This window comes from Blautia sp. AF26-2, assembly GCF_003460955.1.
GTDB lineage: Bacteria > Bacillota > Clostridia > Lachnospirales > Lachnospiraceae > Fusicatenibacter > Fusicatenibacter saccharivorans.
This window is the reverse complement of the sequence record NZ_QTWD01000014.1, coordinates 428-104580: the sequence shown is the minus strand read 5'-3', so window position 1 is coordinate 104580 and position 104153 is coordinate 428. Positions and strand designations below refer to the sequence as shown.

Genomic DNA, 104153 nt, shown 5'->3' with positions numbered 1-104153 from the left:
ATGGAAATCGTAAATGAGTATTCCGATGAAGGTAAGTCTGGAAAGAGCGTAGAGGGCAGACCGGAATTTCAGAGAATGTTAGATAATATTGAGAATGGAACAGATGAGGTACAGTTTGTACTGGTGTTCAAGCTTTCCAGATTCGGTCGTAATGCGGCAGATGTATTAAACTCTTTGCAGAGGATGCAGGATTTTGGAGTGAATCTGATCTGTGTTGAAGATGGGATTGACAGCTCAAAAGATAGTGGAAAGCTGATGATTTCTGTTCTGTCTGCGGTGGCAGAGATTGAACGGGAGAATATCCTTGTTCAGACAATGGAAGGACGTAAGCAGAAAGCAAGGGAAGGAAAATGGAACGGCGGGTTTGCTCCATATGGCTATGAATTGGTAAATGGAGAATTGCAGATCGCAGAGGACGAAGCAGAGATTATTCGTCTGATCTATGATAAATTTATTCATACAAATATGGGAATTTCTGCGATTGCTGCATGGCTGAACCAGCATGGATATAAAAAGAAAAAACGACAGAATAATACACTGGACGCATTTGCCGCTTCATTTATAAAAGGCGTTCTGGATAATCCGGTATACTGTGGAAAGCTGGCTTATGGACGAAGGAAGAATGAGAAAGTATCTGGTACAAGAAATGAATACCGTATTGTAAAGCAGGAAAATTATATGTTACACGATGGTATCCATGAAGGAATCATTTCGGAAACAGACTGGGAGCTGGCACATCAAAAACGGGAAAAAACAGGTGTGAAATATGAAAAGACACATAGTCTCGAGCATGAGCATATTTTATCCGGAATATTGAGATGCCCGTTATGTGGAAGCGGTATGTATGGGAATGTGAACCGAAAGAAAAAGAAAGACGGAACCTTATATAAGGATTATTTCTATTATGCCTGCAAACATCGTCGCCTGGTAGACGGTCATAAATGTGGATATCGTAAACAATGGAGCGAGGAGAAGATTAATAATGCAGTGGAAGAAGTTATTCGGAAGCTGGTGAAGAATCCTAAATTCGAAGAAGCAATTCTGAATAAAATCGGTTCAAGAATAGATACAGAAGAAATAGAAAAAGAGATTGAAGGATTAGAAAAGCAGCATAAGCAGCTGACAGGAGCAAAAGCAAGACTCGGACAGCAGATGGATAGTCTGGATATCATGGATAAATTTTATGAGAAGAAATATCAGGATATGGAGACAAGGTTATACCGTTTGTATGATGAGATTGAAGGCGTGGAGAACAGTATAGAAGAAGTCAAGAATCGCCTGCTGAATATTCAGCAACAGAAAATATCAGAAGAAAACGTCTATCAATTTCTTTTATATTTTGATAAACTATATGATAAGTTCACCGACCTGGAGAAGAAAGAATTTCTTAACAGCTTTGTAGAACAGGTGGACATTTATGAGCAGGAGCAGCCGGATGGCAGATTCCTGAAGCACATAAAGTTCCGCTTCCCGGTGTATTTTGGAGACAGGGAAATACAGGAACTTTGTTGGAACAACGAAAGTACCGTTGAGACGGTAGTCTTGATGTCAAAACAAAGAAATAAGGACCAGCTTCCAGGTCGAGACGGTGAAATCCGGCAACTCAACTCCCTGCGAGTGTATGGCCAATCAGAGGTCAGAGCGGATGGATTGTGTAGGAGTTGAGCGTTCTTCACTGTCTCAACTGTCGAGACAGTAGCAGAGAGCAGCAATGTAAAAGTGCCTTGCATTATTTGGATGCTGATAAGACAGAAATTTCGTGAAACAGACGAAGAGGCTTGTCTGAAAAAAGAAGGAATGAAAAAACAGGAGAGGAAAAAAGAAACATGGCAGTAAATAAAAATGGAATCGTAGTATTAGGAGCAGTTTTTGTGGATATCAAAGGTTTTCCAGAGGACATCTACGTCCCGGACGGCAGAAACGCCGGCCATGTCGAATACATCCACGGCGGTGTGAGCCGAAACGTGGTGGAGGATATCGCAAACCTGGAACTGCGCCCGACCTTCCTTGGAATCGCGGATAATACCGCACTCGGCGAGGATGTTGTGCGCAAACTGCAGCGCCACAAAGTCAATACCGAATACATGAAAGAAATCCCGAACGGTATGGGAACATGGCTTGCTGTCTTCGATCACAACGGTGACCTGGCGGGCTCCATTTCCCAGCGCCCGAACCTGATGCCGATTCTCGATATTCTGGAAGAAAACGGAGATGAAATTATCGAAAACTGCGATTCCATTGTGGCAGAGATCGATATGGACAAAGAGATCATCAAAAAGCTGGTACAGCTCTGTGAAAAATACGATAAAAAATTGTACGGCGTTGTCAGCAACATGAACATCGCAGTCAGCAGAAGAGATCTTCTGCAGAAATTTGACTGCCTGATCTGCAACCAGATCGAGGCAGGCGTTTTCTTCTCCGATGATTACAGCGAAAAAACACCGGCCGAGATGGAAAAGATTCTCGCCGAGCGTCTGAAAGCGGCAAATGTTCCGGCCATGGTCGTAACAATGGGTGGCGACGGAGCGGTTTATGCGGAAGCAGACGGAGAGAGCGGCTTCTGCCCGGCGCAGAAAGTACAGGTAAAAGATACAACAGGAGCCGGTGATGCGTTCTGCGCAGGTGTTTCCGCCGGTCTGACCTATGGAAAAACGATTGGCAAGGCAGTTGAAATCGGTACGCGTCTTGCTGCATCCGTCATCACATCGTCGGAAAATGTCTGCCCGCGCTTCCGCCCGGAAGAGTTCGGCATCGAGGCATAGAAGGGGGCAGAAATGAAGTTACTGTACGGAACCGGCAACCCGGCAAAACTCGACGCGATGCGTCACCGCCTTGCCGGTCTTGGAATTGAGCTGATCGGGCTGAAAGATCTTGGCGGTGTTAAGCAGCCAGAGATTATCGAGGATGGAAAAACGCCGCTGGAAAATGCCAGGAAAAAGGTGGAGGCGTATTTCAACGCGCTTCATATGCCGGTGTTCTCCTGTGATTCCGGTCTGTATTTTGACAACGTGGCAGAGGACGACCAGCCCGGCGTCCATGTGCGGACCGTGAACGGAAAGTATCTGTCCGATGAAGAAATGACCGTGCATTACGCCGCCCTTGCAGAAAAGTACGGCGGCCTGACGGGACGCTACAAAAACGCAGTTTCGCTGATTCTTGATGCGGACCACCGCTATGACGCGATGGACCCGTCAATGGAGAGCGCTCCTTTCCGCATGGTCAGCACACCCCATCCGATGAGCAAAAAAGGCTTTCCGCTCGACCGTCTGTCGATCGATCTGCGGACCGGAAAATATTATTACGATCTGAATGAGCAAGAAGCCGCGCTCGATCAGCTTGCCGTGGAAGACGGTTTTCTGCAGTTTTTTGAGCGGGCAATGGAGGAATACCATAAAATGGAACGATATGAACTTCGAACCATCCGCCAGGACGAAATGGAACAGGGCGTTGCCATTGAGCTGGCGTGCTTTCCGCCGAATGAGGCGTGCTCCGAAAAGAGCATGCGCGAGCGGGTGCAGTACGCGCCGGAGCTGTTTCTGGCGGCAGTAGACAAAGAAACCGGAAAAATCGCCGGAACGCTGAACGGACTTGCAACAAACGAGACAAAATTCCGTGATGCCTTTTTCGATGAAATCAGTCTGTACGACCCGAAGGGAGAAAACGTCATGCTGCTGGGTCTCAGTGTCCTGCCGGAATACCGCGGCCAGGGAATCGCCCGCGCGCTGATGGAAGAGTACAGCCGCCGGGAACAGAAAAACGGAAGAAAACAGCTCATTCTGACCTGCCTGCAGGATAAGGTGGAGATGTACAAAAAGATGAATTTCCGCGACGAGGGAATCTCCGCATCCACCTGGGGCGGCGAGGAATGGCATGATATGACGAGAAAATTAAACGATTAAGAAAATTTGCAGAGAAAATCTCTTGTGTTAAAGTTTGCTGTAAGCGTTATAATAAAGAAAATCAAGCAAAACAGGAGGAACAACCATGAGCAGAGTAAATTTTGGAGCAAAACCAAACATGTATCCACTTCCGGTTCTGATTATTGCAACATATGACAAAGATGGCAACCCGGATGCCATGAATGCTGCATGGGGTGTAGTCACAGATTTCAATGAGATCTCCATCAGCATGGGCGACCACAAGACAACAGACAACCTTGCCGCAACCGGTGCCTTCACCGTCAGCATGGCAACCGAGGATACTGTTGTTGGCTGCGATTACGTCGGCATCGAGTCCGGCAGAAAAGTTCCGGATAAATTTGCACGCGCCGGTTTCCATGCAACGAAGAGCGAATTCGTCAACGCGCCGCTGATCGACGAGCTTCCGATGGCACTGGAGTGCAAAGTGAAAAGCTTTGACAACGGCATTCTGGTCGGCGAGATCGTGAACGTCTGCGCAGACGAGAGCGTTCTGACCGACGGAAAGATCGACCCGAAAAAACTGAAACCAATCGCCTTCGACCCGGTCAACAACACCTATCTCGCCATGGGCGACAAAGTCGGCGACGCATTCGGTTCCGGAAAAGCCCTGAAATAAACACAGATGATGACATGACAGCGAATATGTAAAAATTTTATATATTCCCCTTGACAAACCGCCTCCATAGTCTTATGATATGTATAAATTATATATATATAAATATTTTACATATCAGAAACTAACGGAGGTGGTTTTTTATGTATTTTCCGGTATCAGCACTGCTGATCGAATTTATGATCCTGTCGATTGTGAATCGGGAAGATTCTTATGGATATGAAATCAGCCAGACGATCAAACTGGTTGCAGACATCAAAGAGTCGACACTGTACCCGATCCTGAAAAAACTGGAAAAGGCGGGCTACGTGACGACGTATTCCGCAGAGTACCAGGGCAGAAAACGGAAGTATTATTCGATCACAGAAGCAGGAAAAACACAGATGGCGTACCTGCAGGGCGAATGGAAGTCCTATCGTGACACCATTGACAACATCATCGAGTGGAGGAAAAAAGAATGACGAGTGGGGAATATCTGAAACAATTGGAAAAGTATCTGAGGAAGCTTCCGCAGAGCGACTATGAAGATGCGATGGAATACTTCACCGAGTATTTTGCAGATGCCGGTCCGGAAAATGAGCAGGCCGTGATCAAAGAACTCGGAACACCGAAACAGGCAGCCGCCGAGCTGATGCGGAATCTTCTGGACAAAAAAGTAGATGAACGCGAGGCAATGGAAAAGGAAGAAAAACAGAAAGAGAAGAAAAAAACGACAGGCGCCAACGTCGTCTGGATCGCGATTCTCGCCCTGTTTGCAGCCCCGATCGGAGCCCCGATTCTGATCAGCATTCTCATCGTTCTGCTCTGCGCGGCCCTCTGTGCGGCACTGCTTGATATGAGCGTCTTTCTGATTGCAGTTGTCGGCGTGGCCGCCGGAATTAAGATGCTGCTGCGCGGCATTCTGGCAGTCTCGGTTTCCTTCGGCGGATTCTGCTTTATTACCGGAATGGGCGTTTTCATGTTGGGAATCAGTATTCTGTGCGCGGTGTTCGGCGTATACTTTGCAAAATGGATGGGACGGCTGTTCGTGTGGTGTACACGTAAGGTAACGAAAAAAGGAGGAAGCAGATCATGAAAAAATGGACAAAAACAGCATTACTGACAGGATGTGCCTGCTGTATTGCCGGTGCAGTGCTGATGTTCAGCGGATGGGCAAGCGGCGGAAAAGCATACGCGGAAACGTATGATCTGAATGCGATGAGCGGTTCTGCGAAGAAGGAAGACGGCATTTCCGCACAGGAAAAGATAAAACTTGATGATTTTGATGAACTGCAGGCAGACCTTACGATCGGCGACCTGAACATCCTTCCGTCCGGTGACGATTCCTGTTATCTCGCCTGGCGGATTCCGTCGAAAAAAGGAGAGACTGCAGTGGAATATCGCGTGCGGGACGGTGTTCTGAGCATCGAAGAGACAAGCGCAGTGTCCGATACGATTTACATTAATATTGATTTTACGGAAGAAATCTTAAGTGGCGGTAAACAGTCGGAAACAGGAGTGATTCTGTATGTACCGGAAAAGAAGGTACTGAAAAAAATAGAGGTAACGATGGGATTCGGTGATGTGCAGATGAATGGCATCCAGGCGGAAAGCGGAAGACTGCAAAATGCGGATGGAGATATCACACTTTTCGGATGTGACATGCAGAATATCAAATGCAAAGCAGATTACGGTGATGTGGAACTGAAGAGCGGAACGTGGGAGAATGGGTCGATCACGCTGGAGGATGGCGATGCGAAAATCCAAAATACGAAGCTTTCCGGAGACGTGTCGGTGGAAAACTCCTACGGCGATATTGAACTTGAACTGGGTAAAAAAGATCTGGAACGGCTGGAAATTACGGCAAAGACAGATTTTGGGGAGATCGATGTACCGGATACCATGGAGAATCTGATGCAGAAAGAGGAGGACGAGCAGAGCTTTTCTTATGTACCGGATCAGGCTGCGGGCAGAATCACACTGATGACAAAGGATGGTGATATCTCGTTGGAAAACGATTAAGCGTTTGTGACTGTTCAGGGGCATATGAAATTCCAGAAAAATCGCAAGGCATGCCCGCATGAATGAGCGTTTTTGGAAAATAAGACAAAAGTGACAAAAACACAGGAGGCTGTTTGGATGGTTTCACCAGAAAAAGGGAAATGATCCAAACAGTCGCTTGTTTTTTGTACTTAAATTTTCAGCTTTTAACTTGATTTGTAGATTGAGGTGCTTTAAAATAAAAGTAATAAAGCGTTGTGGAACGGGCTCCACAGACCGGCAGCGGGGGAAAAGCCGGAACGAATCAGTAGAAAACAGCCCAGTGTCAGAAGAGGAGTTAGGAGAAACTATGGCAAGTATTAGAGATGTCGCGATCAAAGCGGGAGTGGGAATCGGAACGGTATCCCGTGCACTCAATGGGAGCGGGTATATTTCCGATGAAACAAAACAGAAGATTATGCAGGCGGTGGAGGAGCTGAACTACAAACCGAACGAACTCGCCCAGAACCTGTTCCACAACAAGTCCGGTTTTATCGGAATTGTTGTTACGAATCTTTCACACCCATTCATGGCATCTCTGGTCAAGCATGTCGAGAACAATCTGTACACAAATGGCTACAAGTGCATGCTCTGCGAGGTTGGGGACAACCCGAACCGCATCGAGGAATTTGTGGAAATGTTGCAGCGAAATGTCATGGACGGCATTATCTGCTGTGCGGATATTCCGTCTTCTGTCAGTCTGGCGGAAATTCACCGTCCGATTGTCATGATTGACCGCTACGTCACAGAGGGGATTCCGTGTATACATTCCGACCATAAGCGCGGCGGTGAGCTTGCGGCACAGGCACTTTTGAGCGCCGGATGTAAGAACGTGATCTATTTTACATCGAATGCAACAGAGCGCGGTTACTCGATGGACCGTTACCGACGGTTTGCAGAAGTCTGCAAACAGCATAAATGTAAAGTTACAGCGATTGATGCCGGAAGCAAAAATCCGAATTTTCAGACCGGCTCGATGATCTGGAAAAAATATATCAGCCACTTTGATGGAATTGATGGACTTTTTACAGCCGATGTCACAGCGGCTGTGTGCATGAAGATGCTGCAGAAAAAAGGAATCAAGATTCCGAAAAAACTGAAGGTGGTCGGCTACGACGGCCTGGATTTTACCCGCTTTTTGACACCGGAGCTGACAACGGTTCGTCAGAATGTGCCGGAAATTGCCAAGCGGAGCGTAGATACGGTCATCCGCATGATTGACGGAAAGAAGATTGAGGAAATGGAACAGATTGTGGATGTGACCTTCCGAAAAGGGGAAAGTATCTGAAAATAACGAAACAGGGAAGCACTGAAGTTTGGATTATTTTCCGGGAATGCAATAAAACAGAAGAAGAACAGATATCAGAGACACTCGATCTGAAAAGAAAGGGTGTCTCTTTTTGTGAGCTTTTTTAACCGAATCAAGCAAGTCCCCTGCTTCTATTGCGTGAAGCAATAAGCAGTGGGTTGGGACTTGCTTGTATCAGGAGGAGTGTAAGCTCCTTCTGATAAACTGCGCAAAAAGGCGTGAAAACGTTACAGAAATAGTTGCAATTGTCAAAAAAATAGTGAAAAACAGAAAAGTGGAACATATGGAACAAAAAATGCATGGAACAGCGGAACATGTGGAACAGTGGAATGCGAGGAAAAAGAAAATTAGTGTGGATTTCATGAAAAACAGGGTGCATATTGCACAAAAAAACGAAAATGAAATTGTGAAAATGTTGAAAATGACGAAAAAATATTGGAATATCGTTGACATTAGAAGAACTGCGTACTATGATACAGATATGGAACAGGTTCCACAATACAAAGTGCCGAAACAGAAACGATGCAAATGTGGAACGAAAAGCGGTTGGTAAAGCTTTTAGAGAAATAAGGAGGGAACTATGAAGAAAAAAACGTCATCGCCGAAAACGGCAGAAAGTGGAAAATTGAAAAAAGCGCTCTCGTGCTGGCAGCTGTACATCCTGCTGATTCCTGCACTGATCTGGCTGATCGTTTTTGCTTACTATCCAATGTACGGCCTGATCATCGCCTTTAAAGATTTTAAAGGCCGCATGGGAATCATGGGAAGTCCGTGGGCAGATCCGATCTTCAAGTATTTCAAGATGTTCTTCAGTACCAGTATTGCCATGACGGCAATCAAGAACACGATCGTCATCAGTCTGGAGAGCCTGATCATCGGATTCCCGATTCCGGTTATCTTCGCACTCTTACTGAACCAGGTACAGAGAAGCGGACCGAGACGAATCATCCAGACCATCTCCTACGCACCGTACTTTATGTCAAACGTAGTTGTAGTCAGCCTGATTTCCGTACTGTTTTCCGCAAACGGTCTTGTAAACCACGCGGTTATGGGAGCCGGCGGAAAAGCAATCATGTTCACCAGCCTTCCGGAGTACTTCCGCAAACTTTTCATCGGAAGTAACATCTGGCAGACGATGGGATTCAACGCCATCATCTTCATCGCAGCACTGACCGCAATCAGCCCGGAATATTACGAAGCAGCAACGATGGATGGTGCTTCCAGATTTCAGAAGATCCTTTACATTGATTTACCTCTGATTATGCCGACCATCATCCTGATGCTGATCCTTCAGGTAGGTAACATTATGAACGTGGGATATGAGAAAGCTTATCTGATGCAGAACGGTACCAACACAACCGTCAGTGAGATCATTTCGACATACGTATACAAAGTAGGTCTCCAGACCGCACAGTACAGTTTTGCGACAGCCGTTGGCTTATTTAACTCCGTTGTAAACTTCATTATTCTGGTTATCACAAACGCAGTTGCAAAGAAGACCAGCGATATCAGTATTTTCTAAGAGTCAGGGGGCTTGAAAAATGGCAAATAATAACACTGTGAAAAAGAAAAAAGTAAAAATGAGTACGGGAGACAAGGTCTTTACCGTGATCAATACCGTCATCATGATCCTTGTCTGTATTGCAATTGTATATCCTCTGTATTACGTGCTTCTGGCATCTGTTACAGACCCGGTTGTTGTAAGCTCCGGTAAAATTCTTCTCTATCCGGAAGCGTGGTACACCAACGGATATGAAACCACACTGAAATACCAGCCGCTCTGGACCGGCTATGCAAACACCATCAAATATACCGTATTAGGAACGCTGATTTCCCTGGTCTGCACCATTCCGGCCGGCTATGCACTTTCCAGATACGATATGGTAGGAAGAAAACCGATTATGTTCCTGTTCACCTTCACGATGTTCTTCAGCGGCGGTATGATTCCGATGTACTTAACCGTACAGCAGCTGCACATCTACAACACAACATGGGCTATGGTCCTTCCGGTAGCAGTGTCCGCTTACAACCTGATCGTATGCCGCTCCTTCTTTGAAAGTGGTATTCCGGTCGAGCTTCTCGAAGCAGCAAAAATCGACGGCTGCAGCGATTTTGGATTCTTCTTCAAAATTGCAATTCCGCTGTCGAAAACGATCATCGCAGTTATGTGTCTGTTCTATGCAACCGCAATGTGGAACCAGTTCTTCAACGCACTGATGTTCCTGCAGGATGACAGCAAGATGCCTCTTCAGGTCGTTCTTCGAAACTTGGTACTGATGAACCAGTCCAACCAGATGGGAAGTAGTGCTTCTGAGATGGTAACAAAACAGAAACTGGCTGAGCAGTTAAAATACTGTGTCGTAGTTGTTTCCGCATTCCCGCTTCTGTGCGTATATCCTTTCCTGCAGAAATACTTCGCAAAAGGTGTTACGATCGGTGCAGTCAAGGGCTGATGCAGAACAGAAAATTTATTGTTGCAGAATTCATGGATATAGCAGACATGGTTTATGTGTAGGAATACAAAAATACTAACGTATTTCACTGCCGGAAAAGGCAGCAAAATAAAGGAGGAACAATATGAAGAAAAAAATCGTATCCGTATTACTGGCAAGCCTTATGGTAACCAGCATGCTCGCAGGCTGTGGAAACAGCTCCGGCAGCTCAAGCAGCTCCGGTGCAGGAAGCACAGGAGGAGACACCACCTCTGCATCCGGTACAGAAGCAGGTGACACAGGTCTCACAGCAGAAGAGCAGGAAGCAGTAGATGAGGGAATCATCCAGCTCGACGGTACCCTTCCGATCATCAAAGATCCGGCAAAATTCGAAGAGAAATACGGAAAAATTTCCGCTCTGATCGTAAACTCTGCAGACAGAACTGTAGAAGTAGGCGACCTGGCTATGTGCCAGAAATGGTTCGAGGACACAGGAGTAGAGTTTGACTGGCAGCCGATCCCGCAGGAGAGCGCAACAGAGAAAATCAATCTGATGCTTTCTTCCGGACAGGATCTTCCGGATGTATTCTGGAACTTCGGCGATGGTAAATCCGGAAACACCGTAGTTCAGTACGCAGACCAGGATGTATTCCTTCCGACCGAAGGCCTGATCGAAGAGTATATGCCGAACCTGAAAGCATTCCTCGATGACAATGAGCAGTATCAGCTTGAGATCACCGCTCCGAACGGCCATAAATATGGATTCCCGTACGTAGAGGAAATGAAAGGTCTTGTATTAACACCTGGACCATTCGTGATCAACAAAACATGGCTGGATAAAGTAGGCAAAGAAGTGCCGACAACCGTAGACGAGTGGGTAGACTGCCTGAAAGCAATCCGCGACGGCGGCGATCTGAACGGAAACGGCGAAGACGATGAAATCCCGATGGCAACCTGGTTCGGCGCAACCGATACCTTTGGTTCCTACAACCTGTTCTATCGTTTCACAGGTGCATTCGGATGCGCTGACTCCTACTGCGGAGGAAACTCCTATGCGGATCACTTAAGAATGGTTGACGGAAAAGTTACGTTCACTGCAACAGACGAAGCATTCAAGAAAACAGCAGAATTTTTCAACATGCTGTATGAAGAAGGACTGATCTGGAACGGTTCCTTCGAGGCAGATGAAAGTATGTCATTCAAATCTTCTCTGATCAAAGAGAATGTTGCAAAGATCGGTTCCTTCGGTGTTTGGGGCGATCAGGAAATTACAAACCAGGAAGTACATGATCAGTACGTAGCAGTTCCGAGACTGCAGGGCGAAGACGGTATGACCGGTTTCGAGTGCAACTACTCTGAGCTGCAGGATTCTTCCGATACAGCAATCACAACGACCTGCAAATTCCCGCACGTTGTTGCAAGATTTGTAGATTACATGGTAGGCGATCCGGAAATCTCTGTTACATCTAACTGGGGCGCAATCGGATACAACTATGAGAAAGACGAAGACGGCGTTCTTCGTACACCGCTCGATGAAAACGGAAACTACAAACCTCTGAATCCGGAATATAAGAACTTTGGTGAGGCTCGTGTAAACTCCACAACCTGCCGTGGTTCTATGATCGTTCAGAACGAGTACTATGACACCGTTTGCGGCTACACCTTCGATGCTGTAAAACTTCTCGAGATGCAGAAAGAAAACGGTAAAGATGACATCATGGAAGAGTATGACACCATTCCGCGTGTTCTGATGACCCAGGAAGAGATTCAGCGTCTGGCACAGATTCAGCCGACCGTCTCCGATATCGTTGACCGTTACATCACTACATGGGTAACCGGCGGCGTTGATGATGCAAGCTGGGAGTCCTATAAGACAGAGCTTGAGGGCGCTGGTTTGAGCGAACTGGTTGAGATTTACCAGGGCGCAGTAGATCGAGCAGCTTCTGCAGCAAACTAAAAATCGGGCGAAAAGCGATTACGAAAAAACAGTAACGTAAACGATTTGCAATTAATGTTCTATAACTAAAGAAATTCCAAATGTGGCCATGTTGTATCCCATATAACATGGCCATATTTAAAAAGAAGATTATTTCGTTCTTATTTCTTTTTTGTTGAAGTTCCAAATGGAAAAAGATAAAATAGGAAAAGAGAGAACAGGAAAAGAGGGATCCTATGAGTAAACAGGGAAAAAGAGATTTTAGACCGAACATTCATTTTACACCGGAGAAAAACTGGAACAACGATCCGAACGGACTGATTTATATCGATGGTATCTGGCATCTGTATTATCAGCATAACCCAAATGACGTTGTATGGGGACCGATGCACTGGGGTCATGCAGTATCGAAAGACCTGATTCACTGGGAGCATCTGCCGGTCGCCCTGTACCCGGATGAGATCGGAACGATGTACTCCGGAAGTATGGCATACGATGAAAATAACACCAGCGGATTTGCGAAATACGGTGAGAAACCGATGGTGGCTGTCTACACGGCGCACAATATGGAAACGGGCCTGGAGCAGCAGTGTATTGCATACAGCCTGGATCAGGGAAAGCATTTTGAAAAATATTATGGCAACCCGGTGATCGAAAACCCGGGCACACCGGATTTCCGTGATCCACGCGTCTTCTGGAATGACAAAAAGGACTGCTGGAGCCTTGTTCTGGCATCCGGCGACCACGCAGAGTTTTACGCATCCCAGGATTTGAAAAACTGGAAGAAAACAGGCGAGTTCGGTGTCGGTGTCAATAAAGTGCCGACTGTATGGGAATGCACCGATCTGATCCGTGCTAAAACAGGAAATGAATTTGACGGATTCAAATGGATTCTGATAGTCAGCATGATACATCCGGGAACCGAAGGCCGTGCCAATATACAGTATTTCGTCGGTGATTTTGACGGAGATACCTTCCAGTGCACCGAGATCACAGACGAGCCGCTGTGGATTGATTTCGGATTCGACAATTATGCCGGTGTAACGTATGGAAACTACGACCGTCCGGTTTACCTTGGATGGGGCGTTAATCCGCTCTACGCGAACTTTGTTCCGACCGGTGAGTATTCCGGTCTGATGACACTGCCAAGAGAACTTTCACTTTGTGAGACCGAGGAGGGCTACCGCCTGAAAACAAAACCGTTCGGGATCGATGAGTACCGTGCGGGTGCCTTCCCGATCGGAAATCAGAAGCCGCTGCTGACCGAGAGCTTTGGACTTCTCGTGCAGGGCAATTTCGGAAGAATTGCGCTGAAAAACAGCAGAGGTGAGGAAGTAGTCATCGAGGTAACGGTGGACAGCATCACGGTGGACCGCTCTAAGAGCGGCGACCTTAGTTACTTTGATGATGTAGATCCGAAGCTCTTCAAAAAAGAGGATCTGCTGGTATCTACAACAAAACGTTACATGCGCGGAAATGTCAACATGGAGATTATTTTTGACGTTTCCTATCTGGAGATTTATGCAGATGGTGGTCTGGAGACCGCTTCCGTATGCGTTTACCCGGATGCTCCGTATCAGGTGGTTTCCACAGACGGAGATCTGGAAGTGAAAATGTACACTATTAAAAAATAGGGGATGGAACATTTATAAACGGTAACGATGCAGCATGGCAGAATCGAGATGGGACTCTGAAGCGTTACTATAAATAAAAACGACGGATGTCTGCAAAGCCGATGGAAGTGGTTTTGCAGACCGTTGTTTATCTTGGGAGGTTTTACAAAAATGATGAAAAAAAGAGATTACAGACCGAAAATTCACTTTTCACCGGAAGAAGGCTGGATGAACGACCCGAATGGCATGGTTTATGTAGATGGCGTGTACCACTTCTTTTATCAGAAGTACCCGTATGATACCAGCTGGGGACCGATGCACTGGGGGCATGCAACATCCCGCGACCTGATTCACTGGGAGCATCAGCCAATCGCACTTTATCCGGATGAACTTGGATTTATCTTTTCGGGAAGTGCTGTGTATGATACGCAGAATTCTTCTGAGTATGGTACCAATGAAAATCCGCCAATCATTGCTATTTATACCAGCCATCACAAGGACGGTTTGGAACAGCAGAGTATTGCATACAGCAATGATAAGGGCCGGCATTTTGAAAAGTCATATCTGAATCCGGTCATCAAAAACCCGGGAATTTCCGATTTCCGTGACCCGAAAGCGTTCTGGAATCCGGTCAGAAGATGCTGGAGTCTTGTTCTTGCAGCGCAGGACCGTGTCTTCTTCTACGCATCCCAGGATATGAAAAACTGGGAGAAAACTGGAGAATTCGGACCGGAAGGAAACCATGTGAAGGGTGTATGGGAATGCCCGGATCTGTTCCCGATTGAGTATAAAGGAAAAAATGTATGGGTTCTCGTTGTCAGCATGACGAAAGCTTCCGAAGATGACCACTGCAAAATGCAGTATTTCCTGGGTGATTTCGATGGAGAAAAATTCCTCTGCACCTATCCATCCGATGAGCCAAGATGGCTGGATGAAGGCTTCGACAACTATGCAGCCGTTACATTCCAGAATGCGAAAGATGTTCTGCTGATGGGATGGGGTATGAACTGGCAGTATGCAGCGCAGACTCCGACAGAAGGGTACTGTGGACAGGCAACTCTGGCAAGAAAACTGTCCCTGACAGAAGTAGATGGTGCTCTGACCCTTGCGGCTGCTCCGGCCGGACTGGAAAAATTCCGCCACAGCAGCTATCCGATCGAGAATCACACAACGATCCGCACAGAGACCTTTGGACTGAAGGTTTCCGGAAAAGGAGATGCGAAAATCTGTCTGAAAAACTCAGTGGGACAGAAATTGAAGATTTATGTAACTGACACCAAAATCACGGTTGACCGTACCATGGCGGGCTACAAAGAATTCAGTGAGCACTTCATGACGGAAAAATATTCCATCAGCACCGCAGCGAGAAAGAAAGACGGAGCATGGAATCTGGAGCTTGTTTTTGATGTTTCCATTCTGGAACTGTTTGCTGAGGACGGCGTAGATGCTATTTCTACAGTGGTTTATCCGGAGACACCGTACGACCGTATAAGCTGGAAGGGTGATCTTTCTGTTGAACTTTACGAAATTGATGCATAAGGGCTGCGAGAAAGGGGAAAAGCAAAATGGGATACTTTAAAGATGTGACACCGGAATCAGCTGGAATCAGCTCCAAAGGAATTTTGAATTTTCTCGACCGAATCGAAGAGAACCAGATTGAGCTGCACAGCTTTATGGTGATCCGCCATGGACAGTGTGCAGCGAAGGGCTGGTGGAAGCCGTATGATGAAAAATTTCGTCATCCACTGTATTCGTTCAGCAAATCGTTGACAGCAACGGCGATTGGTTTTGCAGAGCAGGAGGGAATCTTATCGCTGGATGAGAAAATTGTCGATATCTTTCCGGACCTGCTGCCGGAAAATCCATCCGAAAATCTCAAAAAAATCACGCTGCATCACCTGTTGATTATGGGTTGTGGTCACGAGACGGAGATTATGGACAATTCCGAAAACTGGATTTCTACCTTTCTTCATCATCCAGTGCTCCATGAGCCGGGAACGTTTTATAAATACAATACAGCCGGAACTAACATGCTGGCTGCCGTTCTGAGGAAAAAAACGGGACAGAACGTCACAGAGTTTCTGAAATCCCGTCTGCTGGAGCCGCTTGGCATCACATCCCTTACCTGTGCGCTGCTCGGAGACGGAACGGAGCTCGGTGGAGGCGGTATGAAGATGGTGACGGAGGATATGGCAAAATTCACGTATTTTCTGTCCAGACAGGGCGAGTGGGAAGGAAAACAGCTGCTTCGAAAAGAATGGTTTGAACGCGCCTGCCGCAAACAGATTGAGACGGTGGGCGATTCGGAAGGCCACGTAAAAGACTGGGCGCAGGGCTACGGCTATCAGTGCTGGATGTGCCGTTATCCGGGCTCCTTCCGCGCAGATGGTGCGTACGGTCAGTTCGGCGTTGTGTTCCCGGATCTCGATCTGATTGTGATTCTGACAACAGCAACTGAGCAGACACAGGAGGAACTGAGCGCACTGCAGGAGGAACTGATCCCGTATGTGAAGAAAGAGGCAGGAGAGCTGCCACCGTCCCCACTTGCCGGTGCAGTAAAAGAGCGTACCGCAGATCTGGCTCTGCCGCCGCGCAGAGGAACGAGAAATCCGTTTATGGAAGAGAAGGTAAGCAAGCATGTTTATGTATCTGCCCCGCTGATGGGGAACCAGCAGCTGCCGGATTCCGCAGAAATTCTGATCGGCGGAAGCGGTCTGTTTTCGCTGGAGACAAGTCCGATTCAGGAGATGCGATTCTCCTTTGGCAGCGATAAGATGTACTGGAAAGTACAAGAAGGCGGGAAAGAAAAGGAATTTGTCCTCTCCATGCGCCGGGATTTTGCCTATAGTGAAGCGGATGGCCATATTTATGCTGGTTCTGCTGCATGGCGTACACTCAATACGCTCGAGATGGAGCTTCGGCGAATGGACGGTTTGAGCGGTGGCCGCATGATCGTCAGATTCCAGAAGGAAAATCTTCTGCTGGAGGCAGAGGATACGCTGATTAGTGTCGGTGGACTCGGTATTTCACCACGTCAGGCACTGACTGTATTTGGAATAAAAAAAGATTAAACAGGTCGAAAGAGAGAAAAACCGGCGGAATTTTCCGTCGGTTTTTCCATAACAGTGTGAAAATCCTGTAAAAAAAAGAAAAACGATATGCAAAGCCGAACGGAAGAATTGCCAAGTCTCTCTGAACATGGTAAACTTTTACCTATATTGGAAAAGAATCGACACAAAATATTGAGATACAGGAGGCTCTATGTCAGTTTTTTCAGATTTATTATCCGAATATATCACCATGAAGGATGTCGGGGTTTACCCGCTTTCACAGTTCTGCGGACTCGATCGTTCTTTCATGTATAAGATCATCAATGGAAAACGAAATCCGTCCGGGGAGGATGTTGTGCGGAAGATGGCACAGTTCATGCAGCTGACGCCACGGGAAAAAACAGATTTCATGGATGCATTTTACATTACCCAGATGGGTGAAGAGGTTTATTACCGGCGCAAATCGGTCGGAGAACTGATTGAAACGTTCAGCCACCGCGAGGGGAAAAAGGAATATATCTTCCATGAGGCGGAGATTGCAAAACTGGAATTGAACGGGGGGGTAGCGGAGAGATTCCCTTTCGGGGCACAGTGCATGTGCGGCATGCAATTTTGCAGCTGTTTTTCGGTGAAGCTGTAAAAGAAGACGGAAAAATTTCCGTTCTGGTCCAGCCGGACTTCGATTTTGCCATGGAACTTCTGCAGGTATTCGGGGAACAGAACCCGAATTTGACGATTCAACATCTGTTCTGCATGAACAACAACGAGAAGATGGTTTCGATGCGGAAAAATTACAACCTGAGTTGTCTGCAGAAAATTCTCCCGATCTGTGCCTGCGGCTGCGATTACCGTGCGCGGTACTACTACGACAATGTGACGGCACGGCTGAATGAGTTCCGCCTTTTCCCGTACCTCATCCTGACGGAGCACTGTGCGCTTGCTTTCAGCGCCGATTACCAGAATGCACTTTTGTTCCGGGAGGAGACGACGCTGCGGATGATGCGCGAGATGTTTGAAGGCTATTTCAAACAGTCGGAGCCGTTGTTTGAACGTCTTGACACGGTACAGTCCCAGCTTGGCTATACGGAAACACTGATTCGTCACTTTATCGCATCAGATTCCCCGCGGTATTTCTTCCAGAGAATGCCGTGTCTTTCCGGCCTTCTGACAGCAGAAATGCTGGAGCGCCATCTCGTAAAAGAAATGCCGGGGCGTGAGCAGATGATACGGGCGGTTGCACAGTACGCAAAGGTGATGCAGACACAGGTACTGGATAAAAAAACGACGATGTTTTTTTCAGAGGATGGCATCAAAAGTTTCCTGGACACGGGCCGCGTGGATGAGTATCCAAAAGAGTGCTATTCTCCGCTGGACTTTGACGAGCGTATTGCCCTGATCCGCCGCTTTCTGGCGCTGCGGGATCGCGCGAATCTTCGTATGATCCGGGAAACGAAAGAGAGAGCAGAGCATGCGCTGAATATTTCGGTCAATGCAAACGAGGGCTATCTTCTGTTCCAGACGCGGACAGAGCGGCTGATTTACCTCAGCATCCGGGAACCGAGCATTCTTATGGCATTCTACGATTACCTGGAATCCATGAAACCGGAAGAACTCTGCACGGAAGAGGAGATGCTGGGACGTGTCGAAGCCATTCTGCATGAATTTGTGGCTTGTCATTCCAGAGAAGGTTCGATATAATAGAAAAAAGGATATTTCCAAACCGGTCATCTCGGGTGAGTTCCGGTGTGTGTCTGCTGAAAAGAAGGCTGGACACACACCGGGCGGAAACCTGTGGATGACCGGTTTTGACTGTACGAAAAAGAAATGGGGGTTTTTACGAATGAGTGCAGAAAGTAAGACAAGAATGACGGAGGGCAGCATTTCGAAAAAGATGATTCTGTTTGCGATTCCGCTGTTTCTTGGCAATCTGTTCCAGCAGTTGTACAACACGGCTGACTCACTGATTGTAGGAAATTTTCTGGGAAGCAATGCGCTGGCAGCGGTCAGCTCTTCGGGCAATCTGATCTTTCTGATGGTTGGTTTTATTAACGGTATCGCAATGGGCGCCGGTGTCGTGATTGCAAGGTATTACGGAGCGAAAAACCGGGAAGATCTGCAGAAAGCGATCCATACGACCGTGGCGTTCGGCCTGGCGGCCGGTGTAGCGCTGACTGTGCTTGGCATGTATCTGGCGCCGAAAATCCTTGTGCTGATGGGAACACCGTCCGATGTCCTGCCGCAGTCCGTCGAATATTTCCGTACCTATTTTGCAGGATCTCTTGGTTTTATCATGTATAACATTTTCGTCGGCATCCTGCAGTCCGTTGGCGACAGCCGTCACCCGCTGATCTATCTGATCGTATCGTCGTGCATCAATGTTGTGCTCGACCTGCTTTTTATCGGAGGGCTTGGCATGGGGGTCGGTGCGGCGGCGCTTGCAACGGTCATTTCCCAGTTCACAAGCGCGATTCTCTGCATGATCCATCTGCTGCGGACGAAGGAAGAGTATCGTCTTCATATCCGCAAAATCCGCTTCGATGGCAGAGCGCTCGGTGAAATCATCCGCAACGGTGTGCCGTCCGGTTTCCAGAACTCGGTTATTTCGATCGCAAACGTTTTCGTGCAGACGAACATCAATGCATTCGGGAAAATGGCGATGGCAGGCTGCGGTTCATATGCAAAAATCGAGGGTTTTGCATTCCTTCCGGTTACATGCTTTACGATGGCATTGACGACGTTTGTCAGCCAGAATCTTGGTGCAAAACAGTATGACCGGGCGAAAAAAGGAGCGCGGTTTGGCATTCTCTGTTCCATTACCATCGCCGAGCTGATCGGGTTTGTGATCTATGCGGCCGCACCGACTTTGATTGCGGCGTTTAACAGCGATCCGGCCGTTGTCCATTACGGCGTGATGCAGGCGAGAACGATTGCACTGTTTTATTTTCTGCTGGCGTTTTCTCATTGCATCGCGGCTGTGCTCCGCGGTTCCGGGCACGCCGCGGTTCCCATGGTTGTCATGCTCTGCGTCTGGTGCCTGTTCCGCGTCAGCTACATTACCGTGACGGTCCGGCTGATCCCGGATATCCGCGTGATTTTCTGGGCTTACCCGCTGACCTGGAGTATCAGTTCTGTCATTTTCCTGTATCTGTTTTTGAAAGGAAAATGGGTATACGGTTTTGAAAAAGGAGGAAAACAAAGATGAACGCAGAATCGACGAGAGAAGCGCTTGATGTGGCATCGCTGGCGGGAGACATCCTGCTGGCGAGCGGCGCGGAAATCTTCCGTGTGGAGGAGACGATCGACCGCATTGCGCGGGCGTATGGCGTTGACTCCAGCGATGCGTTTGTGTTGAGCAGTGGTATTTTCCTGACAGCTGAGAGCGGAAAAAAGCAGGAATTTGCCCGCGTGCGTCACATTCCGCTGTCGGCGGCGCGGCTCGACAAGGTAACGGCAGTCAACCAGCTCTCCCGTGAAATCGAGGAGGGTCTGCACATGCCGAAGGAGGCGAAGGCCTGGCTGCTCGATATTCAGCGGATGCCGGACAAACCAAGATGGCACCAGGTGCTTGCATCCGGTGTCGGAAGCGCCTGCTTCTGTTTTCTGTTCGGCGGCGATGTGGTGGACAGCATGGTAGCGTTTCTGTCGGGCTTTGTTCTGTATTTCTATCTGCTGTACCTGCTGCGTGGCAGAATGTCAAAGATTGCGACGAATATTTCCGGCGGCGCGCTTGTCACGCTGATTGCCGTTTTTCTGTATCAGGCGGGGATCGGCCATCATCTGGACAAGGTTATCATCGGTTCGATTATTCCGCTGGTGCCCGGTGTCAATTTCACGAACGCCATCCGTGATATTGCGGATCAGGACTACATCGCTGGTTCCGTGCGGATGCTCGATGCGCTGCTTGTGACATTCTGTATTGCGCTTGGCGTCGGACTGATTATCACAGGATATCATCAACTGGCGGGAGGGCTGCAGCTATGAGTGATACCATTCGTTTAATTGCGGAATTTTTTGCAGCCTGCGTCGGAACGATTGCGTTTGCGCTGCTGTTCCAGGTGCCGCGGAAATACTACCTGTACTGCGGACTGGCAGGTGCCTGCGGCTGGATCTGCTATAAACTGATCCTCCCGCATACGACAGAGCCGGTGTCCATCTTTTTTGCAACGGTGCTCGTCATCCTTCTGTCGCGCAGCTTTGCGGTGTACAAGCGCTGCCCGGTAACGGTATTTCTGATTGCGGGTATTTTCCCGCTGGTGCCGGGAAGCGGCATCTACTGGACTGCTTTTTACGTGGTAACCAATGATCTGGAGCGCGCCGGTGCAAGAGGATTTCTGACACTGAAGGATGCAGTTGCGATTGTGCTTGGCATTCTCTTTGTTTTTGAGTTTCCGCAGAGCTGGTTCCGTAAGGTGTTGACAGACAAAAACAAATAACCTATTATTGTAGTAGAGATTATAAACAAGGAGGAAGGAAAACAAATGGCATTAAATCAGTTTTCCAGAACACAGCTTCTGCTCGGACAGGAGAGCATGGATCTTCTGGCGAATGCAACCGTTGCCGTTTTCGGTATCGGCGGCGTGGGCGGCTATACCGTGGAGGCACTGGCAAGAAGCGGTGTCGGCCATTTTGTGCTGGTAGACGATGATAAGGTCTGCCTCACCAACATCAACCGTCAGATTATTGCGACGAGAAGCAGTGTCGGAAAATATAAAGTAGACGTAATGAAAGAACGCATTCTGGATATCAATCCGAAAGCGGAGGTAGAGGTATACAAATGCTTTTATCTGCCGGAAAATGCGGACGATTTTGATTTTTCGAAGTATTCATACGTGGTGGATGCTGTTGATACCGTGACAGCGAAGATTGAGATTATCATGCGCGCCAAAGCGTGCAATGTGCCGGTCATCAGCTGCATGGGAGCTGGAAACAAGCTGGACCCGACGAAGTTCCGCGTGGCGGATATCTATAAAACGAACATGTGTCCGCTGGCAAAGGTCATGCGGCGTGAGATGAAAAAACGCGGCGTGAAGAAACTGAAAGTGGTCTATTCAGAGGAAAAATCCCTCCGTCCGCTTGAGGATATGAGCATCAGCTGCCGGACAAATTGTATTTGTCCTCCGGGAGCTGCAAGAAAATGCACGGAGCGGCGTGATATTCCGGGCAGCGTAGCGTTTGTGCCGTCCGTAGCAGGACTGATTCTGGCGGGAGAGGTCATCAAAGATCTTTCCGGTGTCAGAGAGAGACGGCAGCTGCAGTAAAAAATAAGAATAAAAGGGACGAGCCCCGGAAAAGCAGTTGTGCTTTCCGGGGCTCGCCTTGTGTTTATGGAGATTTGAAATTTGAAAAATTACATTACGGCAACAACATCATATTCGGTGCAGCCTTCGGTGAGCGGAATCAGATTTCCTTCTACTGCGGTTCCGTTTACCGTGAGGGAAGAAATACCTTTCTCCCTGTGCTCCGGATTCTGGAAGGTGATGTTATACCATGCACCGCGGAAGTATCTGCGGATCTTGAACTCTTCCATATCGGACGGAATACACGGATTTAAGGTCAGTCCGTCGTAATCCGGCTGAATGCCGAGTATGTACTGGGAAACATTGACAAAAGTCCATGCGGCAGTACCGGTCAGCCAGGAGTTCTTTGCCTCACCGAAGTGAGCAGCGTCTTTTCCGGCGATCATCTGAGAGTAGACGTACGGCTCGGTGCGGTGGATCTCGCTGATGTCCTCAATGTAAGCCGGGCAGATCTTGCGGTACAGATCAAATGCGCGGTTTCCGTGGCCGACAACGGTCTCAGCGATGGAGATCCATGGGTTGTTGTGGCAGAAGATACCAGCATTCTCTTTGTATCCCGGCGGATAGGAGGAAACCTCACCAAGATTCAGGTAATACTTGGTGTAAGCCGGCTGCAGAAGAACAACGCCGTACTTGGTTTCCAGAATGTTCTGGACAGAAGTCAGGGCTTTTTCTGCCAGTCCTTCTTTGACACCGATTTCAGCAAGAACACAGAAGCCCTGCGGCTCGATGTAGATCTTACCTTCCTCACACTCCTTGGAGCCGACTTTTTCGCCTGCTGCATCATAAGCACGCAGGAACCATTCGCCGTCCCAGCCTGCATCAAGGACTGCCTGGTAAACTTTTTCGACTTCTTTTTCTGCGTAAACAGCTTCTTCCTCATTGCCTCTGCGGCGGCAGATGGCTGCGTACTCTTTGCCGTATTTCACGAACATAGCGGCGATGAAAATGGACTCAGCAACCGGTCCCTCGGAAGGTCCTGTCGTCTGGAACGGTTCGCCCGGCTCTGCAGAGAAGCAGTTCAGGTTCAGACAGTCATTCCAGTCTGCACGGCCGATGAGCGGCAGTTTGTGCGGTCCGAGATGGGTTACGGTAAAGTCGAAGGAACGTTTCAGGTGCTCCATCAGAGGCTGAGCCTTGGTGGAATCGTTGTCGAAATCAACCTGCTCATCGAGAATGGAGAAATCTCCGGTCTCTTTGAGGTAGGCGGCGCATCCGGCGATCAGCCAGAGCGGGTCATCGTTGAAGCCGCTTCCGATATCCATGTTTCCTTTCTTCGTCAGTGGCTGGTACTGATGGTATGCGCTTCCGTCTTCAAACTGGGTAGCGGCGATATCGAGCAGACGCTCTCTTGCGCGATCCGGGATCAGATGAACGAAGCCGAGCAGATCCTGGCAGGAGTCACGGAAGCCCATGCCGCGGCCGGTGCCGGACTCAAAGTAGGATGCGGAACGGGACATGTTGAAGGTAACCATACACTGATACTGGTTCCAGATGTTGACCATGCGTCCCAGTTTTTCATCTGCACAGGAGAGCGCATATTTTGCCAGCAGGCCTTCCCAGTAGGAAGCAAGCTCTGCAAGTGCTGCGTCAACCTGCTCGTCGGTCTGATAGTGGGAGAGCATCTCTTTTGCCGGCTTTTTGTTGATCACGCCAGGAGCTTCCCATTTGTCATCCGCTGCATTCTCACAGTAGCCGAGAACGAAGATAAAGGAGCGGGACTCGCCTGGTTTTAAGGTAACGTCGATGTGGTGGGAACCGATCACACCCCATCCGCTGGCAACGGTGTTGCCTGCAGTGCCGCGCAGAACGGTCTCCGGGCGGTCATTTCCGCGGTAAGCGCCAAGGAAAGCGTCGCGGTCGGTATCGTATCCGTCGATCGGGCAGTTGACTGCATAAACAGCGTAATGTCTGCGGCGCTCGCGGTACTCAGTTTTGTGGTAAATCTCAGAACCCTGGATCTCAACTTCGCCGATGCTGAAGTTTCTCTGGAAGTTGGTCATATCGTCCACGGCGTTCCAGAAGCAGAACTCTACAAAAGAAGTCAGAGCCAGTGTTTTTTCTTCGGTGCCGTTGTTGGTCAGCATGAGACGGTTTACTTCGCAGGAATCTGCCAGCGGAACAAAAGCGGTCAGTTCAGCGGCAACTAAGTTTTTGGAAGAAACAAAGCGGCTGTAGCCAAGGCCATGATGGCACTCGTAGGAATCGAGCGGCGTCTGGGTCGGCTGCCAGCCCGGGTTCCAGACGGTATCGCCGTCCTTGATGTAGTAGTAGCGTCCGTTCTGATCGAGCGGCGTATCGTTATAACGGTAACGGGTCAGACGCAGAAGTTTTGCGTCCTTGTAGAAGCTGTATCCGCCACAGGTATTGGAAATCAGAGAAAAGAAGTTCTCAGATCCCAGATAGTTGATCCACGGAAGCGGAGTCTTCGGGCTTGTGATGACATACTCTTTTTTCGCATCATCAAAATGTCCAAATTGCATGTGTGATACCTCCTTCGTCGTACAATGTAATTTCATTATACAGCCGAAAAAAGAAAAAACTAGCAAGAATTTGCTAAAAATATAAAAAAACGCCGAAACCGTTTTCGTGACAGTTTCGGCGTTTGTGGATATTCACGAATTGTTCCGCGATTCTGCAAATATTCGGAATCCGCTGGCGCTACTTCCTCATGTTTGGCGGGTTCCAAATTCGAACCCTGGAATATCAGATCTTCTCGTGATTCTTAAATTTCTTAATAACTTTCTGAATACGATCCGCCGGATCCAGCAGTCCGCTGATGGAGGCGTCGTGATTCAGCTTGTCGATGATGAGAGCGATATATTTGCTCAGGTCGCAGCTGATGTAATATTCGCGGGAGAGAAGCTCCGGTGTCTGGTATACGACGTTGGTGGTCAGAACTTTTGTGAAGAGTCCTTCCTCATAAGCCTTGTCGAATTTATCCAGTCCGCTGGTGAACAGTCCGAAGGTCGAGCACATGTAGATGTTGCGTGCCTCACGATCCTTTAAGAGTTTGGCAACTTCCAGCATACTCTCGCCGGAGGAGATCATATCGTCGATGATGATCATATCCTTACCTTTGACATCAGCACCGAGGAACTCATGGGCAACGATCGGGTTGCGTCCGTCAATGATGGTAGAGTAGTCACGGCGTTTGTAGAACATACCCATGTCAACACCGAGGTTGTTTGCCATGTAGATAGCACGGCCCATACCGCCCTCATCCGGGCTGATGACCATCAGATGATCCTTGTCGAGCTTCATATCCGGTGCATTGCGCAGGATGTTTTTGATGAACTGGTAAGCCGGCTGGATGGTTTCAAATCCATGCAGCGGAATCGCGTTCTGGACACGCGGGTCGTGGGCGTCGAAGGTGATGATGTTTTCTACGCCCATAGCAGTCAGCTCCTGCAGACCAAGTGCGCAGTCGAGAGACTCTCTTCCAGATCTCTTGTGCTGGCGGCTCTCATACAGGAATGGCATAATGACATTGATTCTGCGGGCTTTTCCACCGATGGCTGCGATGACACGCTTCAGATCCTGGAAGTGGTCGTCCGGAGACATGTGGTTGGTGTAGCCGCACAGAGAATAGGTCAGGCTGTAGTTGCAGACATCGAGCAGAATGTAGATATCGTCACCGCGGACAGATTCGTTGATGATACCCTTTGCCTCGCCTGAACCGAAACGCGGAACCTGAGACTGGATAATGTAGCTGTCACGCTCATATCCTTCATAGGCAGCGACATATTTTTCCGCAAATTCATTGCCGCGTCCCTTTCTCCAGCTGACCAGATAATCGTCGACCTTTTTTCCAAGTGCGGCGCTGCTGTTCAGCGGGATCAGTCCCAGTCTTCCGATTGGCAGTGTGTCAAAATGTCCTTCAGTTCCCTTACTCATGCTTTGGTTCCTCCCAAAAGTTTTTTCTGGATCCGAATATCGTTTCCAAAAAGTTTAATGATGGTGTAGTTACTTGAAATTCGTGAAAAGGTACGTTCCGAGTACGTCTCCATGAAGCGGTCAAGGGGCAGGTTCGTGGAGATGATCGTCGATTTCTTCCGCAGGATGCGTTCGTTGATGCAGAGAAAGAGCTGGGAAGAGACGAAGCTGTTGGTCAGTTCCGTACCTAAATCATCGATGATCAGAAGATCGCAGTCAAAGATATTGGCGTGAGCGTCTTTTGCTTCTTCTGAACTGGAAAAGGTGTAGCGTGCAAACAGGTCAAACAGATCAAATGCAGTAAAATAAATCACACAGAACGACTGCTCGATCAGCTCGCGGGCAATACAGTGCGAAAGAAACGTTTTTCCGACACCGGTGTCGCCGTAAAAGAAGAGATTTTCAAACGACGAGCCGAAATTGCGGACGAACGCCTGGCTTTTTTCGAGCGCGGCAGCAGCGGCCTCGCGGGAAGTGAGCGGTGTTCCGGTACTGGTCAGGCTGTCCGAGTAGTAATCCAGAGAGAACTGGCTGAAATTTTCGGCTTTCAGAAGCTCCTCCACGTTGGACTGCCGGTACAGAAGATCGACGGCAGCTTTTTTGAAGCAGGCGCATTTCTGCGTGCCGTTGATGTAGCCGGTGTCGCGGCAGAGCGGGCAGTCATACGTCAGCTCGAGATAGTCTGCCGGGTAGCCGTGCATGGAAAGGAGCGCCGCGCGTTCCTGGGAACGGTCACGGATGGCAGCATTCAGGTCGAGATCCATGGAAGCGTCTCCGTTCAGCATCGCTTTTGCTTTCCGGACCGAGAGGGATGCAATCTCGGCGTCGATTTCCGCAAGGCGCGGAATCTTTTCATAAGCAATGCGGATGTGCTCCTGCTGTTCTCTCTGGTGGCGGAGCTGCCGTTCGTTGTACATACGCATAATCGCATCGTATTGCGGGTTTGTCAGTGCCATAGTTGTTTCGTCCTCCGGGCGTTATTTCAGAAGCTGTTCTTCTAACTTCTGGTAGTCGTATTCTCTCTGATGGAAATTGTTGAAGCGGTTACTTGAAGCAGCAGGAGCGGTTTTTCGTGCCGCATTCTGATCAGAAGCGGTTTTCTTCCTTTTCTGGTGCTCCGCATCGCGCTGTTCGACGTCTGCCATGGAGCGGACGCCCTGTTCCTTCCATTTGGAGAGAATGCCTTCCGCGTACTGGAAGCTCGGCTGGCCGATCTTGGAAACGGTGCGCTGACAGGCTTCGGTGATAAGATCAATCGTAAAACCGTAGGTATTCAGCCAGCGGTCCATCATCTCGGCTTCTTTTTCCACCGGTGCGCGGTTGCGGATGCCGAATGCTTTCAAAATTGTGTAGTAATGTTTGTTGAATGTCGTGGTCTCCTGTTTGGCAGAGGCAACATCGCGGATTCCGCTTTCCTGCCAGGCGAGTCCTACCTTTTTCAGGTAGTGGATGCTGGTGCTTCCCTTCGAAACACAGTATTCCACCAGGTATTCCAGAAGATCCGCGGAAAAGTGGAGATCATCATAGAAAAACATGATGCATTCGATTTCCGTCGGCGACAGAAGATGACCGAAATACGTCTGCGCAACGTAAAGAACGTGCTGCAGTTCTTCGCGGCTGCCGGGAGCGTGTTTTTTTTCTGCTGACTGTCCGGAAATACCGGAACTGGAAAGATCATCTGCCGGAGAAGAGGCAGATGGGGCAGAAACGGCCGGCTGTGGTGATGGAGCCGGGGTCTGTTCCGTCTGCGGGATTTCAACGGATACAGCAGAAACAGCCGGTGCAGCCGCAATCGGGCCGGAAATCGAGGATTCCGGTGTTGGAAGGATTCCGCTTTCTTCCTTCCGGACAAACGGCAGAAAGGCGATTCCGGTCGGAACGCTTTCCCCGGCGGTGTAGGAGAGCGAGAGGAGTCCCTGCTTCTCCCAGTATTTCAGCGCACGGACGATATCGTTTTCCGTGCAGGAAAAAAAATCTGCCATCGATGACAGAGTGGAATCCTGCTGATGATCCTTGACCAGCTTCAGCAGATAAAGGTACACTTTTACAAATTCTCCGTTGGCTGCGGGCATATATTGTTCCAGAAAAAGATCCGGCACAGCAGTCACACTGGCCAGGCAGTCATTGTTTAATGTCAGCATACTCAAAATTACACCATCCTGTTCTTATCGTGCGGCAGATTTTTACTTTTAGCGATCTGTTTTTTATTATACGTCTTGCCTTCTCATACACAATCAAGTATAACACAGTATTTTCGACAAGTGAATAGGTGTTTTGCGGAAAAAACATTCCGGGAAAAAGGCACGGTGGATGAAAAAGGACTGTGGACAATGTGGATAATGTGGAGAAATCCGTTTTGTGAAATATTATCATCTACCAAAAATGTTGAAAAATGGAGGAAAACAGGGAAGTATAGGACTTTCTGGTGATATCGTTATGTAAACAAAGTTATACACAGGAAATCCACATTGTGTGGATCGTAAAAATGTGTATAAAATTGTGGACAATGTGGATAACTCTGAAAACAGGCGAAAATACAGGAAAATAGCTGTGAATAAAAATGTGCGTAACTATTTGGCGAAAAGGCAGATTGTGTGGATTCGGAGCAAAAAAAGACCCTGTGGAAAAAAGGAAAACTCCATTTTCCACAGGGAGCAGGTAAAGCGAAAGAATGATTTTATTTTTCGGAAGCAAGAAGCTCCTCACCGATTTTTACAACGTCTCCGGCACCCATGGTGATCAGCATGTCGCCCTCGGCAAGATTTTCGTTCAGATAGTTTTCGATTTCCGCAAAGGATGGGAAATATTCGCAGGCAGTGCCGAGTTTTACAATGCGCTCCTGGATATCTTTGGAGGAGATGCCGAGCGTATCGGTTTCTCTGGCTGCGTAAATATCGGCGAGAACCACATGGTCTGCCAGGGAAAGAGCGGCGGCGAAATCATCGAGCAGCGCTTTCGTTCTGGTGTAGGTATGCGGCTGGAAGACGCACCACAGTGTTCTGTGCGCACAGTTTTCAGCGGCTTCCATCGTTGCACGGATTTCGGTTGGATGATGCGCATAATCGTCGATCACCTTTGCTCCGTGGTATGTACCCTTATACTGGAAACGGCGGTCGGTTCCGCGGAAGGTGGCAAAGCCTTCGTGGATGGCGTTTTCCGGCAGCTGCAGTTCATCGGCCAGTGCAATGGCAGCCAGGGCGTTGGAAACGTTGTGAAGTCCCGGAACCATCAGTGTGTAGCGACCGCGCAGCTCGCCACGGCAGATGCAGTCGAAGGACGGGTGATCGAACTCATCGTAGGTGATGTTGGCAGCGGTATAATCAGCGACAGCCTGATTCTCCAGCGCGTAGGTGACAATTTTGCAACCAAGGCCTTCGGTTACGTAATCGTATTTCGGCGTATCGGCGTTGATGATCAGCATGCCGTCGGCCGGGAGCAGACGGGCAAATTCGCGGAAGGAATGGCGGATATCATCAATATCCTTAAAAAAGTCAAGATGATCCGCATCCATATTGAGGATGATGCCGATTTTCGGGAAGAAACTTAAGAAACTGTTGGTGTACTCACATGCTTCGGTCAGGAAAGTTTCGGAATGGCCGACACGGATATTTCCGCCGATGGACGGAAGAATACCGCCGACAGAAATCGTTGGGTCACAGTCGGCTGCCATCAGAATGTGGGAGAGCATGGAGGTTGTCGTCGTCTTTCCGTGGGTACCGGAAACGGCGATCGGCGTATTGTAGTTGCGCATGATCTGTCCAAGCAGTTCAGCACGGGTCAGCATCGGAATGCCGGCAGCTTTGGCGGCGGCAAATTCCGGGTTGTCCGGGTGGATCGCTGCGGTGTAAACGACAAGGTCGATGCCAGAAATGATATTTTCCGCCTTCTGGCCGTAGAAAACCTGCGCGCCAAGAGAAGTCAGGTGGCGGGTCAGGTCACTTTCCTTTGCATCGGAACCGGAAATCGTAAAATTTTCTTTTAAAAGAATTTCAGCAAGGCCGCTCATGCTGATGCCGCCGATGCCGATAAAATGTATATGGATTGGTTTACTGAAATCTACTTCGTACATAGTATCTCCTTCAATGTGTCTTTTCACTGAATTGGGGAAATTTTCTCAATTAATCATAGGAAAGAACAGAGTAAAATCCAAAGCCGTTTCCCCGGAATCCGGCCGGAACTGTTCTGGCTAATAGTATACACGTATTTGCCGGAAAAGTAAAAGAAAAAAAGCACAGGAAAATGAAAATGAAATAAAAAATAATAGATAAACATTATGGAGCAGATCATGTGCAAAATGCAATGTTGCAAAATGAAAACGACGGGAAATGACAAAAACTGGTAAAAAAATAATAAACGGTTTGTCGAAAATTGTTGAAAATCATGATGCGGTTCTGACAGGTTGAAAAATGCATAGTCAAAAGTAATAAAATATAAGAAAAAAATAAAGAAAAATTATAAAAAACGTTCACAATGTGACGGAAGTGTGGTATAATTTACCTTGTAGTTATCAAAGAAGTGCGTGGATATGAAAAGCCAGGACCGACAGGGGATCATTTCTGAAGGCAGACAGGAAGTATGCCGTACATTCTTACAGTTACTGCAAATCTTTAGATACGACAAGAGGTGATTGCATGATTAAGAAAGAGATGATAGCAATGCTGCTGGCAGGCGGCCAGGGAAGCCGTCTCGGTGTGCTCACGGAGAAAGTGGCAAAACCGGCAGTAGCATTTGGCGGAAAGTATCGAATCATCGACTTCCCGCTCAGTAATTGTATCAATTCAGGAATTGATACGGTAGGCGTACTGACCCAGTATCAGCCGCTGCGGCTGAATACCCATATCGGAATCGGTATTCCGTGGGATCTCGATAAAAACGAAGGCGGCGTAACCGTTCTGCCGCCATACGAAAAAAGTACAAACAGCGAATGGTATACAGGAACTGCAAATGCAATTTACCAGAACATGGCTTATATGGAAACATACAATCCAGAATATGTTCTGATTCTTTCCGGCGACCACATTTACAAAATGGATTACGAAGTGATGCTTGACTATCACAAAGCAAATCACGCAGATGTGACCATCGCATGTATGCCGGTACCGATCGAAGAAGCAAGCCGTTTCGGTGTCATGATCACAGACGGAAACGGAAGAATTACCGAATTTGAAGAAAAACCGGAGCACCCGAGAAGCAACCTCGCTTCTATGGGCATCTATATTTTCAGCTGGAAAGCATTAAAGGAATCTCTGACAGCCCTGAAGGATCAGCCGAGCTGTGACTTCGGAAAACACATTCTGCCGTACTGCCGCGACAACGGAAAACGTCTGTTTGCGTATGAGTTCAACGGCTACTGGAAAGATGTCGGAACGCTTGGCTCATACTGGGAAGCAAATATGGAGCTGATCGATATTATTCCGGAATTCAATTTATATGAGGAGTTCTGGAAGATCTATACCAAAGGTGATATCATCCGTCCGCAGTATGTTTCAGGGGACGCTGTCGTCGACCGCTGTATTATCGGCGAGGGCGCTGAAATCTACGGAGAGGTACATAATTCTGTCATCGGTGCGGATGTGCGCATTGAAAAGGGTGTTGTTGTAAGAGATTCTATTATTATGCGCCACAGCACAATCGGCGAGGGAACCCAGGTCAATAAGGCCATTATTGCAGAAAACGTACATGTCGGCAGGCATGTTGTGATGGGCGTTGGCGAGGAAGCGCCGAACGTCTTAAAACCGAATATTTACGGATTCGGACTTGTGACCGTTGGAGAAAAGGCAGTCATTCCGGATGGCGTAACCATTGGAAAGAATGTCTGCATTTCCGGCGAAACTTCCCTTGAGGATTACCCGGATGGCACACTTCCGTCCGGCGGAGCAATTGTAGAAAAGGACGGTGAGTAATATGAGAGCATTGGGAATTATTCTTGCAGGCGGTAACAACAACAAAATGAGAGAGCTGTCCAATAAAAGAGCCGTTGCAGCTATGCCGGTCGCAGGCAGCTTCCGCAGCATCGATTTTGCGCTGTCAAGCATGGCAAACTCTCATATTCAGAAGGTGGCTGTCCTGACACAGTACAACGCCAGATCCTTAAATGAACATTTGAGCTCTTCCAAATGGTGGGATTTCGGAAGAAAACATGGCGGTCTGTTTGTGTTTTCTCCAACCGTTACATCAGATAACAGCTGGTGGTACCGTGGAACGGCAGACGCGATCAGTCAGAACCTGACATGGCTGAAAAACAGCCATGAACCGTACGTAGTCATCGCATCGGGAGATGGCGTATACAAACTGGATTTCAATAAGGTACTGGAATACCATATTGCAAAACGTGCGGATGTTACCGTGGTATGCACGGATTCCAAGGAAGCAGATACCAGCCGCTTCGGCGTCCTGAAGATGAATGAGGACTGCCGCATCGAGGAGTTCGAGGAAAAACCGATGGTTTCGAGCTCCAACGTGATCTCTACCGGTATCTATGTCATCCGCCGTCGCCAGCTGATCGAAATGATTGAGCGCAGCGCACAGGAAGACCGCTACGACTTTGTAAAGGATATTTTAATCCGTTACAAAAACCTGAAACGGATTTACGGATACAAGATCAATACCTACTGGAGCAACATTGCTACCGTAGATTCCTATTACAGAACCAACATGGATTTCCTGAAACCGGAGGTAAGAGATTACTTCTTCGGACAGTATCCGGGCATCTACTCCAAGATCGACGATCTTCCGCCGGCAAAATACAATCCTGGCTGCACAGTGAAAAATTCTCTTGTATCCAGCGGCTGTATCATCAACGGACAGGTTGAGAACTCTGTTTTGTTCAAGAAGGTATATGTTGGAAACAACTGTGTGATTAAAAATTCTATCATCTTAAATGATGTATATCTCGGAGACAACACTCACATTGAAAACTGTATTGTGGAGAGCAGGGACACCATCCGTGCAAACTCCTATCACTGTGGGGAGGACGGCATCAAAATTGTTGTCGAAAAAAACGAAAGATACGCCATCTGATTATGGGGTGAAAGGGGCATAAAAGTTTATGAACATTACAGACGTGAGAGTACGCAAGGTAACAAAAGAAGGAAAAATGAAGGCGGTTGTGTCTATCACAATCGATGACGAATTTGTTGTACATGATATCAAGGTGATTGAAGGAGAAAAAGGACTGTTTATCGCAATGCCGAGCCGTAAGGCTACGGACGGGGAGTACCGCGATATCGCACATCCGATCAACTCCGGAACCAGAGAAAAAATTCAGACCATTATCCTGAAACAGTACGAACAGGCGATGGCAGAAGCGGAAGCAGAGGAAGCTGCTGCAGAGGCCTGAGCAAAAAGGAAGAAAGAATGCCCCCGGGCGGAAAACGGAAGTGGTTACGTTTTCCGCCCGGGGGCGTTTTTGTCAGTAAAAACAAAGATGACGATATACAAAAGTATATCGCCATCTTTTTATGAGGGGGGAGATAGTGAGTGGTTTATCAACTATCCGAGCTTTATTATAAAAGGAATATGTGAGCAAAGTGTGTCCAAATTCTAAAAGAAATGGAAAAAATATAAAGAAAAGAAGAAAAATTGTGGGAAGAGGTATGGACAGAAGAGAGAAGAGAGCGTAAAGTGAGAGAAAAATGTATCTTCGGAGTCTTTTTTTGTGCCTGTATTTGCGTGAGCTGAAAAATTCCGGGAGTACATCATAAAAAGAGGAGGAAACAGGATGAAACAGAAAAGAATCAGTGATTACGGATATCGGATCGGACATCATGAAAATGGACCGCGAAACAAAATTACGGATGTGCCCGGTGTGCGGGTAGGCCATGCGACGGTGGAAAGTGGAAATCAGCATACCGGAGTGACGGTGATTGTGCCGGGAGAAGGCAATCCGTTTCTGAAAAAGTACCTGGCGTCTGCCTACGTGCATAACGGTTTCGGGAAAACGTGCGGTCTTGTGCAGGTACAGGAGCTCGGAACTCTTGAAACGCCCATTGCCCTGACCAATACACTGAATGTCGGAAAAGTGGCGGATGCCATGATTTCATGGATGATACAGCAGACCCGAAAAGAAGGGGAAGATGTTTTTTCCATCAATCCGGTTGTCGGAGAATGTAATGATTCGAGAATCAATGAGATTTGTAACCGGGTAGTGGGGGAAAAAGAGCTGTATCATGCACTGGAGCAGGCGGATACAGACTTTGCGGAAGGTGATATCGGTGCCGGAACAGGAACTATCTGCTATGGGCTGAAAGGGGGAATCGGATCAGCATCCCGCACGCTGGTGCTTGACGGAAAAACATATACCATTGGTGTTCTGGTACAGTCAAATTTCGGGGCAACCAGAGATTTGAAAATCAGTGGAAAACCGGCAGGAGAGAAGATTCTGGAGCGGATCCGGAAGGAAGAATGCGGAAGCAGCGCCGAAGACCGGGGATCAATTATGACGGTTCTGGCAACAGACCTTCCGGTATCGGAGCGGCAGCTGTACCGGATTATCCGCCGCTGTGGAGTTGGAATCGCCAGAACAGGAGCCTACACCGGCCACGGAAGCGGTGAAATCATGATCGGATTTACAACAGCAAACCGCGTAGACACAAAGAGTACATGTGAGGTGGAAGCGTGCGCCCGGATAAAAGAAGAAAAAATCAACGAGGCATTTGAAGCAGCGGCAGAGGCTGTGGAGGAAGCGATCCTGAACTCTATGGTAACCGCAAAGGAAAAAAGAGGCCTGGACGGAGCCAGATACCGCAGCCTTGCCGAATTTCTGGAAATACCGGGATTTCTGAAATGAATTATTTTTCCAGAACCATACGCCCCAGCTCGGAAATTTCACATCCGCCTTTTGTCCGGTGCACGATGAGATAACCGGCGGAAGAAAGCTCTCCGAGTACGGTGCGCAGAGCCGCTTCGGATACAAAGGTTTCTCCGTCGGCCAGTCCGTTTTTGATTGCCAGGCGGCCTGCTTTCGGATGCGTCGATACGAAAGAAAGAACCTGATATTGAAGGTCGGTGAGGGAAACGTCAGCCATCTGGCGGGAGCGGAGGTACGTTGGCAGATCGGAAAGCTGCAGCTTATGGCTGCTGTACCGGGTAAACAGGCTGCAGGACAGATTGTACAGCTCATGAATATTTCCGGGGTACGCATATTCCTTCAGAAAGCGCAGAAGCCCTTCCGAAAAGATCCGGTCGCAGGTCATATCGGTGTTGTGGAAAAACTGAAGCAGAAAGTAATTGAGAAGATCGGGAATATCCTCCCTGCGTCTGCGGAGCGGGACTGTCTGAAGCTCGGAAGCACTTAAAAGGTGAAAAAGTTCCCGCAGGAAGGTTCCTTTTTCTACTTTTTTGTAAAGGTTATCATCCGCAATAGCAATGATCCGCACATCGAAACGGCGGGTTTCCGGTGCGGAAAAGAAGTTACCATGAACATTGGTAAGAACATTGACCAGCAGATCCTGAATGGAAAGCGGAAAACGGTCCACCTGGGAAAGAACGAGTGTGCCATGGTTGGTTTCGGCAAGAAGCTGGAGCAGGGAGGCTTCGGTCAGATCATTTCCCGGAGAATGAAGAACGGAAAACGGATAATGGTGGCGGCGCGAAAAATTGTGGATCGCACGTGCGAGTGTCCGGCGCTGTGTACCGCTTTCTCCCTGGATCAGAATCGGAAAATCAAAAAGTGCAAGATGTCTGGCCTGCGCCATCAGATTCTGGACGGAATCTGCGTGGGACAGGGAAAGTGAAAAGGTACGGGAGGAAGCAAAAAAAGTGCTTTCTTCCGTTTTTTCGTCTTTCGATACCGACATTTCCGTGGATCTGCCATCGGGAAGAAACGCAAGAAAAACAGGTTCTGTATCCGGAAAAACCATAGAGAGAACGCTTAACGTGATCTGTGTTTTCTGATCCGAAAGGAGAATGGTCCAGTCACCGTTGCGGTCGAAAGCAGTGTCCGCGTAGGCAGACGGAAGACATTCCGAAAAAGGCTGTCCTTCAAAGTTGGAGGAGGGAAGCGAGAAGGCATGTGCAAATTTAGCGTTCATGAACTGAATGCGGCCATCCGCACCAAACAGACAGATGCCAATGGGAAGAGAGAACAGGATAACCTGCATGAGCTGTTCGGTCTGTACATAATTTGTATAGTAAGTTTCTGAGGTCTTGACGGTGTGAAGAATCTGATTGACATAATTGCGCGATACACGGTTTACGGTCTGCAGAGGAATGTTGAAATATTCGCAGAGCTGTAAAATAGTGGAAATATCGATGATGCGGTTGCCGATATCCAGCACATTGGGAATGCGGGAAGGAACGAGCTGCGGCTCGCCGGCGGTGATGGCAAACTGAATGTCAGACTCGGTATCCTTGCATCCGGGATAAAACGGAACAAAGTCATATTGTGTGATGCCGCATTCCTCAAACTGGGAAATGATAGCGAGCGTGGAATATTTATCATCGTTTACCAGATAGACACGTTCGTGCGGCGGAATCTGAATGATTTTATCCAGGAACATATGGTTGAAAACGCGGTCGCAGGGGAGCTGCAAAATGGAGGAGTCAAGGGTAAGCGGAAAGGTTTCCATGGCGCGGGCGGTTGGAAAAAGGACGCACTGGTATCCCCGGAAGAGAGAGGGGTCTGTGGCCTGCTCTCTCAAAAGGGTATTGAAGGTGAGATATTCACCGAGCACGGAGTGAAGATAAGACTGAAATTCGGAAAGCATTCGTTTCCGGGAAGAAATGATCAATACGTTGCCAAGCTTTTGTTTTCTGTTCATAAAGGGACCTCTTTTCCTGCTAAAAAGTGGTAATGGGTTAAAAATTAGGATAATTATATCATTTTTGACGAAAATAAACAACCTAAATGCAAAAAGACAAAAAAGAAAAGAAAAAATCAGGAAGAATGCTTTGACATAGTGACGCATTACATCTATAATACCGATTAAGCAAAGGGGCTGTAAAAAAAAGGTAAGGCATCTTTGCTCTTTTTTATATCATGGTTCTGTTATCTGTGAAAAGAAAGAACAAAGAAAACAGCAACACTTGCAGAAAAGGAGGAGACAACAATGAAAAAAAGACATGTAATGCGTGCTCTGGTTGTAGCAGCAACGGCACTGGCACTGACAGCATGTGGATCGACAGGTTCTTCTGACACAAGTAAGAGCACATCAACAGCATCCGCTGCATCGACCTCATCCGGTTCAGAAGCAGGTACGGAGAATACCATCACGATTCCGGCAGGCGAGTCGGTATCCCAGGATTCTGATGTTACGGCAATGGTAGCTGTAGACTTTACCACCATGGATCCGATGGATACTTCCGATACACTTTCCGGTGGTGTACAGCGAATGATGATGGACGGTTTGTTTGGATTTGATGAGAATATGCAGATCATTCCGATGCTGGCAACCAGCTACGAAGCAAACGATGAAGCAACCGAGTATACGATCCATCTTCGTGAGGGCGTAAGCTTTACCGATGGAACTCCGTGGAATGCAGATGCCCTGATTGCAAACGTAAATAAATGGGCAGACAAGAGCCTTGGACTGAAACGTACTACATTCCTCTGCAATGTTCTGGATCATGCAGAGAAGATAGATGATTATACCGTTAAAATTTATTTATCACAGTCATTCGGTGCTTTCATCAGCAACCTGGCACATCCGGCTACGCTGATCATGAGCCCGAAACAGATTGAAGCAGGAGAAGATGCCTGTGCACAGGCACCGGTAGGAACCGGCCAGTACAAATTTGTTGAGTGGGTTGCCGGTGACCATATGAAGGTAGAGCTGAACAAAGACTGGTGGGGATATGACGCAGACGTCTGCGGCGGAACTGCTCTGGCAGATGCAGATGCAGGATTTAAGAGCATCACATTCAAACCGGTTGCAGAAAGTGCTACCCGTGTATCTGCAATTCAGGCAGGTGACGCACAGATTATGTGGTCTGTACCGACAGAAAGTGTTGACACCTTAAAAGGTGACAGCAACGTATCCGTTGGAATGGGCGACAGCATCGCCGTATGGTACTTCTTCATGAATACACAGAAAGCACCGTTCAACGATGTTAAGGTTCGTGAGGCAATGGCTTATGCAATCAACAAAGAGGCATATATCCAGGTCGTTATGAACGGTTACGGTTCTGTGGCAACTTCTATGGTAGGAGAAGAAGTACAGCACTACAAAGGAAATGATCCGTATTCCTACGATCCGGAAAAAGCAAAAGAGCTGTTAAAGGCAGCAGGATATCCGGATGGATTTACCACAACACTGATGTACAGCAACACGACAGCAAATCAGAAAAAAGCAGAGTTCTACAAACAGCAGCTTTCTGAGGTTGGTATTGATCTGGAATTGAACGGAATGGAAAGTGCCGTTCTGAATGAAAAGATTCAGGGAGCTGACTGCGCAGGAGCAGATGCCGAGGTTGACTGCTACATAAGCGGATGGTCTACTTCCACCGGTGATGCTGACTGGGGACTTCGTCCGATGCTGGCAACCGAGTCTGAGCCGCCGATGAGCTACAATATCAGCTACTATGAGAATGAAAAAGTAGATCAGCTTCTCAAAGACGGTCTTGCAACTGCAGATGAAAACAAACGTGGTGAGATCTATGGAGAAGTACAGGATATCGTATGGAAGGATCTCCCGCTGCTCTGCATCGCAAGCGATAAAAACATCTGGGCAACCAGCAACAACATTACCGGAGTATATCTGTTAGGCGATGGAAGCATCGGCATGAGAAATGCCAGAATGGCAGCCGAATAACGGCAGACTGAAATAAGGATATGAAAAAGACCCCGGCGTCCTTCCATCAAAAGAGGGCGCCGGTTTCTTACAAACAGGAAAGCAGGCAGTGATCCGTGGGATTGTACCTGTAGGATAAGCATGAAAGTAGGAGATACAATATGCCAAAATATATACTGAAGCGTATTGTGGGTACGATCCCCACACTGATTATTGTTATTACATTTGTATTTTTCTTTGTCCGCCTGATTCCGGGAGATCCGGCGAGACTCGTTGCAGGAGAGCAGGCAACACAGGATGACGTAGAGGCAGTAAGAGAAGAGCTTGGCCTGAATAAATCCATTCCGACACAGTATGTTACCTACGTGACAGGACTTTTAAAAGGAAATCTCGGAACCTCCCTTCGCACAAAGCAGCCGGTTACAAAGGAGGTTGCGGGAAGATTCGGAAATACCGTTCGTCTGGCATTTGTCACATTGCTGTGGAGCTCGGTTGTTGGTGTGCTCTTTGGTGTGTGGTCCGGAACCCACAGGGGAAAATGGCAGGATTACACCGGAATGACGATTGCGGTCTCGGGTATTTCGCTCCCCTCGTTCTGGATCGGCTTTCTGCTGATTATGCTGTTTGCGGTAAAACTCCGAATTCTGCCGACAACAAGCGGAACGAGCCTGAAAAGTCTGATTATGCCATCCATCACACTCGGCGTCGGAATTGCAGCCGTGATTGCACGATTTACAAGATCCTCCATTATTGAGGTGTTAAAAGAAGATTACGTTAGAACAGCAAGAGCAAAAGGAATCAAAGAAAAGGTTGTGATCTGGAAGCATGTTTTCCGCAACTCCATGATTTCCGTCGTGACGGTTGTGGGTCTGCAGTTCGGCTTTCTGCTGGGAGGTTCTGTTGTCACAGAAACGGTATTTGCCTATCCTGGCCTTGGCTCCCTTCTGATTGAATCGGTCAATTACAGAGATTATCCGGCAATCCAGTCCCTGATTCTGATCTTTTCGCTGCAGTTTATCGTCATCAATTTGATTGTCGATATCCTCTATGCGGTTCTGAATCCGGAAATTAAACTTCAGTAGGAGATGAGTGGAATGAAAGAAAAGAAAAAAGTACAGACCGAGAACCAGGAGAGAATTAAAACTCCGTTTTCTGAGATGGTTCGAAAATTTAAAAAACAGAAAAATGCAGTAGTTGCGCTTTGTTTTATCATTTTTCTCATTTTCCTTGCGTTTTTCGGAAGCAAAATTGTGCCGTACGGAATCAATGAGTATGATTATAATGCGATTCTGCAGGGACCAAGTATGAAGCACCTGTTTGGAACGGATGAGTTTGGACGGGATCTGTTTTCCCGTATCGTCTGTGGAACCCGGATTTCACTTGCAGTCGGATTCGGCGCTGTTACGGTCGGTGCAGTCTGTGGTACCATTCTCGGACTTCTGGCCGGATATTACGGCGGATGGATTGATTCTATTATTATGAGAATCTGCGATGTCCTGTTTGCTTTTCCGGGACTGATTCTTGCAATCGCCATCGTGGCAATCCTCGGAAGCGGCATGACAAACGTTGTGATTGCGGTCGCTGTCTTTTCTACACCGACCTTCGCACGGCTTGTCCGAAGCAAAACGCTGACCCTGAAAAATTCCGTTTTTGTCCTGGCGGCACGGAACATCGGTGTTTCCGATGCGAGAATTCTGTTTCACCATATTCTACCGGGAGCCATTCCGGACATCATTGTACAGTATTCCATGTCATTTGGATCTTCCATTCTGACGGCATCGAGCCTTTCCTTCCTGGGAATGGGAGCACAGCCGCCGACACCGGAATGGGGACTGCTTCTTTCCAACGGAAGAAACTATATGACGAGCGCAATGTATGTGACGATTTTCCCGGGTCTTGCGATTTTCCTTACCGTACTGAGCTTTAATCTGTTAGGCGACGGACTTCGCGATGCACTCGATCCGAAACTTTCCGATTGATAAGGAGGAGCAGAAGTGGCTACTGATAACGTACTTGAGATAAAAAATTTACATACGTATTTCTATACCGATGGCGGTGTGATCAAAGCAGTAGACGGTGTCGATGTGGAGCTTCGACGCGGCGCAACGCTTGGCATCGTAGGCGAGTCGGGAAGTGGAAAGAGCGTGACATCCCTCTCTGTGATGGGATTACTGGCCGGAACGAAAGGAAAAATTGCTGACGGCGAAATCCTGCTGGATGGCGATGACATTGTAAAGCTGACGAAGGAACAGCAGAGAAAGCTGCGCGGAAGCAAGATTTCCATGATTTTCCAGGAACCGATGACCAGTCTGAACCCGGTCATGAAGATTGGAGACCAGGTGGCAGAATGCGTTCTGCAGCACGAAAAAATATCAAAAAAAGAGGCACTGAAAAAGGCAGAGGACATGCTCCGGAAAACGGGTGTTCCGCGTGTGGAGCATATGATGAAGGAGTATCCGTTCCAGCTTTCCGGCGGACAGAGACAGAGGGTCATGATTGCCATGGCGCTTGTATGCAAGCCGGAAATCCTGATTGCGGATGAGCCGACGACTGCGCTGGATGTAACGATTCAGGCACAGATTCTGGATCTGATGAATCAGCTGAAAAAAGAGACAGGTACATCCATCCTGTTTATTACACATGATCTTGGCGTCGTTGCAGAGGTCTGCGATGATGTTGCCGTTATGTACTGCGGCCGCGTGGTAGAGCGCGGAGATGTAAAAACAATTTTCGCCAATCCGTCCCACCCGTATACGAAGGGACTGCTGGGATCGATTCCGAGACTGGGAGACGCCGGAAAAGAACTGAAGTCGATTCCGGGTAACGTTCCAAACCCGAAATATATGCCGAAAGGCTGCAAATTTGAGCCGCGATGTCCATACGCTTCGGAAAAATGCCGCGAGGAAGAACCGGGATTTTTCCAGATCGAAGAAGGCCATATCAGCAGATGCTGGCTCTGCGAAAGCGGACAGCTCAAAACAGATCACGTAGAGAAGGCAGGTGACTAGGATGTCAGATACATTACTTAGAGTAGAGGATTTGAAAATTTATTATCCGGTTGCCGGAAGCGGATTTGGGAAAAAGGAATTCGTCAAAGCGGTAGACGGAGTTACCTTTGAGGTGAAAAAAGGCGAGGTATTCGGAATTGTAGGCGAGTCCGGCTGCGGAAAATCCACACTGGGAAGAGGCGTCTGCAAACTGGAAAATCTGACATCGGGCCATGTGTATCTGGATGGCGAAGATATTACAGAGTACAATGACCGGAGAATGCGTTCCATCCGGAAAAAAGTACAGATGGTTTTTCAGGACCCGTATGCGTCCCTGAATCCACGAATGTCCGTTTTTGATATCATTGCAGAGCCGCTGCTGGTGCATCATCTGTATCAGGATAAAGCGGATCTGGAAAAGAAAGTGCTGGATCTTTTGCACCGGGTAGGACTGGATGACTACCATGCAAACCGTTATCCACATGAATTTTCCGGCGGTCAGCGTCAGAGAATCGGAATTGCCCGTGCACTTGCGGTAGAACCGTCTCTGATCATCGCAGACGAACCGGTTTCGGCACTGGATGTGTCTATTCAGGCGCAGGTTCTGAATCTTTTAAATGAACTGAAGCATGACCTGGATCTGACCTATATTTTTGTTGCACATGACCTGAGCGTTGTGGAATACATCAGTGACCGTGTCGGCGTTATGTATCTCGGCAATTTCGTGGAGGTCGGAGAAAAAGAGAAAATTTACAGCAATCCGATGCATCCGTATACGCAGGCACTGCTTTCTGCAGTTCCGGTTCCGGATCCGACGGCAAAAAGAGAAAGAATTCTGCTTGAGGGAAGCATCCCATCCGCCCACAAGCCGCCGACAGGCTGCAAATTCCATACCAGATGTCCAAAATGCATGGAATGCTGCAAAACACAGGCGCCGGAGCGGTATGAAGTGGATGACGGACATTACGTATATTGTCATCTTTATGATAAAGAAAGAAGGGAACAGCAGAAATGAAGCTTTTTATCAGTGCAGATATCGAGGGCTGTGCCGGAGTGGCACTGACCGATGAAACACATAAGAAGGAAAGCGTATACCAGAGATTTGCAGAGGAGATGACCGAAGAGGTCGTTGCGGCATGCGAAGCAGCACATGAAGCGGGCGCGGATGAGATTGTCGTAAAGGACGGTCACGGAGATGCATCCAACATTGACCCGCTGAAAATGCCGGAGTATGTCACCCTGATCCGGGGAAAGAGTGGTCATCCGTATAATATGATGTATGGTATCGACGACAGCTATGACGGCGTACTGTATCTTGGATACCATGCACCGGCAGGAGATCCCAATTTTTCGATCAGCCACACATCGACAGGAAACAGCCTGTATATTCATCTGAATGGAAAAGTGATGAGTGAGTGCATGCTGAACAGCTATACAGCAGCATCACATCACGTACCGGTGCTGTTTCTTTCCGGAGATGAGGAGATCTGCCGTCAGGCCAAAGAACTGATTCCGGGCATTACGACAGTGGAAACGAAGCATGGTGTCGGTGCGGCAACGTGGTGCAAAGCGAAAGGAAAAGTGATATCCGAAATCCGGGAAGGGGTAAAAAAGGCAGTTGCCGGACAGAAAAAAGAGTGTCAGGTGGCTCTTCCGGAGCACTTTACATATGAGGTAACCTATAAAGACTGGAAAAAAGCGTACACGATGTCGTTTTATCCGGGAATGCAGAGGGTAGATACCTTCACAAATAAGCTGGAGACAGATCGCTGGATGGATATTGTCACAGCACACTGCTTTGTTGTATATTAAGAATATAAATCTGATAGAAACCCAAAGAAAAGAGGATAAAACAATGGATATAGAAATGTTTGGTAAGCTTTCCGATGCATTTGGACCAAGTGGATTTGAGGAGGATGTCATCCGTACCATAGCAGATTACTGCAAAGAATTTGATGTAGAAAATGACGCAATGAATAACCTGTATGTGCGGATGCCGGGAACAAAGCAGGATTCCCGTCCGGTCATCCAGCTGGATGCCCATCTGGACGCATGCGGTTTCATGGTACAGAATATCCAGGACAACGGATGCCTTGGCATTATCATGCTTGGCGGCTTTCATCTGACCAGCCTTCCGGCACATGCGGTATGGATCCGCACCAGATCCGGAAAAATGGTACATGGTATTATCTGCGCAAAACCGGTTCATTTCATGACAACAGCGGAACGCAGCAGTCAGACTCTGGAAATTGAAAAAATGTATGTGGATGTCGGAGCAACCAGCCGCGAGGAGGTTGAAAACGTTTTCGGAATCCATATCGGTGATCCGATGATGCCGGATGTAACCTTTGAATACGATGCAGAGCATGAAATCTGCTTCGGAAAAGCATTTGACAACCGTGCCGGTTGCGCGTGCATCGTAGATACGATGAAACAGCTGGAAAAGGAGCAGGCTTCTCTTGCAGTTAATGTTGTCGGTGCCTTTGCGGCGCAGGAGGAGGTCGGAACCCGCGGTGCTGTGGTAACGAGCCAGATTGTAAAACCGGATCTTGCCATTGTATTTGAAGGATCTCCTTCCGATGACTTTTTCATCAGCGCAGGACAGGCACAGGGCTGCATGAAGAAGGGTGTTCAGATTCGTATCCTGGACAACAGCTATATTTCCAATACGCAGTTTATTTCACTGGCCGAGGAAGTGGCAGCAAAATGCGGAATCAAATACCAGGAGAGTGTAAGAAGAGGCGGAAGTACAAACGCAGCAAAAATCAGCGTGACAGGAAAAGCAGTTCCGTGTCTGGTGCTTGGTGTTCCATCCCGCTATGCGCACAGCCATTACAATTTCTGCGCAAAAGAAGACCTGGAGGCAGCAAGCGCAATGGCAGCCAATGTCATTCGTGCTTTAGATGAGGAAAAGATCCGTCATATCTGCCATCAGGATGTACTGTAAAATATTCGATAACGAAAGAAAAAGCATGCCGGAAGCGGGTTCACAGGAAAGGTGAAGCCGTTTTCGGCATATCTGGTAAAAAAGGAGAGTTTACAAGTGAGAAAACCGATCATTGGAATCTTGGGAAATACGTATAAAACACAGCCGGGACTTTTTTCAAGTGCGGAGAGAATGTATGTCAACAGCGATTATATCGAATCAGTTCTGAATAACGGCGGAATTCCTATGGCAATTCCGGCAGTTGCCATGAAAGCGGATCCGGAAGGCATACTTGCTGTGTGCGACGGAATTCTGGTTCCCGGCGGAGAGGACTTAAATCCGTGGTATTATGGGGAAGAGCCAAAACCGCAGATCCAGACCATCCGCCCGGAGATCGACGAGGCATGGTTTGCACTTGGACGGGCAGCAAAAGAGATGGGAATGCCTATGCTTGGCATCTGCAAAGGAATTCAGTTTTTAAATGTCCTGTGCGGCGGTGATCTGTACCAGGATATCTATACACAGAAGGAAACTACAATTCTGCATCTGCAGTCCCTGGAGCGGTCGTATCTGCATCACCATGTAGAAATTAAAGAGGGAACCCATCTGGCAGAAATCCTTGGGGCGGGAACCCATGCGGTAAACTCCATGCATCATCAGGCAGTGCGTACGCCGGGAGAGGACATCGTGGTTTCAGCAACGGCGCCGGATGGAACCATCGAGGCGATAGAAAGCCGCAACGGACAGATTGTGGCCGTACAGTGGCATCCGGAAGGGCTGATCCACTCAGCGCCGGAGATGAACCGCCTTTTTGCGGATCTGGTAGAAAGAAGCAGCAGATACAGAGAGAAAAAGTAACGATTTGGAACCATGTAAAAGGAAAGAAAAACCGGGATGGGACTTTTGAACCGTTACGAAAAAATAAGAATGGATAAAGATGCGATTCTAAAAGCAGAGAGCAGGAATCGTTCGGGAGGCAAAAAAAGAATGAACAGAACAATAAGAGTATCGGCGGCGGGTGATATTCTGATTATGAAACGGCTTCTGCCGGGATATCAGGATGTTTTGCCGATTCGCGAATTTCTGATGCAGGGAGAGGTTCGGATGGCGAATCTGGAAACAACGATATCGGACGGCAGCTGTTACGCATCGGCGTATTCCGGCGGAACATGGCTGACTGCAGATGCGAAGTGTCTGGAAGATACCCTGCGTTACGGTTTTAATTTTCTTGGGATTTCGAATAATCATACGATGGATTATTCCTACGAAGGACTTGCATCTACGATCAGCGAACTGAAAAAAAAGGATGTGGCATATGCCGGAGCAGGCAAAAATCTTTACGAAGCATCGCGTCCTGCTATTCTGGACACAACAGCGGGACAGATTGCGGTGATTGATATCTGTTCTACCTTTGAAAATGCAGCCAGGGCGGGAAGCCAGACGGAACGGCAGCCTGGCAGGCCGGGCTTAAATCCGCTGCGCTTTTCGGAAAAATATACCATTACGGAGAAACATGCGCAGGATCTTGCAAAGATTGCAGAGGTGACCGGAATCAACGGACTGCGGGATCTGCACCGGCAGGAGGGATTTATCGCTCCGCTTCCCGAGGGTATCATGGAATTTGGCGGGAAAATGTTTGAAATCAGCAAGGACGGAACAGAGGGAAGAAGCTCCAGCCCGAATCCGATCGATGTGAAACGCACCGTCGATGCAATCCGGGAAGCGAAGATGACATGTGAGGCAGTCCTGGTTATGGTACATTCCCATGAAATCCGTAAGGACAATGACGAGGAAGCGGATTATTTTCTGGAGGAATTTGCACACGCCTGTATCGATGCGGGCGCCAGCGCGGTGATCGGGGGCGGAACGCATCAGCTGAAGGGAATCGAACTGTATCATGACTGTCCGATTTTCTACTGCCTCGGAAATTTTATTTTTGAAAATCAGTATGTACGCCTTCTGCCTGCGGACTACATGGAAAAATATGGTCTGAATATTCACACGGCAGCATCCATCGGAATCGCCAGGCGGCAGGAGCAGTCCTCACATTCCCTCTACGAAATTCCGGAGGTCTATCGGAGTGTGCTGCCGTATTTCGAGATCTGTCAGGGGAAATGCACACATTTGGAGCTTCTGCCGGTCGAGCTTGGTATGGACAGGGAAAACGCAGAAAAAAATATTCCGTACGTAGCAGACGAAAAAACAGCAGAAAAAATTGCAGAATATCTCACCCGCGTGAGCAAGAGATATGGAACAGAATGGGAATACAAAGAAGGAAGGATTGTACTTCATGCGTAAAAAATGGGAAATAGAAGAGGAATACCGAAACTTTTGCCGGAACAACAAAGAACTTGCGCTGCAGACGCTGCGGGAGCTGACACTGACCCCGACGGAAACGGGAAAAGAGGATCAGAGAATCGCATATTGCATGGAATGGATGAAACAGCAGGGCATGGAGTCAGTTCATACGGATGAGCTTGGAAATGTAATCTGGGAGTATCGGCCGGAACAGGAAAAGAAGGTTCTGTATACGGCGCATCTGGACACTGTGTTTTCGCTGGAGGAGCCGCTGGAGATTAAAGAAGACGGAATGATCTGGCGTTGTCCCGGCATCACAGACGATACCGTGAATGTCGTGATGCTTCTGATGGCGGCAAAATACGTTCATGAGACAGAGCCGGAGCTTCCATGCGGTCTGATTTTTGCAGCGGATCTGGGAGAAGAAGGGCTTGGCAATCTGTGCGGAGTTCGCGCGCTTGTCGACCATTATGAAAAAAATCTGTGTGGAATGGCAGCCTTTGACCTGTATCGGGATAAAATGTATCCCATCTGCATCGGGTCTGTCCGGTATCGGATTTCGGCAAAAACAAAGGGCGGTCATTCTTTCCTGAATTTCGGAAGAAAAAATGCCATTGCAGAGCTTGCGGGTCTGATCGGAGAGCTTTACCGTTTTCAGACGGATGCAGCATCTCATACAACATACAATGTGGGAAAAATAGAGGGAGGAACCTCTGTTAATACGATTGCGCAGGATGCCTCCATGCTGTTTGAATTCCGTTCGGAGGATTACAGGAGTCTGGAAGCCTGCGAAACATATCTGGAGGAAACCATAGCAGCACGCCAGAGTGAGGAGGTACAGTATTCCTGTGAGCTCGTCGGAAAGCGGCCGTGCGCAAGAGAAACCGATCCTGTCCAGATGGCACGTATGACGCGGTGCGCACAGAAAACGCTGAAAGCAGCCGATGGGGAAGAACCGGTATGCTCTGAAGCATCCACAGACTGTAATATCCCATTGTCGCGGCATATTCCTGCCATCTGTGTCGGTTTCTGCCGGGGCGGGGGAGCGCATACCAGAGAAGAATGGCTCGATGCCGCCAGCGTAGAAGATGGCATGTGTGCAGCCGTAGCACTCGTATGCCAGCTTCCGTGGATGTGCTGCGAGAGCAGAGTCGTTGTAAGGGACGGGATAGAGGACCCAAAAGAGAAAGAAGAAATCCGGCGGCTGCTGGAGCTGTGCGATCAGGATTTCGTTCCGCCGCTTTCCCACCGCAACAGTACATCCCAGACGAACTGGGCCGAGACAGAAGAAAAGACGGATGGAATTGCAGAATATCTGGAGAATATCTGCAGTCAGCATGTGGTGTTGTGGAAGGAAGAGGGAGTCGTGCGGGCCTTTATGACCTGGAAGGATCATTTTAACTGTGAAAATCTGGAAGCATATCCGGATTCCTGCTATCTGACCACCCTCTGCGTCTGGCCGGATTACCGCGGACAGGGAATTTCGGAGGTAATGTATGCAGAAGCAGAAAAGGACATCGCGGCAAAATTTCCGGGAAGCCGGATTACTCTCCGTACCTGGTCCACGAACGGGGCCCAGGAGCATATCCTGGACAAGCTGGGATATAGTCTTGTCCGGCGGCTGAAGGATGACAGGGGAGAAGGAATTGATACGGTTTATTTTGTAAAAAAGGAAGAAAACGACAGATGACATGGTGCTTGCAAATCGCAGCTGGAAGTGTCATAATCGGAAGCATAAGACAGCAAAAGGAGGGCTATAGCTATGCCTTGTACAACCATTTTAGTTGGAAAGAAAGCATCGTATGACGGTTCCACCATGATCGCGCGAAACGACGATTCCGGTGCAGGCCATTATACATCGAAAAAATTTGTAGTGATTCACCCGGAGGAGCAGCCGAGAACCTATAAAACCGAGATTTCTCATCTGACCATTGAGCTTCCGGACAATCCGATGCGGTACACTGCAGTGCCAAACGCAGAAAAAGGCGAGGGTGTCTGGGCGGCAAGCGGCGTGAATGCAGCGCAGGTCGGTATGACTGCGACCGAGACAATCACATCGAATCCGCGTGTGCTGGGTGCTGATCCGCTTGTCGTTTATCAGCCGGCGGAAGACGGAAAAGAAGAGGTTCCGGGCGGAATCGGCGAGGAGGACCTCGTTTATATTGTTCTTCCTTATATTAAAAGCGCCAGAGAAGGTGTCAAAAGACTGGGCAGCCTGCTGGAGCAGTACGGTACATACGAGATGAACGGCATTGCATTTCAGGACCACGATGAGATCTGGTGGCTGGAGACGATCGGCGGCCATCACTGGATGGCAGTGAAAGTGCCGGATGACCATTATGTGGCCATGCCGAACCAGCTTGGCATCGACCATTTTGATCTGGAGGATGCACTCGGCGAACAGAAGGAATATATGTGCTCAGCAGACTTGAAAGAATTTATTGAAACATATCATCTGGATCTTTCTATGGATGGAAATTTTAATCCGCGCGATGCCTTCGGAAGCCACGATGATTCCGATCACGTTTACAATACACCGCGTGCCTGGTTCATGGAGCGCTGTCTGAACCCGCACACGAAAAAATGGGACGGACCGGATGCCGATTACACACCGGTATCTGACGATATTCCGTGGATGATGGTTCCGGAGAAGAAGATCACCGTAGAGGATGTGAAATACGTACTGTCCTCCCACTATCAGGGAACACCGTACGACCCGTATGCCGCATACGGCGATAAATCGTGGAAAGGGGCATACCGATCCATCGGTGTCAACCGGACCGATTTCCTTTCTGTCATCCAGATGCGCCCGGATCACAAAGGAGACAACGGCATTTTGCAGTGGATTGCATTTGCGTCAAATGCATTCAATGTGCTGGTTCCGTTCTACACCGATGTGACGACAACACCGGAGTATCTTTCCAACACAACGGGAGAGGTTTCCACAGATAATTTCTACTGGGCAAGCCGCATGATAGCAGCAATGGCAGATGCATCCTATAAGTCTTCTATCTTCCACATTGAGCGGTATCAGGAAAAGGTGATGGCAAAAGGCCATGCACTGATCCATCAGTACGATGCGCTGCTTGCAGGGGAGACAGACGAAACAAAACAGACACAATTGAGAGAAGAAGCAAACAACAAAATCGCTGAAATGCTGAAAAAAGAGACAGGTGCAACACTGCACAAGGTACTCTTTGAACTCAGCAACCAGATGAAAAACGCGTATTCCAGATCGGATGCGTAAGGCTTTTTTTAGGGAAAGAATAGGAGAACGGTTCTGCGCGCAGGAAAAATTGCGCGCAGAACCATTTCCTGTCCGGAACCGTCTCAAACAAACAGGGTGTTACAGCTCGCCGGACACCGGTGAACGATACGATCCTGATAAAAAATCTCAGCGTACTTTGGTGAATTTTGTTGACAACAGGCAGTTCCTGTGATACAATAAACCAGCGACATGGAAGAAGGTCTTTTTTTTATGCCTGAAATTGCTGAAGTACGAGCAGCAAAAGCAGGGCAGAAATGAAGAGACCGCCGCTGATCCGCAAGGATCACAAGCGATAACGCAAATACACAGTGGAGGTGGAAGTCGTGCGCGTAAAAATCACATTGGCATGTACTGAATGCAAACAGCGTAATTACAACATGACAAAAGAGAAAAAGAACCATCCTGAGAGAATGGAGACAAAGAAGTACTGCAGATTCTGCAAAAAGCACACAATGCACAAAGAAACCAAATAATCTTTGGTAAGAGGTGATCCAATGGCAGAAACTGAAAAAAAAGCATCCAAAAAGAGCTGGTTCAAGGGCTTGAAAGCAGAGTTCAGAAAAATCATCTGGGTTGACAACAAAACGCTGGGCAAGCAGACCGTTGCAGTCGTAGCGATCTCTGCAGTAACCTGCGGGTTAATCACCCTGGTTGACAGCGCTGTAATCGAGTTCGTCAATTTATTGATCAAATAAGGATAAAGGTGTCAGAATGTCAGAAGTAAACTGGTATGTAGTCCACACCTATTCGGGCTATGAAAACAAAGTAAAAGCCAATATTGAGAAAACAATTGAGAACCGTCATCTTGAGGATCAGATTTTGGAAGTACGTGTTCCTATGGAAGAAGTTGTTGAAGTCAAGAACGGAACCAAGAAACAGGTACTCCGGAAATTGTTTCCGGGCTACGTTCTGATCAACATGATCATGAACGACGATACCTGGTATGTTGTCCGCAATACCAGAGGTGTTACGGGCTTCGTAGGACCGGGATCCAAGCCGGTACCGCTTACGGATGAGGAAATGGTGAACCTTGGAATCACCGGTGGTGAGGAAAAGGTTGAGCTTGACCTTGAAGTCGGCGATGCAGTCGTTGTAACAGGCGGCGCATGGAAGGATACAACCGGACTGATTCAGAGTATCAACGATACAAAACAGATGGTTACCATCAATGTTGAGCTGTTCGGCCGCGAAACGCCGGTAGAAATAAGTTTCGCAGAAGTCAAGAAGATGTAAGAAATGCCCCAGGGGCGTTTCGTGGGAGGGAAATTCCCGCAATTACCACATTTATTTAGGAGGTGCCGTAAAATGGCAAAGAAAGTTACAGGATATATCAAATTACAGATTCCTGCTGGTAAAGCAACACCAGCACCACCGGTTGGACCTGCACTTGGACAGCACGGAGTAAACATCGTACAGTTTACCAAAGAGTTCAACGCAAGAACAGCAGATAAGGGAGACCTGATCATCCCTGTAGTTATCACTGTATATGCAGACAGAAGTTTCAGCTTCATAACCAAAACTCCTCCGGCAGCAGTTCTGCTTAAGAAAGCCTGCAACCTGAAATCTGGTTCCGGCGTTCCGAACAAAACGAAAGTTGCTACTATCTCTAAGGACAAAGTTCGTGAGATCGCAGAGATGAAGATGCCAGACCTGAATGCAGCAACTGTTGAGGCAGCTATGAGCATGATCGCAGGTACCGCAAGAAGTATGGGTATCGTTGTAGAGGACTAATTTAGAAGAAGAGTTTACATCTTCTCGTATTGACGTGGGAGGGAGATTCCCGCAACTACCACCAGGAGGTTATTAGACAATGAAACATGGTAAGAAATATTTAGAGGCTGCAAAAGCAGTTGATCGTAGCATTCAGTACGATCCGGCAGATGCTATTTCCACAGTTAAGAAATTAGCTACTGCTAAATTTGACGAGACAATCGAAGTTCACATCAAAACTGGTTGTGACGGACGTCACGCAGACCAGCAGATCCGTGGAGCAGTTGTTCTGCCGCACGGTACCGGAAAACAGGTTCGTGTCCTTGTTTTCGCTAAAGGCGCAAAAGCTGATGAGGCTGTTGCAGCAGGTGCAGAGTTCGTTGGAGCTGAGGAGCTGATCCCGAGAATCCAGAACGATGGCTGGTTTGATTACGACGTTGTTGTTGCTACACCGGATATGATGGGTGTTGTTGGTCGTCTGGGCCGTGTACTTGGACCGAAAGGTTTAATGCCAAACCCGAAGGCTGGTACCGTAACTATGGATGTTACCAAAGCCGTTAAAGAGATCAAAGCAGGTAAGATTGAGTATCGTCTTGACAAAACAAACATTATCCACGTGCCAATCGGAAAAGCTTCTTTTACTGAGGAGCAGTTAAGCGACAACTTCCAGACGCTGATCGGTGCAATCAACAAAGCAAAACCGGCTACTCTGAAGGGACAGTACCTGAAGAGCGTTACTCTGGCTCCTACTATGGGACCTGGAGTTAAGGTTAATACTTTGAAGCTTGCATAATAAATGAAAGAATGAGAACCCCCGGGGCTGTAATGGCTCCGGGGGTTCTTTGCGTTGAAAAACGGACGCAGGGGAAAGGCGAATTCCGATTCCTTAAGAAAGAGCTTTATTTCAATGGGAAATAATTGAAAAAGATCAAAATAGTGTTAGAACATGAAAATTAAGATCAAGTATTCTGCCGGAAATGTTAGTATAATGCTAAGTAGAAAGCAAACGAAAAGAGCAGAGCCCATGCATGCGTTTGGAACGGCGGGTTCTGGAAAGGGAGGTTTTTATGCAGTATTTTGAGAAACAGGGAAATGCGCTGATTTTCCGGCAGGATGGGGAGACGGTCCGGGTGGAGCCGTGGCAGAAGGACAGTCTTCGGGTGAGAGGTACACTTCTTTCGGAGATAGAAGAGGGAAGCATTGCACTGCTTGATCCGGAACCGGTGGAAGCGGAAATTGAGCTGGTGGATGAACGGAAAGCGACGATCAAAAACGGTAAAATCCAGGCGGTTCTCGAGGTTCAGCCGTGGGGACAGAAGCTGCGGATTACGTTCTTAAATCAGAAGGGCGAGGTGCTGCTCTCCGAGATCGCGAACGGCGGAGCGCTCTGCCTGCGCGCACACGATTACCGTGCATTGAAGGGCGGCGCTTATCAGCTGAAAGTATCCTTCGATTCCAACCCGGATGAGAAGATTTACGGTATGGGACAGTATCAGCAGGAGCGAATGAACCTGAAGGGATGCAACCTGGAACTGGCGCACCGTAATTCGCAGGCGAGCATTCCGTTTTATGTATCGAGCCTTGGCTACGGCTTCCTGTGGCACAATGCAGCGGTCGGTGAGGTTCATTTCGGAACGAACACAACGGAATGGCTGGCACGCACCACAAAGCAGCTCGACTACTGGGTAACCGCAGGCGATACCCCGGCAGAAATTGAAGAGCACTTTGCAGATGCCATTGGTAAAGTTCCGATGATGCCGGAGTACGGCCTTGGCTTCTGGCAGTGCAAACTGCGCTACTACAATCAGGAGCAGGTACTGAATGTGGCACGCGAGTACAAAAAACGCGGCATTCCGCTGGATGTCTTTGTCATCGACTATTATCACTGGCCAAGATGCGGTGATTATCGTTTTGATGAAGAATATTTCCCGGATCCGAAAGCAATGATCGACGAGCTGCATGAGATGGGCATCGAGACGATGGTTTCCATCTGGCCGCAGATCGACTGGAGAAGCGAGAATTACGAAGAAATGAAACAGCAGGGACTCCTCGTGAAGAGCAACGCAGGTGTTGATGTACAGATGCTGTTCCATGGAAATAATGTCTTCCTGGATGCAACAAATCCGAGAACAAGAAAGTATGTATGGGAGAAAGTAAAGAAAAATTATGCAGATCTCGGCATCCGCACCTTCTGGCTCGATGAGGCTGAACCGGAGTTTTCAACCTATGAGTACGAGTGCTACCGCTACGCCGCAGGCCCGGTGGAAGAGATCGGAAATATTTATCCAAGAGAGTATTCCCGTATGTTCTACGAGGGCCAGAAAGAGAGCGGCCAGGAGGATATCGTCAACCTCGTCCGCTGTGCATGGCTCGGAAGCCAGAAATACGGAGCCCTTGTGTGGTCCGGCGATATTTTCTCAACCTACGAGGACTTCCGCAAACAGATCTGCGCAGGCCTTCATATGGGATTGTGCGGCATTCCGTGGTGGACAACCGATATCGGCGGATTCCACGGCGGTGTGACCGAAGATCCGGACTTCCAGGAGCTGCTTGTGCGTTGGTTCCAGTTTGGTACCTTCTGCCCGGTTATGCGTATTCACGGAAACCGAGGACCGAGAGAAGAAATCATCAACAAGGCTGGCGAAGTGCGTGAGGGAACCGGAGCTGACAACGAGGTATGGAGCTTCGGAGAGAAAAATTATGAAATCCTGACAAAATTCATCGGTGTCCGCGAAAAAATGCGCGATTACACGAGAAGCCTGATGGCAGAAGCACACGAAAAAGGAACACCGGTCATGAGAACGATGTTCTATGAGTTCCCGGAAGATGCAGCATGCTGGGACATCTCCGATGCTTACATGTTCGGCTCCGACATCCTTGTAGCACCGATTGTCCGGCCAAAAGCAACGAGCCGTACCGTTTATCTGCCGGCCGGTGCGTCCTGGACGCTGGCAAATACCGGTGATGTTTATGAGGGCGGAAAAGCCTACGAAATCGAGGCGCCGATCGAAACACTGCCGATCTTCCTGCGCAACGGAAAACAGGGATATCTGGTGGGAGAGATCTGATTTAACCGAATCAAGTAAGTCACCTGCTTCGAGTACGAAAAGTAATAAGCAGTGGTTGGGGACTTGCCTGTATCAGGAGGAATGCAAGCTTCTTCTGATAAACTGCGGAGCAGTTATTTGGTTATGGGCAGGCAGCCAATGCGGATTGCAGATAGCTGCATGAAAAAAGAAAAGGAAAAGGGAAAAGCATTCCAGAAGATCGATAAGATCCAAAGGAATGCTTTTCCGATGTTATAAATCAATCACGGATCCGAAAAGGGGATTTTAGCCTTGTTCCGCATATGGGCAGGCGGACAGAAAAACTTACGGAAGCGGATGGCCTGCCGCCAGATACAGCTCATACCATTCTTCCCGCGTCAGCGTAATAGCACATGCCGCGATAATCTCTTTCAGGCGGTTTTCGCTTGCCGTACCTGTGACAAGCTGCATATTTGCCGGGTGGCGCAGAATCCACGCTGCCGCAATCGTGGTATCACTGACGCTGTATTTTTCGGCCAGTGCACGGATTTTCCGGTTCAGTTCCGGGTACTCGTCGCTTCCAAGAAAACATCCTTTCCATGATGGCATCTGGAACGGAGACCATGCCTGCAGGGTAATATCGTGCAGACGGCAGTAATCGAGCAGACTGCCATCGTGGTCAACCGAACCCGGTGTTTCCATGTTCACTTCCATGCCATTTGCAACAAGGTTGGAAACCGGAATGCTGAACTGTACCTGATTGACAACGAGTGGCTGGCGGAGATATTTCTGCAGAAGTGCAATCTGCATCGGCTTGTGGTTGGAAACACCGAAATGGCGGACCTTTCCGCTCTCAAACAGAACATCAAACGCTGCTGCAACTTCTTCTGGCTCTACGAGGGCGTCCGGGCGGTGAAGCAGCAAAAGATCGAGGTAATCCGTCTGCAGACGTTTTAAAATACCATCGACGGATTCCAGGATGTGGTCTTTCGACAGATCATAGAAGCCCTGGCGGATGCCGCATTTGGACTGGAGAAAAATATCCTCCCGTTTCAGGGACGGATCGCCGGAAAATGCCTCACCGAACACAGTCTCGCTCATGCCGCCGCCGTAGATATCCGCGTGATCAAAGAAATATGCGCCCTGCTCCAGCGCGGAGTGGATAAAATGATTCATCTCGTCCTTCGATTTTTCGGAAAGCCGCATGCATCCGACTGCAATGGAAGGAACTTTTCGCAGGTGATTGCCTAAAATTGTTTCTTTCATAGTAGAATTTTCTCCTTTGCAATGCTTCTGTATTCGCAGAGGTTTTCGTAAAGCAGGCGTGGAAGGACTCTGGAAGTACAGAAAGAATAGTAATTACGTTGCTTCTAATATATCATTTAAGTGCACTTGAAAGTCAATGGTTTTTGAAGGAAAGAGAATAAAAAAATCGCCGGAATCGATCAGGATTCGACCAGAACACAGAAAATCCGTATTTTGTTAACAAAATCGGAACAAAATCGACAACAAAGTTTACTTGCATTTTCGGAAAAATGATGTAAGATAGGGGTATTCGAAAAAAAGATCCGACAGGATCTGTGAAGTGGTATTGAATCAGATAATGGAGGTTTTGCGATGGATGCAAAAATAATAGCCGGAATCCTGGCCGCGGGAGGCGCAGCCTTAGCTGTCGGCGGCATATATAGCATGAATAAGAAAACAGGTTATTTTAAAAAGGGAAATTCCGTCCGATACGATGTTTCCCGTATTCCGTTTAAAAAAACAAGTCCGTTAAAAGGAAAAACAGTTGTATTTTTGGGATCCTCCGTGACGAAGGGCTTTGCTGCCCACAACAATTCGTTTGCGGAGTACATAGCGAAGAAAGACAGCTGTACCTGCATCAAAGAAGCGGTCAACGGAACCACGCTGATTGATAATGGTGAGGATTCCTACATCGAGCGTATGCGCGACAGGCTTGATCCAAAGCAACAGGTGGATCTTTTTATCTGCCAGCTGTCCACTAACGATGCAACACGCAACAGCCCGCTCGGTGAAATTTCGGAATCCCGCGATCTGGAGAGCTTCGATGTCGAAACTGTCTGCGGCGCGATTGAGTATATCATTGCATATGCAAAAGAAACGTGGCATTGCCCGGTGATGTTCTATACGAATCCACAGTATGATTCCAAGCCGTACGCGAAGATGGTAGAGGCGCTTCTGAAAATTCAGGAAAAATGGCAGATCGGTGTGATCGATTTCTGGAATGACGAACAAATCAACCGTGTTTCCCCGGAAAAACGAAAACTGTATCTTCAGGATCCGATTCATCCGATGAAGGCCGGCTATGCCGAGTGGCTGGTGCCTGTGATGGAACAGCGGATTGGTGAATATCTGGAACAGCAGGTATAAGCAAAGAGGAAAATAAAAATACTTTCGTGGTTTCTTTTGAAAAGATTCCGCGAAAGTATTTTTTGATTTACAGGAAACTTCGTTGAATTTTCCTGTAAATTAAAAAAGCCCTCCGGGCAGGATCGCACTGCGGCGGAGGGGAATTATGTCGCCAAAGCGACCCGCCGCAGGCGGAGAATCCTGCCGTAGCAGGATTCTTTCTTTTCTACGAGAACAGTGAGGCGGGATCCGCGCCTGCATTTTCCGCGTTTTTTCGTTTCTTACGGATCCGGAACTGTTTGAAAATGCCACAGATGGCAGCGTAAAGCTCCGGTTTTAGTTCTTCAAGCGGAACCGGCTGCTGGTACAGGATAGCGTTGTAGCTTGTACCGCTTACAAGCTCCAGAATCATATAGAACATCAGCTCTGGTGAACGATACGTATATGCTGCATGAGAGAGCAGAGATTCATAGATAGTGTAGATGGCCGGCGTGTCGGCAAACGGAGCAAAGGTAAGAGAATTTTTGAAGAATCCCCAGCTCAGATGCTTGGAAATAAGCGTCACGAGGCTGTGGTTGGCGGCAAACTGGTCGAGGATATTGTCGGTGATAAAAAGCACCTGCTCTTCAAAATCATGGATATCCGGGTGGCGCAGCAGATCTGAGTAGGCGGCCTGAAATACCTGACTCGCCTTATGTGCAATCAGATGATTCCGAATATCGTACTTATCTTTGAAATAAAGATAGAAGGTACCTTTTGCAACGCCGGCGTTATTCACGATATCCGAAATGGATGTTTTACTGAAGCCGTTGTTGATAAAAAGTGAGAAAGCAGAGTCCAGAAGGGACTCACGTTTCATTTGTTTGTTGTTGTCAATTTTTCCCACAGAGAGTCTCCTTTCCTGAAAAATATCACATCATGTGTCATTTACTTAACTACAATTATAGTTAGAATACATGGAAACTGTCAAAGGGAAAATGACTAATTTTCTCATTTTTGTGACTATGCACGAAGAAAAAAATGACCGATCGTCAATTTTGTGCAGTATTTAATGTTGACTAAGAGTCATTTTTGCGTTATAACATTAGATGATTGAAAGGCATAGGAAAAACATTCTCGATCTGAGGGAAACAGTATCCCGCAGTATCTTACTCCGAGCGGGTTTTACTTCTCTTATGATCCTGGATTTCATCATAAAAAACCATTATAAAAACCACAGAAAGGAAGTTTATCACAATGAATAGAAACAGAAAACTGAGAAAACAGATGATGTCTGGTCTTGCTGTTGGTATGGCTGCTGTTATGGGAGCTGCTCCGGTTTATGCAGCGACAGGAGAGGACGCAGCGGTTTCCAAAGAAGAAACCGTATATGTAAATGCAAATGCAGACGGATCGGAAGATCAGATCACCGTATCCAACTGGCTGAAGAACGCAGGAACGGAAAAGAACCTGAAAGATGAGAGTGAACTGAAGGACATCAAAAACGTAAAGGGCGACGAGGAGTTCACCCAGAGCGGAAACGAGCTGACCTGGCAGACAGACGGCGAGGATATCTATTATCAGGGAACAACCACAAAAGAACCTCCGGTTTCCGTGAAGTTCACCTATTATCTGGACGGCAAGGAAATCAAACCGGATGACCTGGCCGGAAAGAGCGGAAAACTGAAAATCAAAGTTGACTATACAAACAACACAAAGACAACGGTTGACATCAATGGCAAGAAAGAGACGATGTACACCCCATTCGTCCTGATGACCGGAATGATTCTTCCGCAGGATACTTTCTCCAATGTCAAGATCGACAATGGTAAAGTCATTTCCGATGGAAGCAGAAACATCGTAATCGGATTTGGTATGCCGGGCCTGCAGGAAAGCCTGGGATTAAATTCCGATTCCCTTGAAGATCTGGTATCCGGTGACAGCGATTTCGAACTGCCGGAAAGCCTGGAGATCACTGCAGATGTGGAGAACTTCTCTCTGGATTCTACCTTCACCGTTGCACTTGACGATGTTCTCGACACCATCGATACCGACAACATCACCGGATACGATGATCTGAAGGATGCACTGAGTGATCTTGAGGATGCTGCAATGGAACTGGTTGACGGTTCCAAGGCACTCTCCGATGGTGTGGATACTTTAAAAGACAGCTACAAAGAGCTGGATGACGGTATCGGAACGTTAAAAGACGGCGCTGACGAGCTGAACAGCGGAGCCGGCACACTGGCAAGCGGAGCCGGCACACTGGCAAGCGGAGCATCGACTCTGGCAAACGGAACTTCTACTCTGAACAGCGGAGCTTCTACCTTAAACAGCGGAGCAGCTACCCTGTCCAACGGAGCATCCACCTTAAGCAGCGGAGCTTCTTCCCTGGCAAGCGGCGTAAACTCCTACACCGAGGGCGCTGATACCCTGAATAAAGCAATCCAGACGTATCTTGGAAAGAACGGTGTGCTGACTGGAAGCGTAACCGAGTATGTAAACGGTGTGAATAAAGTTGTTGCAGGCGTAAAACAGTACACCGACGGAACAACACAGCTGTCCGACGGCGTTGCTTCTTATGTAGCAGGCGAGAAACAGCTTGCAGCAGGCGCTGAGCAGCTTCAGCCTCTGGCAGACGGCCTGACCGAGGTAAACAGTGCAATCGCAACACTGAACGCAGCACTCGACGGAAAAGATGAGAATGATATTTTTGCAGGAGCAAAACAACTCTCCGAAGGACTGACCAGTTTGAACGAGCAGCTGCAGAGCACCGATGTACAGAGCCTTCTGACGATGGTAGACGGTATGACCAGCACCGGTTCTACCCTGATCTCCGAGACCGAGGCACTCTCCGAGGTTCTGAACACCACAATCGCAGGATCTGTCAACAGCATGATGACAAACGGCAGCGAGCTGATGAGCCAGATGGATACGCTGTCCAAAGGACTTGAGAGCTACTTAAGCGGTCTGGAGGCACAGATCACGAATCAGGCAACGCAGATGGGAACCCAGATGGCAGCACAGGTTCAGGCATGGGCAGACGGAGCAGCAGCACAGCTGAACCAGGAAGCAACAGCAGCAGCACAGAGCGCAGCTGATACAGCAGCAAGCCAGGCATCCGCCGATGCAGCAAAACAGGCAAATGATCAGCTCTCTGCAGCAGCAGCTACACTGGATGCACAGATTTCCGCAGCTAAGAGCGCTGGAAATACAGAGCTTGCCGATTCCTTAAGTAAAGCAAGAAACCAGATCGGAAGTGTCAGCGTTTCCGCTTCCGCCGGAACCGTTTCGGTTACTCCAGTTACAGCTCCGCAGATTACCCTTCCGGAACTGAACTTCGAAATCGAGCGCCCGGATCTCTCCGGTCTTGCAGCAATGCAGCAGAAGATGAGCGACATCAAGAGCCAGTACAGTGATCTGCAGAAGACGGTTGCAGCTCTGATGCCGCAGCTTGAGACCATGCAGAAACAGATGCAGACCATCACCGATAATAAAACAGTTGTTGAGCAGAATCTTGGTGCAATGCAGAAACTGACCGCAGGTGTGGCACAGCTTGATGCAGGCGGAAGCGCTCTGTACAAGGGCATCGGTACTCTGTCCGCAGGTGTGAGCCAGCTGTACAGCAGCACAAATGAGAGTTTTGCAAAAGCAACAGCAGGCATCAATGCACTGAACGCAGGATTTACCCAGCTGAGTGCTTACAATGACACGCTGCTTTCCGGCGCAAGCCAGCTGAAAGCAAATGCACCGGCTCTGGTTGAGGGTGTTACGACTCTGCAGGGCGGCACGACACAGCTGACCGCAGGTCTTGGACAGCTGGGAAGCCAGTTAAGCGATGGATCTGCAAAACTTTCTGCAAACAGCGGAAGCTTAAGAAGCGGTGCTTCTCAGGTAGCAGGCGGAGCATCCCAGCTGGCAAGCGGAGCCTCCACACTGGCAAATGGAACTTCTTCCCTGGCAGGCGGAGCTTCTGAACTGAACAGCGGAGCTTCTACGCTGGCAAGCGGAGCATCTACGCTGGCGAGCGGAGCTTCTACACTGGCAAATGGAACTTCTTCTCTGGCAAGCGGAGCTTCTGATCTGAAATCGGGAAGCAGCAAGGTTGTTGATGGTATTGACGAGCTGTCCGATGGGGCGAAAGAACTGGCTGACGGTACGAAGAAGTTTGAAGAAGAGGGTACCAGCAAGCTGAAGAGTACCTTTGAGGATGATCTGGGAGATGTACTGGATCGGATTCAGGCGCTGAATTCGGATAAATGTGCTTATACTTCTTACAGTGGTAAGGCAAATGGAATGGATGGAAGCGTGAAATTTATTATCGAGACTGCAGCAATTGAAGCTGCGGAAGAGTAATGTGATTCCACGGTAGATTGTGAGGCCGCCTGCGGTCGGGATATTTCCCCGACCGCAGGCGGCATTTACGTTAGGTGGGGTGCAAAAAGACAAAAAATAAGAACAGCCCGCGGATATGCGGGCTGCTCTTTCATAATGAGGGGGGAGATAGTTTTGAGTGGTTCATCAACTATCTGAGATATAGTATAGTGAAGAAATGTGAGCAAAGTATGTCTATTTTCTAAAAGAAACAGTAAATTTCTAAAGAATAAGTGAATCCATCCATTGAGTAAATCACTTCCGTCCGCCAAAACGTAGATGGGTCCCCAGGCGCAGCGGAGCGTCCGCCCCCCGCGGTGCCTGGGGGTCGTATCCTCCCGTCCTATTCAAAAGAAAGTTTCCGGTTCCCATAACTCTTCCGGTACTGTCCCGGCGTCATCCCGGTGAGCTTTCGGAAAGCCGTGGAAAAATTATGCGCATCCTGAAATCCAACGTTATAGGCAATCTGAGAGACCGTGTGATTTGTGTCCGTCAGCTCGGCCATAGCGCTGTCCATTTTGGATTTCAGGATGAATTGTTTTAACGTCATCCCGGTGCCCTCGTGGAAGAGGGAGGAGAGGTATTTGTCGTTGTATCCGAAATAACGGGCGAGTTCGGTGACTTTGAGGGACTCGCTGCTGTGGTACTGGATGTAGCTGATAATGTCCTGCAGGATCTGCGTCCGCTGCGTTTCGGAAGTGTAGGTGCGGTAGAAGGGGCTCTGACAGTTGATTTCGCCGAGAACAGCGGCAGTCAGGCTGTTGTTGAGGAACGTGTTGTGGAAACGCAGGGAAGTGTCCTGGAGCTGCTTCATGAGGATGATGACGCGGTTCGGGGAGGAAAGCGTTCCCTGGCGCGGGATGCATAACGTTTCGGGGTAGTTGGATGGAAGCTGGGCGGGAGCGAGGTCCTCAAGGCGGTAGGAGGATGGCGGTGCAGCATGAAACTCATCCAGAACCGATCCGGCGGTCGGGTCAGAAGGAGCGATGAGCGGTGCGGAGGGGATACCAGGGATAAAATGGAGCCAGTAGAAAGAGCAGCTTCCTTTTTTCGAGCCGTGCTGATGGGCGGTCGGAGGCAAAAGAAGATATTCGCCAGGATGGACTTCGTAAGAGCGGCGTTCGTCCGCGATAAAAAGCGTTCCTTCCGTCACAACCATCAGTTCAAAATTGACGAGATTCCGTGTCAGGTGCATCCACTCCGGGGACGGGGACTGGAATTTGCCGCAGAGGTCGTAGGTAAAACAGGCGGCATCTGGAAATAAAACAGAGATCATATGACTTTTTCAAACCTTTTCAAACATTCTTGTATTTTAAACGGCGGTCTGTTTTGCTAAAATAAAACTATAGAAAAACAGGAAAACAGCCGTCAAAAGAAGTGTAACGCTTCCCATCCCTGAAAGCAAGGAAAATATCTTTTTCAAACCAGGAGGCGGCGGAAGACAACGAAAAAGGAGACCGAAAAAATGGATCAGAAAAACTTCAGCAAACCATTATCCCTGGCAAAAGTCCAGGTTACTGATGCATTCTGGAAAAAAGAGATGGAGCTTGTCCGCACCGAAGTAATTCCGTATCAGTGGAATGCCTTAAATGACAATGTTCCGGAAGCAGCACCGAGCTTCTGTATGCGGAACTACCGCCGCGCCGGTGAAGTTGAAAAAGAGCGGAAAGCAAAAGGAGACAAATTTGTTCAGATCAAATATCCGCTGGATACTTTTGAGACACTGCCGAAGGATGGCAAAATGGACGGAAGATTTTATGGCTTCCTGTTCCAGGATACCGATTTTACCAAATGGGTGGAGGCAGTTGCGTACTCCCTGACACAGCATCCCGATCCGGAGCTGGAAAAAACGGCAGATGAAGCAATTGAAGCTGTCTGCGCAGCACAGAGAGAAGACGGATACCTCGATACCTACTATCTGATCAACGATCAGGATATGATTTTTACAAACCTTAAGGACAACCATGAGCTGTACTGCTTCGGTCATCTGACGGAAGGCGCCGTAGCCTATTATCAGGCGACCGGAAAAGACCGTCTCTTAAAAGCAGCAGAGCGTTTCGCGGACTTTATTGCCAGCAAACTCGGTCACGGCGAGGGGAAAAAAGCAGGTTATCCTGGTCACGAAATTGCAGAGATGGCTCTGATGCGTCTCTATGATCTGACCGGCGAGCAGAAGTATCTCGATCTTGCAAAATACTTCATCGACGAGCGCGGAACAAAACCATACTATTACGATATCGAGCGCGGTCTGACCTGCCCGGAGGGCGAGGAACGATATAGCTACAATCAGGCAAACCGCCCGGTGCGTCAGCAGGATGAGGTGCAGGGGCACTCCGTACGCGCCGTATATCTCTATTCCGGCATGGCGGATGTGGCAAGGGCAACGCAGGATGAGAGCCTGCTGAAAGCCTGTGAAACTCTCTGGAACAACATGGTGCATCAGAAAATGTACGTCACCGGCGGAATCGGTGCCACTCATATAGGAGAGGCATTCTCTTTCAACTATGACCTGCCAAACGATACCGCTTACGCAGAGACCTGTGCATCCATCGGTCTTGTGTTCTTTGCTCGCCGCATGCTGGAGATTCAGGCAAAAGCAGAGTACGCGGATGTGATGGAATTAGCCCTCTACAATGGCGTTCTCTCCGGAATGGCGCTCGACGGAAAGAGCTTCTTCTATGTCAATCCGCTGGAGGTACTGCCGGAGGCATGCCACAAGGATGAGCGGAAATTCCATGTAAAACCGATCCGCCAGAAATGGTTCGGCTGTGCCTGTTGCCCTCCGAACCTGGCAAGAACGGTAAGCTCAGTTGCATCTTACGCATACACGGAAAACGACACAACCCTGTTTGTCCACTTGTACATGGGTGGAACAGTGGAAGGAGAAAAAGTAAAAGCATCCATCACTTCCGAATTCCCGTGGGACGGCCATGTTTCCGTGACCTGCGAGAGCGATACCAAAGAGCCGTACACCTTTGCATTCCGCATCCCGGGATGGTGTGCTTCTTATGAAAAAGAGATTCCAAAAGGCGCAGAATTGGAAGAAAAAGACGGGTATCTGTATGTGACAAAAGTATGGGCGAAGGGTGAGACGATCCGCCTGAACTTCCCGATGGAAATCCAGTTTTTGGCATCCAATCCGCTTGTACGCGAGGACGCCGGCCGTGTTGCCGTAAAACGAGGACCGGTTGTTTACTGTATGGAAGAAGCAGACAACGGAAAGAATCTGCATTTGACAAAACTCTGTGTGAATGGTGAAAAAACCGCAGAAGCAGCCGATGAGCTGGGCGAGCACTTTGTGCGCGTAACGGCCGAGGGACGTCGCATGAAGCTGGGCGATGCGGAAAAACAGCCGTTGTATCATCTGTATCAGAAAGAGGAAGAGGAAAAGACGAAACTGAAGCTGATTCCATATTATATGTGGAACAACCGAGGTGAGGGCGAAATGCAGGTATGGATCCGCGCATGTGAATGATTTTATTAAAGAAGAAATAAAAAACTCCGGAAAAGGGATGGCTCCTGATGCAGCCTCCCCTTTTTTCCGGAGTTCTTGTTATGCCAAAATATGAGAATCCTGCAAAAAAGAAAGTGAATTTTTTGCAGGATTCTTTGTGCTATTGGTACAGATTATTTTCTGCTTCTCATAGAAAGACTGCCGAAAGCAGAAGAAACGGCGGGCAGAATCACGAGGACGACTGCAAGGACAATCATTCGATCCACAAAGTCTGTCATGGCCTGTACAACGCAGACAGAGAGAGTCAGATTCATACCGAGACTGTGAAGCAGCTGCACCAGCACAGTGGAGCCGGAGGAAGTAATTCCACCGAAAACAACCGCGGTGATTGTGGAACTTACCACAGTACCCGGAAGTGAGATCACAAGCGCTGCCGGAAACAGCTTCCAGCCCATGGAGCGGAGGGAAAGACTCTCGCTGCGGGATCCTGCCGTATGGGACGGGCGGAGTCTGCGGAATACAAGGCCGGCAACGAGACCGATGACAAGCTGCACCGGAATATAGTAAAACGCATAGACATCACTCGTCATGCCGGAAATGAGTCCGGAGATCAGTCCCGGAACGAGGCCTGCAGCAGGTCCGAACAGAGCGGCTGCCAGAACTGTTCCGATGGAGTCCAGATAAACCGGAAGACGCAGCAGCAGAGCAATGGTACCGCCGAGAATATTGATGACACCGCAGAGCGCGAGTGTCGTGAGTTTTAACGTACGGTTAGTATTCATCATGCCTCGCCTCCCTTCTGAAACATCGTCTCATGTGGGAAGACCGGCGGTGCGGTGAGAATCTGGTCGAGAACCGGTGCGGATTCCTCCTGCGGCACGCCGAGAACGCGCTCAAAGAACATCAGGAAGAAACGGCGCACATCGACCTGCGTCAGAATGTGGCTGTTCGGTGCTTTCTGATAAAAATTCATGGCATCCACAACCGTCTGTCCGATGCAGAGACCTCCGGTTTCTACCTGCGTATACGCATCAAAACCGCTGCAGAGCGACGGATCCACAAGATAAGCGGCCGCGAGCGGATCGTTGATCACGCATCCGATGACCTTTTCCTGCTTCCAGTGGAAATCGAAGTAAAAACGTGTCAGCTCCTCGATGCGGGTTCCGACTTCCGGATTTACACACTTCATATATTCCACGAGATTCGGAGTCAGAACAATTTTTCTTGTGACATCCAGCCCGATCATATGGAGCTTTTTGCCGGCAAGCTGCGGCAGCTCGGAGAAAGCACGGAACACTTCGGCTGCGGCGTCCGGGTCGCACCAGTAATTATACTCGGCAACCGGAGAGCAGTTTCCGTGACTCTTGTAGCTTCCGCCCATGGAGACCAGTGCTTCGAGATTCTCAAGGCATTCCGGTGCACACGAAATAACCTTTGCAAGATTCGTCATCGGTCCGAGGGCAAGAATTGTAACATCAGGGGTTGTTTTTAAGGTTTCGATGAGGAAAGAAACAGCGTCTGTTTTTGGCGTAAGCTCTTTGACATCCGGCCAGCCGGATTCGCCGAGGCCGTCCATGCCGTGCGTGTCCATGGCATCCACATAGTCGCGGACCAGGGGAGTTTCCTCTCCGACATAAACAGGGACATCTGTTTTTCCAATCATGGAAAGAATTTTGAGGGCATTTTTTGCGCCCATAGAAGCGGGTACATTTCCGCTGACTGTGGTGATGCCGATCAGATCCAGCTCTTTGGAAGCTGCGGCAAGCATCAGGGCGAGAGAATCGTCGATGCCGGGATCACAGTCGATGATCAGTTTTTTTGCATTCATTTTCCAATCTCCTTGAAATAAAATGATTTTGAGATACTTGGTTTTTTATACTGGGAAGTTCACGAACCAGTCCGGACACCCGTAAAAAGGCGGGAAAATCCGATTATATAAATGCACGGGAATGAGTATAGCACAGATTCAAAAAAGAATCCAGCAAAAAGAATCGAGTAAAAAGAATTCAGTAAAAACAAGCCTTGCCTGTTGGAGAAAAATCGAGTATGGTATATAAGCGTAGAACAAATGAGAATATATGAGAATATATGGGAGATAAAAGCATGGCAGATGGATTTTTAGCACCAACGGGAAGATTCTATCCAAAAACAGAAAATTTTCATGCGCAGACCGCGCGGGCAATTCTAGGCCCGGAAGGTCAGACGGACGAGCCGATTCAGGAGCTTTTGCGCCGGGGATATATTTTATTTGTGGGCTTCCACAAACCAGGTGAACCGGAAAATCTCCATGCCGATATGGATTATGTGCTCGGCGGACCGGGACACCCGGCGACAGAAGGGCAGAAGGCATGGATTGCGGAACATGTAGAGGAGTTGTCGGGAAAACAGCAGTTTGACATCAACAACGATGAGATAACCTTTCAAAGATTCTACATCAGCAACATCCGTATGTTTCCCTGGTGCAGGGGCTGCGCAGAGGAAAAAGCGCGCGAGCTCTGGGGAAATGCACAGAGTGAGGAAAAACCAAAACGGTGTGATGCGTGCCCGGGCTTTCGAGACCGTCCGCTTTAGAGTATGTCTGAAAAATCATTTCCGCAAACAGCCGGTTTCGTTTTTGTATCGCTGAAGCGACCCGCCGCAGCCGGTGAAGTCTGAAAGCCTGCAAAGCAGGATTCTTTCGTGTACACGTTCTGACGAAAAAAATGTCAGAAAATAATTGGATGAGAATATAATAGGAAGAAAAAACACTTTTATATAGTAATGCAGCAATGGGGAAAATCCGCAAAAAGCCGCGTGAACACGCGATTTTTACGAATTTTCCCCTTGACTTTTGATAGGACAGACGATATAATAAACGAGCGTGCGTAAAAGACTGTTTTTTGTGCGCGCAAAAGCTGCAAAGCAATTATGTTGAACTAAAGCAGCCGTATGAAACCCCGTGGGACACACGGAGAAATCTATCAGGAGGTGAAATGGAATGCCAACATTCAACCAGTTAGTAAGAAAAGGCCGTGAGACTTCCGTAAAGAAATCTACCGCGCCGGCACTGCAGAAAAGCTACAATTCTCTGAGAAAGAAATCCACAGATATGTCTTCTCCTCAGAAGAGAGGTGTGTGCACAGCTGTTAAAACTGCTACACCGAAAAAACCTAACTCAGCTCTTCGTAAAATCGCCAGAGTTCGTCTTTCCAACGGAATCGAAGTAACAAGTTACATCCCAGGAGAAGGTCACAACCTTCAGGAGCACAGCGTTGTTCTGATCCGTGGAGGAAGAGTTAAGGACCTGCCAGGTACCAGATACCACATCATCCGTGGTACACTTGATACTGCAGGTGTTGCTAACAGAAAACAGGCCCGTTCTAAATACGGTGCTAAGAGACCGAAAAAGAAATAATTAAGTAAAACGAGTTCGAGATATATCTAGTATCACAAAAAAAGCGAAATGTTGTGCGTTATTCCATAAATCCCCACGGCTGCGGATTTATAGAGAAGTTACACGCGCGGACATACTGCAAATAAGTGTGAGTACCGATGATTTAATCGAATGATGGTTAAGGAGGGAAGTAACGTGCCACGTAAAGGACATACTCAGAAAAGAGATGTTTTAGCAGATCCGTTATACAATAACAAAGTGGTAACCAAGCTGATCAACAACATCATGCTGGATGGTAAGAGAGGCGTTGCCCAGAAAATCGTATACGGCGCATTTGCTAAAGTAGAAGAAAAAGCTGGAAAACCAGCAATCGAAGTATTTGAAGAAGCAATGAACAATATCATGCCGGTTCTTGAAGTAAAAGCAAGACGTATCGGTGGTGCTACTTATCAGGTACCGATCGAGGTAAGACCGGACAGACGTCAGGCTCTTGGCCTTCGTTGGCTGACCGCTTATTCTCGCAAGAGAGGCGAGCGTACCATGGAAGACAGACTGGCAAACGAGATTCTGGATGCATCTAACAACACAGGTGCTTCTGTGAAGAAGAAAGAAGAAGTTCATAAGATGGCAGAGGCTAACAAGGCATTTGCTCACTACAGATTCTAAGAGGAGGAAAATCCGTTGGCTGGAAGAGAATATCCATTAGAGAGAACCAGAAACATTGGTATTATGGCCCACATCGATGCAGGTAAAACAACCCTGACCGAGCGTATCCTGTACTATACCGGTGTTAACTACAAGATTGGTGATACTCACGAAGGAACTGCTACCATGGACTGGATGGAACAGGAGCAGGAACGTGGTATCACAATTACTTCAGCTGCTACAACCTGCCACTGGACTCTGGAAGAGAACTGCAAGCCGAAACCGGGCGCTCTTGAGCACCGTATCAACATCATTGATACCCCAGGCCACGTTGACTTTACCGTAGAGGTAGAGCGTTCTCTTCGTGTACTGGACGGCGCTGTCGGCGTGTTCTGTGCAAAAGGTGGTGTAGAGCCTCAGTCTGAGAACGTATGGCGTCAGGCTGATACCTACAACGTACCGCGTATGGCATTCATCAACAAGATGGACATCCTTGGTGCTGACTTCTACAATGCTGTAGATCAGATCAAGACCAGACTTGGTAAAAATGCTATCTGCCTTCAGCTTCCAATTGGTAAGGAAGATGAGTTCAAGGGAATTATCGATCTGTTCGAGATGAAAGCTTACATCTACAACGACGATAAGGGTGATGATATCTCCATCACTGATATTCCGGAAGATATGAAAGACGACGCTGAGCTGTATCATACAGAACTGATCGAAAAGATCTGCGAGCTGGATGATGAGCTGATGATGCGTTATCTGGATGATGATATCCCGTCTGTTGACGAGATGAAAGCAGTTCTGCGTAAAGCTACCTGCGAGTGTACAGCTGTACCGGTATGCTGCGGTTCTGCATACAGAAACAAAGGTGTTCAGAAACTTCTGGACGCTATCCTTGAGTACATGCCGGCTCCGACCGATATCCCGCCAATCGAGGGTACCGATCTGGACGGAAACCCGATCGTAAGACATTCTTCCGATGACGAGCCGTTCTCCGCACTGGCATTCAAGATTATGACAGACCCATTCGTTGGTAAACTGGCATACTTCCGTGTGTACTCCGGTACTATGAACTCCGGTTCTTACGTACTGAATGCAACAAAAGATAAAAAAGAGCGTGTTGGACGTATCCTTCAGATGCATGCAAACAAACGTATGGAGCTGGATAAAGTTTACTCCGGTGACATCGCAGCTGCAATCGGATTCAAGTTCACCACAACAGGTGATACCATCTGCGACGAGCAGCATCCGGTAATCCTTGAGTCTATGGAGTTCCCGGAGCCGGTTATCGAGCTGGCTATCGAGCCTAAGACAAAAGCAGGCCAGGGCAAACTGGGTGAGTCCCTTGCAAAACTGGCTGAGGAGGACCCGACCTTCCGTGCACACACCAATCAGGAGACTGGTCAGACCATCATCGCTGGTATGGGTGAGCTGCATCTGGAAATCATCGTTGACCGTCTGCTTCGTGAGTTCAAAGTAGAGGCTAACGTAGGTGCTCCGCAGGTTGCATACAAAGAGACCATTACCAAACCGGCAGACATCGACAGCAAATATGCAAAACAGTCTGGTGGACGTGGACAGTATGGTCACTGTAAAGTTAAATTCGAGCCTATGGATGCAAACGGCGAAGAAATTTACAAATTCGAGTCTACCGTTGTTGGTGGAGCTATTCCGAAAGAGTATATCCCGGCTGTAGGCGAAGGTATCGAAGAGGCTATGAAAGCCGGTATCCTGGGAGGCTTCCCGGTAGTCGGCGTTCATGCAAATGTATACGACGGATCTTATCATGAGGTCGACTCTTCTGAGATGGCATTCCACATTGCTGGTTCTCTGGCATTCAAGGAAGCTATGCAGAAGGGTGCTCCGGTTCTTCTTGAGCCTATCATGAAAGTCGAAGTTTCCACTCCGGAAGATTACATGGGTGATGTTATCGGTGATATCAACTCCCGTCGTGGTCGTATCGAGGGTATGGATGACATCGGCGGCGGAAAGATGATCCGTGGATTCGTACCGCTGGCTGAAATGTTCGGTTACGCAACAGACCTTCGTTCGAAAACTCAGGGACGTGGTAACTACTCCATGTTCTTTGATAAATACGAGCAGGTTCCGAAAAACGTACAGGAAAAAGTTCTGTCTGCAAAAGCAAAATAATTTGAGAAACCGTACTGGTTGTGCAGTCCTTACCGGCTGCACAGCCTGAATGTATATCTTTTTCAAAGATTTCCCTTGCAAATAGGACAGAAATGCAATATAATCAGACTTAGCAGGTTTACGATTCAGGTGGGTTCCTGCCACCAATTTAGTCTCAAAAAAGCCCACTGGGCGCAATTTTAAGGAGGACATTTTAAAATGGCTAAAGCTAAATTTGAAAGAACAAAACCGCATTGTAACATTGGTACCATCGGCCACGTTGACCATGGTAAAACAACTCTGACCGCAGCTATCACAAAAGTACTTTCTACCAGAGTAGAAGGAAACACTGCTGAGAACTTCGAAGATATCGATAAAGCTCCGGAAGAGAGAGAGCGTGGTATCACAATCTCTACTGCACACGTTGAGTATCAGACAGAGAAAAGACACTATGCACACGTTGACTGCCCAGGCCATGCTGACTATGTAAAGAACATGATCACTGGTGCTGCACAGATGGACGGAGCTATCCTTGTAGTAGCTGCTACAGACGGTGTTATGGCTCAGACAAAAGAGCACATCCTTCTGTCCCGTCAGGTAGGTGTACCTTACATCGTTGTATTCATGAACAAATGCGATATGGTAGACGACGAAGAGCTGCTTGAGCTGGTAGACATGGAGATCCGTGAGCTGCTGAACGAGTATGACTTCCCGGGAGATGACACTCCGATCATCCAGGGTTCTGCTCTGAAAGCTCTGGAAGATCCGGCTGGCCCATGGGGAGATAAAATCATGGAGCTTATGGATGCAGTAGATAGCTGGATCCCGGATCCGCAGCGTGACACTGATAAAGATTTCATCATGCCTGTAGAGGACGTATTCACCATCACTGGTCGTGGTACTGTTGCTACTGGCCGTGTTGAGGCTGGTGTTCTTCATCTGAATGAGGAAGTTGAAATCGCAGGTCTGAAAGAAGAGACCAAGAAAACTGTTGTAACTGGTATCGAGATGTTCCGTAAACTCCTCGATGAGGCTCAGGCTGGTGATAACATCGGTGCTCTGCTTCGTGGTGTTCAGAGAACAGAGATCGAAAGAGGACAGGTTCTGGCTAAACCAGGTACCGTTCACTGCCATACCAAATTTACCGCTCAGGTATACGTTCTGACAAAAGACGAGGGTGGCCGTCATACTCCATTCTTCAACAACTATCGTCCGCAGTTCTACTTCCGTACAACTGACGTAACAGGTGTTATCACTCTTCCGGAAGGAACTGAGATGTGCATGCCTGGCGATAACGTTGAGATGACCATCGAACTGATCCACCCGATCGCTATGGATCAGGGTCTTACCTTCGCTATCCGTGAGGGTGGCCGTACCGTTGGATCAGGCCGTGTTGCTACTCTGATCGACTAATTTCGGTTATCTATGAGCAGTGCAAATTCGGAGAGTAATGACCGGTGGGAGCTTGCTCACACAAGGGCATTAGTCGGAGAATTTATAGGGCGACAGCCCGACCGAGATGGAGCGAAGCGAAATCGAGGAAAGCACTGCGGGAAATAAAATATAATTGTATCGAAAGATACTTGTGCTCAAACGTAAGAGACCCCGGCGCCGTAAGGCGGCCGGGGTTTTTCTGTTTTTAACCAAAAGAAACTTATCATATATAGCAGGATATGATATAATTTTTATTAGTTGAAATAAAAGAGAATAAGAAAGGAAAAAAGATGGACTACTTGGAGGCAATTGATGAAACCTCTTATTTATCAGTACCGAATGCAATGGAGAGAACTGCTGCAGTGCGTGGGAATTGTACCGGATAACATTTCTTCCCTGGTACATGCGTTTGGAATTCGTTTGAAAAAACAGGAGATATGGCATCCGGCATATGAAGCCTTTTGCCGATGCGGGGAACCGTATGTGCTTACCATGGAAAATCTGAAGGGTATTACAGAAGTACAGCCTGTCGGAACGTGTGTATACATTGTGGAAAACGAAATGGTATTCAGCTATCTTATGGAACAGGTGCAGGGAAAGAATGTGTCGCTGCTGTGTACGTCGGGACAGCCGCGGTATGCAGCATTAAAACTGATTTCGTTGATCGTACAGAGTGGGATTCCCATTTACTACAGTGGAGATCTTGACCCGGATGTGATCAAAACCAGAATCTGTAAAATACGAATTGTGAATGATGGGAAAAGATAGAACAGAAAGGATTTTACCAGCATGATTACAAAGGCGGACATCAAACAGGAGACGAATTCCGTATCATATAACCGTGGAAAAAAGATCTATGAAGAACAGAAAGTGCATGCTTTTCAGGTACAGGAAATGGAGGATATTTTCGGATATCAACTGCATAAAATTACAGCTGTCGTAGACGGAAGCGGAAAAAATATGTATTGTGTCAGCGTTTCTGTAGATGAAGAAATGTCTGAAATTATGGAAGATGATTGTGATTGTCCGGCACATGAGCAGTACTGGGGATTGTGCAAACATTGTGTCGCTGTTTTGCTGTACTATCTTGAATGGCGGAAAAAAGAGAGAAAAAAACTGGAAGAAAAAGTGAGAAATGACGAAGAACATCAGGAACTGGAGCAGCTTCTTCGTGCTGTCGGCGTGAAAAAAGGAATGAAAGAATTCCAGGGAGAACATAAAATTGTCAGAAAAGTAGTAAAACCAACACCAAAAGCAGAGACAAGCCCCGGTTTTTCTGAACTGCTTTCACATTATGTGATGCGGGATCAGGTTGCTTTTCTGCCGAAAGCAAAAGCAGGTCAGGTTAAACTGGAAATTCATCTGGAGAGCCAGTTTGACGATTCCTTTCGGGCAGAATTTAAAATCGGAAGCAAAAGGATGTATGTATTAAAAAGTGTTTCCAAAATGACAGCAGCTGTAAAAAATATGGAAACGGTCAGCTACGGTGCGCAGCTTTCTTTTTTGCACTGTATGGATGCTTTTGAAGAAGAAAGCCGTCCGATGGTAGAATTTCTGAGCGCATATACCATGGAATGCGGCTCATGCTATCAGATAGGTACCGGCAGCTATGCGTCCTGCTTTGATGACCGTTATGTGATGATTTCTGTGCAGAATATGGATGAATTTTTTGAGGCTGTTGGCAGCCAGGAGTTCTTTTGTCGTACGAACTGGAGAGAAGAAAAACTGTGGCACTGCCAGGAGGGGATGCCGCAGTATGAAATGAAGCTTTTACGGAAAGCAGATGGCCTAAAGGTACAGATGTATGCGGATCCCATTTTTTATGGCAGAAAATATTTGTATTTTCTTTCAGAAAAAAATACAATTTACCGAATCCCAAGGGAAGAGATAGCAGAAGTCTGCGACTTCCTGGAATATATGGAGCGATGTCCGGACGGAGTCTGTGAAATTGCAAAAGAAGATATCCCGACCTTCTGCCAGGGACTTCTTCCGGTGTTGGAGGAACATTTTAAGGTAAAAAAAGAAGAAAAGCTGGAATTACAGCAGTATCTTCCGCCGCAGGTGGAATTTCAGATTTATCTGGATGCGCCGCAGCATGATATGATTACCTGCGAACTTCTGGCTGTCTATGGCGAGAAAAAATACAATGTTTTTGCAGATGCAAACGATATCCATCAGCTTTCCCATGGCCGTGATGTACGGAAAGAAGCAGCGGCAAACCAGCTCGTTCGATCCTGTTTCAGCGCCTATGATGCGCGGAAACATCAGATGCTTCTCCAGGGAGCCGATGAGATGTATGAGTTTTTAAGCAGCGGTATGGAAGATCTGCAGAAACTGGGCGAAATTTTTGTTTCTGACCGGTTAAAAGCGATCCGTGTCATCCCGTCCCCGAAAGTTTCTGTCGGTGTATCCCTCGCAGAAAATGTACTGGAACTTCATTTGAATCCGGGCAATTTTGGCATGGAGGAACTGGCAGAGATTCTTTCAAAATATGACCGGAAAAAGAAATTTTACCGCCTGAGGACTGGTGAATTTATGGATATGGACGAGGACGGTATCCGCGTTCTCTCGGAACTGCGGGAAAATCTGCAGATCTCCGAGGCAAAGCTGAAGAGCGGCGAGATCACAATTCCGAAATACCGAGCACTCTACCTCGATACCCGTTTAAAAGAGCAGGATGATCTTCAGGTTGAGAAAAACCGCGAGTTCCGTATGCTGATCCGAAATATGAAAACTGCAGAGGAGAACGATTTTGAACTTCCGGACAATCTGCAGGCACAGCTCCGTGAATATCAGAAAACAGGATTCTGGTGGCTGAAAACCTTATGCCAGAACGGCTTTGGCGGTATTCTGGCGGATGATATGGGACTTGGAAAGACGCTGCAGACCATCGCCTTTCTCTTATCTGAAATGCAGGAAGCACCCGAAGATGCAAATCGTCGTTCTTTGATCGTTGCACCGGCATCTCTCGTCTATAACTGGGAGAGCGAATGTGCCCGCTTTGCTCCGGAGCTGCAGACGAGACTCGTCGCCGGCACACAGGAACAGAGGAAAGAGATGATCCAAAATGCCGGTATGCAGGATATTTTGATTACCTCGTACGATTTGCTCCGCCGCGATATCGAACTGTATCAGGATCTCCCATTCTTCTGCGAGATCATTGATGAGGCGCAGTTCATCAAAAATCACGCAACGCAGGGAGCAAAAGCCGTGAAAACGATCCATGCATCGTTCCGCCTGGCATTAACCGGAACACCGGTAGAAAACCAGTTAAGTGAACTATGGAGCATCTTTGATTATCTGATGCCGGGATTCCTCTATGGATATCAGAAATTCCGCGAGCAGTTTGAACTTCCGATTGTGCGGAACGGCGACGAAGAAAGATTAGAACGTCTGCAAAAGATGATCCGTCCGTTTATTCTGCGCCGTCTGAAGAAGGAAGTGCTGAAGGATCTGCCGGATAAAATTGAGAAAAATATGGCTGCCTGCATGGAACAGAAGCAGAAGGAGCTGTATCATGCACATGCCCAGCGGCTGGCGCTTATGCTGCAGAACCAGACAGAGGAAGAATTTGCCGATTCCAGGTTCCAGGTGCTCTCTGAACTGACGCGGCTGCGTCAGCTCTGCTGTGATCCTGCGCTTGTTTACGAAAATTACGAAGGCGGTTCGGCAAAACTCGATCTCTGTATCGAGCTGATTCAGAGTGCTGTGGAATCCGGCCACAAAATCCTGTTGTTCTCCCAGTTCACTTCGATGATCGAGATCCTGACCGCGCGTCTGCAGGAAGAAAGCATCAGCTACTTTGTCCTGCAGGGAAGCACGAAAAAAGAGCAGCGTGCACAAATGGTGGAACAGTTCAACCGGGATGACACGTCTGTATTCTGTATTTCCCTGAAAGCAGGTGGAACCGGCCTGAACCTGACCGGCGCGGATATCGTCATCCATTACGATCCATGGTGGAATGTTGCTGTTGAAAATCAGGCGACAGACCGTGCACATCGTATTGGGCAGAAAAATGTTGTGACGGTATACAAATTGATTGCAAAAGGAACCATCGAGGAAAAAATCATCAAGCTTCAGCAGAGGAAAAAAGAGCTGGCGGAAGAGATCCTTTCCGGTGATGAAATTAAGACAGCATCCTTTCAGAGAGAGGAACTGCTTGAGCTTTTGGAAGAACGGTTCTGAAACCGCAAAAAGCAGAAAAAGATTTGATGTAAGGACGAAATGCAGCAGCAATGCAGGAAAATATAAAAGGGATACGTTTCTGTCATACCCTGAAAACGGGCGGACAGGAAACGTATCCCTTTTACAGTAATAGTCTATTCGAAACCAATCTTACAGAAGCTGAATATTCATCACATCCATCACCTCTCGTGTCTCCATCGGCCATACCGAGCACTGTACCTCTCCGATGTGCGCTTTGCGCAGGAAAAACATACAGATACGGGACTGTCCGATACCGCCGCCGATTGTCTGCGGGAGAGTGCCGTTCAGAATGGATTTCTGGAAGGGAAGCTTCGCGCGGGACTGGCATCCGCATTCCTTTAACTGGGCGCGGAGAGCATCTGCGTTGACGCGGATACCCATGGAGGAGAGCTCAAGAGCGATGTCAAGCACTGGATAATAAACGATCAGGTCGCCGTTTAAGGACCAGTCGTCGTAGTCCGGGGAACGTCCGTCCTGACGCTCTCCGGAAGCAAGCACGCCGCCGATCTGCATAATAAAGACAGCACCTTTTTCTTTGGTGATTGTATACTCTCTTTCCTTTGGAGTCAGATCCGGATAGCGATCCTCAAGTTCCTGGGAAGTGATAAAGAAAATTTCATCCGGCAGAATGGTTTCGATGTAGTCGTACTGGTCTGCCATATGTTTTTCCGTGTTTTTCAGTGCCTCATAGATATCTTTTACGGTACTCTTTAAGAAATCAAGATTGCGTTCTTCCGGGGACATGATTTTTTCCCAGTCCCACTGATCCACGTAAACGGAGTGAATGTTGTCGGTCACCTCGTCCTGGCGGATGGCGTTCATATCGGTGTAGATGCCTTCTCCCTCAGAGAAGCCGTATTTGTGAAGTGCATACCGTTTCCATTTTGCCAGAGACTGAACAATTTCAGCGGTTTTCTTGGTACCCTGATCCTTTAACTCAAAAGAAACCGGGTGTTCTACGCCATTCAGATTGTCATTCAAGCCGGTTTCCGGCTGTACAAAAAGTGGAGCTGTTACACGGAGCAGATGCAGACGATGTGTCAGCTCATGCTGGAAATAATCCTTTACTGTTTTAATTGCCACCTGTGTATCGTGGAGGTTTAATGCAGATTTGTAACCCTGCGGAATAATAATTTCTCCCATTACTTTAAAACCCTCTTGTTTTAGATTTGCTTTTCGAATCATGCCTTCTCAAAAAGCTTCAAATTTAGTTTACCATGTTTTCCCTGGAAAGCAAGGAAAAGATACGAAAAAACCAAAGATAGTAAAGAATTTTTTCGACATATTTTCCTTGCTGAATTTCTCCCCGGAAATACGAAATTTTCCGAAAATCAGAGCGCTTATGAAAGAGGCGGAATTATTTGGAAACCCACTGGCGCAGAAACGCTGCGGACTGTTCGATGAACGATAACTGATCCGGTGCATCGAAATGCTCGATGGCGAGATAACCGTCGTAATCGCACGCTTCTAAATCTGTAAGAAGCTTTGCCATCGGCAGATATCCCGTTCCGGCCGGTGTCTGGCCAAGGCCGCGGCAGAAACGTCCGTGAACGAGCGGACTTTCGGCACGATCCTTACAGTGAACATGGACAATATAATCCTTCAGAAGCCAGGCAGCATACGAAACATCCTCATCACTGAAAGCAAAATTTCCGATATCAAGCGTATACCGCAGCCCCGGCACGTGCTCCATAAACCAGAGCAGCGGATATGTGCGTGCAAACGGCTGTAAAAAACCGTCAAAGTCCTCTAAGGTAATCGAAACGCCACGTAAAGCCGCATATTCGGCGAGTGAGGAAAGCGCATGTACCATATTTTGAATTGATTTGTTTTTGGCCATAAAAGTACTCGTTGCCTCATAGGTGCTGCTGCAGGCTGCAAGCTCTGCCGCTTCGGCAGTTTCAAGCGCGCCTGCAACAAACAGGACACGCGAAACCTGCTGCGATGCCGCAGTATCGAGCATCTGCTGTGCTCTGCCAAGATCCGTATCATGGGAAAAATCAAAGGTTTCATGCATACAGCTGATCACCAGCCCCGCATCGGAAAGCATCGGGGCAATGACCTCTCTTTCTGATGCAAACAGACTGTAGTTCATCTCAACAGCCGAAATTCCCTGCTCCCTGCAGAACGCGAGCACTTCCGGAATCGTCTTACCGGACTGCTCACACGCCTGTAGAATGTGTTCGTAAAAAACGGAAAGCTTTCTCATATAACATTTCCTCCTGATTTATGCAATGTGTACACAGATTCCATCCGCGTATTGCAGAACATTTTTGATCGTGAAATCAGACCCCTGTTTTGAAAAAATCAAACGGGATACAGATATCGGTAAACTGCAGCTGCTATTTTTGGTGTGAAGAAAGATACACTTCCTCCGTAGATGGATTCACCCATGCATTATCCAGTGGTGCCGGTCTTCGTACTACAGGAACGCACCAGCGCACCCCATTTTTGATAATCTTCTGAATTACCGGCATATGGTAAATGGGGTATTCCTCGTGTCCCGGCTGAAAATAGAAAATTTTGCCCAGCCCACGTGTAAAGGTGCATCCGCTGCGGAACACCTCACCGCCTGCAAACCATCCCGTAAATACCACATCATCCGGTTTGGGAATATCAAAAAACTCCCCATACATCTCTTCCTCCGGAATATCCACCCATGCCGGAATTCCCTGCGCGATCGGATGGGTCGGACACGTACAGAACAGTCTCTCACGATCCCCATGCCGCCACCGAAGCGTCATACTTGTTCCGAGAAGCTTCCGCATAATCTTGGAATAATGCCCTGAATGCAGGACTACCAGCCCCATTCCGGCCAGCACATGACGCCGAACCCGCTCGGCCACATCGTCCGAGAACTCCTCCTGCAGCATATGATTCCAGAACACCAGCACATCGGTATTTGCCAGCACTTCTTCCGTCAGCCCATGCTCCTTCTCGTCAAACACAGCCGTCCGAACCGAAAGCTCCTCCTCTTGTCTCAGAAACTTTGCAATACAGGTGTGAATCCCGTCCGGATAAATCTCTTTCACTTTCTCCTGCGTTCGCTCATGCTGAAACTCATTCCAGACCGTAACTCGTATCATTCGTCCATCCTCCTTCTATAAGAAAAAAATGTATCATTTTCAAAAAATTATCGATAGCAAATCTTGAAAATAATGAAAAAAGCAGTCGTTCACACTCTGCGGTACTGAATTTTTGCGTTATTTTCTGGCCTTACTATAAATTATACTCGTGCTATATCAATATTTCAATTCACAAATTCCTTGACATCCCCTCCGAAATCCCGTATACTAAACAATGCGCAGCCGGGGAGATAGCGGTGCCCTGTACCCGCAATCCGCTACAGCGGGGGTGATGCCAATCCGAGGGCTCTTTCATTGCGAAGCTGCCTTCTATAAGTGACGTTGACGTCTGGGTCTTACGCAACAGGACTCCATGAACCGTGTCAGGGCAGGAATGCAGCAGCACTAAGTGGAATCTCCTGTGTGCCGTGAGGGTGCCTGGGCCGAGTAGGCTGTAGGAGTAACGTTCGTGGTGAGAGTTCGAAGTGCGGCGCGCATAAAAAAGAAAATCCAAGGAAGCCTGAACCCCAGACTTCCTTTTTTCGTACAAAAAATAGAAACTCCCGCGCTTTCTTCCCCCGAACTATTGTGAGAACGAAAAAAATAGGGTATAATGTAAACATTCCATAATACTGCCAAGAAACAAGAAGCAGTCGTGAAAATCTAATAAAGAACAGGATGGGAAAAGTCATATGTTAAGAATTGGTCTGTTAACAAGCGGCGGAGACTGCCAGGCATTAAATGCGACCATGCGCGGAGTCGTAAAAGGCCTTGCAAACAATGTAAAAGATCTCGAAGTATACGGATTCATGAACGGCTATAAAGGCCTCATCTACAGCGATTACCGCATGCTCAGTGCAAAAGATTTTTCCGGTATATTAACACAGGGAGGAACTATTCTCGGAACCTCACGTCAGCCGTTTAAGCTGATGCGTACCCCGGATGCAAACGGTCTGGACAAAGTGGAAGCAATGAAGCATACCTACCACAAGCTCCTTCTGGACTGCCTTGTCATTCTTGGCGGAAACGGAACCCAGAAAACAGCAAACCTCTTGAGAGAGGAAGGACTGAATATTATCCATCTTCCGAAAACCATCGATAATGATATCTACGGAACGGATATGACCTTCGGTTTCTACAGTGCCGTCAATATTGCATCCGATGCGATCGACTGCATCCATACAACAGCCTCCTCTCACCAGAGAGTTTTTATCGTAGAGGTTATGGGTCATAAAGTAGGCTGGCTGACGCTGTACGCCGGAATCGCAAGCGGCGCAGACGTTATCCTGATTCCGGAAATTCCATACGATATTGAAAAAGTATGCGAGGCCATCAACAGACGAAAAGAGCGCGGAAGCGGATTCACCATTCTTGCCGTTGCCGAGGGTGCAATTGCAAAAGAAGACGCAGCACTTCCGAAGAAAGAGCTGAAAAAACGTCAGGAAGAAATCGCAAAGAAATACCCGTCCGTATCCTACAAGATCGCAGAAGAAATCGAGGCAAAGACAGGCATGGAAATCCGCGTCACCGTACCGGGGCACATGCAGCGAGGCGGCAGCCCGTGTCCGTATGACCGTGTCCTTTCCACAAGACTCGGATCCGAGGCAGCACAGCTTATTCTGGACAAACAGTACGGCTACATGGTCGGAATGGTCAACGGAAAAGTAAAGAAAATTCCGCTGGGCGAGTGCGCTGGAAAATTAAAGACCGTAGATCCGAATGCACAGGAAGTCCTGCAGGCAAAACGGATGGGAATCAGCTTCGGCGATTGATGCGTTCCCGAAAAAGGCAAGGAAAAAGAACGGAGGCCTTAAAGCAAGAAGAACAAGGTCTCCGTTCTTCTGTTGCACTGCTGTCCAAAAGAAACTGCCGGCGGCAGGCTTCCATGCCGATGCAATAAAAGGAGAAAAATTTTATGAGCTATACTGCTCTGTACCGAAAATTCCGTCCTTCCACCTTTGAGGATGTAAAAGGACAGGATCACATTGTAACAACATTAAAAAATCAGATCCGCGCGGACCGCATCGGTCATGCGTACCTGTTCTGCGGAACCCGCGGAACAGGAAAAACGACGATCGCCAAGATTCTCGCCCGCTCGGTCAACTGCGAACATCCCGTGGACGGAAGCCCGTGCAACGAATGTCCGACGTGTAAGGCGATTCTGGCGGGCGTTTCCACGAACGTCATCGAGATCGACGCGGCATCGAACAACGGTGTCGACAACATCCGTGAAATCCGTGAGGAGGTAGCCTACCGGCCGACACAGGGACGGTATAAAGTCTATATCATCGACGAGGTGCATATGCTTTCTACCGGAGCGTTCAATGCACTCTTAAAAACCCTGGAGGAGCCGCCGTCCTATGTCATCTTCATCCTGGCGACCACAGAGGCAAACAAAATCCCGGTGACGATCCTTTCCAGATGCCAGCGGTACGATTTCCGCCGCATCACGATCGATACCATCGCGGCGCGTCTTAGTGAACTGATGGAAAAAGAGGGCGTGGACGTCGAAGAAAAAGCCATCCGCTACGTCGCAAAGGCGGGCGACGGCTCCATGCGAGACGCGTTAAGCCTCCTGGACCAGTGCATCGCCTTCTACCTCGGGCAGAAGCTGACGTACGATAAAGTCCTTGAGGTTCTCGGAACTGTTGATACCGAAATCTTCAGCCAGATGCTCCGTACGATCCTCGCCGGGGATGTAACGGGAAGCATCCGCACGCTGGAAACCCTTTTAAACCGCGGAAAAGAGCTGGGACAGTTCGTTACCGACTTTACGTGGTATCTGCGGAATCTGCTGTTGGTAAAAAGCGCAGATGAAACCGAAGAACTGCTCGACGTCTCTACAGAAAACCTGAAGCTCTTAAAAGAAGAGAGCACGATGGTAGACGATGAGACGCTGATCCACTATATCCGCGTTTTATCCGAGCTCTCCGGCCAGCTCCGCTATGCGGCGCAGAAGCGCGTGCTCGTTGAGGTGGCGCTCGTCAAACTCTGCAAACCGCAGATGGAGCAGAACCTCGAATCCGTGCTGGAGCGTCTTAGGATTCTCGAAGAAAAAATGGAGCGCGGAATCCCGATGATGGTGACAAATGCACCGGGAGCAGGAAACGGCAGTGCAGGAGGCTCCGGAGCGGCCGGAGACGGCTATGCGGCGGCAGAAACACCGCAGAGTGCACCGGCACCAGTGAAAGCCGCACCGGCGGATTTACAGCGCATCAGCGCGTCCTGGAAGGCAATTGTCGGCCAGACAAGCGGCATGTTCCGCCAGTTTCTGCAGGGCGCCGTTCCGAAATACAACAGCGAGACGGGCGATGCCAAACTGTTTGTTGAGTTTGCAGACCAGCTCGCATCCATCTACGTTGAGCGGCCGGAGGCAGCCGATGAGATCCGCACCATTATTGAACAGATGACTGGAAAAACCGTAGAGGTCCAGCTCATTTTAGCAGACCAGCATGCAAACGCCGCGCTCTCCACGATTTCCGTGGATGATGCACTGACGCAGGCGATTCATGGAATCCCGGTCGAGGAGGACGACGAGAGCGACTTCGACGACGGGGAAGAATAGATTAAAAACAAATTTTTCAGGAGGATATTACCCATGGCAAAAAGAGGAGGATTCCCGGGAGGAATGCCGGGCAACATGAACAATCTGATGAAGCAGGCTCAGAAAATGCAGAAGCAGATGGAAGAGAACCAGAAAGCGCTCGAGGAGAAAGAGTTCACTGCGACAGCAGGCGGCGGAGCCGTAGAAGTAACCATTTCCGGTAAAAAAGAAGTAACCAAAGTTAAAATCAGCGAAGATGCCGTAGATCCGGACGACGTAGAAATGCTCGAGGATCTGATCATGGCAGCAACCAACGAAGCACTGCGCAAAGTTGAGGACGAGGCAGCCAAAGCTATGGGCAAACTCGCCGGCGGACTTGGCAGCATGGGCGGAGGATTCCCGTTCTGATGGATTACTACAGCGGATACATCAATCAGTTGATCGAGCAGCTGTCCCATCTGCCTGGAATCGGTGTGAAAACCGCACAGAGGCTGGCATTTCATATCATGAATATGCCGGCCGACCAGGCAAAACGGCTGGCCGATTCGATCACAGAAGCAAAATCCCACGTTCAGTACTGCAAGTGCTGCCAGACGCTGACCGACAAAGAACTGTGCCCGATCTGTGCCAATGTCAAGCGCGATCACAGCGTGATCATGGTGGTGGAGACGACGCAGGACCTTGCGGCGTACGAGAAAACCGGAAAATACGACGGTGTTTACCACGTCCTGCACGGGGCAATCTCCCCAATGCTGGGAATCGGGCCGGACGACATCCGGTTGAAAGAGCTGATGCAGCGTCTCCAGGGCGATGTCTCGGAGGTTATCGTTGCCACGAACTCCAGCCTGGAGGGCGAGACAACGGCCATGTACATCAGCAAGCTGATCAAGCCGACCGGAATCAAGGTGACGCGGATTGCAAGCGGCGTTCCGGTGGGCGGCGATCTGGAAAATATTGACGAAGTCACCCTTCTGCGTGCGTTAGAGGGCAGAACGGAGCTGTAATTATGGGCAGAAAAAAAGTGACATCCAGTGATGTCGCAGCAGCCTCAGGCGTATCCCAGGCGACGGTCTCCATGATCCTGAACCGGCGGGAAAACGTTTCGTTCTCGCGGGAAACAGTAGAAAAAGTGGAGGCGGCGGCAAAAGAGCTGGGCTACCAGATTCCGCGGCGGAAGATGAGAAGAGAGTCGAACGGCAACAAGCTGATCGTCGTCTTCTGTCCGACGCTGACGAATCCTTACTATGTGATGCTGCTGCACGGCATCGAAGAAGTTGCAAAAGAGAAGAATTACGGGGTCTTTGTCTGCAATACGCAGAGGGACCTGAAAATCGAAGAGAATTATCTTCGGATGATGAAGAGTGTGCGCCCGCGCGGCATTATCTACACCTGCAATCCGAGCAGAAGCTGCAAGGAAAAAGTGGAGGAGCTGGCCGCGGAGATTCCGCTTGTCATCATCAACAACCGGGAAGAGCTGCTGGAAATTGATGCGGTTGAGCTGAACAATGCAAAACCCGGCAGGCTGATGGCACGCCACCTGCTGGAACTGGGACACCGGCATGTGGCGTTTGTTTCACCTCCGCTGACTTCCAAACAGGGCCAGCGCCTGAAACGCGTGGAGGGCTTTGTGCGCGAGTTTGAGGAGGCAGGATACGGCGACGGCGTGATCGTCAAATCGGCGGATGAGGACCTCGACGAGGTGATCCCGAGTATGGATTCTGAGTACAAGATGGGCTATTATCTGACGAAGGAACTGCTGCGGGAGGACAAGAACCTTACGGCAATCGTCGGCATGAATGATATGATCGCGTTCGGGATCATGGACGCCGTGCTCGAGAGCAAACTGCGCATTCCGGCGGATATTTCCGTAGTGGGATGTGACAACACTGTCTATTCCAGCTTCCGCTCGATTTCCCTGACGACGATCGACCACTATGTGCCATTGAAGGGCCGCGATGCGTGCGATATCATCCTGCGGAAAATCCAGTCTCTTCGGGAAAGCCAGGACGGCAATGAACCCTTAAGCACGTATCATGTCGAGTATGAGCCGAAACTGATCGTGCGGCGCAGCACTTCGTATGCAAGAACCGAAAAATTAAAAAATAAATAGGACGGCTGAAGTTATTATTAATAATTTTGAATAAAACAGCTCCGGCGCAAACCGGGAAAACACAAAGAAAAGGAAAAACCGGAAAAAATGAGAAAAAATCCGCCAGAGTTATTTATGAAATAGTATTTATAAATAATAAAATTAATTAATAAAAATGAGGCCGACTTGACGGAAAAACCAAACATATCTATACTGGAGATAACAGAGAAACGGAGCCGTTCTGCGGAAAACAACAGGCCCCGAAACCGTACGAAAGTATGAATATGGGAGGAAAAACAACATGAGATTTTTCATCGACACAGCAAAAGTAGAGGACATTAAAAAAGCAAACGACATGGGCGTTATCTGCGGCGTTACCACCAACCCGTCCCTGATCGCAAAAGAAGGACGTGACTTCAAAGAGGTCATCAAAGAGATCACCGAGATCGTAGACGGACCGATCAGCGGCGAGGTAAAAGCTACCACAACAGATGCAGAAGGCATGATCAAAGAAGGCCGTGAGATCGCAGCCATCCATCCAAACATGGTTGTTAAAATCCCGATGACCGTAGAAGGACTCAAAGCTGTTAAAGTTCTGAGCGCAGAGGGCATCAAGACAAACGTAACCCTGATCTTCTCCGCAAACCAGGCACTTCTGGCTGCAAGAGCAGGTGCAACTTATGTTTCCCCATTCCTTGGAAGACTCGATGACATCAGCACCCGCGGCGTTGATCTGATCCGTGAAATCGTTGAGATCTTCGACGTAGCCGGCATCGACACCGAGATCATCGCAGCAAGCGTCCGCAACCCGATCCACGTAACCGACTGCGCACTGGCTGGTGCAGACATTGCAACTGTTCCATACAACGTAATCGTACAGATGACCAAACATCCGCTGACCGACGCCGGAATTGCAAAATTCCAGGCTGACTACAAAGCTGTATTCGGCGAATAAGACCTAAACATGATTGCATAAAAGCTGGAAATATGGTATTGTGAACGAAGTGAACAATAGCGATATTTCCAGCTTTTGATTCCGATCCAACTAAACAAGGAGAAAAGACATGAACAAGTTAGAACTTCAGAAGACGGCCAATGAGATCCGCAAAGGGATCGTCAGCGGCGTTCATGCAGCAAAGGCCGGCCATCCGGGCGGATCTCTGTCTGCAGCCGATATTTTCACGTATCTGTATTTTGAAGAAATGAACGTGGACCCGAAAAATCCAAAAGATCCGGACCGCGATCGTTTTGTACTTTCGAAAGGCCACACAGCGCCGGGACTCTACGCAGCACTGGCTGAAAAAGGTTACTTCCCGAAAGAAGACCTGCTGACCCTTCGTCACCTTGGCTCTTACCTGCAGGGACATCCGGATATGAAACATATCCCGGGCGTTGATATGTCAAGCGGTTCCCTCGGACAGGGAATCTCCGCAGCAGTCGGAATGGCACTCGGTGCAAAACTGCAGAACAAAGCATTTCGTGTTTATACACTTCTTGGCGATGGTGAAATCCAGGAAGGACAGGTCTGGGAGGCAGCCATGTTTGCCGGAGCAAAACATCTGGACAACCTCGTTGTGATCGTAGACAACAACGGACTTCAGATCGACGGAAACGTAGCAGATGTCAACAGCCCGTACCCGATCGACAAAAAATTCGAGGCATTCAACTTCCACGTAATCAACGTAGCGGACGGCAACGATTTCGATCAGCTGAAAGCTGCATTTGATGAGGCGCGCACCGTAACAGGCATGCCGACCGCCATCATCACAAAGACCGTAAAAGGAAAAGGCGTTTCCTTCATGGAGAACCAGGTAGGCTGGCACGGAAAAGCTCCGAACGATGAAGAGTACGCAATTGCTATGGCAGAACTGGAAAAGGCAGGTGAAGCGTTATGTCAGAAGTAAAGAAAATCGCAACAAGAGAAAGTTACGGTAATGCACTGGTTGAGCTTGGCGCAGAGCATGACAATCTGATCGTACTCGACGCTGACCTTGCAGCAGCAACCAAGACCGGTGTGTTCAAAAAAGCATATCCGGACCGCCACATCGACTGTGGTATCGCAGAATGTAATATGATGGGAATCGCTGCCGGTCTTTCCACCACAGGCATCGTTCCGTTCGCAAGCACCTTCGCGATGTTTGCCGCAGGCCGTGCGTTTGAGCAGGTGCGCAACTCCATCGGATACCCGCATCTGAACGTAAAAATCGGTGCTACCCATGCCGGAATTTCCGTAGGAGAAGACGGCGCAACACATCAGTGCAACGAGGATATCGCCCTGATGAGAACCATCCCGGGCATGGTCATCCTGAACCCGGCAGATGATGTAGAGGCAAAAGCCTGCGTGAAAGCAGCTTATGAATACAACGGACCGGTTTACCTTCGTTTCGGACGTCTGGCAGTGCCGGTGATCAACGACAGACCGGATTACAAATTTGAGCTCGGAAAAGGCGTTGTTCTCCGTGAAGGCAAGGATGTCACCATCGTTGCAACAGGCCTTTGCGTAAGCTCCGCTCTGGAAGCAGCAGAGAAACTTGCCGCAGACGGCATTGATGCCAAGATCATCAACATCCACACCATCAAACCGCTGGATGAGGAGCTGATCGTTGCAGCAGCAAAAGAGACTGGCAAAGTCGTAACCGTAGAAGAGCACTCGGTGATCGGAGGACTTGGAAGCGCAGTCTGCGATGCACTGGCAGAGAAATGCCCGGTTCCGGTGAAAAAAATCGGTGTACAGGACGTCTTCGGAGAGTCCGGCCCGGCAGCCGCTCTTCTTGCAAAATACAAACTCGACGGCGAGGGCGTTTACGAGCAGGTAAAAGAGTTCTGTAAATAAGATTTTTCGAAATAAATGACAAAAGAAAACAGGCAGAGGCCACACCGGAAAATGGTGCAGTCTCTGCCTGTTTTGCTGTCTGCAGTTTTTCTTAAAGCAGAAGTTCGCTTGTCCCGGCCGCCTCAAGTTCCCGGCAGGCGAGCAGGATTCCCTGCGAGATGGATTCCGCCATATGGAAAATCGTGGCAAGCCGGGTTGTCTGCAGAAGAAGCTGTTCAAAACTGCCCGATACATTCACAATGCCTGTGATAAAAATATCCCCGACCTCGGGCAGCGTCTTCCCTGCCCCCGCGCCCGGCCGGATCGCCCCGTTTCCGATCGTGATGTATCCCTGATGACGCCGCGAACCAAGCGAAGCATCAATCGCAACGAGCAGTGCCTCCGGGTGGCGGGAATGGATGTACGAAATCCGGTCCGGTAGATTCAGGGCGTGCACCGGGTCATCCAGCGTTCCATAGACATGAAAAATGCGGCTGCAGTACGGCGAAAGCTGGTACCCGATCAGCGGTCCTAAGGAATCCCCAGTGATCCGGTCGCTTCCGATGCAGAGAAATACCAGTTCACGGAACATGCGTCCGTCCTTTTGAATGCAGTAAGAAAACAGCGACGCCAGCTCTTCGCTGGCGCTGCGGCTTCGCTCATTGATGTAGTAAACTTCGGCGTCTTTTTTTCGAAACATGACCGGTACCTGCCTTTCAGAAGAATCATCCACAGTTTAACCGTATATGGTATAAACTATTCCTGCAATGAAAAAAACATGACATGCCCTCCGGTGCAGAAAAACGGGAAAACAGTCGGAAAAAACCGTGACAGCCCTGCCCCAAAACGATCTTTTTCGCGGAACATCCGTGATAAAGTAGGCAAAAAGGGGTGAAAAGCATGATTGAGATTGTCTATAAAGAAAACAAAGAGCAGGCGAACGGCAACGAGGGATACTTTCATCTGCCGAAAAATATCCGCCAGGTCGGTGATACGAACGGCAGGGAGCGGATTTATCTGGAAGATTATGTCGGAACCTTTCTGAAAAAATATTTTTCCGCACCAGAGGGACGTGCCGCCATGCTGTTCGGTGAATTTAAGTGGGCGGACGGAATTTCCTACTTTTTTATCCGCAGCGCGGCCGCGATTCATACGATGGAGCCGGCGCCGGATCACTTGGTCTTCGATGATGCAGTATGGACGGAGGTCCACGATGTGATGGAAAAATATTTCAAAAACCAGCAGATCCTCGGCTGGGCACTTTCTCTTCCGGGGTACGGGGAGGATCTGAATGAACAGATCATCCGAGCGCATCTGAACCACTTCGGCGGAAATGACAAGACGCTGTTCCGCGTCAACGGACAGGAAAAAGAGGAAACCTTCTATACGTACGAGGGCGGCACCCTGCGGAGCACGGGAGGCTTTTACATTTATTATGAAAAGAATGAGCCGATGCAGTCGTATCTGATCGATCAGAATCAGAACCGGTCGATCGAAAACGGAGAGAGCGTGCCCGACCGCGCTGTCAGCGATTTTCGGAAGATGATTGAGGAGAAGAGCGGGGAGGAGCCGGAACACGATCACAGAAAGCCGATCCTCTATGCGATGACAGCATGCGCGGCTGCGGCGCTTCTTGTGACGGTGACGCAGAAATACGGAGATGCGCTGCCGTTTCCGGGGAAAACAAAGGAGCAGACGGTAGCAGTGGCGGGAAACGTACAGGGAGAGAAGACACAGACGGCGGAGAGTGCAGCGGAAGCATCAGCGGCGGAAGAGGGAAACACAGGGGAAAATACTTCGACACCGGAAAGCACAGGAACGGAACTGGAAACGGAAAATGAGAGCGGGAGCGCGGCGGTAAGTGAGGAGCAGAATTTATCCGGAACGGATCCGGCAGGCAGCGGAGAGCAAAGCACATCCGGCGGGGAGCAGACTGGTGCAGCGGAGAACAATACCGGTACGGTGCAGACAGATCCAGCACCGGGAGCAGAGCCATCGTCCGCCCCGGGAACTGCTTCCGGCAGTGAGACGGCAGAAACCGCCGCGCAGGTCTGGCAGGAGTACACCGTACAGAAGGGGGACAGCCTCTCGAAAATCAGTGAGAGATATTACGGAACGATGAGCAGAGTGAAAGATATCTGCGAACTGAACCAGATCGCGGTGGAAGATCTCATATATGCGGGGCAGAAAATATACCTCCCAAAATAGAGAAAAATATGGTACACTAGAGCGGAATCAAACTGCGGCCGAAAGGGCGGCAGAAAATAAGTCCGAAAAGAACATAAGGGGAATGAAAATGGACGGAAAAAACAGAGAAGAACAGGAGAACGGAGCAAAAGTCCGGGATCTTGAGGAGTATAAAGCAGAAAACAGAAAAAGAAAACGCAGACGCCGGATCACCGTTGGAATCCTTGCAGGAGCCATTCTCGCGGCCGGAATTGGTACAGGGGTATGGCTTCAGCTGCGTACTTTTCAGGGATACGACACAGTACAGGCAACAGAGACCGAGGACACCGATACGTATATGTTTCAGAAATCCGGAAATAAGATCGTGCGCTACGGTATCGACGGCATCGAACTGCGCGACCGGGAAAATCAGACCCTCTGGAGCGATCATTATACCATGGAAAATCCGCAGATGATATCCTGCGGCGATGCAATTGCCATTTACGATAAAAACGGAACCAAAATTGTTGTATACGATGCCGATGGAAAGGCCGGCGAAATTACCGCGTCGTATCCGATCGTGAAAGCATCCGTTGCAGGCCAGGGCGTCGTTGCGGCGATTCTGGAAAACAACGGGGAGAGCTGGATCAAATACTATAATACCGATGGAACGGAGATCGCCTCCTCTCACCCGAACATGGACAGCCCGGGCTATCCGATGGATCTCTCACTTTCCGCGGACGGACTCTGGATGGCGGTTTCCTACGCTTACGAAGACGGCGGCAAGATGAAATCACAGGTCGCTTTCTACAATTTCGGAAGCAGGGGCGAGGATCTGGTGGACAATCTTGCAAGCTCATCGAGCTACACCGATATGCTGTGCCCGCAGATCGAAACCGCGGGAACATCCTCATGGGTTGCCTTCTTTGACAACGGCTTCCGCGTTTATGAAGGAACAAACAAGCCGAAGGAAACGGTGAGCGTATCGGAAGATGGAGAAATTTTAAGCTGCGCGTATGCGGACGACCGCGTGGTTCTGATTCTGCGCGGGGAGAGCGACGATCATCCTTACCGGATGAAAATCTACAATCTGAAAGGAAAGCAGCTTGCGGATGAAAATCTGGATTTCTATTACCAGAACCTTCAGATAGAAGAAAAACAGATTCTGCTGACGAACCGGCAGGAGCTGTGTGTATATACCTTAAATGGAAGAAAGAAGTACAGCGGCGTGGTCAGCGAAACACAGATTCACGAGATCCTCGGCATGGGGCAGAACCGGTATCTGCTCGCGGAGGAGGACGGCGTTTCGATGATCCGGCTGAAATAGGAGAAAAAAACATGAATTGGCTGAGATACGTATTACTTGCGGTGTGTATTCTTTCCGCGCTGGCTGGATATCGAAAGGGGCTGGTCCGGACAGTGCTGTCCATGGTGTCCCTGATTCTGGTGACAGGACTGGCGATCTGGATGAATCCGTATGTGACGGATGTGCTGAATGAGCGGACGGAGCTGCCGCAGTATGTGGAGAAGAAATGTTTAGAGACATTTGAAAACAATGAATTTCTGTCGGGGGAAAACCAGGATGTGCAGAAGAAATGGCTGGAGAGCATGGGCGTGCCGGAGGAGCTGGTGAACCAGATTCTCGGAAGCGGCGCGGTGCAGGAGTACCAGGAGGAACAGCTGCACAGCCTGGCATCCTATGCGGCGAAGGCAGTATCCGAAAAGATTATGAAAGGAATCGCTTTCTTTCTGACACTGGTGCTGGCCGTTGTTTTCGTGACGATTGCGGTGAAAATTGTGGAATTGATTGCGGAGATTCCGGGGATCAGCTTTTTGAACCGCATGGGAGGAGCAGGACTTGGTGTCGTGCGTGCGGTGCTGTGGATCTGGATTTTCTTTGCGGTGGTGTACTGCTTTCAGGCGACACACTGGGGGAATGTATGCATGAAGCAGATCCAGGGCGATATGGCGCTGGCATGGATTCGGGAGAATAATCCGGTGCTGATGCTGTTGAAGAATGTATTATAAGATGAGAAAAAACGGTTCCTTGTGGGGCCGTTTTTTGGTGGGAGGGGGGACGAGGAAAAGCGGGCGTCGTGTGGGCGGCGGATGCGGTGGGAGGGGAGAAACGTGCCGGGGTGCGGGGCTGTGATTTGGGTGGGGCGGAGACCTTGGCGTGGATGGGACGGAACGGGGGAGCACCGAGACAATTCGTCAGGAAAACTGATGTTTTCCCGACTCAGTGTCTCTTGAAATCCGGCTTTGTGAGCCGGATTTCATCTCCCCCGTTCCGTCCCGTCCGCGTCAGGTTCCGCTCCCACCCAAATCAATGCCCCGCGCCCCGGCACGTTTCTCCCCTCCCACCGCATCCGCCGCCCACACGCCGACCGCTTTTTCTCTGAAGTTGAGAGCGGAAGAATCTGCTAGATAGAAGGGGATAAGAATGGAAATGAAAGAACAAATAGGATATTAGTGGAAAAAGTTGAGAGTTGTGGAAAATATGGGGGTTGAACTGATATGAAAAGAAATATCTATAAATATACGTATTTATATAAAAAAAATTACATGTTTTTGTGAAAAAAATATTTATGTGAATTTATAATGAATAAAAACTGAAAATATGTACAAAAAGCACATTGAAAAAAAGAAGAAATATAGATATAATGTAAGTATGTAGACGAAAAAGAAAAGCTGAACAAGACTATTTGCATATGAAAAATAAAAAAAACGATGGAAAATATGTAATTATAGATGACGGGACAGCAGGGGGGCTGTTTCTGAGTGAGAATGAATACTATGTTGATGAGAATAAAAAAGTTGTTTTGTGCAATTCTGAAAAAAAAGATAATCTGTTTAGAAAGAGATATAAACTAACACATGGCGATAAGTGTTATAGTATCATCAAATATTTTTGCCCAGAGGTAGAATTTATCTCTATAAAAATTATGGAAACAGGGGAAAGAGGTAGCATTGATTCATTCAAAGCGGCGTTAGAATGGTGCTTAAAAGAAAAGATAAAACTTGTGCATATGAGTGTTGGAACAACAAATTATATAGATGCAAAAAAGATAGAAAATATTATAAAACAAATGGTTTCTAATAAAATGATATTATGTGCAGCGCTATCAAATACAAACTTTCCTACATGGCCGGCATGCTTTGATGGGGTTTTCGGGGTAAGAAATTATATTGCTAAATTGCAGGAAAAAGAAATTTCGGTGTCTAAATCATTTCCTTTTTCGGAAATGAATTCGATACAGTTAAATTTTGATGACGTTTTAAAGAAGATTGTTGGGAAAGAATACAAATCAAATAGTTTTGCAGCTCCGATTATTACTGTGCTTTTGATATGTTATTTAAGGAAAAATAAAAAAGGTTCATACCAAGATGCAAAAAAATTTATTATGAATCATATAAACAAATGTATCTATGAAAAAGAATTGGAATGGAATGGGATTGTGAATAATAAAGCGTGGTCAATTCCGATAATTTTAACACGTACTGTTATTGGGGCAAAGTTGTTATATGAGTGTTTTGGGAAGGAAGACTATGAGTGTATAGTATTAACATCAGAAAAGAACCTAAAAGAGTCTTGCGTGGCAGAAATTCCATTAGAATTTTATACGCATGGGAATGTGACAGAGACGTTAATAATGGCAGTAAATACAATATACAATCCAGATGTGCTTATTATTCAAACGGATAAAAATATATTTGAAAGTAATAGTTTGATAGATTTTGAGGTTTTTGATAAAAAAGGATGGAATGTGAAAACAAGGATGGAGCAAATGCAGTTTGAAAATTGTTATAACGCATATAAATGGATAATAATGCAACTTTTAGACGACTAAAATTTACTGGATTACTTTTGCGATCGCAATGGGTAATAAAATTATGCTCGAAGGGAGGTATTCAAATGAAGAAAACGCTTAAAAAGAAAGAACATAAGGGAAGAAATAATGTGAGTGTTTATGCAAATGGACCGTGTTCATGCACATGCTTTTCTACGTGTGGGTCTGCCTATGTTCAGAAAGCTCAGGCGCAGAATCAGTTATACACAAGTGTATTTGGATCTAATGCTAATCACTAAAATGTAAGAAAGATGAGGGCTGCTACAGTGTTAATTAGTGGTAGTCTTCATTTTAATTAGAGGATAAGTTTAAAAGTTGATTTAAGCATTATAAAAAATCGTTTAAGAATATGGCTAGAAGTATTATAGATCCTTTGAAATAGCGTTTGTTAAAATGTTGATATGTTTGTTGTAGAGTAAAAATGCTGACAATAGTAGATTTGATGAAAGAGAATAGAAATGATAGAAGAAAAAGTGAAAGATATATTAAAGAAATATAGAAATTTAGAACAGAAAAAAGACTGGAAAAATCAAAAGCTTTTAGGAAATGATCTAAAATTCAGCGCAAGAGATTTGATAAATGTATATGTGGAGTTAGAAAAAGAATTTGATATTCATTTTAAGGAAAAAGATATTGTGGCTGGAAAATTTGATACATTTGATGACATAATAAAATTGATTAACAAAGAAATAGCATATAAAACAAGAGGAAAAGAACATGCATAAACCATTTATTCATTGTTTCAAAACTGCAAAAGAATATTATGTATATGATGTGAATACTGATAAAATTATTCAGGTGTCTTTCGAAACATATAATTTTTTGGAAAACAATATTTGGGATGAAAAAGCGGAAAGAGAAATAGAAAAGCTAATAAATGAAGGATATTTGAAAAGAACGCGGGTAGAAGAGGTAAAACATTTTGCTACGGACTTTTTAGAATCTTATTTAGAAAATAGAATGAATCAGTTAGTTTTGCAAGTGACACAAAAATGTAATTTGCGTTGCAGTTATTGTGTTTATTCTGGTGATTACAAAAATAGAAATCATAGTCAAAAAGAAATGAGCTGGGAAACTGCAAAAGAAGCAGTAGATTATTTGTATGGGCATTCGATGTCTAGCGAAGACATATATATATCATTTTATGGCGGAGAGCCATTATTAATGTTCAGATTGATAAAAGAAGTAGTTGAGTATGTGAAGAGAGAATATTGCCAAAGAACGGTACATTTTAATTTGACCACTAATGGAACGTTGTTTACACCAGAAATTGTTCAGTATTTTATTAAAAATAATATACAAATTATGTTTAGTTTGGATGGGCCTAAAGAAGTGCACGATAAAAATAGAATATTTGCAGGAAGTAATAGAGGATCATTTGAAAAATTGAGAGATAGCATGAAAATGATATATAGTATGGACAGAAAATATTATAAAAAAAATGTGTCTTTCAACACAGTGTTAGATCCCCAAAATGAGTTAAGAACAATATATGAGTTTTTGGATAAAGATAGGCTGATTTCGAAAAATTTGAGTAGAATATCTGTTTTGAATGATAATTATACGGATAAACAATGTGAATTTAGCGGAGAATTTGTTGAAGAACAGGAATATGAATATTTTAAATGTTTTCTTTCAAAATTAAAACGAATTAATGAAAAATTTGTGGCTAGAGCAGTAAAAGAAGAATTTGATAATGAAATGAGAGAAATTAAACAACATGAGGAAAAAATGCAAGAAGAGATTTCAAAGGTAAATCATCATAGTGGTCCCTGTATTCCAGGCGCGAAAAAAATTTTTGTAACAGCAGAAGGAAATATATATCCGTGTGAGCGAGTGAGTGAAATATCAGAAGTTTCCAAAATAGGTGATATAAAAAAAGGAATAGATAAAAACAAAGTGTTAAATTTGCTAAATATAGAACGATATTCGCAAGACCGGTGTAAGGATTGTTGGGCATATCAACATTGCACAATTTGTATAGCATGTGCAGATGACACTAAAAATATTTCAAATAAAGAAATAGAAAAACATTGCTGGAAGGTTAGAGGGGGATTTGAAGAGGCAATGAAAAATTACTGTACTTTAAAAGAACTTGGTTATAAATTTGAGGAGTATGAATGAAAATGTTAAAAAGAGTAGGTATATTTCCGGTAGATCAAGAAAGTATAACACTATTTGAGAACATACATGAATGTAGATATGGTGAAATTATGCATATTGCTTCAATAAAAGCATGGGGACTTTGCGGGAAAAAAATTCAACGTTGTGATGGTAGTGAGATAATAATAGAGGAGGGAATAGGTAATATTATAAAAGAATGTGAAGTGTTAATTCTTCTTGAAAGTTGGCACGATGCATCGCCTGAATATATAAAGAGCGTGGTGAAAACAGCAAAGCAGAAATCCATAACGATAGTTTCTATTAATAATATCAGGAACAGTTTAGAGATAGATCAGCATTATGAAAATGTCGTTGTTGCTAAAAAATTAAAAATTCAAAAAAAGTGTGACGATTTAAGAGTAAGAAAGATAAATATTCCGGTTATTTGCGTTTTGGGTTTGACACAAAATAGTGGAAAATTGAAAATGGAATTAGAACTGCAAAAATGTTTGAAACAAAAAGGATATAAAGTTGCAGCAATTGTTTCTGGATTAAATGGATTAATTGGGAAAGATACATTTTGCTTTGAAAAGAAATATTTAAATGGGAAAAATAGGAATGAAGAGATAATTATAAATATAAATGCGGCTGTAAAGCGGTTAGAACAAGATTATGATATTGTAATTGTTGGGATACCAGGAGCATGTCTCTCGTTTAATCCACAATATTCTAATGATTTTGGCATTACTACACAATTGTTTATGTGTGCAATAGAACCAGATTATAGTGTTTTGATGCTACCATATATGCGCTATGAAGAAGCGTTTATTAGTCATGTTAAAGATGAGGTTCAAAAAAGATATGATATTACAATTAATGATATTGGAATATCAGAATTTGCAATTGATATGGATGCGAGTTTTGAACAAAAAAAGATGTGTTTTTTAAAATTAATTGACAAGGAAAGGGATTTTGAGCATTTGAAAAAAATATCAGTTGTTGATATTAAAAGTGATTCTCAAATAGAAAAATTGAGCGATAGGATTATTTGGACACTTGAAAATTAAACATAAGCTTGTCGCATTTTGAAATATATAGGGGGAAGAAAGAATATGTTGAAAAGAGCAAGCAGAAAATTAAGAAGTACTCCTGCGAAAACATTGATGTATATCATACTGTTTTTAGTACTTTTCCTGGCGATATTTTCTATGCTGATGATTGGAATTGCAAGTGGAAATAAAGTGAAAAGAGCACAGGAAACATTGGCCAACTCTATTACTCTGCGCGGGCCGGCCGAGGGAGAAGCTGGAAAATCATGTACTGTATATGCGATCCCGTCCGCAATCGTAGAAAAGTTCATTGACAGCAATTATGTTCAGGGGTACACCATGGAAGCGGGAACATATTGGCTTGATCCGGTGGATACGGAAACATATATCAGCGAGGAGACACAACAGCGCCTAAAAGGTTATCTGAAAGATTCAGGCATGTATACGATGACGGCTGTTGGAACACTGGACTGCGCATACGATACCTATTTTCTGGCAAAGGGTTACAGGATTGTGGAAGGAAGCGGACTGAGCTACGGAGAACGGGGCAAATACGAAGCTGTGGTAGGAGAAAAATACGCCGAAAAAAATCATCTCCATGTGGGCGATACTGTTAAATATAAAATGGAGCAGGGAACGATCGAATACTATAAAGTAAGTGCCCCGGAAGAAATTAGTTTCAAAATTCGAGGCATTTACAGAACTCCAGAGGTTTATCAGTCCGATTCCGTTGTGAATGACTGGCACAATAATTTAATTTTTATTCCACTGGATATTTTCTGCGAGTATTCTATGAAAGCATTAAAAATTCAAAATGTGGGATTTAATACAGTTACGGTCTATTTGAAAGATACAAAATCAGTTGAACCATTCATAGAAGAAACAAAAAACAAAATAAAAATAGGAAGTGTGGATGATGTTGTACAGACCGATGAAAATGGAATACGTTCCAGCGTAAAGCCAATGGTAATATCACAGCAGGATTTGGAATCTGGAGAATGGTCCTATCAGTTGATTCGAAACAAGGAATGGTATGAGATGGTTGCGAAACCTGTTGAAAAATTGAATCGTCTGATAGGATATATGATCGTAGGATTTGTGACTGCCGGAATTTTACTGTTCGGCATTCTGACCAGCCTGTCAGTCAAAGGGCGAAAACGTGAGATTGGAATTTTACTTTCGATGGGGGAACACAGAAAAAGGATTTTAGGACAGTTCGTTTTGGAGAATTTGGTTCCGGTTTTGATTGCCCTGGTTTTTGCGGCGCTGTGTGCGACACCAACAGCAGAGTATTTCGCAGATCGGATGATTTCGAATCAGGCTGAGAAAGTGGAGCAGGAAAATGAAGATCTGTCGGGAAATATTAAAAACGCGCTCCCGACAAGCGAAATAGCTGCGTATGAATCAACGGGAGTAACTGTTGATACGGATTTGTCCATTGAGTGGAACTGGAAAATCATGACGGGGATGATTCTTGGTATTTTAGATCTTTTCCTTTTGATATTAATTCTGCAAGTCGGCAAAATAACTAGAGAAAGCCCGGCATCTATATTGCTGGACAGAAAGTAGGTGTTCATGAAGAAAAAAAGAATGATAATGATCGTAGCGATGGTTCTGGTGCTGGTATGGCGGGAAGACGTTTTTGCAGTGGAATCTGGAACGACACAGGTTTCGCTACAGGCAGACTGGCTCCAAGAGGGAGATTACCAGTATAGCGTGGAAGAAGATGAAACTGTAACTTTACGAAACTATATCGGGACGGAAAGCGTGATTGTCACACCGAAAGAAGTAGGTGGGAAAGAAGTGACGAGAATCGGAGATTCCTGCTTTTTGAGAAAAACGGATCTTCGGGCAGTGCAGATATCCGAAGGCATTGTTGAAATCGGGGAATCTGCCTTTGCGGAAGATGGTCAGTACAGTGATACAACTGCTGGGTTTATCAGCATTGTAATGCCAAAAACACTAAAAAAGGTAGGAAAAAGCGCATTTCAGGGAACTAGAATCACACAGATTTATTTTTATGATGGTTTAGAGAGCATTGGTGATAATGCCTTTATGTATTGCTCTTCTTTGTCAAAAATACGGATTCCAGATAGCGTGGAGAAAGTAGGACAATTTTTATTTTTGGGAGCTGGAAAACCCTATGAAGAAAGTCAAGATAGTGCGATGAAGATTTTTGGCGGAAAAATAGCGGAAGAACTTGCAAAAGATAATCAAAGAGCCGAATATGGTGGTGAAGAAATGCAGGAAATTTCGATCCAGTATTGGCTTGAGAAGAAGGAGAATGAAACGAAAGAAGAGGTTATAGGACAAAAATATTTTGATAAAAATGATACAGGCTTTGAAAAAGTATTTTTTAAGGCTCCTTCGAGTGGAGAAAAGCAAAGTGGGAAAATAGTCTGGATGGACATATTTCTTGGGGTGTGTATGGTTGGACTAATAGGAATCAGTGTTTGCTTAAAGGATTAAAAATATTATATTTGTGAACAATGAAGAAAATAATAGAGAATAATAAATGTTTATATTTTTTAAAAGAGTTACTCAAATATAAAAAAGAAATAGGTATTTTGAGTATAAGCACTATTGTTTCTACAGTAACTGTATTTCTGCAACCATTATTGATAAAACAGATCACAGACATCGGAATACTCGAAAAAAATATGCCCCAAATTGTTAATGGAGTAGCCGGTTTATTTGTTTGTGTGCTGGTATATTTAATGATTGAAGTTGTGCAGGCAAAAACTTTTGCAGAAATACATAATTCATTCTATAAGAACTTGTATTGCAATGTATTTCGAAAATTATTGCATTTAAAAAAACATTATTTTCAAATGAAAAATAGTATGGAAATAGTGCAAATGTTACAATGCGATGTATCTCAGGTTGCGTCTATGACAGATAGATATGTAGTGATGAGCTTTTCGTATGTTTTTCGTGTAATTAGTGGACTTGCTGGACTTATGCTGTTGAGTCCTGAACTGTTATGCATTGTAGTGATAGTAATTCCAGTGAAATACGTGTTAGTAAAATGTCTTGCTAAAAAGCGTGAGAAAAACATGAAAATGTATATTCAAGTTGAGCAACAATTTGGAGGATGGCTTGGCGATACAATTAATACTGTGGAAGAAATTAAATTGTGGAATCTATATGAATTAAGAAAATGCGAATTTTTAAAACAGATTTGTAAATCGTTAGCGGTTGAAATGAAAGGAACCATGATTGAGACATGGAATATTTTTGGGGATGCTGTTTTAGAGTGGGGTGTAACAATTCTTATTTATTTAGTTGGTGGATATTTGGTGTTCGTGGGAAAAATTTCCATAGGTTCAGTTTTTGCTTTTGTTTCTTATTCTAGTTATGTTACAAGACCGGTAAATAGTTTAATTGATCTGCGTATGCATTTTGCAAGTGTCAAACCGTCCGCTGAACGACTTTATACATTTTTGAATATGGAAGAGGAACGAAGTGGAAGTAAAAGAGTGGAAAAAGAGATTTCGCCAATATTAGAATTTAAAAATGTGAGATTTCAGTATACAAAGGATAGGGAAGTGTTAAAGAAAGTATCTTTTAAACTTGAGCCGGGAGAAAAAGTGGCTATTATTGGAAAAAATGGAAGTGGAAAATCAACAATTTTGGAATTACTATTACGATTTTATGAACCGGAAGAAGGAGAAATTTTATGTAATGGTGAAAATATAAAAGTGCTAAAATTATCAGAATACCGAAGCCTTTTTTCTGTTGTGAGTCAGAAATCAGCGTTGTTTTTGGGGGACATTGTGCAGAATATAGATTTGGAGGGGAAAGCAGACAGACAAAAACTGAATGAGGTACTAAGGAAAAGTGGCGTGAAAAAATACTTGCAACGTTTTCCAGAAAAAGAAAAAACACAAATAGGAGATGATGGAGCATTTCTTTCAGGAGGAGAAAGACAAAAGCTTGTGGTTGCACGGGCACTATTGAAAGATGCGCCGGTTATGCTTTTTGATGAAGCGTCCAGTGGATTTGATGTAGAAGCCAATGAATATCTTTATAAAATTATAACAGAAGAAATGCCGGAAAAATCTGTGATTTTTATTACACATCATTATGATAAACTGGAAAAATTTGATAAAGTATATTTGGTAAAAGATGGGTTTCTTACGGAAGTGAGAACTGGAAAAATGTAGAGGCGACTAGATTATAGTAGAAAGGAACAATATGGCAGAACTGGAATTAAAAGAGGTAAGCTATTTTTACGAGAGCGGCGGAAAGAGAATTGATATTTTGGATAAAGCCAGCTATTCATTTGAGAAGGGTACTCTTTACACGATTGTTGGTCCTTCTGGATCGGGGAAAACAACGACGCTGACTTTGGCGGGTGCGCTGGAAGAACCTAAGAGCGGCTGCGTGTGCTTTGAAGGAAAAGATATCCGGGAAATTGGCTATACAAGATATCGAAACAGCAAGATTGGAATTGTGTTTCAGGCGTATAATCTGCTGCCTTATCTGACCCCGCTGGAGAATGTGCTGGCGGCAATGGAAATTACGTCAAATCCGATTAAAAACAAAAAAGAACGGGCGCGGGAACTTCTGACACGAATGGGAATTACAGAAGATCAGATGAACCGCAATATCAATAAACTTTCAGGAGGCGAACAGCAGCGCGTAGCGATTGCGCGTGCGATTTCGACAAATGCAGAGGTGATTCTTGCGGATGAGCCGACGGGAAATCTGGACGTTGATACGGCGGCTGGCATTGTGAAAATTTTCAAAGAGCTGGCTCATGAAGATAAGAAATGTGTAATAGCAGTTACACATTCGGAAGCATTTGCCGCGGAGGCAGATGTGGTGGTACGGCTGGAAAAGAAAAAATTGCAGGATTAAACATGAGGGGGAGGGAAAGTTTTTATGAACTGGATCAAAAGAGCATTTCGCAGTATTTCTTATCATAAAAAAAATACAATTCTGATGTTTTTAAGTTTCCTGATTTTATCCATCCTGATCCTGTTTGGCTTATGTATCCGCGCGGCAAGTCGGGAACGGATATGGGAGATTCGGACGAGCATCGGAGGAAGCGTGCTTGTATCGAATGAGCGTCAGATATACAGTGAAGAGCCGCGCGGTGTGAATTCGATTTCACATCAAAAATATTTGGAACTCTGCGCTGATGAAAGAATTCGGTTTGGCAGCTGTAATACGGTGACAGCTGCTCTGGCGGATAACTTTACAGCTGAAATTATGGACGGACAGGAAGAAAATGGAACAGAAAATATTTATGTGGAGGGATCATCTGATCCTGTCGAGTATTTTAGTTCTGTTTCTTCTGTAGTTACACTGATTTCGGGACATGTACCGCAGAATGCAGAAGAAGCGGTAGTCAGTGATGGGATTGCGGAACGGAATGGACTGGGAATAGGAGATACCATAGCTGTTCTTTCACCATACACAAAGGAGCGGTATACATTTAAAATCAGTGGTATTTACAGTACGAACGAGGCAGCTTACAGTGGAAATGTGGTATATAATAACCCAGCAAATGCTATCTATACCCTGGATACACCAGTTTATGAGATGAATGAAAATGATAATGTAAAAGAAATTACATTGCAGTTGAAGGACCCGGAAGAAGGAAGAGCGTTTGCTGAAGATGCGAAAAAAATGCCGGAATATATCAAAGAAGAATATGATATGGACTATACGGTAAATGTTTCAGCTTATAAAGCGGTGGCCGACAGCCTGAAGAGCCTGGCAGGGATTTCGAATCTCATGGTGATAGTTTCCGTAATCCTTGGAACTATCACATTAAGTTTTTTGATTCTTATGAATTTGCGGGATCGCATGTTTGAGATTGGCATTCTTCTTTCTGTTGGAGAAACAAAGATGCGGATTATGCTGCAGATGTTGATGGAATCTTTTTGCCCGGTATTGCTGGCAATTACAGCGGGGGTAATTTTTTCTTATCCTTTGGCGAATGTGATAAAAATAGCTGTAGATCTTTCGAACGGTGTGCAGGCTGCAATTAAGACACAGCAGATTATAATATTGTATCTTTGTGGAATGGGGGTTGTGCTGGCTTCTTCTATGGTTATGGTATACCAGATTGTACGATATCAGCCGAAAAAGATTTTGATGATGGAGTAAAAAAAGAAATAGTCAGATAAAATACTGAATATGCAGAATTGACCGTATTTTTCTAAAAATAAGAAAATTCGAAAAAAGGTGTTGACTTTTGCTTTCGGGGGTGTTATTATAACTAAGCTGTCAGCGAGAGCTACAGTGAATGAGTTCTTTTGAAACAGAAAAACCTAGTTCGGAGCCGGGTGGCGGCCGCAGGCTGCAAAAACTGCTTCAAAAAAACTTGAAAAAAGTTCTTGACAAAAGCAAATGAGTTTGATAAAATAAACGAGTTGCTGATCGAGAGAACAGCAAAGAAGTTCGAAAGAACTTCAAAAAATAAAT

General features: G+C 47.2%; 87 protein-coding genes, 1 other RNA gene and 1 riboswitch. Of the genes, 73 read left to right on the top strand and 15 right to left on the bottom strand.

Annotated features, from left to right (window positions below):
* From DWY63_RS16000 to DWY63_RS15900, 21 genes are all read left to right on the top strand, one after another.
* Window positions 1-1665: recombinase family protein (locus tag DWY63_RS16000; protein ID WP_243001908.1), on the top strand; the 1665-nt coding region annotated here is incomplete at its 5' end.
* Window positions 1666-1826: 161 nt separating this feature from the next.
* Window positions 1827-2762 (top strand): carbohydrate kinase family protein, encoded by a 936-nt coding sequence (locus DWY63_RS15995; RefSeq protein WP_117802619.1) that lies wholly within the window; start codon window positions 1827-1829, stop codon window positions 2760-2762.
* 12 nt (window positions 2763-2774) lie between these two features.
* A complete protein-coding gene (locus DWY63_RS18785) occupies window positions 2775-3899 on the top strand; it encodes a non-canonical purine NTP pyrophosphatase (protein ID WP_117509935.1) in 1125 nt (374 codons plus the stop codon).
* 85 nt (window positions 3900-3984) lie between these two features.
* A complete protein-coding gene (locus DWY63_RS15985) occupies window positions 3985-4536 on the top strand; it encodes a flavin reductase family protein (RefSeq protein WP_055219194.1) in 552 nt (183 codons plus the stop codon).
* A gap of 140 nt (window positions 4537-4676) precedes the next feature.
* On the top strand, window positions 4677-4994 hold the full coding sequence (locus DWY63_RS15980; RefSeq protein WP_022461550.1) for a PadR family transcriptional regulator: 318 nt from the start codon (window positions 4677-4679) through the stop codon (window positions 4992-4994).
* Window positions 4991-5608 (top strand): DUF1700 domain-containing protein, encoded by a 618-nt coding sequence (locus tag DWY63_RS15975; RefSeq protein ID WP_022461551.1) that lies wholly within the window; start codon window positions 4991-4993, stop codon window positions 5606-5608. Before DWY63_RS15980 ends, DWY63_RS15975 begins: the two co-directional genes overlap by 4 nt.
* Window positions 5605-6534: a DUF4097 family beta strand repeat-containing protein gene (locus DWY63_RS15970; RefSeq protein ID WP_117802618.1), complete on the top strand. Its 930-nt coding sequence runs from the start codon at window positions 5605-5607 to the stop codon at window positions 6532-6534. The genes DWY63_RS15975 and DWY63_RS15970 overlap by 4 nt, the downstream gene beginning before the upstream one ends.
* A gap of 328 nt (window positions 6535-6862) precedes the next feature.
* Window positions 6863-7840: a LacI family DNA-binding transcriptional regulator gene (locus tag DWY63_RS15965; protein ID WP_117802617.1), complete on the top strand. Its 978-nt coding sequence runs from the start codon at window positions 6863-6865 to the stop codon at window positions 7838-7840.
* 190 nt (window positions 7841-8030) lie between these two features.
* On the top strand, window positions 8031-8414 hold the full coding sequence (locus DWY63_RS15960; RefSeq protein ID WP_117802616.1) for a hypothetical protein: 384 nt from the start codon (window positions 8031-8033) through the stop codon (window positions 8412-8414).
* Window positions 8415-8441: 27 nt separating this feature from the next.
* Entirely contained in the window at window positions 8442-9383 is a 942-nt protein-coding gene (locus tag DWY63_RS15955) for an ABC transporter permease (RefSeq protein ID WP_022461554.1), read from the top strand.
* A 19-nt stretch (window positions 9384-9402) separates the two neighbouring features.
* Entirely contained in the window at window positions 9403-10314 is a 912-nt protein-coding gene (locus tag DWY63_RS15950; protein WP_082426161.1) for a carbohydrate ABC transporter permease, read from the top strand.
* Between the two features lie 124 nt (window positions 10315-10438).
* A complete protein-coding gene (locus DWY63_RS15945) occupies window positions 10439-12250 on the top strand; it encodes an extracellular solute-binding protein (RefSeq protein WP_022461556.1) in 1812 nt (603 codons plus the stop codon).
* Window positions 12251-12465: 215 nt separating this feature from the next.
* The gene (locus DWY63_RS15940; protein ID WP_022461557.1) at window positions 12466-13863 is read left to right on the top strand and encodes a glycoside hydrolase family 32 protein; all 1398 of its coding nucleotides are present in this window, start codon (window positions 12466-12468) and stop codon (window positions 13861-13863) included.
* A 150-nt stretch (window positions 13864-14013) separates the two neighbouring features.
* Entirely contained in the window at window positions 14014-15381 is a 1368-nt protein-coding gene (locus DWY63_RS15935) for a glycoside hydrolase family 32 protein (RefSeq protein WP_117802615.1), read from the top strand.
* Window positions 15382-15407: 26 nt separating this feature from the next.
* Window positions 15408-16913: a serine hydrolase domain-containing protein gene (locus tag DWY63_RS15930; protein WP_117802614.1), complete on the top strand. Its 1506-nt coding sequence runs from the start codon at window positions 15408-15410 to the stop codon at window positions 16911-16913.
* Window positions 16914-17103: 190 nt separating this feature from the next.
* The gene (locus DWY63_RS15925) at window positions 17104-17532 is read left to right on the top strand and encodes a helix-turn-helix domain-containing protein (protein ID WP_117802613.1); all 429 of its coding nucleotides are present in this window, start codon (window positions 17104-17106) and stop codon (window positions 17530-17532) included.
* Window positions 17490-18590, top strand: a complete 1101-nt coding sequence (locus DWY63_RS15920) for a hypothetical protein (RefSeq protein WP_055226707.1) — start codon at window positions 17490-17492, stop codon at window positions 18588-18590. The genes DWY63_RS15925 and DWY63_RS15920 overlap by 43 nt, the downstream gene beginning before the upstream one ends.
* A gap of 142 nt (window positions 18591-18732) precedes the next feature.
* Window positions 18733-20094: an MATE family efflux transporter gene (locus DWY63_RS15915; RefSeq protein WP_055226900.1), complete on the top strand. Its 1362-nt coding sequence runs from the start codon at window positions 18733-18735 to the stop codon at window positions 20092-20094.
* The gene (locus DWY63_RS15910) at window positions 20091-20873 is read left to right on the top strand and encodes a threonine/serine exporter family protein (protein ID WP_055226708.1); all 783 of its coding nucleotides are present in this window, start codon (window positions 20091-20093) and stop codon (window positions 20871-20873) included. Before DWY63_RS15915 ends, DWY63_RS15910 begins: the two co-directional genes overlap by 4 nt.
* The gene (locus DWY63_RS15905) at window positions 20870-21325 is read left to right on the top strand and encodes a threonine/serine exporter family protein (RefSeq protein WP_022461450.1); all 456 of its coding nucleotides are present in this window, start codon (window positions 20870-20872) and stop codon (window positions 21323-21325) included. The genes DWY63_RS15910 and DWY63_RS15905 overlap by 4 nt, the downstream gene beginning before the upstream one ends.
* Window positions 21326-21370: 45 nt before the next feature.
* Window positions 21371-22150, top strand: coding sequence for a tRNA threonylcarbamoyladenosine dehydratase (locus DWY63_RS15900; RefSeq protein WP_055226710.1), 780 nt, complete (start codon window positions 21371-21373; stop codon window positions 22148-22150).
* An 89-nt stretch (window positions 22151-22239) separates the two neighbouring features.
* Here the strand turns inward: DWY63_RS15900 and DWY63_RS15895 are convergent, their stop codons facing one another.
* The 5 genes from DWY63_RS15895 to murC all read right to left on the bottom strand — a co-directional run bounded on the left by DWY63_RS15895 (window position 22240) and on the right by murC (window position 30194).
* Complete coding sequence (locus tag DWY63_RS15895) at window positions 22240-24672, bottom strand: GH36-type glycosyl hydrolase domain-containing protein (protein WP_117802612.1); 2433 nt, start codon at window positions 24670-24672, stop codon at window positions 22240-22242.
* A gap of 223 nt (window positions 24673-24895) precedes the next feature.
* Window positions 24896-26086: a ribose-phosphate pyrophosphokinase gene (locus DWY63_RS15890; protein ID WP_117802611.1), complete on the bottom strand. Its 1191-nt coding sequence runs from the start codon at window positions 26084-26086 to the stop codon at window positions 24896-24898.
* The gene (locus tag DWY63_RS15885; protein WP_055219220.1) at window positions 26083-27081 is read right to left on the bottom strand and encodes an ATP-binding protein; all 999 of its coding nucleotides are present in this window, start codon (window positions 27079-27081) and stop codon (window positions 26083-26085) included. Before DWY63_RS15885 ends, DWY63_RS15890 begins: the two co-directional genes overlap by 4 nt.
* Window positions 27082-27102: 21 nt before the next feature.
* Window positions 27103-28266 carry a DnaD domain protein gene (locus tag DWY63_RS15880; protein ID WP_117802610.1) on the bottom strand — a complete coding sequence of 388 codons (1164 nt, stop codon included), beginning with the start codon at window positions 28264-28266 and terminating at the stop codon, window positions 27103-27105.
* A gap of 536 nt (window positions 28267-28802) precedes the next feature.
* Window positions 28803-30194 carry a UDP-N-acetylmuramate--L-alanine ligase gene (murC, locus tag DWY63_RS15875; RefSeq protein WP_117802609.1) on the bottom strand — a complete coding sequence of 464 codons (1392 nt, stop codon included), beginning with the start codon at window positions 30192-30194 and terminating at the stop codon, window positions 28803-28805.
* 562 nt (window positions 30195-30756) lie between these two features.
* On the opposite strand from murC, the gene DWY63_RS15870 reads away from it, so the two are divergent.
* From DWY63_RS15870 to DWY63_RS15855, 4 genes are all read left to right on the top strand, one after another.
* Window positions 30757-32028, top strand: a complete 1272-nt coding sequence (locus DWY63_RS15870) for a glucose-1-phosphate adenylyltransferase (RefSeq protein WP_117802608.1) — start codon at window positions 30757-30759, stop codon at window positions 32026-32028.
* Between the two features lies 1 nt (window position 32029).
* Complete coding sequence (glgD, locus tag DWY63_RS15865; protein ID WP_022463228.1) at window positions 32030-33145, top strand: glucose-1-phosphate adenylyltransferase subunit GlgD; 1116 nt, start codon at window positions 32030-32032, stop codon at window positions 33143-33145.
* A 28-nt stretch (window positions 33146-33173) separates the two neighbouring features.
* Window positions 33174-33464: a septation regulator SpoVG gene (gene spoVG / locus DWY63_RS15860; protein ID WP_022463229.1), complete on the top strand. Its 291-nt coding sequence runs from the start codon at window positions 33174-33176 to the stop codon at window positions 33462-33464.
* Window positions 33465-33845: 381 nt separating this feature from the next.
* Entirely contained in the window at window positions 33846-34913 is a 1068-nt protein-coding gene (locus tag DWY63_RS15855; protein WP_117802607.1) for a P1 family peptidase, read from the top strand.
* A 1-nt stretch (window position 34914) separates the two neighbouring features.
* Here the strand turns inward: DWY63_RS15855 and DWY63_RS15850 are convergent, their stop codons facing one another.
* Window positions 34915-36885, bottom strand: a complete 1971-nt coding sequence (locus tag DWY63_RS15850; protein WP_158568386.1) for a sigma 54-interacting transcriptional regulator — start codon at window positions 36883-36885, stop codon at window positions 34915-34917.
* A gap of 288 nt (window positions 36886-37173) precedes the next feature.
* On the opposite strand from DWY63_RS15850, the gene DWY63_RS15845 reads away from it, so the two are divergent.
* The 17 genes from DWY63_RS15845 to DWY63_RS15765 all read left to right on the top strand — a co-directional run bounded on the left by DWY63_RS15845 (window position 37174) and on the right by DWY63_RS15765 (window position 55110).
* Window positions 37174-38874: a glutathione ABC transporter substrate-binding protein gene (locus tag DWY63_RS15845; protein ID WP_117802605.1), complete on the top strand. Its 1701-nt coding sequence runs from the start codon at window positions 37174-37176 to the stop codon at window positions 38872-38874.
* Between the two features lie 140 nt (window positions 38875-39014).
* Complete coding sequence (locus tag DWY63_RS15840) at window positions 39015-39935, top strand: ABC transporter permease (RefSeq protein ID WP_117802604.1); 921 nt, start codon at window positions 39015-39017, stop codon at window positions 39933-39935.
* Window positions 39936-39947: 12 nt separating this feature from the next.
* Complete coding sequence (locus DWY63_RS15835) at window positions 39948-40832, top strand: ABC transporter permease subunit (RefSeq protein WP_055226724.1); 885 nt, start codon at window positions 39948-39950, stop codon at window positions 40830-40832.
* Window positions 40833-40847: 15 nt separating this feature from the next.
* Entirely contained in the window at window positions 40848-41861 is a 1014-nt protein-coding gene (locus tag DWY63_RS15830; RefSeq protein ID WP_117761727.1) for an ABC transporter ATP-binding protein, read from the top strand.
* A 1-nt stretch (window position 41862) separates the two neighbouring features.
* Entirely contained in the window at window positions 41863-42855 is a 993-nt protein-coding gene (locus DWY63_RS15825; protein WP_055219243.1) for an ABC transporter ATP-binding protein, read from the top strand.
* Window positions 42852-43652 (top strand): M55 family metallopeptidase, encoded by an 801-nt coding sequence (locus DWY63_RS15820; RefSeq protein ID WP_117802603.1) that lies wholly within the window; start codon window positions 42852-42854, stop codon window positions 43650-43652. Before DWY63_RS15825 ends, DWY63_RS15820 begins: the two co-directional genes overlap by 4 nt.
* A gap of 43 nt (window positions 43653-43695) precedes the next feature.
* On the top strand, window positions 43696-44787 hold the full coding sequence (locus tag DWY63_RS15815; RefSeq protein ID WP_117802602.1) for a M42 family metallopeptidase: 1092 nt from the start codon (window positions 43696-43698) through the stop codon (window positions 44785-44787).
* 96 nt (window positions 44788-44883) lie between these two features.
* A complete protein-coding gene (locus DWY63_RS15810; protein ID WP_055219249.1) occupies window positions 44884-45624 on the top strand; it encodes a gamma-glutamyl-gamma-aminobutyrate hydrolase family protein in 741 nt (246 codons plus the stop codon).
* Between the two features lie 129 nt (window positions 45625-45753).
* Complete coding sequence (locus DWY63_RS15805; protein WP_119188878.1) at window positions 45754-47064, top strand: CapA family protein; 1311 nt, start codon at window positions 45754-45756, stop codon at window positions 47062-47064.
* On the top strand, window positions 47057-48754 hold the full coding sequence (locus DWY63_RS15800; RefSeq protein WP_158568385.1) for a M20/M25/M40 family metallo-hydrolase: 1698 nt from the start codon (window positions 47057-47059) through the stop codon (window positions 48752-48754). Before DWY63_RS15805 ends, DWY63_RS15800 begins: the two co-directional genes overlap by 8 nt.
* A 72-nt stretch (window positions 48755-48826) precedes the next feature.
* Window positions 48827-50311, top strand: coding sequence for a C69 family dipeptidase (locus tag DWY63_RS15795; protein WP_117802600.1), 1485 nt, complete (start codon window positions 48827-48829; stop codon window positions 50309-50311).
* Window positions 50312-50655: 344 nt separating this feature from the next.
* On the top strand, window positions 50656-50805 hold the full coding sequence (gene rpmG, locus DWY63_RS15790) for a 50S ribosomal protein L33 (RefSeq protein WP_055219257.1): 150 nt from the start codon (window positions 50656-50658) through the stop codon (window positions 50803-50805).
* Between the two features lie 21 nt (window positions 50806-50826).
* Window positions 50827-51027, top strand: coding sequence for a preprotein translocase subunit SecE (secE, locus tag DWY63_RS15785; RefSeq protein ID WP_022463243.1), 201 nt, complete (start codon window positions 50827-50829; stop codon window positions 51025-51027).
* A gap of 16 nt (window positions 51028-51043) precedes the next feature.
* Window positions 51044-51565 carry a transcription termination/antitermination protein NusG gene (gene nusG, locus DWY63_RS15780; protein WP_022463244.1) on the top strand — a complete coding sequence of 174 codons (522 nt, stop codon included), beginning with the start codon at window positions 51044-51046 and terminating at the stop codon, window positions 51563-51565.
* A 72-nt stretch (window positions 51566-51637) separates the two neighbouring features.
* Entirely contained in the window at window positions 51638-52063 is a 426-nt protein-coding gene (gene rplK / locus DWY63_RS15775) for a 50S ribosomal protein L11 (protein ID WP_022463245.1), read from the top strand.
* A 79-nt stretch (window positions 52064-52142) separates the two neighbouring features.
* Window positions 52143-52835: a 50S ribosomal protein L1 gene (gene rplA, locus DWY63_RS15770; protein ID WP_022463246.1), complete on the top strand. Its 693-nt coding sequence runs from the start codon at window positions 52143-52145 to the stop codon at window positions 52833-52835.
* 274 nt (window positions 52836-53109) lie between these two features.
* On the top strand, window positions 53110-55110 hold the full coding sequence (locus tag DWY63_RS15765; RefSeq protein ID WP_117802620.1) for a glycoside hydrolase family 31 protein: 2001 nt from the start codon (window positions 53110-53112) through the stop codon (window positions 55108-55110).
* A 303-nt stretch (window positions 55111-55413) separates the two neighbouring features.
* On the opposite strand, the gene DWY63_RS15760 is transcribed toward DWY63_RS15765, so the two are convergent.
* The gene (locus tag DWY63_RS15760; protein WP_117802599.1) at window positions 55414-56334 is read right to left on the bottom strand and encodes an aldo/keto reductase; all 921 of its coding nucleotides are present in this window, start codon (window positions 56332-56334) and stop codon (window positions 55414-55416) included.
* Window positions 56335-56685: 351 nt separating this feature from the next.
* Between DWY63_RS15760 and DWY63_RS15755 the strand changes: the two genes are divergently transcribed.
* Entirely contained in the window at window positions 56686-57459 is a 774-nt protein-coding gene (locus DWY63_RS15755) for an SGNH/GDSL hydrolase family protein (RefSeq protein ID WP_117509910.1), read from the top strand.
* Between the two features lie 205 nt (window positions 57460-57664).
* Here DWY63_RS15755 and DWY63_RS15750 read toward each other — a convergent pair whose 3' ends face one another.
* Complete coding sequence (locus DWY63_RS15750; protein WP_117509909.1) at window positions 57665-58324, bottom strand: TetR/AcrR family transcriptional regulator; 660 nt, start codon at window positions 58322-58324, stop codon at window positions 57665-57667.
* Window positions 58325-58674: 350 nt separating this feature from the next.
* On the opposite strand from DWY63_RS15750, the gene DWY63_RS15745 reads away from it, so the two are divergent.
* The gene (locus DWY63_RS15745; protein WP_117802598.1) at window positions 58675-61773 is read left to right on the top strand and encodes a hypothetical protein; all 3099 of its coding nucleotides are present in this window, start codon (window positions 58675-58677) and stop codon (window positions 61771-61773) included.
* Between the two features lie 361 nt (window positions 61774-62134).
* Here the strand turns inward: DWY63_RS15745 and DWY63_RS15740 are convergent, their stop codons facing one another.
* On the bottom strand, window positions 62135-63067 hold the full coding sequence (locus tag DWY63_RS15740; RefSeq protein ID WP_117802597.1) for an AraC family transcriptional regulator: 933 nt from the start codon (window positions 63065-63067) through the stop codon (window positions 62135-62137).
* Window positions 63068-63256: 189 nt separating this feature from the next.
* Here DWY63_RS15740 and DWY63_RS15735 point away from each other — a divergent pair, with 189 nt between their 5' ends.
* Window positions 63257-65266, top strand: a complete 2010-nt coding sequence (locus DWY63_RS15735; protein WP_117802596.1) for a glycoside hydrolase family 127 protein — start codon at window positions 63257-63259, stop codon at window positions 65264-65266.
* Window positions 65267-65418: 152 nt separating this feature from the next.
* On the opposite strand, the gene DWY63_RS15730 is transcribed toward DWY63_RS15735, so the two are convergent.
* Together DWY63_RS15730 and DWY63_RS15725 are read right to left on the bottom strand one after the other, a co-directional pair.
* Window positions 65419-66030: an ECF transporter S component gene (locus DWY63_RS15730; RefSeq protein WP_022463255.1), complete on the bottom strand. Its 612-nt coding sequence runs from the start codon at window positions 66028-66030 to the stop codon at window positions 65419-65421.
* A complete protein-coding gene (locus DWY63_RS15725) occupies window positions 66027-67073 on the bottom strand; it encodes a nucleoside hydrolase (protein WP_117802595.1) in 1047 nt (348 codons plus the stop codon). Before DWY63_RS15725 ends, DWY63_RS15730 begins: the two co-directional genes overlap by 4 nt.
* 31 nt (window positions 67074-67104) lie before the next feature.
* Window positions 67105-67149: riboswitch (PreQ1 riboswitch) on the bottom strand.
* A gap of 199 nt (window positions 67150-67348) precedes the next feature.
* On the opposite strand from DWY63_RS15725, the gene DWY63_RS15720 reads away from it, so the two are divergent.
* The 7 genes from DWY63_RS15720 (at window position 67349) to DWY63_RS15690 (ending at window position 77015) form a co-directional block, all read left to right on the top strand.
* Entirely contained in the window at window positions 67349-67816 is a 468-nt protein-coding gene (locus DWY63_RS15720; RefSeq protein WP_117802594.1) for a hypothetical protein, read from the top strand.
* Window positions 67817-68222: 406 nt separating this feature from the next.
* Window positions 68223-68639 (top strand): 30S ribosomal protein S12, encoded by a 417-nt coding sequence (rpsL, locus tag DWY63_RS15715; RefSeq protein WP_022463258.1) that lies wholly within the window; start codon window positions 68223-68225, stop codon window positions 68637-68639.
* A 174-nt stretch (window positions 68640-68813) separates the two neighbouring features.
* The gene (rpsG, locus tag DWY63_RS15710; RefSeq protein ID WP_022463259.1) at window positions 68814-69284 is read left to right on the top strand and encodes a 30S ribosomal protein S7; all 471 of its coding nucleotides are present in this window, start codon (window positions 68814-68816) and stop codon (window positions 69282-69284) included.
* Between the two features lie 15 nt (window positions 69285-69299).
* Window positions 69300-71417 carry an elongation factor G gene (fusA, locus tag DWY63_RS15705; RefSeq protein ID WP_117509903.1) on the top strand — a complete coding sequence of 706 codons (2118 nt, stop codon included), beginning with the start codon at window positions 69300-69302 and terminating at the stop codon, window positions 71415-71417.
* Between the two features lie 198 nt (window positions 71418-71615).
* Window positions 71616-72809 (top strand): elongation factor Tu, encoded by a 1194-nt coding sequence (tuf, locus tag DWY63_RS15700; RefSeq protein WP_022463261.1) that lies wholly within the window; start codon window positions 71616-71618, stop codon window positions 72807-72809.
* Between the two features lie 333 nt (window positions 72810-73142).
* Window positions 73143-73598: a DUF2399 domain-containing protein gene (locus DWY63_RS15695; RefSeq protein ID WP_117802593.1), complete on the top strand. Its 456-nt coding sequence runs from the start codon at window positions 73143-73145 to the stop codon at window positions 73596-73598.
* A gap of 21 nt (window positions 73599-73619) precedes the next feature.
* On the top strand, window positions 73620-77015 hold the full coding sequence (locus tag DWY63_RS15690; RefSeq protein ID WP_117802592.1) for a DEAD/DEAH box helicase: 3396 nt from the start codon (window positions 73620-73622) through the stop codon (window positions 77013-77015).
* 150 nt (window positions 77016-77165) lie between these two features.
* Here the strand turns inward: DWY63_RS15690 and asnA are convergent, their stop codons facing one another.
* The 3 genes from asnA to DWY63_RS15675 form a co-directional block, all read right to left on the bottom strand.
* Complete coding sequence (gene asnA, locus DWY63_RS15685) at window positions 77166-78179, bottom strand: aspartate--ammonia ligase (RefSeq protein WP_022463264.1); 1014 nt, start codon at window positions 78177-78179, stop codon at window positions 77166-77168.
* 214 nt (window positions 78180-78393) lie between these two features.
* A complete protein-coding gene (locus DWY63_RS15680; RefSeq protein WP_117802591.1) occupies window positions 78394-79245 on the bottom strand; it encodes a sugar phosphate isomerase/epimerase family protein in 852 nt (283 codons plus the stop codon).
* Between the two features lie 133 nt (window positions 79246-79378).
* The gene (locus DWY63_RS15675; RefSeq protein ID WP_022463266.1) at window positions 79379-80122 is read right to left on the bottom strand and encodes a ThuA domain-containing protein; all 744 of its coding nucleotides are present in this window, start codon (window positions 80120-80122) and stop codon (window positions 79379-79381) included.
* A 214-nt stretch (window positions 80123-80336) separates the two neighbouring features.
* Here DWY63_RS15675 and ffs point away from each other — a divergent pair.
* From ffs to DWY63_RS15630, 9 genes are all read left to right on the top strand, one after another.
* An RNA gene (gene ffs, locus DWY63_RS15670) (signal recognition particle sRNA large type) lies at window positions 80337-80599 on the top strand.
* 194 nt (window positions 80600-80793) lie between these two features.
* Window positions 80794-81873: a 6-phosphofructokinase gene (locus DWY63_RS15665; RefSeq protein ID WP_022463267.1), complete on the top strand. Its 1080-nt coding sequence runs from the start codon at window positions 80794-80796 to the stop codon at window positions 81871-81873.
* A gap of 143 nt (window positions 81874-82016) precedes the next feature.
* Window positions 82017-83666 (top strand): DNA polymerase III subunit gamma/tau, encoded by a 1650-nt coding sequence (gene dnaX / locus DWY63_RS15660; RefSeq protein ID WP_055226854.1) that lies wholly within the window; start codon window positions 82017-82019, stop codon window positions 83664-83666.
* A gap of 33 nt (window positions 83667-83699) precedes the next feature.
* Entirely contained in the window at window positions 83700-84053 is a 354-nt protein-coding gene (locus tag DWY63_RS15655) for a YbaB/EbfC family nucleoid-associated protein (protein ID WP_022463269.1), read from the top strand.
* Window positions 84053-84649, top strand: a complete 597-nt coding sequence (gene recR, locus DWY63_RS15650) for a recombination mediator RecR (protein WP_022463270.1) — start codon at window positions 84053-84055, stop codon at window positions 84647-84649. The genes DWY63_RS15655 and recR overlap by 1 nt, the downstream gene beginning before the upstream one ends.
* Before the next feature lie 2 nt (window positions 84650-84651).
* Window positions 84652-85755, top strand: a complete 1104-nt coding sequence (locus DWY63_RS15645; RefSeq protein ID WP_022463271.1) for a LacI family DNA-binding transcriptional regulator — start codon at window positions 84652-84654, stop codon at window positions 85753-85755.
* Between the two features lie 280 nt (window positions 85756-86035).
* Window positions 86036-86689 carry a fructose-6-phosphate aldolase gene (fsa, locus tag DWY63_RS15640; RefSeq protein ID WP_022463272.1) on the top strand — a complete coding sequence of 218 codons (654 nt, stop codon included), beginning with the start codon at window positions 86036-86038 and terminating at the stop codon, window positions 86687-86689.
* Window positions 86690-86798: 109 nt separating this feature from the next.
* On the top strand, window positions 86799-87638 hold the full coding sequence (locus DWY63_RS15635; protein WP_055219293.1) for a transketolase: 840 nt from the start codon (window positions 86799-86801) through the stop codon (window positions 87636-87638).
* Window positions 87626-88567: a transketolase family protein gene (locus DWY63_RS15630; protein WP_055219295.1), complete on the top strand. Its 942-nt coding sequence runs from the start codon at window positions 87626-87628 to the stop codon at window positions 88565-88567. The genes DWY63_RS15635 and DWY63_RS15630 overlap by 13 nt, the downstream gene beginning before the upstream one ends.
* 91 nt (window positions 88568-88658) lie before the next feature.
* On the opposite strand, the gene yyaC is transcribed toward DWY63_RS15630, so the two are convergent.
* On the bottom strand, window positions 88659-89246 hold the full coding sequence (gene yyaC, locus DWY63_RS15625) for a spore protease YyaC (protein ID WP_055226856.1): 588 nt from the start codon (window positions 89244-89246) through the stop codon (window positions 88659-88661).
* 200 nt (window positions 89247-89446) lie between these two features.
* On the opposite strand from yyaC, the gene DWY63_RS15620 reads away from it, so the two are divergent.
* The 12 genes from DWY63_RS15620 (at window position 89447) to DWY63_RS15565 (ending at window position 103835) form a co-directional block, all read left to right on the top strand.
* On the top strand, window positions 89447-90754 hold the full coding sequence (locus tag DWY63_RS15620) for a LysM peptidoglycan-binding domain-containing protein (RefSeq protein WP_055226858.1): 1308 nt from the start codon (window positions 89447-89449) through the stop codon (window positions 90752-90754).
* An 88-nt stretch (window positions 90755-90842) separates the two neighbouring features.
* Window positions 90843-92039: a DUF5711 family protein gene (locus DWY63_RS15615; RefSeq protein WP_055226860.1), complete on the top strand. Its 1197-nt coding sequence runs from the start codon at window positions 90843-90845 to the stop codon at window positions 92037-92039.
* A gap of 11 nt (window positions 92040-92050) precedes the next feature.
* Window positions 92051-92740 (top strand): CvpA family protein, encoded by a 690-nt coding sequence (locus tag DWY63_RS15610; protein WP_117802590.1) that lies wholly within the window; start codon window positions 92051-92053, stop codon window positions 92738-92740.
* 683 nt (window positions 92741-93423) lie between these two features.
* The gene (locus DWY63_RS15605) at window positions 93424-94563 is read left to right on the top strand and encodes a hypothetical protein (RefSeq protein ID WP_055226864.1); all 1140 of its coding nucleotides are present in this window, start codon (window positions 93424-93426) and stop codon (window positions 94561-94563) included.
* A gap of 458 nt (window positions 94564-95021) precedes the next feature.
* Window positions 95022-95288 (top strand): hypothetical protein, encoded by a 267-nt coding sequence (locus DWY63_RS15600; RefSeq protein WP_055226866.1) that lies wholly within the window; start codon window positions 95022-95024, stop codon window positions 95286-95288.
* Window positions 95281-96687 (top strand): Cys-rich peptide radical SAM maturase CcpM, encoded by a 1407-nt coding sequence (gene ccpM, locus DWY63_RS15595; protein ID WP_055265672.1) that lies wholly within the window; start codon window positions 95281-95283, stop codon window positions 96685-96687. Before DWY63_RS15600 ends, ccpM begins: the two co-directional genes overlap by 8 nt.
* Window positions 96688-96689: 2 nt before the next feature.
* Window positions 96690-97733 carry a DUF1611 domain-containing protein gene (locus tag DWY63_RS15590; RefSeq protein ID WP_055226872.1) on the top strand — a complete coding sequence of 348 codons (1044 nt, stop codon included), beginning with the start codon at window positions 96690-96692 and terminating at the stop codon, window positions 97731-97733.
* A 141-nt stretch (window positions 97734-97874) separates the two neighbouring features.
* Entirely contained in the window at window positions 97875-99284 is a 1410-nt protein-coding gene (locus tag DWY63_RS15585) for an ABC transporter permease (RefSeq protein ID WP_158554998.1), read from the top strand.
* 6 nt (window positions 99285-99290) lie between these two features.
* Window positions 99291-100184, top strand: coding sequence for a leucine-rich repeat domain-containing protein (locus DWY63_RS15580; RefSeq protein ID WP_022463281.1), 894 nt, complete (start codon window positions 99291-99293; stop codon window positions 100182-100184).
* 20 nt (window positions 100185-100204) lie between these two features.
* The gene (locus DWY63_RS15575) at window positions 100205-101881 is read left to right on the top strand and encodes an ABC transporter ATP-binding protein (protein ID WP_055226874.1); all 1677 of its coding nucleotides are present in this window, start codon (window positions 100205-100207) and stop codon (window positions 101879-101881) included.
* Window positions 101882-101912: 31 nt separating this feature from the next.
* Window positions 101913-102578 carry an ABC transporter ATP-binding protein gene (locus tag DWY63_RS15570; RefSeq protein WP_055226876.1) on the top strand — a complete coding sequence of 222 codons (666 nt, stop codon included), beginning with the start codon at window positions 101913-101915 and terminating at the stop codon, window positions 102576-102578.
* Between the two features lie 24 nt (window positions 102579-102602).
* The gene (locus tag DWY63_RS15565; protein ID WP_055226878.1) at window positions 102603-103835 is read left to right on the top strand and encodes an ABC transporter permease; all 1233 of its coding nucleotides are present in this window, start codon (window positions 102603-102605) and stop codon (window positions 103833-103835) included.
* Window positions 103836-104153 lie beyond the last annotated feature (318 nt).

What these genes read in the sequence shown, in the direction of transcription:
- DWY63_RS15995 (WP_117802619.1), top strand. Translation starts at nt 1,827, where the DNA reads ATGGCAGTAAATAAAAATGGAATCGTAGTATTAGGAGCAGTTTTTGTG.
- DWY63_RS18785 (WP_117509935.1), top strand. Translation starts at nt 2,775, where the DNA reads ATGAAGTTACTGTACGGAACCGGCAACCCGGCAAAACTCGACGCGATG.
- DWY63_RS15985 (WP_055219194.1), top strand. Translation starts at nt 3,985, where the DNA reads ATGAGCAGAGTAAATTTTGGAGCAAAACCAAACATGTATCCACTTCCG.
- DWY63_RS15980 (WP_022461550.1), top strand. Translation starts at nt 4,677, where the DNA reads ATGTATTTTCCGGTATCAGCACTGCTGATCGAATTTATGATCCTGTCG.
- DWY63_RS15975 (WP_022461551.1), top strand. Translation starts at nt 4,991, where the DNA reads ATGACGAGTGGGGAATATCTGAAACAATTGGAAAAGTATCTGAGGAAG.
- DWY63_RS15970 (WP_117802618.1), top strand. Translation starts at nt 5,605, where the DNA reads ATGAAAAAATGGACAAAAACAGCATTACTGACAGGATGTGCCTGCTGT.
- DWY63_RS15965 (WP_117802617.1), top strand. Translation starts at nt 6,863, where the DNA reads ATGGCAAGTATTAGAGATGTCGCGATCAAAGCGGGAGTGGGAATCGGA.
- DWY63_RS15955 (WP_022461554.1), top strand. Translation starts at nt 8,442, where the DNA reads ATGAAGAAAAAAACGTCATCGCCGAAAACGGCAGAAAGTGGAAAATTG.
- DWY63_RS15950 (WP_082426161.1), top strand. Translation starts at nt 9,403, where the DNA reads ATGGCAAATAATAACACTGTGAAAAAGAAAAAAGTAAAAATGAGTACG.
- DWY63_RS15945 (WP_022461556.1), top strand. Translation starts at nt 10,439, where the DNA reads ATGAAGAAAAAAATCGTATCCGTATTACTGGCAAGCCTTATGGTAACC.
- DWY63_RS15940 (WP_022461557.1), top strand. Translation starts at nt 12,466, where the DNA reads ATGAGTAAACAGGGAAAAAGAGATTTTAGACCGAACATTCATTTTACA.
- DWY63_RS15935 (WP_117802615.1), top strand. Translation starts at nt 14,014, where the DNA reads ATGATGAAAAAAAGAGATTACAGACCGAAAATTCACTTTTCACCGGAA.
- DWY63_RS15930 (WP_117802614.1), top strand. Translation starts at nt 15,408, where the DNA reads ATGGGATACTTTAAAGATGTGACACCGGAATCAGCTGGAATCAGCTCC.
- DWY63_RS15925 (WP_117802613.1), top strand. Translation starts at nt 17,104, where the DNA reads ATGTCAGTTTTTTCAGATTTATTATCCGAATATATCACCATGAAGGAT.
- DWY63_RS15915 (WP_055226900.1), top strand. Translation starts at nt 18,733, where the DNA reads ATGAGTGCAGAAAGTAAGACAAGAATGACGGAGGGCAGCATTTCGAAA.
- DWY63_RS15910 (WP_055226708.1), top strand. Translation starts at nt 20,091, where the DNA reads ATGAACGCAGAATCGACGAGAGAAGCGCTTGATGTGGCATCGCTGGCG.
- DWY63_RS15905 (WP_022461450.1), top strand. Translation starts at nt 20,870, where the DNA reads ATGAGTGATACCATTCGTTTAATTGCGGAATTTTTTGCAGCCTGCGTC.
- DWY63_RS15900 (WP_055226710.1), top strand. Translation starts at nt 21,371, where the DNA reads ATGGCATTAAATCAGTTTTCCAGAACACAGCTTCTGCTCGGACAGGAG.
- DWY63_RS15895 (WP_117802612.1), bottom strand. Translation starts at nt 24,672, where the DNA reads ATGCAATTTGGACATTTTGATGATGCGAAAAAAGAGTATGTCATCACA.
- DWY63_RS15890 (WP_117802611.1), bottom strand. Translation starts at nt 26,086, where the DNA reads ATGAGTAAGGGAACTGAAGGACATTTTGACACACTGCCAATCGGAAGA.
- DWY63_RS15885 (WP_055219220.1), bottom strand. Translation starts at nt 27,081, where the DNA reads ATGGCACTGACAAACCCGCAATACGATGCGATTATGCGTATGTACAAC.
- DWY63_RS15880 (WP_117802610.1), bottom strand. Translation starts at nt 28,266, where the DNA reads ATGCTGACATTAAACAATGACTGCCTGGCCAGTGTGACTGCTGTGCCG.
- murC (WP_117802609.1), bottom strand. Translation starts at nt 30,194, where the DNA reads ATGTACGAAGTAGATTTCAGTAAACCAATCCATATACATTTTATCGGC.
- DWY63_RS15870 (WP_117802608.1), top strand. Translation starts at nt 30,757, where the DNA reads ATGATTAAGAAAGAGATGATAGCAATGCTGCTGGCAGGCGGCCAGGGA.
- glgD (WP_022463228.1), top strand. Translation starts at nt 32,030, where the DNA reads ATGAGAGCATTGGGAATTATTCTTGCAGGCGGTAACAACAACAAAATG.
- spoVG (WP_022463229.1), top strand. Translation starts at nt 33,174, where the DNA reads ATGAACATTACAGACGTGAGAGTACGCAAGGTAACAAAAGAAGGAAAA.
- DWY63_RS15855 (WP_117802607.1), top strand. Translation starts at nt 33,846, where the DNA reads ATGAAACAGAAAAGAATCAGTGATTACGGATATCGGATCGGACATCAT.
- DWY63_RS15850 (WP_158568386.1), bottom strand. Translation starts at nt 36,885, where the DNA reads ATGAACAGAAAACAAAAGCTTGGCAACGTATTGATCATTTCTTCCCGG.
- DWY63_RS15845 (WP_117802605.1), top strand. Translation starts at nt 37,174, where the DNA reads ATGAAAAAAAGACATGTAATGCGTGCTCTGGTTGTAGCAGCAACGGCA.
- DWY63_RS15840 (WP_117802604.1), top strand. Translation starts at nt 39,015, where the DNA reads ATGCCAAAATATATACTGAAGCGTATTGTGGGTACGATCCCCACACTG.
- DWY63_RS15835 (WP_055226724.1), top strand. Translation starts at nt 39,948, where the DNA reads ATGAAAGAAAAGAAAAAAGTACAGACCGAGAACCAGGAGAGAATTAAA.
- DWY63_RS15825 (WP_055219243.1), top strand. Translation starts at nt 41,863, where the DNA reads ATGTCAGATACATTACTTAGAGTAGAGGATTTGAAAATTTATTATCCG.
- DWY63_RS15820 (WP_117802603.1), top strand. Translation starts at nt 42,852, where the DNA reads ATGAAGCTTTTTATCAGTGCAGATATCGAGGGCTGTGCCGGAGTGGCA.
- DWY63_RS15815 (WP_117802602.1), top strand. Translation starts at nt 43,696, where the DNA reads ATGGATATAGAAATGTTTGGTAAGCTTTCCGATGCATTTGGACCAAGT.
- DWY63_RS15805 (WP_119188878.1), top strand. Translation starts at nt 45,754, where the DNA reads ATGAACAGAACAATAAGAGTATCGGCGGCGGGTGATATTCTGATTATG.
- DWY63_RS15800 (WP_158568385.1), top strand. Translation starts at nt 47,057, where the DNA reads ATGCGTAAAAAATGGGAAATAGAAGAGGAATACCGAAACTTTTGCCGG.
- DWY63_RS15795 (WP_117802600.1), top strand. Translation starts at nt 48,827, where the DNA reads ATGCCTTGTACAACCATTTTAGTTGGAAAGAAAGCATCGTATGACGGT.
- secE (WP_022463243.1), top strand. Translation starts at nt 50,827, where the DNA reads ATGGCAGAAACTGAAAAAAAAGCATCCAAAAAGAGCTGGTTCAAGGGC.
- nusG (WP_022463244.1), top strand. Translation starts at nt 51,044, where the DNA reads ATGTCAGAAGTAAACTGGTATGTAGTCCACACCTATTCGGGCTATGAA.
- rplK (WP_022463245.1), top strand. Translation starts at nt 51,638, where the DNA reads ATGGCAAAGAAAGTTACAGGATATATCAAATTACAGATTCCTGCTGGT.
- rplA (WP_022463246.1), top strand. Translation starts at nt 52,143, where the DNA reads ATGAAACATGGTAAGAAATATTTAGAGGCTGCAAAAGCAGTTGATCGT.
- DWY63_RS15765 (WP_117802620.1), top strand. Translation starts at nt 53,110, where the DNA reads ATGCAGTATTTTGAGAAACAGGGAAATGCGCTGATTTTCCGGCAGGAT.
- DWY63_RS15760 (WP_117802599.1), bottom strand. Translation starts at nt 56,334, where the DNA reads ATGAAAGAAACAATTTTAGGCAATCACCTGCGAAAAGTTCCTTCCATT.
- DWY63_RS15755 (WP_117509910.1), top strand. Translation starts at nt 56,686, where the DNA reads ATGGATGCAAAAATAATAGCCGGAATCCTGGCCGCGGGAGGCGCAGCC.
- DWY63_RS15745 (WP_117802598.1), top strand. Translation starts at nt 58,675, where the DNA reads ATGAATAGAAACAGAAAACTGAGAAAACAGATGATGTCTGGTCTTGCT.
- DWY63_RS15740 (WP_117802597.1), bottom strand. Translation starts at nt 63,067, where the DNA reads ATGATCTCTGTTTTATTTCCAGATGCCGCCTGTTTTACCTACGACCTC.
- DWY63_RS15735 (WP_117802596.1), top strand. Translation starts at nt 63,257, where the DNA reads ATGGATCAGAAAAACTTCAGCAAACCATTATCCCTGGCAAAAGTCCAG.
- DWY63_RS15730 (WP_022463255.1), bottom strand. Translation starts at nt 66,030, where the DNA reads ATGATGAATACTAACCGTACGTTAAAACTCACGACACTCGCGCTCTGC.
- DWY63_RS15725 (WP_117802595.1), bottom strand. Translation starts at nt 67,073, where the DNA reads ATGAATGCAAAAAAACTGATCATCGACTGTGATCCCGGCATCGACGAT.
- DWY63_RS15720 (WP_117802594.1), top strand. Translation starts at nt 67,349, where the DNA reads ATGGCAGATGGATTTTTAGCACCAACGGGAAGATTCTATCCAAAAACA.
- rpsL (WP_022463258.1), top strand. Translation starts at nt 68,223, where the DNA reads ATGCCAACATTCAACCAGTTAGTAAGAAAAGGCCGTGAGACTTCCGTA.
- tuf (WP_022463261.1), top strand. Translation starts at nt 71,616, where the DNA reads ATGGCTAAAGCTAAATTTGAAAGAACAAAACCGCATTGTAACATTGGT.
- DWY63_RS15695 (WP_117802593.1), top strand. Translation starts at nt 73,143, where the DNA reads ATGAAACCTCTTATTTATCAGTACCGAATGCAATGGAGAGAACTGCTG.
- DWY63_RS15690 (WP_117802592.1), top strand. Translation starts at nt 73,620, where the DNA reads ATGATTACAAAGGCGGACATCAAACAGGAGACGAATTCCGTATCATAT.
- asnA (WP_022463264.1), bottom strand. Translation starts at nt 78,179, where the DNA reads ATGGGAGAAATTATTATTCCGCAGGGTTACAAATCTGCATTAAACCTC.
- DWY63_RS15680 (WP_117802591.1), bottom strand. Translation starts at nt 79,245, where the DNA reads ATGAGAAAGCTTTCCGTTTTTTACGAACACATTCTACAGGCGTGTGAG.
- DWY63_RS15675 (WP_022463266.1), bottom strand. Translation starts at nt 80,122, where the DNA reads ATGATACGAGTTACGGTCTGGAATGAGTTTCAGCATGAGCGAACGCAG.
- DWY63_RS15665 (WP_022463267.1), top strand. Translation starts at nt 80,794, where the DNA reads ATGTTAAGAATTGGTCTGTTAACAAGCGGCGGAGACTGCCAGGCATTA.
- dnaX (WP_055226854.1), top strand. Translation starts at nt 82,017, where the DNA reads ATGAGCTATACTGCTCTGTACCGAAAATTCCGTCCTTCCACCTTTGAG.
- DWY63_RS15655 (WP_022463269.1), top strand. Translation starts at nt 83,700, where the DNA reads ATGGCAAAAAGAGGAGGATTCCCGGGAGGAATGCCGGGCAACATGAAC.
- recR (WP_022463270.1), top strand. Translation starts at nt 84,053, where the DNA reads ATGGATTACTACAGCGGATACATCAATCAGTTGATCGAGCAGCTGTCC.
- DWY63_RS15645 (WP_022463271.1), top strand. Translation starts at nt 84,652, where the DNA reads ATGGGCAGAAAAAAAGTGACATCCAGTGATGTCGCAGCAGCCTCAGGC.
- fsa (WP_022463272.1), top strand. Translation starts at nt 86,036, where the DNA reads ATGAGATTTTTCATCGACACAGCAAAAGTAGAGGACATTAAAAAAGCA.
- DWY63_RS15635 (WP_055219293.1), top strand. Translation starts at nt 86,799, where the DNA reads ATGAACAAGTTAGAACTTCAGAAGACGGCCAATGAGATCCGCAAAGGG.
- DWY63_RS15630 (WP_055219295.1), top strand. Translation starts at nt 87,626, where the DNA reads ATGTCAGAAGTAAAGAAAATCGCAACAAGAGAAAGTTACGGTAATGCA.
- yyaC (WP_055226856.1), bottom strand. Translation starts at nt 89,246, where the DNA reads ATGTTTCGAAAAAAAGACGCCGAAGTTTACTACATCAATGAGCGAAGC.
- DWY63_RS15620 (WP_055226858.1), top strand. Translation starts at nt 89,447, where the DNA reads ATGATTGAGATTGTCTATAAAGAAAACAAAGAGCAGGCGAACGGCAAC.
- DWY63_RS15615 (WP_055226860.1), top strand. Translation starts at nt 90,843, where the DNA reads ATGGACGGAAAAAACAGAGAAGAACAGGAGAACGGAGCAAAAGTCCGG.
- DWY63_RS15610 (WP_117802590.1), top strand. Translation starts at nt 92,051, where the DNA reads ATGAATTGGCTGAGATACGTATTACTTGCGGTGTGTATTCTTTCCGCG.
- DWY63_RS15605 (WP_055226864.1), top strand. Translation starts at nt 93,424, where the DNA reads ATGAAAAATAAAAAAAACGATGGAAAATATGTAATTATAGATGACGGG.
- DWY63_RS15600 (WP_055226866.1), top strand. Translation starts at nt 95,022, where the DNA reads ATGATAGAAGAAAAAGTGAAAGATATATTAAAGAAATATAGAAATTTA.
- ccpM (WP_055265672.1), top strand. Translation starts at nt 95,281, where the DNA reads ATGCATAAACCATTTATTCATTGTTTCAAAACTGCAAAAGAATATTAT.
- DWY63_RS15590 (WP_055226872.1), top strand. Translation starts at nt 96,690, where the DNA reads ATGTTAAAAAGAGTAGGTATATTTCCGGTAGATCAAGAAAGTATAACA.
- DWY63_RS15585 (WP_158554998.1), top strand. Translation starts at nt 97,875, where the DNA reads ATGCTGATGATTGGAATTGCAAGTGGAAATAAAGTGAAAAGAGCACAG.
- DWY63_RS15580 (WP_022463281.1), top strand. Translation starts at nt 99,291, where the DNA reads ATGAAGAAAAAAAGAATGATAATGATCGTAGCGATGGTTCTGGTGCTG.
- DWY63_RS15575 (WP_055226874.1), top strand. Translation starts at nt 100,205, where the DNA reads ATGAAGAAAATAATAGAGAATAATAAATGTTTATATTTTTTAAAAGAG.
- DWY63_RS15570 (WP_055226876.1), top strand. Translation starts at nt 101,913, where the DNA reads ATGGCAGAACTGGAATTAAAAGAGGTAAGCTATTTTTACGAGAGCGGC.
- DWY63_RS15565 (WP_055226878.1), top strand. Translation starts at nt 102,603, where the DNA reads ATGAACTGGATCAAAAGAGCATTTCGCAGTATTTCTTATCATAAAAAA.